This window comes from Pseudoalteromonas sp. S3776 (assembly GCF_005886915.1).
GTDB lineage: Bacteria > Pseudomonadota > Gammaproteobacteria > Enterobacterales > Alteromonadaceae > Pseudoalteromonas.
The window spans coordinates 57,672-138,746 of the sequence record NZ_PNCU01000021.1; the positions used below are offsets into that span (position 1 = coordinate 57,672).

At 41.5% G+C, this 81,075-nt stretch carries 71 protein-coding genes and 1 riboswitch (1 of these 72 cut by a window edge); of the genes, 27 read left to right on the forward strand and 44 right to left on the reverse strand.

The features are described 5' to 3' along the window. The 7 genes from CWC16_RS10485 to CWC16_RS10515 all read right to left on the reverse strand — a co-directional run. Positions 1–771 carry the beginning of an alpha-galactosidase gene (locus tag CWC16_RS10485; protein ID WP_138541502.1) on the reverse strand. The gene continues 1,362 nt to the left of window position 1, outside the view, so only the first 771 of its 2,133 coding nucleotides appear in the window; its start codon is at positions 769–771; the stop codon falls past the left edge of the window. Between the two features lie 432 nt (positions 772–1,203). After that, positions 1,204–2,682, reverse strand: coding sequence for an SLC5 family protein (locus CWC16_RS10490; RefSeq protein ID WP_138541503.1), 1,479 nt, complete (start codon positions 2,680–2,682; stop codon positions 1,204–1,206). Between the two features lie 81 nt (positions 2,683–2,763). After that, positions 2,764–3,525: a SapC family protein gene (locus CWC16_RS10495; RefSeq protein ID WP_138541504.1), complete on the reverse strand. Its 762-nt coding sequence runs from the start codon at positions 3,523–3,525 to the stop codon at positions 2,764–2,766. 12 nt (positions 3,526–3,537) lie between these two features. Further along, positions 3,538–5,064, reverse strand: a complete 1,527-nt coding sequence (locus CWC16_RS10500; RefSeq protein ID WP_138541505.1) for a tryptophan halogenase family protein — start codon at positions 5,062–5,064, stop codon at positions 3,538–3,540. A gap of 173 nt (positions 5,065–5,237) precedes the next feature. After that, positions 5,238–7,982 carry a TonB-dependent receptor gene (locus CWC16_RS10505; protein WP_138541506.1) on the reverse strand — a complete coding sequence of 915 codons (2,745 nt, stop codon included), beginning with the start codon at positions 7,980–7,982 and terminating at the stop codon, positions 5,238–5,240. 186 nt (positions 7,983–8,168) lie between these two features. Further along, entirely contained in the window at positions 8,169–9,143 is a 975-nt protein-coding gene (locus CWC16_RS10510) for an aldose epimerase family protein (protein WP_138541507.1), read from the reverse strand. A gap of 188 nt (positions 9,144–9,331) precedes the next feature. Next, the gene (locus CWC16_RS10515; protein WP_138541508.1) at positions 9,332–9,721 is read right to left on the reverse strand and encodes an acyl-CoA thioesterase; all 390 of its coding nucleotides are present in this window, start codon (positions 9,719–9,721) and stop codon (positions 9,332–9,334) included. A 36-nt stretch (positions 9,722–9,757) separates the two neighbouring features. On the opposite strand from CWC16_RS10515, the gene CWC16_RS10520 reads away from it, so the two are divergent. Further along, entirely contained in the window at positions 9,758–10,462 is a 705-nt protein-coding gene (locus CWC16_RS10520; protein WP_138541509.1) for a 2OG-Fe(II) oxygenase, read from the forward strand. A gap of 75 nt (positions 10,463–10,537) precedes the next feature. On the opposite strand, the gene CWC16_RS10525 is transcribed toward CWC16_RS10520, so the two are convergent. The 7 genes from CWC16_RS10525 to CWC16_RS10555 form a co-directional block, all read right to left on the reverse strand. Then, the gene (locus CWC16_RS10525) at positions 10,538–11,773 is read right to left on the reverse strand and encodes a cysteine desulfurase-like protein (protein WP_138541510.1); all 1,236 of its coding nucleotides are present in this window, start codon (positions 11,771–11,773) and stop codon (positions 10,538–10,540) included. A 9-nt stretch (positions 11,774–11,782) separates the two neighbouring features. Continuing rightward, complete coding sequence (locus CWC16_RS10530; RefSeq protein ID WP_055015628.1) at positions 11,783–12,415, reverse strand: 2OG-Fe dioxygenase family protein; 633 nt, start codon at positions 12,413–12,415, stop codon at positions 11,783–11,785. A gap of 220 nt (positions 12,416–12,635) precedes the next feature. Further along, entirely contained in the window at positions 12,636–16,814 is a 4,179-nt protein-coding gene (locus CWC16_RS10535) for a PKD domain-containing protein (RefSeq protein WP_138541511.1), read from the reverse strand. A 234-nt stretch (positions 16,815–17,048) separates the two neighbouring features. Next, positions 17,049–19,646 (reverse strand): bifunctional aconitate hydratase 2/2-methylisocitrate dehydratase, encoded by a 2,598-nt coding sequence (gene acnB / locus CWC16_RS10540; protein WP_055017734.1) that lies wholly within the window; start codon positions 19,644–19,646, stop codon positions 17,049–17,051. 309 nt (positions 19,647–19,955) lie between these two features. Beyond that, positions 19,956–21,014: an OmpA family protein gene (locus tag CWC16_RS10545; protein WP_055017733.1), complete on the reverse strand. Its 1,059-nt coding sequence runs from the start codon at positions 21,012–21,014 to the stop codon at positions 19,956–19,958. A 334-nt stretch (positions 21,015–21,348) separates the two neighbouring features. Continuing rightward, positions 21,349–22,755, reverse strand: a complete 1,407-nt coding sequence (locus tag CWC16_RS10550) for a protein adenylyltransferase SelO (RefSeq protein ID WP_138541512.1) — start codon at positions 22,753–22,755, stop codon at positions 21,349–21,351. Positions 22,756–22,757: 2 nt separating this feature from the next. Next, positions 22,758–23,462 (reverse strand): DNA-3-methyladenine glycosylase I, encoded by a 705-nt coding sequence (locus CWC16_RS10555; RefSeq protein ID WP_138541513.1) that lies wholly within the window; start codon positions 23,460–23,462, stop codon positions 22,758–22,760. 194 nt (positions 23,463–23,656) lie between these two features. After that, positions 23,657–23,853: riboswitch (Lysine riboswitch) on the forward strand. Between the two features lie 128 nt (positions 23,854–23,981). Here CWC16_RS10555 and dapA point away from each other — a divergent pair. The 5 genes from dapA (at position 23,982) to CWC16_RS10580 (ending at position 29,197) form a co-directional block, all read left to right on the forward strand. After that, the gene (gene dapA, locus CWC16_RS10560; RefSeq protein ID WP_138541514.1) at positions 23,982–24,866 is read left to right on the forward strand and encodes a 4-hydroxy-tetrahydrodipicolinate synthase; all 885 of its coding nucleotides are present in this window, start codon (positions 23,982–23,984) and stop codon (positions 24,864–24,866) included. Between the two features lie 15 nt (positions 24,867–24,881). Next, the gene (locus CWC16_RS10565) at positions 24,882–25,622 is read left to right on the forward strand and encodes a 2,3,4,5-tetrahydropyridine-2,6-dicarboxylate N-succinyltransferase (protein ID WP_138541515.1); all 741 of its coding nucleotides are present in this window, start codon (positions 24,882–24,884) and stop codon (positions 25,620–25,622) included. Further along, the gene (locus CWC16_RS10570) at positions 25,622–26,827 is read left to right on the forward strand and encodes a PLP-dependent decarboxylase (protein WP_138541516.1); all 1,206 of its coding nucleotides are present in this window, start codon (positions 25,622–25,624) and stop codon (positions 26,825–26,827) included. Before CWC16_RS10565 ends, CWC16_RS10570 begins: the two co-directional genes overlap by 1 nt. 5 nt (positions 26,828–26,832) lie before the next feature. Continuing rightward, complete coding sequence (locus tag CWC16_RS10575; RefSeq protein ID WP_138541517.1) at positions 26,833–27,954, forward strand: succinylglutamate desuccinylase/aspartoacylase family protein; 1,122 nt, start codon at positions 26,833–26,835, stop codon at positions 27,952–27,954. A gap of 208 nt (positions 27,955–28,162) precedes the next feature. After that, complete coding sequence (locus CWC16_RS10580) at positions 28,163–29,197, forward strand: phospholipase A (RefSeq protein WP_138541518.1); 1,035 nt, start codon at positions 28,163–28,165, stop codon at positions 29,195–29,197. Positions 29,198–29,269: 72 nt separating this feature from the next. On the opposite strand, the gene CWC16_RS10585 is transcribed toward CWC16_RS10580, so the two are convergent. Next, positions 29,270–30,163: a bifunctional GNAT family N-acetyltransferase/hotdog fold thioesterase gene (locus CWC16_RS10585; RefSeq protein ID WP_138541519.1), complete on the reverse strand. Its 894-nt coding sequence runs from the start codon at positions 30,161–30,163 to the stop codon at positions 29,270–29,272. A gap of 431 nt (positions 30,164–30,594) precedes the next feature. On the opposite strand from CWC16_RS10585, the gene CWC16_RS10590 reads away from it, so the two are divergent. Further along, entirely contained in the window at positions 30,595–31,296 is a 702-nt protein-coding gene (locus CWC16_RS10590; RefSeq protein ID WP_138541520.1) for a spermidine synthase, read from the forward strand. Here the strand turns inward: CWC16_RS10590 and dtd are convergent. Further along, positions 31,293–31,730: a D-aminoacyl-tRNA deacylase gene (gene dtd, locus CWC16_RS10595; RefSeq protein WP_138541521.1), complete on the reverse strand. Its 438-nt coding sequence runs from the start codon at positions 31,728–31,730 to the stop codon at positions 31,293–31,295. The two genes, CWC16_RS10590 and dtd, sit on opposite strands and share 4 nt — an antisense overlap. Beyond that, positions 31,731–32,633 carry a virulence factor BrkB family protein gene (locus CWC16_RS10600; protein WP_138541522.1) on the reverse strand — a complete coding sequence of 301 codons (903 nt, stop codon included), beginning with the start codon at positions 32,631–32,633 and terminating at the stop codon, positions 31,731–31,733. 85 nt (positions 32,634–32,718) lie between these two features. On the opposite strand from CWC16_RS10600, the gene CWC16_RS10605 reads away from it, so the two are divergent. The 3 genes from CWC16_RS10605 to CWC16_RS10615 all read left to right on the forward strand — a co-directional run bounded on the left by CWC16_RS10605 (position 32,719) and on the right by CWC16_RS10615 (position 35,388). Next, positions 32,719–33,375 carry a DUF2959 domain-containing protein gene (locus tag CWC16_RS10605; protein WP_138541523.1) on the forward strand — a complete coding sequence of 219 codons (657 nt, stop codon included), beginning with the start codon at positions 32,719–32,721 and terminating at the stop codon, positions 33,373–33,375. Positions 33,376–33,501: 126 nt separating this feature from the next. After that, entirely contained in the window at positions 33,502–34,593 is a 1,092-nt protein-coding gene (locus CWC16_RS10610) for an MBL fold metallo-hydrolase (protein WP_138541524.1), read from the forward strand. Positions 34,594–34,656: 63 nt separating this feature from the next. Further along, positions 34,657–35,388: a CBM9 family sugar-binding protein gene (locus tag CWC16_RS10615; protein ID WP_138541525.1), complete on the forward strand. Its 732-nt coding sequence runs from the start codon at positions 34,657–34,659 to the stop codon at positions 35,386–35,388. Between the two features lie 867 nt (positions 35,389–36,255). On the opposite strand, the gene typA is transcribed toward CWC16_RS10615, so the two are convergent. Next, positions 36,256–38,079 (reverse strand): translational GTPase TypA, encoded by a 1,824-nt coding sequence (gene typA / locus CWC16_RS10620; protein ID WP_055016501.1) that lies wholly within the window; start codon positions 38,077–38,079, stop codon positions 36,256–36,258. Between the two features lie 506 nt (positions 38,080–38,585). Between typA and glnA the strand changes: the two genes are divergently transcribed. The 5 genes from glnA (at position 38,586) to CWC16_RS10645 (ending at position 43,685) form a co-directional block, all read left to right on the forward strand. Beyond that, on the forward strand, positions 38,586–39,992 hold the full coding sequence (gene glnA, locus CWC16_RS10625; RefSeq protein WP_055016502.1) for a glutamate--ammonia ligase: 1,407 nt from the start codon (positions 38,586–38,588) through the stop codon (positions 39,990–39,992). 132 nt (positions 39,993–40,124) lie between these two features. After that, the gene (locus CWC16_RS10630; RefSeq protein ID WP_138541526.1) at positions 40,125–40,637 is read left to right on the forward strand and encodes a DUF4124 domain-containing protein; all 513 of its coding nucleotides are present in this window, start codon (positions 40,125–40,127) and stop codon (positions 40,635–40,637) included. 89 nt (positions 40,638–40,726) lie between these two features. Beyond that, positions 40,727–41,797 carry a nitrogen regulation protein NR(II) gene (gene glnL / locus CWC16_RS10635; protein ID WP_055017722.1) on the forward strand — a complete coding sequence of 357 codons (1,071 nt, stop codon included), beginning with the start codon at positions 40,727–40,729 and terminating at the stop codon, positions 41,795–41,797. 15 nt (positions 41,798–41,812) lie between these two features. Beyond that, positions 41,813–43,198: a nitrogen regulation protein NR(I) gene (ntrC, locus tag CWC16_RS10640; protein WP_055016505.1), complete on the forward strand. Its 1,386-nt coding sequence runs from the start codon at positions 41,813–41,815 to the stop codon at positions 43,196–43,198. A gap of 28 nt (positions 43,199–43,226) precedes the next feature. Beyond that, a complete protein-coding gene (locus tag CWC16_RS10645) occupies positions 43,227–43,685 on the forward strand; it encodes a cyclic nucleotide-binding domain-containing protein (RefSeq protein ID WP_055016506.1) in 459 nt (152 codons plus the stop codon). A 1-nt stretch (position 43,686) separates the two neighbouring features. Here the strand turns inward: CWC16_RS10645 and CWC16_RS10650 are convergent, their stop codons facing one another. Beyond that, on the reverse strand, positions 43,687–44,352 hold the full coding sequence (locus tag CWC16_RS10650; protein ID WP_138541527.1) for a hypothetical protein: 666 nt from the start codon (positions 44,350–44,352) through the stop codon (positions 43,687–43,689). Between the two features lie 56 nt (positions 44,353–44,408). Then, positions 44,409–44,696 (reverse strand): hypothetical protein, encoded by a 288-nt coding sequence (locus CWC16_RS10655; protein WP_055016508.1) that lies wholly within the window; start codon positions 44,694–44,696, stop codon positions 44,409–44,411. Positions 44,697–44,965: 269 nt separating this feature from the next. On the opposite strand from CWC16_RS10655, the gene CWC16_RS10660 reads away from it, so the two are divergent. The 3 genes from CWC16_RS10660 (at position 44,966) to acnA (ending at position 48,843) form a co-directional block, all read left to right on the forward strand. Further along, complete coding sequence (locus tag CWC16_RS10660) at positions 44,966–45,349, forward strand: RNA-binding S4 domain-containing protein (RefSeq protein WP_055016532.1); 384 nt, start codon at positions 44,966–44,968, stop codon at positions 45,347–45,349. 107 nt (positions 45,350–45,456) lie between these two features. Next, positions 45,457–45,885, forward strand: coding sequence for a hypothetical protein (locus tag CWC16_RS10665; protein WP_138541528.1), 429 nt, complete (start codon positions 45,457–45,459; stop codon positions 45,883–45,885). Between the two features lie 216 nt (positions 45,886–46,101). Continuing rightward, entirely contained in the window at positions 46,102–48,843 is a 2,742-nt protein-coding gene (gene acnA, locus CWC16_RS10670) for an aconitate hydratase AcnA (protein ID WP_138541529.1), read from the forward strand. An 89-nt stretch (positions 48,844–48,932) separates the two neighbouring features. Here the strand turns inward: acnA and CWC16_RS10675 are convergent, their stop codons facing one another. The 4 genes from CWC16_RS10675 to CWC16_RS10690 form a co-directional block, all read right to left on the reverse strand. Next, positions 48,933–49,475, reverse strand: a complete 543-nt coding sequence (locus CWC16_RS10675) for a DUF4124 domain-containing protein (protein WP_138541530.1) — start codon at positions 49,473–49,475, stop codon at positions 48,933–48,935. A 126-nt stretch (positions 49,476–49,601) separates the two neighbouring features. Further along, complete coding sequence (locus CWC16_RS10680; protein ID WP_055017717.1) at positions 49,602–50,342, reverse strand: phosphoadenylyl-sulfate reductase; 741 nt, start codon at positions 50,340–50,342, stop codon at positions 49,602–49,604. Between the two features lie 43 nt (positions 50,343–50,385). Beyond that, entirely contained in the window at positions 50,386–52,083 is a 1,698-nt protein-coding gene (gene cysI / locus CWC16_RS10685; protein ID WP_055017716.1) for an assimilatory sulfite reductase (NADPH) hemoprotein subunit, read from the reverse strand. 60 nt (positions 52,084–52,143) lie between these two features. Then, positions 52,144–53,955, reverse strand: coding sequence for an assimilatory sulfite reductase (NADPH) flavoprotein subunit (locus CWC16_RS10690; protein WP_138541531.1), 1,812 nt, complete (start codon positions 53,953–53,955; stop codon positions 52,144–52,146). A gap of 305 nt (positions 53,956–54,260) precedes the next feature. Between CWC16_RS10690 and CWC16_RS10695 the strand changes: the two genes are divergently transcribed. Then, the gene (locus tag CWC16_RS10695; RefSeq protein WP_138541532.1) at positions 54,261–55,892 is read left to right on the forward strand and encodes an HNH endonuclease signature motif containing protein; all 1,632 of its coding nucleotides are present in this window, start codon (positions 54,261–54,263) and stop codon (positions 55,890–55,892) included. An 18-nt stretch (positions 55,893–55,910) separates the two neighbouring features. On the opposite strand, the gene CWC16_RS10700 is transcribed toward CWC16_RS10695, so the two are convergent. Beyond that, positions 55,911–56,507 carry a hypothetical protein gene (locus tag CWC16_RS10700; RefSeq protein ID WP_138541533.1) on the reverse strand — a complete coding sequence of 199 codons (597 nt, stop codon included), beginning with the start codon at positions 56,505–56,507 and terminating at the stop codon, positions 55,911–55,913. A gap of 112 nt (positions 56,508–56,619) precedes the next feature. Then, positions 56,620–57,093 carry a hypothetical protein gene (locus CWC16_RS10705; protein WP_138541534.1) on the reverse strand — a complete coding sequence of 158 codons (474 nt, stop codon included), beginning with the start codon at positions 57,091–57,093 and terminating at the stop codon, positions 56,620–56,622. 181 nt (positions 57,094–57,274) lie between these two features. Here CWC16_RS10705 and CWC16_RS10710 point away from each other — a divergent pair, with 181 nt between their 5' ends. Beyond that, positions 57,275–57,820, forward strand: a complete 546-nt coding sequence (locus CWC16_RS10710) for a helix-turn-helix domain-containing protein (protein WP_138541535.1) — start codon at positions 57,275–57,277, stop codon at positions 57,818–57,820. Between the two features lie 262 nt (positions 57,821–58,082). On the opposite strand, the gene rpsQ is transcribed toward CWC16_RS10710, so the two are convergent. Genes rpsQ through rpsJ form a run of 11 tightly spaced genes read right to left on the reverse strand, consistent with a single transcriptional unit; the run spans position 58,083 to position 63,050 of the window. Further along, positions 58,083–58,340, reverse strand: coding sequence for a 30S ribosomal protein S17 (gene rpsQ / locus CWC16_RS10715; RefSeq protein WP_004588693.1), 258 nt, complete (start codon positions 58,338–58,340; stop codon positions 58,083–58,085). Then, the gene (rpmC, locus tag CWC16_RS10720) at positions 58,340–58,531 is read right to left on the reverse strand and encodes a 50S ribosomal protein L29 (RefSeq protein WP_004588692.1); all 192 of its coding nucleotides are present in this window, start codon (positions 58,529–58,531) and stop codon (positions 58,340–58,342) included. The genes rpsQ and rpmC overlap by 1 nt, the downstream gene beginning before the upstream one ends. Continuing rightward, the gene (gene rplP / locus CWC16_RS10725; RefSeq protein ID WP_002957890.1) at positions 58,531–58,944 is read right to left on the reverse strand and encodes a 50S ribosomal protein L16; all 414 of its coding nucleotides are present in this window, start codon (positions 58,942–58,944) and stop codon (positions 58,531–58,533) included. Before rplP ends, rpmC begins: the two co-directional genes overlap by 1 nt. 12 nt (positions 58,945–58,956) lie before the next feature. Continuing rightward, entirely contained in the window at positions 58,957–59,658 is a 702-nt protein-coding gene (rpsC, locus tag CWC16_RS10730; protein WP_004588691.1) for a 30S ribosomal protein S3, read from the reverse strand. A gap of 11 nt (positions 59,659–59,669) precedes the next feature. Beyond that, a complete protein-coding gene (gene rplV / locus CWC16_RS10735) occupies positions 59,670–60,002 on the reverse strand; it encodes a 50S ribosomal protein L22 (protein ID WP_055016519.1) in 333 nt (110 codons plus the stop codon). A gap of 14 nt (positions 60,003–60,016) precedes the next feature. Then, positions 60,017–60,295, reverse strand: coding sequence for a 30S ribosomal protein S19 (gene rpsS, locus CWC16_RS10740; RefSeq protein ID WP_010376377.1), 279 nt, complete (start codon positions 60,293–60,295; stop codon positions 60,017–60,019). Between the two features lie 16 nt (positions 60,296–60,311). Next, positions 60,312–61,136: a 50S ribosomal protein L2 gene (rplB, locus tag CWC16_RS10745; protein WP_055017711.1), complete on the reverse strand. Its 825-nt coding sequence runs from the start codon at positions 61,134–61,136 to the stop codon at positions 60,312–60,314. A 17-nt stretch (positions 61,137–61,153) separates the two neighbouring features. After that, a complete protein-coding gene (gene rplW, locus CWC16_RS10750) occupies positions 61,154–61,456 on the reverse strand; it encodes a 50S ribosomal protein L23 (RefSeq protein ID WP_004588687.1) in 303 nt (100 codons plus the stop codon). After that, positions 61,453–62,058 (reverse strand): 50S ribosomal protein L4, encoded by a 606-nt coding sequence (gene rplD, locus CWC16_RS10755; protein WP_004588686.1) that lies wholly within the window; start codon positions 62,056–62,058, stop codon positions 61,453–61,455. Before rplD ends, rplW begins: the two co-directional genes overlap by 4 nt. Positions 62,059–62,075: 17 nt before the next feature. Then, positions 62,076–62,711: a 50S ribosomal protein L3 gene (rplC, locus tag CWC16_RS10760; protein ID WP_004588685.1), complete on the reverse strand. Its 636-nt coding sequence runs from the start codon at positions 62,709–62,711 to the stop codon at positions 62,076–62,078. A 27-nt stretch (positions 62,712–62,738) separates the two neighbouring features. Beyond that, positions 62,739–63,050, reverse strand: a complete 312-nt coding sequence (gene rpsJ, locus CWC16_RS10765; RefSeq protein WP_002957900.1) for a 30S ribosomal protein S10 — start codon at positions 63,048–63,050, stop codon at positions 62,739–62,741. 413 nt (positions 63,051–63,463) lie between these two features. Here rpsJ and plsB point away from each other — a divergent pair, with 413 nt between their 5' ends. Continuing rightward, a complete protein-coding gene (gene plsB / locus CWC16_RS10770; protein ID WP_138541536.1) occupies positions 63,464–65,902 on the forward strand; it encodes a glycerol-3-phosphate 1-O-acyltransferase PlsB in 2,439 nt (812 codons plus the stop codon). Between the two features lie 131 nt (positions 65,903–66,033). Here plsB and tesB read toward each other — a convergent pair whose 3' ends face one another. Continuing rightward, positions 66,034–66,891, reverse strand: a complete 858-nt coding sequence (gene tesB / locus CWC16_RS10775) for an acyl-CoA thioesterase II (protein WP_055016522.1) — start codon at positions 66,889–66,891, stop codon at positions 66,034–66,036. Positions 66,892–66,970: 79 nt separating this feature from the next. Between tesB and CWC16_RS10780 the strand changes: the two genes are divergently transcribed. Continuing rightward, complete coding sequence (locus CWC16_RS10780) at positions 66,971–67,429, forward strand: EVE domain-containing protein (protein ID WP_138541537.1); 459 nt, start codon at positions 66,971–66,973, stop codon at positions 67,427–67,429. Between the two features lie 101 nt (positions 67,430–67,530). After that, a complete protein-coding gene (locus CWC16_RS10785; protein WP_138541538.1) occupies positions 67,531–68,562 on the forward strand; it encodes a cytosolic protein in 1,032 nt (343 codons plus the stop codon). Between the two features lie 2 nt (positions 68,563–68,564). Here CWC16_RS10785 and CWC16_RS10790 read toward each other — a convergent pair whose 3' ends face one another. Together CWC16_RS10790 and CWC16_RS10795 are read right to left on the reverse strand one after the other, a co-directional pair. Next, the gene (locus CWC16_RS10790; RefSeq protein WP_055016525.1) at positions 68,565–68,771 is read right to left on the reverse strand and encodes a PLDc N-terminal domain-containing protein; all 207 of its coding nucleotides are present in this window, start codon (positions 68,769–68,771) and stop codon (positions 68,565–68,567) included. 19 nt (positions 68,772–68,790) lie between these two features. Then, positions 68,791–69,858: a potassium channel family protein gene (locus tag CWC16_RS10795; protein ID WP_138541549.1), complete on the reverse strand. Its 1,068-nt coding sequence runs from the start codon at positions 69,856–69,858 to the stop codon at positions 68,791–68,793. Between the two features lie 225 nt (positions 69,859–70,083). On the opposite strand from CWC16_RS10795, the gene CWC16_RS10800 reads away from it, so the two are divergent. Then, positions 70,084–71,394: a short-chain fatty acid transporter gene (locus CWC16_RS10800; RefSeq protein WP_138541539.1), complete on the forward strand. Its 1,311-nt coding sequence runs from the start codon at positions 70,084–70,086 to the stop codon at positions 71,392–71,394. Between the two features lie 44 nt (positions 71,395–71,438). Here the strand turns inward: CWC16_RS10800 and CWC16_RS10805 are convergent, their stop codons facing one another. Beyond that, positions 71,439–72,455: a metalloprotease gene (locus tag CWC16_RS10805; protein ID WP_138541540.1), complete on the reverse strand. Its 1,017-nt coding sequence runs from the start codon at positions 72,453–72,455 to the stop codon at positions 71,439–71,441. Between the two features lie 182 nt (positions 72,456–72,637). On the opposite strand from CWC16_RS10805, the gene CWC16_RS10810 reads away from it, so the two are divergent. Further along, the gene (locus CWC16_RS10810) at positions 72,638–73,855 is read left to right on the forward strand and encodes an EAL domain-containing response regulator (protein ID WP_138541541.1); all 1,218 of its coding nucleotides are present in this window, start codon (positions 72,638–72,640) and stop codon (positions 73,853–73,855) included. 17 nt (positions 73,856–73,872) lie between these two features. On the opposite strand, the gene CWC16_RS10815 is transcribed toward CWC16_RS10810, so the two are convergent. Further along, positions 73,873–74,949 (reverse strand): CNNM domain-containing protein, encoded by a 1,077-nt coding sequence (locus CWC16_RS10815; RefSeq protein WP_138541542.1) that lies wholly within the window; start codon positions 74,947–74,949, stop codon positions 73,873–73,875. An 84-nt stretch (positions 74,950–75,033) separates the two neighbouring features. On the opposite strand from CWC16_RS10815, the gene CWC16_RS10820 reads away from it, so the two are divergent. Continuing rightward, the gene (locus CWC16_RS10820; protein WP_138541543.1) at positions 75,034–77,529 is read left to right on the forward strand and encodes a S9 family peptidase; all 2,496 of its coding nucleotides are present in this window, start codon (positions 75,034–75,036) and stop codon (positions 77,527–77,529) included. Between the two features lie 175 nt (positions 77,530–77,704). Then, positions 77,705–78,409: a response regulator transcription factor gene (locus tag CWC16_RS10825; RefSeq protein WP_055016531.1), complete on the forward strand. Its 705-nt coding sequence runs from the start codon at positions 77,705–77,707 to the stop codon at positions 78,407–78,409. Positions 78,410–78,485: 76 nt separating this feature from the next. Here the strand turns inward: CWC16_RS10825 and CWC16_RS10830 are convergent, their stop codons facing one another. Together CWC16_RS10830 and CWC16_RS10835 are read right to left on the reverse strand one after the other, a co-directional pair. Continuing rightward, positions 78,486–79,994: a YifB family Mg chelatase-like AAA ATPase gene (locus tag CWC16_RS10830; RefSeq protein ID WP_138541544.1), complete on the reverse strand. Its 1,509-nt coding sequence runs from the start codon at positions 79,992–79,994 to the stop codon at positions 78,486–78,488. A gap of 33 nt (positions 79,995–80,027) precedes the next feature. Next, complete coding sequence (locus tag CWC16_RS10835) at positions 80,028–80,642, reverse strand: trimeric intracellular cation channel family protein (RefSeq protein WP_138541545.1); 615 nt, start codon at positions 80,640–80,642, stop codon at positions 80,028–80,030. Between the last annotated feature and the right edge of the window lie 433 nt (positions 80,643–81,075).

Here is an 81,075-nt window from a genome sequence, read left to right on the forward strand (position 1 = left end):
GGCAAGGGTAAGCTCGCCAGGTAATAATAACTCACCCATTTGCACATAGCGGCGCCCTTCAGGTAGTAGCTCAGCGCGCAGCTTGTTATTACCGCTCCAACCTAGATGAAAGCCATAACATTCGCCCTGCTGCTCACCTGCACCTTCAGTGTGTACTAATAAACCAGGGAATACATCGTGCGAGGTTTTACCTTTACGGTTTTCGCGTACAAAGCTGCCGAGCACTAAATCAACCGATTGACGTTGGAATTCGTTTGACCAACGTCCTTCAAAGCTTACTAGCTTGTTCATGCTATCGGGTAATTGGAACGTGGGTGCGGCGCAAAAATTAACGCTTAGCGGTGCCTCATTTAAATTAGTTAAAACCGTATGCGCACTTAGCACATCGGTGTGGCTATCAAGCGTAATGCTGTGCACAACTTCAATACCGCGAAGCTCATCTACGCTTACAAATTCAAGGGTTGACTGTGAAGGCTGGCGAACTTCTTTAAGCTTTGGCCCAACTGACCAAGCAATAGTGTCGTTGCTCAACTCTAAACCAGGTGCACCAGTAAAACCTTCACCTAATAGCGGAGAAAGAGAAATAGGTGCTTCTTCAACCACGGCACATTTTACTTCCTGACGAGTCGCAAGCTGAGTTAGCATTGTTTCAGTTGTTTGCTCAGATAAACGCTTACCAAAATAAAGTAACGCTGGCGTTTTGCTCTGGCAGTCGAAAATAACGGTGCAGTTTGCGCTGTCTAATCGAAAGAATGGTTTAATATCAGCCATGATTCTCCTGTCCTCTTTAATGAAGATGAGTTTAATACGCGAGTACATTATATGTGTGCTTACTCGCCGCTTACTGCATCAAATTGCAGTCAGTGATTTTAAAATAATAGTATATATCATACAAATTACTTTTAGATAGTGTTTACGGTGTAATTTAGCCAATATTATTACTGGCTGTACCAGTCATTAACTTAAACAGCGGTTAAAAAATTTAATAACACCTTCAGCAATATTTATTTAGCAGACTTTCAGCCAGAGCAATTCTGTAATATCTCTGCGTAGTTAGCGCTCAAAGTCGCAACGAGTGATAGGTGGATTTTCTACGTGTAGTGTAGGTTAATTTAATAAATAAAAATCGGCCTAAGTTACCTTAGGCCGATTTAGTAATGTGTTAACTGGCTAATAAAAAGTGACTTAACTTTTTATTGCTGGTTATTTTGGTGCGTGCACTGGTGGCGTATCTTCAATAGCAGGTGTTTTGCCTGCCCACTGTGCATTTAAACCAAATACCACTTTATTAACAGTTAGCGCAAAGGCTACACAAACAATAAGTGTAATTGGCATTAAGTGAATATAGTGTAGTTCCGTATGTAGCGGCGAGTTTTCAAATGTCAGCATGCCATACATAACAACACCTAAAATAACCGCGGCAATACCTGCACGCGCATCCACATTTTTAAACAATAAGCCCACAACAAAAATTGAGAATATAGGCATACTTAATAAGCCGTTTAACTGTTGTAGTAAGTTAATAATGCTGTCGGCTTGCTGGTAAATAGGCACAAGCACAAGCGTTAAACTAGTAAGTAACAACGTAACGTAGCCACTTAGCTTTACTACACTTGGTTCTTTATTAAAGTATGCTTCGTGAATATCACATACATATAATGCAGTTGCAGAGTTTAATAAGCTGTTATAAGTAGAAAGCACTGCTGCTGCCATTGCTGCAGCAAACACACCCGTTAACCATGCGGGCATTACGTCTCCTACAATTCGGCCATAAGCTGCATCGCCAATGTCGCCATACAGTTTGTACGAAATAATACCCGGTAGCACCACAATTGCCGGAACAATTAAAAAGCGAATACCCGCTGCTGCAAATATCCCTTTTTGCGCTTCTTTAACGTTTGGCGCAGCCATTGCACGCTGGGTAATGGTTTGGTTAGTTCCCCAGTAATACATTTGAATAAAGATCATACCGGTTAAAAGCGTAGGCCATGGGATTGGCGAGTCATCGTCACCAATAAGGGTTAAGCGCTCTTGTGGAATGTCGCTAAAGTCGTAATCAATCGCATTAAGCGCTAAAAATACAACCAGTATTGCCATACCTAGCACTAACAACCCATTATAAGTATCTGATACAGCAACCGCGCGTAAGCCTCCAAAAAATGCATAAATAGCGCCTACCAATGCAAATGCGGTCGCTATGTACATTAGCGGAATATCAACTTTAAACATGGTTTGCATAAATAGCGCACCAGAATATATAACCGCAGGCATGTAAATTAGTGCGTTACCTAAAAAGAATAAGCCACCAATAACAGCGCGAATATGCTTATTGTTGTAGCGTTTTTCTAACAGCTCCGTGGTGGTTGTACAGTTGTATTTGTAATAAACGGGAATAAATACTTTGGCTAAAATAATAAGCCCTAAAATAGCCGCTAATTCCCACCACACGAGCAAAGCCATTTGATTGCCATTCATGCCCACCAGCTGGTCGGTACTTAAATTTGTGAGTGTAATTGAACCTGCAACAAACATCCAAGTAAGGCCACCGCCCGCTAAAAAATACTCTTTTGTTTGATTATCACCACTATTACGGTTTTGGCCTCGGCACTTCCAATATGTAAGCCCACCAATTAAGGCGGTTACAAAGAAAAAAACCACCAACTGCAAAATGTTGTCTGACATGTGTGTGTCTCCAGCGCGTTAAACGCAATGTCTGCCTATGTGAACGTATTAGCCTATGAAGGCTAAATAATAAATTGCACCTTACAGTGCGTGAGCATCTCGACTTAGTTCTAACTTAATTTGCTTTAATGGCATAAGTTCAGGATGCTGGTTATGACGCTTTACTAACGCATTTAACTGAAACAACGAAATAAGCATGCTGTTAAGTACGCTTAGGTAACCTTGTTTGTGTAAATTGGCAATGGTATCGCTGTCTAAAGTTTGCAGTTTATCTTCATCAACAGTGCTCAAACCTTGAATAGTTTGCGCATCGCCTTGTCCAAACTGCAAAACAATATCTATGTTTTTGATAAGCCCTAAGCGGGCAATTTCTTGGGTAAATTGATACGTTTGGTAATCATTTTTTAAATCGTTTTCTAGTAGCTTTTGCTGCGCACTTAAATACAGGCTTGGGTTGCCTTTGGCATCAAATAGCGGCTCGCCTTGCTGCGTGTTAACGGCTGAGCTTTGCTCATCAATAGCAATAAAGTAATCACTGCTATTTGCCTCACGAGTGAGTAAATAAAGCGGCTGGGTTTGCATGCACACAGGCGTATAAAGCGCTTGCCATTGATTGTTACTCACAAATAAACTTTGCTGAGCACTAAAGCTGGTTAAGCCCGAGATAGTGTAGCTGCCGTTGTGTGCATTACGCGCTAAAAAAATAGGTAAATCGCAGGCAGCTTTTGCTACTTCGTTTGCACGTAGATTGACTAAATGCTGTGTTTTTGCGTATTCAACACCCGCATTAGGGTTAATTTTTATTGTTTGGTGTTGAGTATTTGATAGTTCACTAATTGCCATAGTTACACATCCTTAAACTGGGTTAGCCGCAAGCCACTGCTCAATATAAGCACGGTGAGGCGGCAACGTTTGCAACATCTGCTGTGTAAGCTGGCTGTTACGTTCAATTATTTGGTTTGCTTGCGCATCGTTTGAGTACAAATACGCTTGCTTAGTAAAGTCGGGCTTAAAGCCCATACCGTATAAAACATACTGGTAACTGGCGGCAGGAAATAGCTCTAATGCGCCATGAAAATCTTGAATAAGTGGCCCACGTGCGCCCCAAAGCAATAAGTCTTCTTGTAAGCTTTGCGGAATGCTTTGCGGTTGTACGTGCGCTTGCCAATAAGGCTCTGGACGCTTAGTTAGCATGTAATGTAGTTTTAAAAAGTCGATAATACGCTGCCAGCGATAATCCATTTGCTCATTAAAGCGCTTTGCAACTATTGGCATTACTTGGGTATCGGCTGGCATATGCTCTGCAACAAAGCGAGAGGAAATTTCAACCAACATAATGGCGGTTGCCTCAAGCGGCTCTACAAACCCTGCCGACATCCCCACTGCAACACAGTTTTTGTTCCAAAACTTTTCTCTGTAACCCGACTCAAAACTTATTTTTCGGGCGGTTAAGCCTTTAGCAGCACCACCTAAATAGTTACGTAAGTTTTGCTCGGCTTCTTCATCTGATAAGAACTTGCTTGAATATACATGCCCTACTCCCCGGCGATGCGTTAGGCCTATATCCCAAATCCACCCAGCATTTTGTGCGGTGGCAATGGTGTGACTGGCCAGTGACTCATCGCCTTCTTCGTAGGGGACTTGCATAGCTAGGGCGCTGTCGTTAAATAATACGTGGTCCATTTTTTTAAATGGCACGTTAAGGGCTTGGCCTAATAACAGCGATGAAAAACCCGTGCAGTCTATGTATAAATCGGCGTTTATGGTGCGGGTTTGATCTTTTAAGGTAAGGGTGTTTATAGCCCCGCTTTCATCAAGCTTTACCTGATCAACGGTGCCAATAATATGCTCAATGCCTAGTTTGCTCTTACAATGCTGCTTTAATAGCTCCGCAAAGGCACCGGCATCTAAATGATATGCATAATTACAATTAGCTTGATACTCGCCTTGCGCAATGCCTCTTGGAGCTAAGTTTGCTTCGCAAATATCGTGCTGAAAATTAGTTTGCTGGGCAAAGTTTTCAACATTATCTAAATAGGGGGCTAAATCTATACGGCCATAGCCTAGCGGTACCGTAAAGGGATGGTAGTAAAAATCGTTGTTGCCATGCGTCCAGTTTACAAATTTACCGCCTTGTTTAAAGGTGGCATTACAGGCTTTAAATACATCCACTTCTCGCAAACCAATTTTCTGAAGTGTGTTTTTCATCGTGGGCCAGGTACCTTCACCTACACCAATTGTTGGAATATCAGATGATTCTACCAACATCACTTTTAAGCCATCACCCTTATTACCTTGGTGATACGAAGCGATAATTGCAGCGCTCAGCCATCCTGCTGTGCCGCCACCAATTACGGCGATTGTTTTTATTGCTTTATTCATAACGGACTACTCTTTGAGTACTTTATTGATAACCGGTTAGACAACAAATGCCCTTTCGGGCATTTGTTTAAATTAGTCTCATTTTGTGCAAATTAGCTACTAACTTTATTAGTAACAGTACTTATAATGCACTGCAATGAAAACTAAGAGGCAATCGCTGCCTCTGCTATCAATTAAAACGTACCGCGAATACCAAACGCGTAACGTGAGCCATTATCTTCTACAGAGTAGATTTGATTAGCAAAACGGCCCGTTTGCACTAGCTCTTCTTCAGTAATGTTGATGCCTTCGGCAAAAATAGTGAAGTTTTCGTTGATATCGTAGCTTGCACTAATATCCCATTGACCGTACGTTTCTACGTTCACTGGTTCGCCGTTAAAGCCGTTATCAACTAAGCGTAAAAAGCCCTCACGGTTGTTAAATGCAACACGTGCCTGCCAGTTATCTTGCTCGTAAAACAGCACTAAGTTTTGTGAATCACCTAACCCTTCAAGCGCAAATGTTTGGCTTGTATCGCCATCAACACTAATATCGCTATCTACTACCGTGGCATTAGCAATAAAACCAAAGCCGTTTTCAAACATATGAGTTACACCGATTTCGTAACCCGTTACCGTTGCAGACTCGCCATTTTGCGGGCGACTTACTGTGTAAACTTCTGAGCTACCGTTAAGCTCGGCATCGGTTTGGTCAGTACAGGTTGTACACGCAAAATCAGGGCCTGTACGGTCAGTCATGTCGTATGTTTCGTCGCCGGTTAGGGTAACAATAAAGTCATCCACTTCTTTACTAAATACGGCAAAGCTAAATAAGTTAGCATCGTTGTAATACCACTCGTAAGAGATATCCCAGTTTTCAGACTGGAACGGCTTAAGAGCTGGATTACCACCACTTGCTGTTAAGTTTTGACGACGAGGCTCGTTAAACGTGGTCGCAGGTGATAACTGTGACATAGTAGGACGAGTAATACTGTCGTACGCTGCAAAGCGTAAAATCATGTTGTCTTGCAGTTCAAGCTTAACGTTAAACGACGGAAGTAAGTTTGAGTAACTTGTCCCTTCTTTAATGTCTGTTGCTGGGCCAAATACGTTTTGGAATAAAGTGGCATCAGAGGTAGGAATAACATCACTGATAAAACTTTGTACAGCAGCTACTTCAATATCTGTTTCTGAGTAACGTGCACCCATGTTAACTGTTACTGGCATATCAGCTAGGTCAAAACCAATGGTAAAGTCCATGTAAAGGCTAGTGATATCTTCGTTAATTGTGTAACGGTTATTTTGTAGTGTTGGCTCAACAGGGAAACCTTGATCAGCTAGGTAATCAAGCATTTTGTCGCCGTCGTAGCTATAAAATGTATCGATTAAACCTGGGAAGTAGTTACTTGCTGAATACGCTTCAAAATCAATTTCATCAAGTGGTGCTTGCGTGCCGTAACCACAAAATTGACATTGGCTACCAAAAATTTGGAAGCTTGATTTTTCACGTTCTTGACGATATGCACCAAAGTTAATGCGATCAACTGGGCCTTTATCTGGTACGTATTCAAAATCGGCTTTAATTTCGGTAATTTCATCTTCATCAGTAAACTGGTTACCAATTTCGTTGTAGTGAAGACGCGCAAGGCTTGCATCTGGCAGCGAGCCATTTTCAAAGCCATCATGCTGTACGGTAGGAACGCTACCAGTGCCATCAAAGCTGTAGCTGTTAATAATACCCACTACGTTAAAGCGGTCGTTACCTGCACGGTCGTTTTCAGCTGTTGAGCGAGACACGTCAAATTTTGCTTTTAATGACTCGTTTACTTGCCAGTCAACGTTAACGCCAAACGCTTTGTTAGTTACATCACGCGAGTTACGTGTGTGCGATACAAAGTCGGTTGCTGGGTTGCCACTGGCGTTACCTAAACCTACTTCTTGCGTAAAGGTAAGCAAGGTGCCCGTTTCTGGGTCGATTGTTGCGCTACCTACGCGGTCTGGTTCAAACCAAGACGCTAAATCGCGCACTGATGAGTCCACTTCAAATTTTGAAATTAAACCATCTACGGTAATAGTAATATCGTCAGACGGTGCATATTGTAATACTAAGCTTGCATTGGTACGTTCGCGGTCTTGCTCATCTACAACTTGGTCCCAGTTACGTGGGATGTATGCATTGTCGTATAACACGCCATCTTGTGGGTTTGAAATTGTTTGTCCACCGCGCCAACCCGCCGTTAAAATTTGGTTGTTTTGCAGCTTACGTTGTTGGTTAGTGATGGCAAAAAGCACACCAAGCTTGTCGTCGTTAAACGTATTACTTACTAAAAATGAAGCCGATGGCGATACTTCTTCAGAAAGGCTTTCGTACATACCTTTTACTGAACCAATTACGTGTAAGCCACCAAAATCGAATGGACGGGCTGTGGTTACGTTAACCGTACCCCCAATGCCACCTTCTTGAAGCGTTGCACTGTTACTTTTATAAATATCTGCACCGGTGATTTGATCTGCTGCTAATACATCAAAGTTAAATTCACGACCCGCGCTGTCTGTTGCAATTTGACGACCATTTACAAGGACCGTATTAAATTGTGGACCAAAACCACGAATGGTTACTGCTTGCCCTTCACCACCACTACGGTCAATGGCTACACCTGTGATACGTTGCAAAGACTCTGCGACGTTTAAATCAGGAAATTTACCAAGATCTTCTGCTTTAATCCCATCGGTTACAACATTAGATGCTTTTTTATCTAACATTGATGAACGTAAGCTGCTGCGAATACCCGTTACTGCGATAACCTCAACATCTTTATCTACTGTCGGTGTGTCGCCTTCAGCGCCTTGAGCTGCAACGTTACCGCTTGCCAATATGCCTGTAATAGCAATACTGAGTGCGGTTTTCTTGTTGAACGATAACTTATTGTTAATTATCATTTTTTAAAAACTCCTGATTGTGTGTAGTCATTTTGTTGTTGTGCGGTGTGTATAGCTTCAAATACTATTTATAATATAAATACTTTAAATTGAGCAAAAGTGCAACCTTTTCCTTAATTATGGCTATCTTTTTGTTACGTGTATTTTTCTTTTTGTTTTCTTTAATTTAACAGTGGAATTAGTACGTTATTGTGTAAATGAAAAAATTATTTGCTGAGAATATTCTTCATCCGGCAATAAATTAGCTTTAGGGAAATCGCTTCTGTTTGCTGCATTAGGCCAGTTTTGTGCCTCTAAGCATACGGCCTGGCGGGCTTTAAACGGGGAGCCTACAAAATTTGCTGTATAAAGCTGCATACCAGGTTGGGTACTTTTAAGGGTTAAATTAACACCCGTGTGTGGCGAGGTTAATATAGCCATAGTTTTTAAGCGGCTGTCATCACTAAAAATATAGCAATGATCAAAGCCACTGCCGGCATTAAGTTGCGCATGCTGTGCACTCAATGCATCGCCAATGCGCTTAGGGTTGGTAAAATCAAAACAACTGCCCGAACCATCTTCATGATGGGCAAGCGGTATGCTATTACTATCGATAGGTAAATAGGTTGCGGTATTTATTTGCAGCAGGTGATCGTTAATGCTCTCGCTGCCTTCAAGATTAAAATAGCAGTGGTTGGTAAAGTTAACGAGGGTTTCTTTATCGGTTTTGGCTTTATAAGAAAGTATAAGCTCACCGTTACAAGCGGTTATGGTTTGCCAAACGTGTAATTGACCAGGAAAGCCTTCTTCACCATCTGCCGAGCAATAATAAAGCTCCACTTCATTACTGTTTTGTTTAGTGACTTGCCACAGTACTTTATTAAAGCCTTTTTCGCCGCCATGTAAGCTATTTGGGCCATTATTTGCTTTAAGTTGATACTCTGTGCCTGATAATACAAAATGTGCGTTTTCAATACGATTTGCGTAGCGCCCGACTGTTGCACCTAAATAAAATGGGTTTTCTAAATAATACTGTGGGTCGCTCACTGCGAGCGTCATCTCTTGGTTATTAAACTTTATGCTTTTGATAATAGCGCCAAATGGCAATATTTCTGCAGTTAAGCTTTTACCATCGCTAAGCGTTATCACCTCTAACGGTTTATTGCTAGTTGTAGATGCCACATTCATTCTCCATAAACTACCTGCTCAACAGTACCTGTTATAGCGGTGCAACAATATATAATATAAATAGTATATAAGTGAGGAGCGTAACTCAATCAAATTACGTTAAAAAAACAGCTATAAAAATTTACAGCTGTCGCTTGTGGTTTACATAACCGCTCCTCGTTGCGTGGAGTACATACACCTAGTTAAATTAGGTGCTCGTTAAGTGCTACGACTTCTGCCTCACTTAAATTTTGCTTAGCTTTGTTTTTAAAGTTATAACGCACTAATACCGTTTTACCCACAACACAGCATTTACCTTGCTGCCACGCCTCTTGCTTAATGGTAAAAGAGCTATTTCCTATATGCTCTACAGAGGTTTTGACAGTGACTTCGTGGCCATAAAATAACTCCCCTACAAACGATGCTTCTATTTTAGCGATGATCAGTTTCCAGTCGTGTGGGTTTAGATCGGGAGTAAAAAATTTAAAAATAGGGACACGTGCGGCTTCAAACCATACTGGTAGTACGGTATTGTTAATGTGTCCGAGTGCATCTGTTTCGCTAAAGCGCGGCATCACTTTTTCAATAAACATAAAAATCCAAATAATAACTAAATAAAAAGGTAAATCATGACGGACTTTATCCACGTTATTGATAACGCGTTAAGCGATGATTTTTGCGATAGTTTTATTACCACATTCTCTAACAGCCCGCATGTAAAACAAGGTGTAACTTCTGGTGGTGTGGACTTAAAAAAGAAAGACAGCCACGACCTACAACTAAACGCTTACCTAGAATACGCACAACAATTAAAGCATATTCAGCAAACCACTGCACAGCATGTTTTTAACTATGTAGAAGCCCACTTTTTTATGTTAATTGGCGCATTTGGCTTAAAAGTTTACCACCCAAAAACGGGGGATGTGGTGGATTTAACACAGGATAACTTTGACGAAGTGGGCAAACCCCAACTCTCTGTTCTGGTACAGCAAATATTTAGACTTGGGAACATTCAGGCGCAAAAGTACGAAATAAATAAAGGCGGCTACCCTTACTGGCATAGTGAAGTGTATCCACAACTACAACATAATGAAGCGCTGCACCGTGTATTATTATTTATGTTTTATTTAAACGATGTAGAGGAAGGTGGCGAAACAGAGTTTTATTATCAAAAACGTAAAATTGCGCCTAAAAAAGGCACACTGGTCATTGCCCCTGGCTACTTTACGCACACCCATCGAGGTAATAAGCCGGTTTCGAACGATAAATATATATTAACGTCATGGGTGCTATTTAATCGTGCAGAGCACATATACGGTACACCTAAGAGCTAGCTCCTAAGTAATCAACCAATAAAAAAGCCATAAGGTTTTTACTTATGGCTTTTAAAATACTTGCTGGATAAGGCTTTAGCCCAATAACTCATCAAATAAATCAAATAACTTATCTAGCTCTTCGGTAGTGTTATAATGCATACAACCAATGCGCACTACACCGCCTTTATCAAGCACACCTAATTGCTTACATAAGCCTTGTGCATAAAAGTTACCATCCCACACACAAATATGCTGTTTGCCTAAAAACTCAGACACCTCACGCGGCTCTAACCCTTCAAAGGTTAAAGCAAATGTAGGCGTACGTTCGTTTAAGCGCTCAAGGTCATCAATGCCAAATAGCTTAATACGCGGGTAATTTACTAAACGCGTTAAAAAGTACTCACTCAGCGCCATTTCGTGCTGCTTTGTTTTAGCAAAAGCCACTGTTAACTTTTCACGGCGTGTGTGGCTGTCGTCAAGTTCACTAATTGCAGCAATGTAATCAACAGCGGCAATAAAACCAGCTAACGCTTCAAAGCTTTGCGTGCCTGTTTCCCATCTGCCTGGTGCTACATCTTTAGCTGGTTCTACTTTGTAAGGCGTAAAACCTTCAAGATGCTGTGTTTTACCGTACACCATGCCTAAGTGAGGGCCAAAAAACTTATACGCTGAACAGGCCAAAAAGTCGCAATCTAGGGCCTGCACGTCAACAAGCTCATGCGGTGCATGATGCACGGCATCAACGTACACTAATGCGCCTACAGCATGAGCAAGCTCTATAATACGTTTTATATCGTTAATAGAACCTGTGGTATTTGAAGCATAAGTAACAGCCACTAGTTTAGTATTTCTGTTTAATAAGCTTGCAAACTGCGCCATATCTAAGCTGCAATCAGCCTCGTTAATTAAAGCTGTTTGAACTTTAGCGCCTTTATCTTGCGCTGCTTGCTGCCATGACGATACATTTGAGAAGTGATCAGCGTTAGTCACAATAATCTCATCACCGGCTTGCCAATCGCGTGAAATAGCGCGACTTAAGCTAAAGGTAAGGCTGGTCATGTTAGGGCCAAACACTATATTTTGTGCACTTGGCGCATTCAGTAAGTCGGCCGCTGCTTGGCGCGCATTGGCCATTAACTCAACGGTTTTATCACTTGAAAAAAACGCACCGCCTAAGTTTGAGTTGTAATGCCCTAAATAAGCAGTCATTGCATTTAGAACAGACTGTGGTACTTGAGAGCCACCTGGACCATCTAAAAATATTGGCGATTTACCATCAACAGTTTGTATTAATGCAGGAAACTGCTCACGTAATTGCGCTATGTTCATGAGCACTCCTTAAGAGGTAAGTACAAAACAATCCAGGTACCCTGGCTTGCTTGCATCTACTTTGTTCATTGGCGTTGCATTGTGCCAAACTTGACGGTCGTTTATTAGTGCAAACATGCCGTCTTTAATTTCCATTTTAAAACACGGTTCGGCTTGCTTGTGTTCGTATACTAACAGCTCACCGCCTTCTAAGTTTTCGTGAGAAACACCACACACACAAACATGGTCAAAGCCATCTTGGTGCACACCTTCAGGTGCCGCTGGCGTATCGCTATCAATAGCAAGCATTCTAAATTGATGTATTTCAATATCACGGCCTTCATCAATGCCGGTAAGCTCACAAAACTCACTTACAATGCTTTTCATACCTTCTGACTCAAGTAAGCTTTGCTCTAAGTTTTCATAAGTACGCTCAACATTACCCTGAAAGGTATTGATAGAATCGTCTTGAACAAACGCTTTGGCAGCTTGTAGTTTTAGCTCACCATTTTGAAATTTAATTACCGAGTAACGACGCTTACGAAATTCACCATCTGCATATGGATTCGCAGGTAGGTTATCAAAAGAAGGCTTAACCAAATCAATATTTGCTTGGTTAATAAAACGTAGTTGCAGTAAATTCTGGTTGTTTAATGCAGTCATAAAATCTCGCTTAAAATAATGAGAATATTAAAAGAGATTTTAATGCATGTGTGGAGGATTTTCTGAGCATAAATTGGGATGTAAAAGATTAAAAGTTAAATTTTAAGATCTAAAACTCTAGTTTATTGAAAATTTAATTCAAAAAAATTGGCTACACTGCGTAGCCAATTTATTAAATTTAATCACCGCTCTAATTTTAGCCCGAAACTATAGAGCGTATTCACTCCATTAGTTCAAATGCGATATTAATATCGCAGCTTTGCGCCAAATAATGAATCGTGTATGTATTGTCTTCTAAAACGCCATCACACCCGCTTATAGACTCTAATTTATAGCCTGCATTTGCAGAAATATTAAAAGTTAACGTATCGCCATGAAAGCTTGTGTAGTTTTCAACGCCGTTATTTACTACACCATTACCATCTGAATAAACTGTAACATCATACCTTGGCTCAAAAATCGTAAAGGTCACCTCTTCTTGACTTTGACATGCTGTACCTTGTAAATACTCACAAAGCACTATCTCATCACGATCATTTGAAATAAATTCAATCACCTTGCTTTGACCGTCTTGCTCGTAGGTAAACTTACCTTCGAGTAATTCAAGTGATGTAACTTTAATATCGTTTTTCCAAAGCTCGTACCCATCCACATAGTAAACTCCCCACTTTACGAAGTTCTCACCACTGTGCTCGTAAATTTCAAAAGGGATTTCATGCTCATAAAACTTATCAGCCCTTGTATTTTCAATATAGTTCTCAAAGTAAAGTGACGCATAAGAAAAATTTTCTTCTCCCGTATTTGTATCAAAAGCTCTAGATACACGCTCAACCACTTGGTAGTCATCATTGCGATTAATAAGCCTATAATCCATTGTGAAGTCAATCAAACACGTCTCTAAAGTCAAATCACAATCGGAGCCGTATGTTCCTGTTAGTTGGTCATACTTTCTGCTTCGACTAAAGTTTCCTTCTTTAAACTCACCTTGAATGGAGCTTGTAAAAAAGGTGAAGAACACTTGGCCATCTTCATATATTTGTAGCTCATCCCAAATGGTCTCTAAGTCATGGCCTTCTTTAAATAAATGACGCCCAGTAAAGTTACTCGGGGTAATTTCTTGCTCTTCTTGCCTTACCATTATGGCAACATTTATTTGCTTTTCATCTTCATACTGGCTTTGCATAATTACTTGATAGCCAAGGTCTATATCCTTAGTAATATAGATATCTTCAACGCTATCAGAAGTCGTAATTTTAAGTCCTACTGCTGTTTTCTGCCAAGAAAAGCTTTCTGTTTGCGCTTCATCTATAGTATCGACTACGCTACCTGTTCCATCATCATTTAGCAGTAATTCCTTAACGGTACTTTCAGATGGGATATCTAACGACCAACTACCAACCAAATCGCTTGAGGTTAAATCAATTTGAGGCACTACTGAATCAAATAACTTAACATGACTATCACTGTGCCACTCTTCAACAAGCTCCTCGTTACGAAACTTACTTATACTCTGCGTCATTTCGTACCAGCTGTTACCTAAATCGAAACGTTCCTTTAGTACAATACTGGTTATTACATCTTTACGTCTAACTTCTACTTGAGTGCCATTTTCAACTTCATACGCAACACTTTCATTTAATACATACTCATCAGAAAAATAAACTCTAATTTCGTCAAAATATTTATACCAAGTGATCGCAACCTGATTATTGCCAGTAAAAGCGCCCTCTTCATTTTCGTTAAGCTCTAATTTGAAAGAGGTAGAGGTAAAGTAGTCAGAGTTATTAATTAAAAATTGCCCTGATATTGTTTCTGGCTTTTCTACAAAGGTCGCATTAATTTCGCAGTCACTGTGTCCACTAAAGGCAATATAATATTCTCCCTCAATATAACCTTCGCATCCCTCTATTGAGTCAACTTCATAGCCCTCATTAGGCACTATATTAAAACCGACCAGCTGAGCAAAAGGCACCTCTTGCACTGCTGGCTGTAGTTGACCAAAATCATTAGATACAGCTGTTAAAGTCACTCGTGGGTTTTTAGATTGATAGACTGTTTTATCGTTCTGTGTACAGCTACTACCTTGTTGGTAATTACAAATAGTGTATGTTTCACCATCACCACTAACAATTTCAAAAAGCCATGTTTGCGAATTTTTTTGATATTCAATGACACCTTCATTTAACTGCGCTTCATACTCGATACCATCGATTGTTATCGTAAATGAGCCGTCATCGTAATTTACCCTGATTCGATCTTCTATTACTTGCTCGCCAGTACTTTTATAAAGATTAAAATTGCTTTGTAATAAGTAGGGCGTAAACTCAGAATAGCTTAGTTCTTTACTGTACTGATAAATAAGTAAACCTTTTTGGATATCATACATATCCCCGTCAGGAGAAAACCATTTGAACTCTCTTAGTAAGTAATATTGACTGTCTTCTACTGCAATGATGTCATGGGTTACTTCGCCGCTTAAGTAACAGGTTTCATCGAACCCTTCACAACTGCTCACAGTATAGCCATTATATTCATAGCGGCGCCTAGTTAGTTTTCCATCCTCAAGAACCCCTTGGTAAGACGTTGTGCCGAGCCCTAACATTATTGTGCCATCGGCAAACACGTTCATATCATAAAGTTGTGCCGTACCAACAAAGCCTTGCCAACGCCCAACTAAATCGTCATTCGATAAAGACACCGCTTCTCTTTTTATCATTAAGCCATATTGGCTATCAGCTGGGTCGGCTGATGTAGTATCTAATGAAACTAGCTGATAGCCTGCTTTTAGATCTTTAGTAAACCAAAAATTTGTTGTTCCAACGCTACCGTCTTCATCATAGGTCACTTGTAATTTATTATTAGTCAGCTCCCACTCAAACGGGGCCGAATTATCACTTAAAACAACGCCTGTACCATCCTCGTAAAAAGCAATAGTCTCTAGGTGGCTAATGAAATTACGGCTTTCTGTTCGCTCCATTTCCCACTCACCGACAATATCTTCGACGGTCAAACTTAAGGTTTTACTTTTAAGAATAAGGTTGGTGGTTTGTATTTCTTGTTTGTTACGCGCTTCAATGCTGTTTTCGTAGACTGTAATATCACTTTTAATATCTATTGTTTTAAAAATATCGTTTTCGCCGAGTACTTGCAACGAGAATGAATTTAAATGCTCATCATAAACAGTTTCAACATCGTCTTCGACTTGGGAGTATTTATTAATAAGTACAGGAGACTGTAAATTAACTTCAATTTTACCACTTACCTCTTCCCACGTTACTGAGCTACCCGTAACTGCATGATAGTGACCAGTGCCATTTTCGTTTAAGGTTAAGTGGCTAGCGGGATTTGCATAATAACGCGGAGAATTAATTATATATTCACCAACCAACGGCTCTTTTGAGCCTGTTACTAAATCTTCATCTTCTTTAATTTCGGTTTTTGTTTGCTCTATTAAATCGGGATCTTGCTCATTAACGTCCTCTTCAAACTGCTCTGCTGCCTCTTCATTAGTTACTAAATCTAGAGTGCTCTCTACGCCCTCAGGCAGCTCGTAATTAGGGTTATCTACAATAATTTTAATCAGGCTCGCCAGCTGTACTTTTTCATCTGCATCAACATTTAAAAGTGCATTATCTAGCTCATCTTCACTTGTCGGTTCATCACCGTCTCTTACAATCAGTGCATACTCTGCTGTTGTCACGTTAGTTGTGTTAACGCCAAAGTTTTCATCGCTGTCTAAAATACCATCATCACCTGCCTGCGTAGCTAACTTTTTAACAGAGCTAAGCTGAGAGATAAATTCAACCCCAGGATTTAAATCATCCCGCCCTTTAGCTTTAACTTTTACTAGGGTTTGTTCTAGGGCTTCATCGACATCTAATACTATTGTGTAGACACCATTTTCATCTGCTGTCGCTGAATAAACTTCATCACCTATTATTATTTCTACACTTGCATAACTAATTGTATTATCGGTGATTAAGCCATTAAGCGTAACGGCCGTTGAGTTGCGTTTAATTAATACTTGATGAGTAGCGCTTGTTGTTGCTCCATCATTATCCTCTACAGTCACTGTAAAATTAACGGTTACATCTTCTGTAATGTCGGGTGAAAGATAAGTGATTTCATTTGAGTTTGGGTTTTGTGCGCTGAGGTTTAAAGTGGAATCGTGCTGCCAATAATAATTCACTATTTGCCCGTCAATGTCTAAAGCGCTGGCAGTAAGTGAAAAACTGGTTTTTTCTTGTATTTCTCCTTGCCCAGAAATTGCTACAGAGGGAGCTAAGTTTACAATTTCGTCGCTATCCTCATCTTTATCAAAACTACAGCCTGATACTAAAAAGCACGCACTCACAGTACTCGCTATTAGTTTTAATCGGCAGTTACTTTTATTTTCCATTATGTGCTCCGATAGTTATTTAATGCGGAGCAAGAAAATACTTGTTGATTGCTCCCTTAATCATTAACAAATTTTATTGCCATTTATAGTTGTTCATTTTTTGTTAATTATCAACTTTATTTGCTGATTATTATTCCAACTATTGATTTTTTGGGCTTAACTGCTGAAAGTATTAAAATTTATTTTAACCAATAAAAAACCCGCCTAAGCGGGTTTTTTTAAAACAGATTTAAATTATACAGCTTGCTGAATAATTACGTTGTCTGCTTTTTTAGTGTACTGAGGCATACGGTGGAAGTTCAAGTAACGGTATGTATCTGCAGCCGTTGCATTGATTTTCTCTGCGTATTCTTGGTACTCAGCAGGTGTAGGTAATTTACCTAAGATTGCCGCAACAGCAGCAAGCTCAGCTGATGCTAAGAATACATTTGCGCCTGTACCTAGACGGTTAGGGAAATTACGTGTTGAGGTAGAAACAACCGTTGCTTTATCAGCAACACGTGCTTGGTTACCCATACACAGTGAACACCCTGGCGTTTCGATACGCGCACCAACACGACCAAAGATACCGTAGTAACCTTCGTCAGTTAGTTGGTCTTTATCCATCTTCGTTGGTGGAGCTACCCAAAGTTGCGTTGGGATACGACCAGTAAAGCCATCTAGTAATTTACCCGCAGCACGGAAGTGACCAATGTTAGTCATACAAGAACCGATGAATACTTCATCGATTTTCTCGCCAGTAACATCAGAAAGTAAACGCGCATCATCTGGGTCATTTGGAGCACAAAGGATTGGCTCTTTAATTTCTGCTAGGTCGATTTCTACAACGTGCTTGTACTCTGCATCAGCGTCAGCTTCCATAAGTTCTGGGTTTGCTAACCATTCTTGCATTGCAGTAATACGACGCTCGATTGTACGTACATCGCCGTAACCTTCAGAGATCATCCACTTAAGCATAACAATGTTAGACTCAAGGTATTCGCTGATAGACTCTTTAGAAAGCTTAACAGTACAACCTGCTGCTGAACGCTCTGCTGATGCATCTGATAATTCAAACGCTTGCTCAACAGTTAAGTGCTCAACACCTTCAATTTCTAGTACGCGACCAGAGAATTCGTTGATTTTACCTTTTTTCTCTACTGTTAATAAGCCTTGCTTAATACCGTAGTAAGGGATTGCGTGTACGAGGTCACGTAAAGTGATACCTGGCTGCATTTCACCTTTAAAGCGAACCAAAATAGACTCAGGCATATCAAGTGGCATAACACCTGTTGCTGCTGCGAACGCTACTGCACCTGAACCCGCTGGGAACGAAATACCTAATGGGAAACGTGTATGTGAGTCACCACCGGTACCTACAGTATCTGGTAATAACATACGGTTTAACCAAGAGTGAATTACACCGTCGCCAGGGCGAAGTGAAACACCGCCACGGTTCATGATGAAATCAGGAAGCGTATGGTGAGTGTTTACGTCAATTGGTTTAGGGTAAGCAGAGGTATGACAGAATGACTGCATTGTTAAATCTGCAGAGAAACCTAAACATGCTAAGTCTTTAAGCTCATCACGTGTCATAGGACCTGTAGTATCTTGCGAACCTACAGTGGTCATTTTTGGCTCACAGTATTGGCCTGGGCGAATACCAGCTACGTTACATGCTTTACCAACCATTTTTTGCGCTAGTGTAAAGCCTTTATCAGACACTTCTGTTACTGCTGGTACTTTAAATACGTCAGTCGCACCTAAACCTAAAGAGGTACGTGCTTTGTCTGTTAGACCACGACCAATGATTAGAGGAATACGGCCGCCGGCACGTACTTCATCTAAAATAACGTCTGATTTAAGTTCAAAAGTAGAGATAACGTCATCAGTACCGTGGCGCTTAACTACACCTTCGTATGGGTAAATATCAATTTGATCACCCATATTGAACTCATCAACATTTAACTCAATTGGTAACGCACCCGAATCTTCCATTGTGTTGAAGAAAATAGGCGCAATTTTGTTACCTAAACATACACCACCCACGCGCTTATTAGGTACGTATGGGATGTCATCGCCCATAAACCAAAGCACAGAGTTGGTTGCCGATTTACGAGAAGAGCCCGTACCTACAACGTCACCTACGTATGCAAGCGGTAAGCCTTTCGCTTTTAACTCTTCTAACTGTGAAATTGGACCAACTTCACCTGGTTTTTCAGGGTTAATACCGTCGCGCTCATTTTTCAGCATAGCTAAAGCATGAAGCGGAATATCTGGACGTGACCATGCATCTGGTGCAGGTGATAAATCATCTGTATTTGTTTCACCCGTTACTTTAAATACTGTAACAGAGATTTTTTCAGCAACGGCTGGCTTGTTAGTAAACCACTCTGCATCTGCCCAAGATTGGATAATCTTTTTAGCGTGCTCATTACCTGCTTTTGCTTTTTCTTCTACGTCGTAAAATGCATCAAACATTAATAATGTGTTTGATAGACCTTTTACAGCGATAGGCGCAAGTGTTTCGTCATCAAGTAGCTCAATCATTGGGGCGATGTTGTAACCACCTAGCATTGTACCTAATAATTCTGCTGCTTTTTCTTTAGATACTAATGGAGATTGTGCTTCGCCTTTAGCAACTGCCGCTAAAAAGCCTGCTTTGATGTATGCTGCATCATCAACACCTGGTGGTACACGGTTGACGAGTAAATCTAAGATGAACTCTTCTTCGCCCGCTGGTGGGTTTTTAATTAGTTCAATAAGATCAGCCGTTTGCTGAGCATCTAATGGCGCTGGTACGATACCTAACGCGGCACGTTCTTCTACGTGTTTACGATATTCTTGTAGCACAATATTGCCCTCTTGGTGACGTGAAAGTATTCGGTAGCGCCTCATGCGCAAAAAAAGTAACCCAATACTTATAGTATTCTAACGCGGGATTATAAAGCTTTTATGTATAGATGAAAATCCATCCAGCTAAGCAACTGATTATACCGACTATAAATATTATGAATAGTGGTGAGCGCAAATTCTATTTTCGTGAATGTTTATTAAGTAATAATCATTCTTGTTTAATCTGATTAATATTGCATATGCTGTTTTAAAGGCATAAAAAAAACCCAGCACTAAGCTGGGTTTTTAAAATAAAGTAAGTAACTATTAACGCTTAACTTTTACACGTTCAATAGATTTTACATGTGCTTCTACACGACGGTTTTCAGCGTGAGCTTCTTTCGTGTTAGCTGTATTTTTAAGACGTTCTTCACCTAGACCAACAGTCGTAATGCGATCTTCAGCAATACCATCTTTAATTAGCTCTTGTGCTACATCATCAGCACGCTTTTTAGAAAGCATCTTGTTGTAGTTTGCATTACCTACCGCTGACGCATGACCTTCAAGTAGTACAGTTGTATCTTCGTGCTCTTTCAAAAACTCAGATACTGATGCAATGTCGTCAAAGTAACGTTGACCAACTTGTGCAGAATCATGCGGGAAAGTAACTAATAAGCTAGTTGTTACTTCACGGTCTTCATATAAAGTACAGCCATCGCCATCAACAGCGTCTGTCATTGGCGTATTAGGACACTTATCATCTTTGTCTAAGATGTTATCGTTATCGCTGTCTTTAGGTTCAACAGGAACCTCTACCACTGTGGTAGGTGCTGGTTCTACCGGCTGTGCAGGCATAGAATTTTGGCCAAATAAGTAGTTAATACCAATTTTAGCGCCTACATCTGTGTAACCTTTATCAAGACCTTGATATACCGCAGTTTCAGCGTTTACGAAAAAGCCATCAGTAATAAAGTGTTGGTAACCAACACCTGCGTTTAAGAATGTGTTGTCATCTACTACGTCCATTTCTTTAATACCGAATAGACCGTAGAAAGGACCGCCGTCAAGGTGGTAAAGTGCATCAATACCGTAACGCTCGCCGTCGATATTATTACGATTGCCCGCAGCTTTATCGAACGCGTTAAAGTCCATATCTGCATACTCAAGGCGTGCGCTCCAGTAATCGCTGAAACGGTAACCTGCTTCTACACCCCAACCAGTTGACTCGTTTACGTCAAGGCCAGCTTGAGCGCGCATGTTTTCCCATGACGCATCATAGTAGTCACCAAATGCACCAATATAGAAACCTTCTTCTTTATCAGCAGCGAATGTAGACGCGCTAGTTGCAGCTAACGCAATTGCAATTGTAAGTGATTTTAATTTCATTGTTTTCTTCCCATTTTAACAACTTAGAAAATTGTAGCTAATCAATACTAGCTCAACCAGTTTTGTACACACTACCCGAGCTTTAGTTAATCGATACTTAACGAAAAATAAAGTTTATAAATTTTTTCAACGATCTACAGGCATTCCAACCACCAATTGTAGGTTAAGTAAAAATTTTTACCTAATCTGCAATTAATAAATTAGGGTAATTTATAAATAGTTACTGTTTGTGAATGCGCACAATACCATTGAGCGCCTAACTGCTCAATCATTGTACACCGCATTATTTAAAAATGACTATTTATAATCAAAAACTTACAATTAATTACAATACTTAAGTACCGCAAAAAGTTTGATAGCCCTTGTCATCTTTACCTGTCTCTTGAAAGCGGGCTAAATTAGCTGTTTTATCGTAGGGCTTACTCATCACCGTTAAGAAGTCGCTTAGCAGATCGCTCTCGCCGTATTGATTATATTGTGCAAGGATTTCTTCGACGATGTGATTACGTGGAATAACCCTTGGGTTAGCCGCTCTCATTAGGTTGTAGCTGTTTGCATCACTCCTTTTTTGCCATAACTGGGCCCATTGCGTTAATTCATCTGGCACTTTGCCACCATTTAGTGACTCGGTAAGGGCATCAAAGGTATTGGTATAATCGAGCTTATGCTCTTGGAATAACAATAATAACTTACTTACAAGCTCCACATCGTCTTCGTTATAACCTGCTAAGCCTAATTTTTGTGCCCACATTTGATTATATTGCTCGTTAAATAACGTAGAAAACTGATTAATTAGCGGCGTCATTAAACTTACAGCTTGTTCGTCATCTTCATCTATCAGCGGTATTAGGCTCTCGGCTAAACGCGCGCAGTTCCAACTTACAATATTTGGCTGGTTACCATAGGCATAGCGACCTTGCTTATCAATTGAGCTAAACACGGTATCAAAATCAAAGGTATTCATCATTGCGCACGGGCCGTAGTCGATAGTTTCGCCGCTTACAAGTGTGTTGTCAGTGTTCATAACGCCATGAATAAACCCCACTCGCATCCAGCTAATAACCAGCGTTAGCTGACTATTTATAACGGCTGCTAAAAAGTCTAAATAACGCTGTGCGCCTGTTGATTGAATACTTGGGTAATGGCGTTCAATGGCTAGATCAGCTAGTTTTTTTAATCCCTCTACATCACCTTGGGTTGCTAAATACTGAAACGAGCCAACGCGAATATGACTACTTGCTAAGCGAGTCACAATTGCGCCTGGCTGCGGTGGATTACGATAAACAGCTTCGCCTGTACCAACAACAGCCAAACACCGCGTAGTTTTAATTCCTAACCCATGCATAGCTTCGCTCATAATATACTCACGAATAGCGGGGCCTAGTGCACATCGTCCATCGCCTCCTCTTGAAAAAGGAGTGGCCCCTGAGCCTTTTAACTGAATATCCCACAGCTGACTTTTATCATCGCTGATAGCACCCAGTAAGTGCGCTCGCCCATCACCCAAGCGCGGCGAAAAGTGCCCAAACTGGTGCCCAGAATAGCCAAGCGCTACAGCACTTACCGGTTGTGGCTCGTTACCAGCAAACGTACTAGCGCGCAGCGCAGGCTCAACATCTATATTAAACTGCTGTGCTAGCGCTTCATTCCATAAAAGCAATTGCGCGGCTGCAACGCTTGATGGACTGTCCTCTATTGCGAAGTTATCTGCTATGTCTGTGTATCTTGGCACTAGCTTCATGGTTAATCCTCTGTTTGTTGGCTTATGCCTACGCGATTGTCGCCCACGCTGTAAGCCACAATTAAGCTAAGTTCTTGCAGGCTCAAACCACTTTGCTTTTGCATTTCGTTAAAAAACGCCTGTGCGGCAGTGAGGGATTTTTTAGTTTGCAGGCCGCCATCGATAATTTTGTGCGCTCTTAGGTAGCTTTCTACATCTCGCGAAAGTAAAAAAGTATCTTTACCAAGCGCTCTTAAGGCATACGGGCCAGTATTTCCACCCAAACGTGCGCCGTGTTTTTTTAAATATGCCCATAAACCAATAATGTCATCGTTTGGCCAGTTAGCTACAAACTTGCTAAAACTGCCATGTTGCTGAGCTATTTCGTGGATCATGTAGGCATTTTCAGGAATTGTTTTTACCTTTTTATAATTACGAATAATGCGCTCATCCGTTGCTTTTTGCTCAAGCATATCGGGCGGCATCATAAGTAATTTATCAACACTAAACTGCCAAAAAACCTCTCTAAAACCCGGCCATTTACTGTTTATTACCGACCAGTAAAACCCGCTTTGAAATACTTTTCGGGTAAATTCTTCAAGCCAATCGTCGTCACTTAATGCGCTTAATGCTTTTTTAGATAAGGGTTTTGCGAGTAATAACTTAAGCATTTTTTCAGAGCCTTTTCGCTCTACAGCTCGCTTATAAATATCGCTAAATTTTTCCATACTTATTAAATACCTCATCACTGCTCATAGGGTTAGTTTACGAGAAAAGCAGCCAATACGTAACCACCCACATTTTCGATGAACTAATCTGTATCCTGCAACTTGACACCTAGACGGCTAAAATGTTTTAATCGCCGCAATTACCCTATTTAAATTGTATTTTGTTAAACCTTTTGCGGTTAAACAAAATACAAAGGGCTAGAAGAGGTGCGTTATTCAGGTAGCGTATGTTAGGAGCGCAAACTCCAGTGAGCATATGTGAGGGGAATACCGCCGAGAGGTAAACGCTTTTGCGAAGCAATTACTTCGGGCGACTAGGTTGAATCCTAGCGACTGTCACCAATAGCTGTTTTAAAACAGCTTATTAGTTTGGTGGAGAGCTTCTGGTCTTAAATAACAAGGCCGTCCGCCCTATTATTTTAAGCCCATTCGCTCTTCGAATACTGTTCGAACGACGTTAATGCGGCTCACATCATACAGCCTCCTTAATATCTCGAACACCTTATAGGTTCGTAAGAGATGATTCACAACTTTAATTTAGACGATTACGCACTGTGGACAGCGCTTGTTACGCCGTTTGATCAACAAGGTAATGTTGACTACGACACGCTCACAACACTTGTTAGCGAACAAGAAGCGGCACAAAACGGTATTTTACTGCTTGGTAGTACAGGTGAAGGCTTAGCCCTTACGCTTAAAGAGCAGCAAGGCATTGTTGAGCACGTGTGCCAATTAAAGCCCAGTGTACCGCTTATGGTTGCCGTGGGCGGTAGCAATTTAGCCGAACAAAAAGAATGGGTTAGCTATTGTAATCAGTTACCTATTCACAGTTACTTACTAGGCTCGCCGCTTTATGCTAAACCAGGTGCTGTAGGTCAAACACATTGGTACGAAAGCTTATTAAGCGAAAGCGCGCATCCGTGTATGTTGTACAACGTACCTGGGCGCAGCGGTGTAAGCATTCCTATCGAAACCATTGAAAACTTAAAAGCGCACCCAAAATTGTGGGCGTTAAAAGAAGCCAGTGGCAACATCACCCAATTTGAAGCATACCGACAAGCCGCGCCTAATTTAGCGCTATACAGTGGCGACGATGCACTTATGCCCTACTTTGCCCAAGCTGGCGCAAAAGGCTTAGTATCGGTTGCGGCAAACGCGTGGCCAAAACAAACGCACGAGTTTGTAAAACGCAGTTTAAGTGGCCAACACCCCAATTTATTTGCTCAGTGGACTCGCGCTATTAATAGCCTTTTTGCTGTAGCAAACCCTATTCCCGTTAAAGTGTTAATGCACCAACAAGGCCGCTTGAGTAGCCCGTTGCTGCGCCCACCTTTAACACATCTTGAATTAACGCAAACCGATTGCATTACCACTGCAAACGACACCATTTTATCTTGGCATTAAATACAGGTTTTTATAATGAGCTGGTTAGAACTACTAAATAATTTAGAATCGGGCGCAGTACGCGCAGCATCACAAAACGAAAGCGGCCAATGGGAAGCTAACGTAGAAGTAAAACAAGGCATTTTAGAAGCCTTTAAAAATGGCACTAACACTGAGTTTGCAGGTGGTTTTGTAGATAAACACAACCTTGCACCGCAAGAGTTTAGTACTGACGACGGCGTGCGTATGGTACCAGGTGGCACCAGTGTTCGCCGTGGTGCATACGTCGCTAAAGGCACTATTGTTATGCCACCAGCGTACGTAAACATTGGCGCATACATCGACGAAGGCACTATGGTTGATAGCCACGCATTAGTGGGCTCGTGTGCACAAGTGGGTAAAAATGTACATTTAAGTGCAGCTGTTCAACTTGGTGGTGTGTTAGAGCCAATCGGTGCTAGCCCAGTCGTGGTTGAAGACGATGCGTTTATTGGCGCAGGCTGCGTGATAGTAGAAGGCGTAGTGGTCAAAAAAGGCGCGGTACTTGCACCAGGTGTGCGCTTATCAGCAACCATTCCAGTATACGACTGCGTAAACGAGCGCCAGCTTGAAAAAGGCGAGCCAATTCCAGAATACGCAATTGTAATACCAGGCTCTCGCCCAGCGTCTAACGAATGGGCTCGTGAGCAAGGCCTCAGCATGTCGTGTGCGTTAATTGTTAAATACCGCGACGAGCAAAGCGATGCATCATTATCGCTAGAAGAGGTTTTACGATAATGAGCTTTTTGAGCACGCCAATCAAAAACGCTGTTAATACGCTTACACAGCAACTTGATACCCCTTTTTTCGTTTACGACTTAGATAAACTAAACGCACACCTTGCGCGTTTAGTTGCGCAAACCGATGTAAAGCTTTGGTATGCAGTAAAAGCGAACCCGCTCTCTAAGGTTATTCAATGCCTAGACAACGCCGGATTTAACTTTGACGTAGCAAGTAAAGGTGAGCTTGAACAAGTCCTTGCACAAGGTATTAGTTCGCAGCGCGTGCTCAACACAGGGCCTGCAAAGAGCCCTAAACAAATTAAACACTTTATTGAGCGCGGTGTGCACATATTTGTTGCCGAAAGCCTCAACCAAGTGCGTTGGTTAAATCAACAAGCGCAGCTGCAAAATACGCAGCTGCAAGTTTTATTGCGTGTGCAACTACGCTGGCCAGAAAGTGAAAAAAACCCACTAGGCGGCGACAGCCTGACTCCATTTGGGCTTGGTTGCGATGAATGGCAAGCACTAAATACTGGCGATTACTCAGCCCTTAGCTTTGACGGCCTACATATTTTTCAGTGGGGCAACATGCTTAGCACGCAAAAGCTAAGCGAGCTGTGGTCGCAAATGATTGCACCGCTTACAGCCCTTGCTAATAACTTAAATATAAACCTGAAAATTTTAGACTTAGGCGGCGGTTTAGGTATTCCTTATACACCAAACGATGCAACACTTGAGTGGGATGAATTAATCACCGCGCTTGCAAAAATAAAAAAAGATGCAGGTGTAGATGAATTATGGATGGAGCTTGGCCGCTATGCTGTAGGCGAATGCGGCCACTACGTCAACCCCGTTGTCGAGTGCAAACAAAACTACGGCCAACAGCAAGTTATTTTAACCGGTGGTATTAACCACTTATTACGCCCAGCAGTTACAAGCCAAGATTTTCCTGCGGCGTTATTGCGCGAATCAACTGCACCAAAACAGGCAATGAGCCTATATGGCCCGTTGTGTACGGCCCTTGATTGTTTAGGCGAGCACACCCTACCAAGCGATTTAAACGAGCAAGACTGGCTGGTGTTTAGCCAATGTGGCGCCTATGGTTTTACCGAAAGCATGCCGTATTTTTTATGCCATGAGCTAGCTGCAGAATACGTATTACAAAATGGCGAGCTCACGTGTGTACGCCAAGCTGAAGATGCCAGCCACTACTTAAGGTAATAAATATGAGCATAACAACCCCCATCAGCCAAGAAAACATAGTAGTTGGAGAAGTGGCAAACGGCTTACCGCTCACCATTCCTGTGTATCGCTTAAAAGGTGATGGCAGCGGGCCAAGCGTGTATATTCAAGCAAATATGCACGGCGCTGAAGTACAAGGTAACGCAGTTATTTTTCAGCTGTTAGAGCAATTAAAACAACTCAATTTAAAAGGCGACATTACCTTAGTGCCTTACGCTAACCCTATTGGTTGTAATCAAAAATCAGGGGAGTTTACCCTTGGGCGATTCGACCCGATTACTGGTACTAACTGGAACCGCATGTATCACTACAATAGTGATTTAGTGACCCAGCTTGCCAAAGATCATAGCCACTACGACGATGCAGCTTTAAAAAATCATTTTAAACAGGCTTTGGTTGATGAAATAGACACCAAACTCAACGGCCCAGCTTATTTACTTAATACCGGTAAACGCATTGCGCTTAACCTACAAAAACTTGCGCACCAAGCCGACATAGTCCTTGATTTACACACGGGGCCTATTTCAAGTAAGCACCTGTACTGTCCAACCTATGCAACCGACAGTGCCCGCTACTTTAATATTGAACATGTGCTGCTTATTCCAAGCGACTTTGATGGTGCAATGGATGAAGCCAGTTTTTGCCCATGGTGGCACCTAAGTGATGCACTTGGTGCGCAAGGCAGGGACTTCAATGTACAGGTTGAAGCCTTTACAGTAGAACTTGGTAGCCAAGAAAAAATAGATTTACAAGAAGCACTCAACGATGCAAACAGCATTTTAAGCTATTTAAATCATAAAAATGTATTGGTAGACGCAGCGCATCAACCTAAGCAGATGACCCGTTATGCGTGTCATTTAAATGACTACTTTGCCTACTACGCCCCTATTGGCGGCATGATTGAATATGTAGCCCCTCTAGGTGGGCATATTAAAGCAGGTGAGCCCATTGCACATGTATTGCGAATGGAACGCTACTTGAATGAGCAACCATTACAAACGCTAAGCCTTGATTGCGACGCTATCGCGATTTTGCATTTTGCCTCGGCAAGCGTAAATCAAGGCACAGAGCTTTATAAGTTTTTTACTAACGTATTTGAGTTATAACGCACCGCGCTATAACTCCCCCTTCTCATTGCGTGAGAGTAAGTTAACTAACTTACACTATAAGCGGCTATATGCCGCTTTTTTTGATCTGTGATAACGCTGTAAACGTAAAGTAACTAATTAAGTGTAAATTCAGTGAAAGTTCACCGTTACATATGTAAAAACACGTTATAATTTATAAATCTCCCCTACTCTCAAAGGAAAAACAATGAGCTGGCGTTATTGGATTGTAGTTACGGCTTTACTTAGCACACCCTCTTTTGCCCAAGAAGAGGTACAAGAAAACGAACAAGATAACGATATTGAATTGGTTAAACAGTGTATTTTAAATGAGGTAATTGGCGGTGATGGAAAACAAACGCTCGATGAACTTCGTGAAAAATGCTCATCACTTGAAGAAGAAAAGCAACTTACTGCGCTGGATAAACGCAAAGCGCGCGAAGAAGTAAGTAAAAAAAACCGTAATGTAATTACACCACATAAACGTAATTACATTTTACCTTTGTCGTATGTATCGCACCCTAACGATCGTCCGTTTGATGGCTTTGACGAACTAACCGATGAGCAAGATGGCGAGCCACTTGATAACCTAGAGGCTAAATACCAGCTTTCTATAAAGGTTCCATTATATGATGACTTTTCAGATGACGACCAAGCCATCTACTTTGGTTTTACACTGCAGTCATATTGGCAAATTTATAATTCAGAAATCTCATCGCCATTTCGTGAAACCAATTATGAGCCAGAAATTTTCTGGGTAAATTACCTAGACCAAGAAAATGTACTGTGGGGCGATGAAATGGCCATAGCGCTGGGTATTTCTCATCAATCTAATGGCCGCAGCCAACCTAATTCTCGTTCATGGAACCGAGTTTATGCCAATTTCATTTGGGAAAACGAAGGTTTTGTATTTAGTTTCAAACCTTGGTACAGAATCGCTGAAGACGAAAAAGAGGATCCATTAGAAGCTGATGGTGATGACAATCCTGATATTTACAAATACATGGGTTACTTTGAATTTAGCGGTGCCTACCGCTATCATGATCATGAGTTTAGCTTTATGACACGTAATAATTTAAATTCAGATAATCGTGGTGCAATTCAGTTAGATTGGTCATTCCCTCTTTGGGGTCGTTTACGTGGTTACGCCCAGTACTTTAACGGTTACGGCGAAAGCCTGATTGATTACAACGCCGATATTGAGCGTGTTGGCGTGGGTATATTACTTACCGATTTACTTTAATTTATTAATACACCATAAAAAAAGCCAAACCCTTTTATAAAGTGCTTGGCTTTTTTATTAAAGCGTTACTCGTTATTTTTTAACGGCAAACACCCCTTCAAACTCTGCAACAACATCGCTGCCATCAAATATAGTAACAGGTACTACGTAACTTGCCTTGCCTGTTGTTTCCAGCTCACTGAGCTTGCCTTTACAGGTTTGCACATCAACACAACCGCGTGGGTCGGTATTAAGTGGTTTTAAGTATTTTATATTGGCATCGGCTAATACAATATTGCCCTCAAGCCCTGCCTCTTTAAGCGCTAAGTACGTTGCGCCCCAACCGGTTAAGGTTGCTAAGCTGTATATAGAGCCTGCAAACATAGTGTTGTGTAGGTTTAAGTTAGCGTCTAAATCAGCACGCGTTGTAAACTGCCAATCTGTGTAGCTTTCTACTTTTATACCCATTGCATCACTAATTGGGATTGATTCACGCCAAATATTTTGCAGTATTTGTGTCCAATCGGGATGGCGAAACCAGCCCGGCTCACTAGGCTTTTGCTTAATCATTTTGAAATGTTGAACATCGCCATACGCTAAGTGGGCTTTTTCTTTTAGCTCATAGCCGTGGCGCTTATAAAACTCAAGCGCACGCTCGCGAGCAAATAACACTAATTCGCCTGCGTTTTGGGTCCATGCTATTTTTTCAAGCTCGTGTAATAAACGGCTACCAATATGCTGGTTACGGTTACCTTCGGCTACGGCCATGTAACGTACTTGCGCTTGCTCATGGTTGTTAAAGTGTAAACGGGCCACACCAAGCACATCACCGTTGTTATTTTTTATAAAGCGATGCTCTGAGTCTTGTTCCATATCGTCTTGTTCAGAGCCACGAGGCTCATTCCAAGGCGCACGTAGTACTTCCCAACGTAATTGATAGTACGCTTGCCAGTCTTCGCTGCTCTGCGGTGTAGTTACTTGAAACATATATACTCCTGTTGTTTTGCCGTAAATAAAAAATAAAGGCTACGGCATGTAATCCAACTGAATAACTCTTTAACCTGCACATTGGTTTTTACATTAGAAAATTAAAGATTAAGTTGGTTGGAATTATTATGGCAAATACCATACTCCATCTTTTAAACACTGCCAATACGACTTTGGTAAGCAAGCGAAAAAATAACTGTTTTACCCATCGCATCAGCTAGTTTATGCTGGGCCTTTAGAGATTGAACATGCACTGAGCGAAGGGTTCTGCATAGGGGAAATTTACTCTTTGTTGCCTACATGGGTGTAAGCCAGTAGAGTAACGCAGGAGCAGCTACCTAGCCCACTAGGTTACAAATCTCGCGCCGCGATTAAATCGCACCTAGATTGAACAAACTTTAATCCTGAAAGGTCAACAGGCCCTTAATGTTATGAGCGATTTTATAAACCCTTTAACGGGTGTAGTGAGTAGTCACTTTATTAGTCACAGCCAAGATATTGGTCAACTAGTTTACTGGCATAAATATGCAGGCGATCACATACATGTTCGCCAATTCGGGCAGCTTCGCTGGCTGCTAATTAACGATACATTGCAATCGGTGATAGCGCTTAACAATCCACAGCGCTTACTATTTCCACATTTAACCTATTTAGCTAAGCAGTGGCAAACCTTAGCACCGCCAAATCATGTGTTAGAACTTGGTCTTGGCGGTGGCGCTATACGTAATTACTTACAATACACTTACCCGCAGGCACACGTAACATCAGTTGAAAAAAATGCAGATATAATTGCCTGCTATACAGATTTTTTCGCTCTTAAAAACCAAAGTGATGTGCAGTGTGATGACGCGCAAAATGTACTTAGCAAGGCACATAACCATGACTGGATTATTCTTGATTTATTTAGCCAGATAGATGCACCACGATTTTTGTTTGAACGCGCTTTTTATCAAAAAATATACGATGCGCTAAACGCAGGTGGCACGTTATTTATTAACTTTTTATCGCAACATGAGTCGCAGTTAATTCAGTTACAGCAATTACTATTTAATGTGTTTGGCGTAAAAGTAAGCCCGCATAAAATTGCGGGCTTTGTGAATCATATTATTATTGTTACTAAAGCTGGTAATTAAACCGATAAGTTAAAGGTAACAGGCCCATCGTTACACAAGCTCACTTGCATATCGGCGCCAAACTCCCCCGTTGCCACGCTAATACCCTGCGCTTTAGCTTGAGTTACAAAGTACTCGTAAAGCGCGTTTGCTTGGCTAGGTGTGGCTGCCGATGAAAAGCTTGGGCGCATACCTTTTTTAGTATCCGCCGCTAACGTAAATTGCGACACCACGAGTAACTCACCGCCTATATCTTTTAGGCTTAAGTTCATTTTGTCGTTTTCATCGGTAAATATTCGGTAATTACTTACCTTGTGCAATAGCTTATCTGCGGTTTGCTTATCGTCTGGTTTTTCAACACCGAGTAACAATAAAATACCTTGGCCAATTTCACCTATAACTTGGTTATCAACTTCTACTTTTGCGTGTTTTACACGTTGTATTAAGCCTTGCATTTAACTGCGTTCCTCTGTTTTTAGTTCTTCATCAATGTCTATTTCTGGTGTTTGTGGTACATGATTAGGGCTTATACAGGCGGTAAATTCGGCCCCTAATAGCACCACCACCCACGACAAATACACCCACACAAATAAAATAGGAATGGTCGCAACAGCGCCATAAATTACTTCGTACGAAGGAAAATGGCTAATATAAAGCGCAAAGCCTTTTTTAGTCAGCTCAAATAATACTGCCGCAAAAAGAGCACCAGGTAGCGCAGCCCTAATAGATACAGGCGTGTTAGGTACTAAAGTGTATAACATTAAAAAGCCAACCATTGAAAAGCCATAAGGTACCAATTTTAACAAAAAGCCACTAAACCCAGGAATGCCCTGATCGGCAAACGACACTAACGAGACAATATACGATGTAACACCAATACTTGCGCCCAGCAGTACGGGGCCTAAGCTCAATACCATCCAATAAACCGCAAAGGAGATCATCATGGGGCGTTTTTTCTTAATACGCCAAATGCGATTAAGCGTGGCATCAACATTACGTATAAGCAGCAATGCAATCGCCGCTAAAAAGCCAATACCCACCGCGGTCATTTGGTTCGCATTGCCAGCAAAGGAGCTGATATGCTCTTTAATAACATCAGACGAGGTAGGTACAAAGTTAGTAAACAAAAAGCTCTCTATGGCTATGCGGGTCGATTCAAACCCCGGGAAGGCCGAAAATATTGCCACGCCTACCGCTATCAAAGGCACTAAAGAAAGCAAAGTAACATAGGCAAGGTAGCCTGCATTCACTGTAATTTGATCGTCTATACAGCGGTTAACGTACTGCATCCACCAACCTGGCTGTTGCCTTAAAAAGGAGATAGCTTGCTGTTTATAAAGGGAGAGCTTATCATTCATACAATTGACTTGTGCTAATCGAATTTTGATTATGATAGCAATCAGCACCATAATTTACAGCACTTACTGGTAAATAGGGATCCAAATGAAAAAACAAACATTACTTAGCGCCTCGGTACTGGCCATTACGCTTACTTTATCGGGCTGTCAGTCGGCCTATTATTCTGCAATGGAAAAAGTAGGTGTACATAAGCGCGACATTCTTATTGACCGCGTAGAAGAAACCAAAGACTCACAAGAAGAGTCGCAAGAAGAATTTCAATCAGCACTTGAGCGCCTAACGACCTTAATTAATTTTGATGGCGGCGAGTTACAAGATGCCTACAATCAACTTAATGATGATTATGAGTCAAGCTTAGCAGCCGCTAATGAAGTGTCGAGCAATATTAATAAAGTTGAAGACGTAGCCGAAGCCCTTTTTGACGAATGGAGCGATGAGCTTGAGCAATACAAAAGCGCGTCGCTTAAACGCGAAAGCAGTAAAAAGCTAGCGGCTACACAACGCCAATTTAGCCAGTTACTGCGTTCTATGCGCAGTGCAGAGAGCAAAATGGAGCCAGTGCTATCGTCTTTACAAGATAACGTACTGTACTTAAAGCATAACTTAAACGCACAAGCGGTTGCCGCTATTAAAGGCGAATTCACTAATTTAAAGCGTGATATTCAAGTACTGATGAACGACATGAATAAATCAATTGCCGATTCAAACAAGTTTATAGAACAAATGAATAACGCAGGCTAAGTGTTTAAATTTGCCTGACATAGCCTGCATAATGCAGGCTTTTTTGTTACGTTTTGTTACCTTTGAAGCATTCTTCAATTCACCGATGTTGCTATACTTTTATAAAAATAATAATAGAAAACAACAATGAAACTAAAAACCACCAGCCTTGTATTTATTTGTGGATTACTTAGCGCTTGCGAAACCGCCAATCGCATTGAGGTGATTGCAGGAGAAAACACGCTTACCCCGCAGCATCAAACAGGCGAGCGAAAAGGACGCTTTTATAACCTCTACCCTGGCAAAAAAACCTACCCCACCACCTGCGAAACTGACTGCTACCCACCAAGCCCTAAATTACAATGCAAACAAAACGCTGAAGATTGCCAATTTATTGCTGCGCAAAAGCCAATTAATTTAAATACGGGCTTTACCGTGCGCTGGCTAGGACACGCGGGGTTTATGATCCGCACACCCAACGGACAATACGTGCTATTTGACCCTGTAAAAGAGCAGTTCGACTCACCTGTTGATTTAGCCTTTAGGTTAGCCTCAGGGTTTTACAGACAACCCGGCGATTGGCTTACACAAAACGAGCTTAAAAGCTTAAGTGCAGTGATGTACTCGCATATTCATTACGATCACTTTAATAAAGCCGATATAGAAGAGCTTGGTAATAAACCTCGCTACTTAACGCCATTAGGTATGGCCGACAACTTCCCTACTGGTGGGTACAACATTAGCGAAATGGCCTGGTATGCAAAAACCCTGCTTGATGATTTAACGATTCATGCCCTACCAGCGCACCACTTTAGTAGCCGCGTATTGGTGCCCTTTATTTACGAAGATAACGATAAAGACCTATGGAATGGCTGGTTGCTTGAGCAAAACGGCAATACCTTATTTTTTGCAGGCGACACCGGTTATTCAAAGCACTTTAAAGACATTCAGCAAAAATATGGTGATATAGACATATGTCTATTACCCATAGCGTCGTATTACAGTGAAGAGAACCCTAAATGGTATCGTTATGTGCACACCACCCCAGAGGATGCACTGAACGCGTCGCAAGATCTTAACTGCAAAGTAATGATACCGTGGGGTTATGGTAACTCAAGTTGGAAAATGGGCGACCGGACAAGCCATTCAGCACTGTTAAGATTGCTACATATGCACAATAAAATGGCTTCAACCACACCCTTATATATTTTAAACGAAGGCGAAAGTATTTCACTGTAACTCATTGCTGAACTGATTTAGGATGATTGTTATATCTAAATACATATCAACATTGAGAAATTAATGAAAAAACACGCATTAGCTTTAAGCTGTTTATTAAGCGCCCCAGTAATGGCCATTGATGTAGCATACACATCAACCCCAATTACTATTGATGGCGTGTCTGAAAGCGCATGGGATAAAGCAACGTGGCATGATATGCTTCATTTAATGGATGGCACCCTGCCCACATCAGAGGCCGACTTTAAAGGCCGTTACCGCCTATTGTGGGATAAAAACTACCTGTATTTACAAGCGGATATAACTGACGATGTACTTATTGATACGCACCCAGACCCGACCGTAAAATATTGGGATGACGATGCGCTGGAAATTTTTATCGACAGCGATGCCTCGGGTGGGATTCACCAATTTAACCATACTGCAATGGCTTATCATATTGGTCTTGATAATCAGGCTGCCGATTACGGCCCCGATAAAAAGGCCCATTTGTATAGCGACCACCTAATCAGTAACTGGAAGCGCAATACCAAAGCGCCCTATAACATCACCTGGGAAGTCGCTATAAAGCTCTACCCTAACGATTACCAAGAAGGCGCTGTAAACACACCCATTACGCTAAGTGAAAAACACGTCATTGGATTTATGCTCGCGTATTGCGATAACGATGGCAGCAAGGTGCGTGAGCACTTTATGGGCTCTCACAAAGTACAGCCAGTAAACGGCGACAGAAACCGTGGTTTTATAGATGCAAACGTATTTGGCAAAATTACCCTGCTGCCAAAAAATAAGTAACTACCAATAAAATAATTGAAAACGTTGGGTTGAGCGTAGCGAAACCCAACGAAAAAATACCCTACCAACAATTACAGATGCTTTGCATTATCGAGTGTTTCAGCTCTGACTCTTTTACTGCTCACTCCCTTCTCTTTGTGCAAATATTTTTTAAGTGAATTATTCACAAAGAGGTTAAGAGGCGCTGCGCTTTTAGAGATAAATACATTTGGCAGTTTCACTATAGAACGGACTATAAATACTGGTGCATTTGGAAAAAGCATTCTACCGCCAAAAAGTAACCATTAATAAATAGTTGAGACGTAGGTTGGGTCGAGCGCAGCGAAACCCAACGAAAAAATATCCTAGCACCAATTACAGATGCTTTGAGTTATCGAGTGTTTTAGCTCTGACTCTTTTACTGCTCACTCCCTTCTCTTTGTGCAAATATTTTTTAAGTGACTTATTCACAAAGAGAATAAGAGGCGCTGCGCTTTTAGAGATAAATACATTTGGCAGATTCACTATAGAACGGACTATAAATACTGGTGCATTTAGAAAAAGCACTCTACCGCCAAAAAGTAGCCACTAATAAATAGTTGAGACGTAGGTTGGGTTGAGCGCAGCGAAACCCAACGAAAAAATCCCCTAGCACCAATTACAGATGCTTTGAGTTATCGAGTGTTTCAGCTCTGACTCTTTTACTGCTCACTCCCTTCTCTTTGTGCAAATATTTTTTAAGTAAATTATTCACAAAGAGAATAAGAGGCATTGCCTTTTAGATCTCAATACTAATAACTAAAAACTGAAAGCTTCTCTACTTTAAAAACAAAAAAGCCGCTGTATTTTGCAATACAGCGACTTTTACTATGCATACTCTAAAGGCAATTAAGCTTTAGCTGCACGACCCGCACGTTTACGCTCACTTTCAGTTAAGTGACGTTTACGAATACGAATGTTCTCAGGTGTTACTTCTACTAACTCGTCATCATCGATGAACTCAAGCGCTTGCTCAAGTGTGTAGTTCAATGGTGGCGTAAGTGTTTGCGCTTCATCTGTACCAGATGCACGAACGTTAGTAAGTTGCTTACCTTTAAGTGCGTTAACTGTTAGGTCGTTATCACGGCTATGAATACCGATAACCATACCTTCGTAAACTTCAACACCGTGGCCGATGAATAATTTACCACGCTCTTGTAGGTTGAATAATGCATTAGTAAGTGCTTTACCAGTTGCATTTGCAATCATTACACCGTTCTTACGTGAACCAATAGTACCACCTTTATGAGGACCGTAGTGATCGAACGTATGGTACATAAGACCTGAACCAGAGGTAAGCGTCATGAAATCAGTTTGGAAACCGATTAAACCACGGCTTGGGATCATAAAGTCCATACGCATACGGCCTTTACCATCTGGAGACATGTCGGTAAGTTCACCTTTACGAAGACCAATTTGCTCCATGATAGAACCTTGGTGTTCTTCTTCACAGTCAATTGTTACTGTTTCGTACGGTTCTTCTAGTACACCGTCTACTTCACGTAGAATAACTTCAGGACGTGATACAGCTAGCTCGTAACCTTCACGACGCATGTTTTCGATTAAGATACCAAGGTGTAATTCACCACGGCCAGATACACGGAAGCTATCTGGGTTATCCGTTTCTTCAACACGAAGTGCAACGTTGTGTACAAGCTCGTTTTGTAAACGCTCAAGAATGTTACGTGAGGTTACAAATTTACCTTCTTTACCAGCAAACGGTGATGTATTTACAGAGAACGTCATTGTTACTGTAGGCTCATCAACACTTAGTGGAGGTAGCGCTTCAACATTGTTAGGTGCACACACTGTGTCTGAAATTTTAAGCTCACCAATACCCGTTACTGTTACGATATTACCTGCGTAACCACGGTCAGTTTCAATACGCTCAAGGCCTAAGTAGCTTTGCACTGAACCAATTTTACCGTTACGAGTTGTACCATCAGCACTGATGATAGTCACTTGTTGGTTTGGCGCAACAGAACCACGCTTAATACGACCAACACCAATTACACCTTTATAAGAGTTGTAATCAAGCTGAGAGATTTGCATTTGGAAATCACCTTCAGGATCAGCTTCTGGTGGTGATACTTCGTCAACAATCATTTGGAACATAGGTTCCATGTTGTCAGACGGCTCGTCTAAATCTAATGTAGCCCAGCCGTTGATTGCTGAAGCGTAGATTACTTTAAAATCTAACTGTTCATCAGTTGCACCTAGGTTATCAAATAAATCAAAGATTTGATCCATAACCCAATCAGGGCGTGCACCTGGTTTGTCAATTTTATTGATAACAACAATTGGCTTTAAGCCTTGCGCAAATGCTTTTTGCGTTACGAAACGCGTTTGCGGCATTGGACCTTCTTGAGCATCAACAAGTAATAATACTGAGTCAGCCATCGAAAGTACGCGTTCAACTTCACCACCAAAATCGGCGTGTCCCGGGGTATCTACGATATTGATATGGTAATCTTTCCATGAAATGGCCGTATTTTTAGCCAAAATGGTAATACCACGTTCTTTCTCAATGTCGTTTGAGTCCATCACACGCTCTTCGTTACCGCCGCGTGTTTCTAATGTACCTGATTGCTCAAGTAGTTTGTCAACCAACGTTGTTTTACCGTGGTCAACGTGCGCGATAATCGCTATATTTCTTAACTGTTCGATGCTCATATTTTTACTCAGAGAAGTTTATTCTCATTGATCCTGCAAGATCTACGCACTCATCTGCGTTTTCACCAGATGTCCCAGCATAGGATTTAAAAGGGCGCATATTATCCCTCATTAATGACATGGATGAAAGTTTATCCAATATAATTTTAAAAACTTTCTCAATACTTTTACTAAGTATCTGTTTTTTATATGACAATTATATGAAATAAATTTCGGAAAATTACATAAATTGTCATTTTTTAGCTAATTTGTTGTTTGCTTTGGCACTATTTACTATTTAAGTTAAGCTGATTTAGGTGATTAAAATACGTGCAGAATAAAGCGTGAAATTTTTGCACCAATATGGATATTTTACGCACCACAAAAGTGCAAAGTGTATGGCCACTTTTGTGCAATAACAATTTTAGTCTTAATAAACAGCAAGTTAAAATAATGGCATAAAATCGGCTTACCTAAATCCAAAGCATTTAATGCAGCAATAATAAAACCCAACAGTTGGAGGACACATGTCACAATCGGTTTTAGATTTTATTAAAGAAAATGACGTTAAGTTCATTGATTTACGCTTTACTGATACTCGAGGTAAAGAACAACATGTTTCTATTCCTCATCACCAAGTAGATGAAGATTTTTTTGAAGACGGCAAAATGTTTGACGGCTCTTCAATTGCAGGTTGGAAAGGCATTAACGAATCAGACATGGTACTTATGCCTGTAGCTGATTCAGTAAAATTAGACCCATTTACAGAAGAAGCAACGCTTATCGTGCGTTGTGATGTTGTAGAACCATCTACGTTACAAGGTTACGAGCGTGACCCTCGTTCGGTTGCTAAGCGCGCTGAAGAGTACATGAAATCTACCGGTATCGCAGACACAGTTTTATTCGGCCCTGAGCCAGAATTCTTCCTATTTGATGATGTTAAATACAAGTCAGATATGTCTGGTTCTATGTACAAAATTGATGCTGTTGAAGCAGCATGGAACTCAGACAAAGAGTATGAAGGCGGTAACACTGGCCACCGTCCAGGTGTTAAAGGTGGTTACTTCCCTTGTTCACCGGTTGACTCTTCACAGGATTGGCGTTCAGCTACGTGTTTAGTACTTGAAGAACTAGGCCAAGTAGTAGAAGCGCACCACCACGAAGTTGCTACAGCTGGTCAAAACGAAATCGCGACTCGCTTTAATACAATGGTTTTAAAAGCGGATGAAATCCAAGAGATGAAATATGTTATCCATAACATGGCTCACCTTTACGGAAAAACAGCCACATTTATGCCTAAGCCTGTTGTAGGTGATAACGGCTCTGGCATGCACTGTCACCAATCTCTAGCAAAAGACGGTGTTAACCTTTTTGCTGGTGATAAGTACGGCGGTCTTTCTGAAGATGCACTTTACTACATTGGCGGTATTATTAAGCATGCTAAAGCAATTAACGCATTTGCAAACGCTTCTACTAACTCGTACAAACGTTTAGTACCAGGTTTTGAAGCGCCGGTAATGCTTGCATACTCTGCGCGTAACCGCTCTGCATCTATCCGTATCCCAGTAGTACCATCTGAAAAGGGTCGTCGTATAGAAGTACGTTTCCCTGATCCAACAGCTAACCCTTACCTAGCATTTGCTTCAATGCTAATGGCTGGCCTTGACGGTATTAAAAACAAAATCCACCCTGGCGATGCTATGGATAAGGATTTATATGACCTACCTGCAGAAGAAGCAGCAGAAATTCCACAAGTTGCATCTTCTTTAGAAGAAGCGTTAGAAGCACTAAGTGCTGATCGTGAATTCTTAACGCAAGGTGGCGTATTTACCGATGATTTAATCGACGCTTACATTGCTCTTAAATCTCAAGAAGTTGAAAAGCTTAACATGACAACTCACCCAGTTGAGTTTGAAATGTACTACAGCGTTTAATACGCTGTAGAGTAAATTATCGATAAGATAATAAATGTGTGTTCTCAAGCCCGCTTAGCGGGCTTTTTTTTATGGTAAATTAGGGTTATCTCCACTAAAGTTATGTAATTACAAAAGATGCAGGGTAGCAATGTGAATTACAGGATATTATTACTATTTTTTGCTTTAGGATTAAGCATTTATAGTTACGCAGGCAATGATAAGATTTATGCTTGGAAAGATAAAAATGGTGTTTTAGTGTTCTCAGATACACCACGCAGCGGCGCGCATGAAATAAAATTAAATAGCCAAGATCTTACTTTGTCTGATACCGATAAACACACCCCTGATTCACTACAACCAACGCGCCTTAATCGTTTTCAAATTATGATATCGTCACCTACTCACAACCAAACTGTGCGCGAAAACACAGGCTCAGTGTACGTCACAAGCCGAATAACACCGCGTTTTGAGGCAGGCTTTACTGTACAGCTATTTTTAAACGGTAATGCGTATGGGCCTGCAAGCGGTTTATCAACATTTGCTATACGGAACGTTGAAAACGGCACTCATACTTTGTATCTCAAACTTTATAACAAACAAAATCAAGCCATTGCTATCAGTCAGCCTAGCACCTTTGTTATGCAAAGAAAGGCTATAAACTAAGTACAATGACTCAGATAATAAAATTAGCGCAGCAGTATTTACTGATCAAAACTTGCTTGCAAATATTAACGCACTAAAGTGGTGCAAAGATGCCAAACAATCAAAATTTCAGCCCCGAACTTCTTAATGCCATTTGGCAAAACCAAACAACATCGGTCATGTTACTTGATAAAAATTTTATCCTTGTTTATGCCAATACCAGCACTAGCGAGCTACTTGGCCTGGGTAAAAAACGCATTATTGGGCAGACCTTTAACAGCTTATTTAATTACCACTCTGTAGATTTAGAGCGCATAGCTCAGTACTCACTTATTGATGGTGTAGATTGCAGCCAGCACAGAGCTGACGTGGTCTTTATAGATTCTCGACATGCAAAAATAGCCATTACATCACGCCAAGTTAAATTTGAAAACGAGCGCTATATTTTGCTCGAGTGCCGTAAAACCGATGAAGAAATAAAACACGACAAAGCCTCTAATCAAATGCATCAATATCAAGCAGCGCGAAATTTGATTAGAGGACTTGCTCATGAAATTAAAAATCCTTTAGGAGGAATACGCGGAGCGGCGCAGTTATTGCAGTACGAGGTGGATCAACAAGAAAGGGACGAATGCGCTGAACTTATAATTGAGCAAGCAGACCGATTACGTGAATTAGTTGATAGGCTACTTGGGCCAAATCAGCTTCCGCAAAAGTCGTATGGCAATATTCACCAAACACTTGAGTCGGTTGTCAAATTAAGCACATTAGATAACTGTAAAAATATTAATCTAGTTAAAGACTACGATCCAAGTATTCCAGATGTGTTTATTGACCAAGGCAAAGTTCAGCAAGTAGTACTTAACATAGTTCGTAATGCTCAACAGGCGTTAGTGGATGGCGGTGAAATAAAAATAAAAACCCGCATTAATCATCAATATCGCCGCCCCGGAAAAGCCCCTAAAAAAGCCTTGTTGATCCAGGTTTCTGATAATGGACCAGGCATAGACCCTAGCGTTCGCGAGACATTGTTTTACCCGATGATCACCAACAAAGAAGGTGGCTCAGGGCTAGGGCTTTCAATCGCACAAACGCTCATCGATCAGCACGATGGTTATATAGACTGCGATAGCTGGCCTGGCCATACTGAATTTAATATCTATCTGCCTTTTGCAGATTAATGTTTTGGAGTTGGCATGAAAACAGTTTGGCTTGTAGATGATGACGCATCAATTCGCTTTGTATTAGAAAAGGCACTAACACGTGCAGGATTTGAAGCAGAAAGCTTCGCCAATGCGCAAGACGTGTTAAGTGCGCTAAAATTTAGCCAGCCAACCGTGCTGGTATCTGACGTACGGATGCCAGGCATGGATGGCATGGCACTGCTTGAACTGATAGCAGAGCAAAACCCTGGGCTGCCGGTTATTATAATGACCGCGCACTCAGATTTAGACTCTGCAGTTAACGCGTTTCAAAAAGGCGCGTTTGAGTACTTAGCCAAACCCTTTGATTTAAACGAAGCAGTGGCCTTAATCGAAAGCGCCTGCAGAGCAAACTCAACTAAAAAAACCAAACGTAAACAAGCCCCACCTAAAAGTGCCCATATTATTGGCGAAGCCCCTGCGATGCAGGAAGTGTTCAGAGCGATAGGTAAACTCTCGGCTTCAAGTATGAGTGTACTCATTAATGGTGAGTCAGGCACAGGTAAAGAGCTTGTGGCCAGTGCTTTACATAACCACAGCCCGCGTAAAGAAAACCAGTTTATTGCATTAAACATGGCCGCTATTCCAAAAGAGCTTGTGGAATCTGAGTTATTTGGCCACGAAAAAGGCGCATTTACGGGTGCCGATAGCGTTCGTAAAGGCCGCTTTGAACAAGCCAATGGCGGCACACTGTTTTTAGATGAAATAGGCGATATGCCACTGGATGTGCAAACACGTTTATTACGCGTACTCGCCGATGGTGAGTTTTACCGTGTGGGCGGACACCAAAGTATTAAGGTTGATGTACGCATTATTGCTGCAACGCATCAAAATTTAGAAGATTTGGTAAAACAGGGTAAATTTAGGGACGATTTATTTCATCGTTTAAACGTTGTGCGCCTTCGTTTACCAGCTCTTAGAGAAAGAACCGAAGACATCGAACGCTTAGCGCAACACTTTTTACACAAAAGCGCAAAAGACCTACAAGTAGAAAGTAAAGTTCTCAGCCCAAAAGCCACAGAGCAACTTAGGCTATTTAGCTGGCCTGGTAATGTGCGCCAACTCGAAAATACCTGTCGCTGGTTAACCGTTATGGCCCCTGGTGAATTAGTAAGTGAGCAAGACCTACCACCAGAGATCATTGATGCGGCGCCTGTTCAACAAGAAGGTGATTGGCTTGATGCGTTTCAGCAATGGCTCAACCAAGAGCTTAAGCAAGGTAAAGAAAATATTTGGCCTGATATTCAAGCACAACTTGAAACTCGCCTGATAAAAACAGCATTAGCTAATTGCTCTGGCCATAAACAAGATGCAGCCATAAAAATTGGCTGGGGGCGCAACACGTTGACCCGCAAATTAAAAGAGCGCAATATTAACTAGTTTCTAACTGTTACTCGTTGGCCTTAGGATGAAATTAATAGAACACATTCCATTATTTAAACAAATGGAAATAGTGAATAGATTGCACTTTTTTAAAGAATTCACCCTTGCTGAACGCCAAGTGCTACTAGAGTCGTTTGGGTTATTGTATTTAGTTAACCAGCATCAGCATTTATTTAAACAATACGATAACGACAAACGCTTATACATTGTATTAAGTGGTGCGTTACTTGTTTTTAAACATAACCACTTGCTGGAGCTTGGCACTATAGAGCCCGGTGAGTTTATCGGTGAAGGTGCATTTATTAATAACCGCGAGCGCAGTACGAGCGCTCGCGCTAAAACCGACACCATAGTACTTGCCATTACCCCAGAGGCACTGACCCGCTTACCTAATGTGATACGCGAAAAAATTAAAGATAGGATCATAGAAGGTATGAGCTTACGCATTGCTAAACTTAGTGAGCACATAGAAACCCACGGTTAGATCAATCCATATAAACAATCTGCAATGAGCAATCAAGCCAACCGGGATTATTTACGTGTGCCGTAAATGTGTAAGTATCGGATGGTTTAGCCCCAAAGGGTGTATTTACCAATGGCTGTGAGTGGCTGTATGTTTGCGAGTAGGATTTATAATAAATAACAACATAACCATATAAATACTCCCACTTCAGTCTCACTACTGCACCACTGGGTAGCGAAAAATCAACATGCTCATTTACAAATTTGACCACTAAATCATTGTATTTATCGTCGCTGCATTGGGTTGTTCTTAGCTGCTTAGGCATAACAAATTGGCTATTGCTATCTGCATTTTTTAAATAAAAGCCTATATTGCCATCGCCATAAAAATGATTTGATCGCGTTGTATAGTTAACTTGTGGCTCGTAACCTAGCCCCTGCATAATAGTAGCTAGCTGCTCTGTCTCTTTTTGGTAAATTTTATCACTTGATAAAAGCAATGTGGCTTCACCAAAATCCGATGGGATATCTAGCTCTACGTATTCAAAAGGGAGGTTTTGTGCATTTAGTGCAGCGTCTAGCTGTTTGCGTTGCTCCTCTTGCAAGTTTTCGCTAAAAACATAAACAGTTGGTTGTTGGCACGCAGTTAATAGAAGTACCCACGCACAAATTAAAATTCCACTTTTCATAGTTACCCCTATTGATTACAAATGTAGTCTAGTAGAAGTAACTATTGATAGCAAAATTAACGTGTTTGGCTATCCAACCATGCATCAACACTTTGTCGAGTGTATAAAACTTCGTTAAATAAGCGATGACGTTCAAATTCTAACTTTGATTTTTTAAGTGGATCACCACTAATTAGCCGACTGTGCGTATCATTGAACTTAGAAATAACCGAAAAACCGCGTTCATCTTTCTCTTTTTCTGTTTTTACCGAGTTAGCCAGGTGAGCTCTTACATCATCTGCTGTCAGCATATCTGAATTATCTAAGCCCATTAGCTCTTTTTTCATTGCTAATCTAATGCCCATTTACTGCTCCAATTATATGCAGACCTAAACAATTAAAACGGTTAAATTCTTACCATTTATGTAGGTACACTTTTTATTTGCCAAAGCAATAGCAAATAGCACACCAAATTTTTGCCAGAGCATACGCATCAAATGCTGCAGTTTTTTTAAAGTTGAAAAAGTTTTATATTTATCACACTTTTTTTATCCCGCTAGGGCGCGCTTGCTAGGTGCAAAAAACTGTGCAAGCCTTTATACTTGCTGCTTATGCGCCACCAACAGAGATAACCATGTCAGAAGAATATATAGAAATTGAACTTGAAGAAGAGCCCATAGAGCTTTGTAAATTACTAAAAGTACTCGATTTAGTAGAAGGTGGCGGTCAAGCTAAAAACCTTATAGCTGAAGGTTATGTTGGGGTTAACCATGAAATATGTACAATAAAACGGAAAAAATTATACAGTGGCGATGTACTTGAATTTGATGGCGAGCTTTTTCAACTCACTTTAAGTGAAGATGCAACCCCTGTAGAGCGCCCAGTGGTAACAACCCAGCCGCAGGTAGAAAAAGCGCCCAATGAAACAGCGCAAAAGCCTGCAAAAAATAAAAGAAAACGCACTAAAAAACCAAAGGTTGATGAAAAAACAGGGCGCCGCCCTATCTCATTTGGCTAGTCATTAGCGCTTTGTGCCATTTTTATTATATGTATAGGCTCGCTTGAACAGTGAGCCTTTTTGCTCTTTAATTACCTCGTAAATTACAATAAAAACAAGGTAATAATATGGCAACCTCCGTCACCCCTAATTGGTTTAAACCCGTCCTATGGGCAGCACTTATTTGGAATTTACTAGGTGTTTTTGCATTTGTAATGCACCTTATGATGACCCCCGAAATGATAAGTAAACTCCCGCTAGATCAACAAGCTGCCTATTCAAACGTACCTTTGTGGTCGACCATTGCATTTGCTGTAGCGGTATTAGGTGGCTCCCTTGGCTGCATACTACTACTGGCCAAAAATGCGCTTGCAACACCTACATTTGCGCTATCGTTGGTAGCGATATTTATTCAGCAGTTTTATAACTTCTTTGTGATAAATAGCATTAAAATGCTGGGAATAAGCGCAGTGTTTATGCCTATTTTAGTGATTGTTATTGCGTTTTTGCTTTTATATTTAAGTATAAAAAGCAAACAACAAGGTTGGTTAAACTAACCTTTCCTCCTTTTTTAAACTCATTTTTTGCTACTTGAAAAAACAATTTTAGGTAGCACTTCTATACTAAGACTGTCTAAAAAACATACATTGCACAACCTGCTTTTTAGCCTGATTTGTCATATTTATTATCTCTGGTATGCACTTTGCAAACTAATGGCAAATAAACACGTTATTTTATCAAGGACATAATCCTAACTATCAAAGGGGCAAAAAATGAATAGTTTCGACACCCAACAACAATTAACGATTAATGGCGAGCAATACCATATTCACTCACTTAAAGGATTAGGCGACAAAGCAAAGCGATTGCCCTTTTCTCTCAAAGTATTACTAGAAAACCTGCTACGCAATGAAGATGGCGTAAATATAAAAGAGCAAGACATTCAGGCCCTCCTTGACTGGGACCCTAAAGCAAAACCCTCAGCTGAGGTGGCTTTTACACCCGCCCGTGTTGTCATGCAAGATTTTACAGGTGTTCCCGCCATTGTTGATTTAGCTGCCATGCGTGATGCAATGGAAAAGCTAGGTGGCGATCCTGCAAAAATAAACCCGCTTTCACCTGCTGAACTTGTAATAGATCATTCTGTTCAAGTAGATGGCTACGGTGACGACGGTGCGTTTGATTTAAATGCCAAGCTAGAATACGAGCGTAACAAAGAACGCTACGAATTTTTACGCTGGGGGCAGACTGCTTTTGATAATTTAAAGGTAGTCCCACCTGCTACAGGTATTGTTCACCAAGTAAACTTAGAGTTTTTAGCGCGTGTTGTTTTTAACGACAGTAAGAACGGAAAATCAATAGCCTACCCAGACACACTGGTAGGGACTGATTCGCACACCACCATGATTAATGGCTTAGGTGTGTTAGGCTGGGGCGTAGGCGGTATTGAAGCCGAAGCCGCCATGCTTGGGCAACCAATTAGCTTACTTATTCCTCAAGTGGTGGGCTTTAAATTAAATGGCCGTTTACCCGAGGGTACCACTGCTACCGATTTAGTGCTTACCGTTACCGAAATGCTACGTAACCATGGAGTGGTGGGTAAATTTGTTGAGTTTTATGGTGATGGCCTAGCTGATTTACCGCTAGCCGATAGAGCAACCATTGCCAACATGGCGCCAGAGTACGGTGCAACATGTGGTATTTTCCCAATTGATGATGAAACCATTAACTACCTGCGTTTAACAAACCGCGATGAAGATCACCTTAAACTGATTGAAGACTACGCTAAACACCAAGGCTTATGGCGCCATGAAGGCGACGAAGCGCATTACACCGATACCCTAGAGCTTAAATTAGACGATGTAGTGCCAAGCCTTGCAGGTCCTAAGCGCCCACAAGACAGAATTACACTTGATAAAGCTGGTGATGTGATAGGCCAGCACCTTAAAGGTTTCCAAGATGAGCGTATGGCGCGTCGTGATAAAAGCGATATTGAAGAAGCACGCATTGAAAGTGAAGGCCCAACCACTAACCCAGATGAACCAGTAGACGAAGCGCAGTTTATGGGGGCAGCCAAAGTAAAATTTAAAGGCCAAGAATTTGAGCTAAACGACGGTGCCTGTGTTATTGCCGCCATTACAAGCTGTACAAACACTTCTAACCCCAGTGTAATTTTAGCCGCAGGCTTAGTAGCTAAAAAAGCCAAGCAGCTAGGTATTAACGTAAAACCTTGGGTTAAAACATCGCTTGCACCGGGCTCACAAGTGGTCACCGACTACCTTGAAAAAGCCGACCTAATGGATGACCTAGAGGCATTAGGCTTTAATTTGGTCGGTTATGGCTGTACCACGTGTATAGGTAACTCAGGCCCGCTTGCAGATGAAATTAGCGAAGCTATTCAAAAACACAAATTGGTTGTAAGCTCTATTTTATCGGGTAACCGTAACTTTGAAGGGCGTATACACCAAGACGTTAAAATGAACTTTTTAGCCTCGCCTCCACTTGTGGTAGCGTATGCAATCGCAGGGCGTACAGACATAAATGTATACAACGAGCCACTTGCGCAAGATGAAAACGGTAACGATATTTACCTTAAAAACATTTGGCCAAGCGTAAGCGAAGTCAACGAACTAGTACAAAAAACGGTAACCAAAGAAATGTTCGAAAAAAGCTATGCTAACGTATACGAAGGCGACAGCCGTTGGCAAAAAATTCAAATACCTGATGGTAAGCTCTACGATTGGGATGAGGGGTCAACTTACATCAAAAAAGCACCATTCTTTGAGGGCATGAGCGTTGAGCCACCAGGCGTGCCAACAATTGAAGGGGCGCGTTGTTTGGCTAAACTTGGCGATTCAGTAACAACAGATCATATTTCTCCTGCGGGGGCGATTAAAGCTGAAGCGCCAGCCGGTATTTACTTACAGGAAAAAGGCGTAGAAAAAGCACAGTTTAACTCGTATGGTTCTCGCCGTGGTAACCACGAAGTGATGATGCGAGGCACATTTGCAAATGTTAGGCTTAAAAACTTACTCGCACCAGGTACAGAAGGTGGCGTTACTCGCACTCAACCTGATGACAAGCTTGCCAGCATTTACGATGCCGCAATGGAATATGAAAAGAGTAACACACCATTAATTGTGTTAGCGGGTAAAGAATACGGTACCGGTTCATCACGCGACTGGGCAGCAAAAGGCTCACTTTTATTAGGTGTAAAAGCGGTGGTTGCACAAAGTTATGAGCGTATTCACCGCTCTAACCTTATTGGTATGGGTGTGCTGCCTTTACAGTTTAAAGAAGGTGAGAGCCACGAATCATTAAACCTAACTGGCCAAGAGCAATTTGATATTGAAGGTTTGTACGATAAAACGAATGAAGTGAGCATTATTGCCACTAATGCTGAGGGCAAAAAAGTCAGCTTTAGTGCCGATGTACGTATAGATACCCCTAAAGAGTGGGATTACTACAAACACGGCGGCATTCTACAATACGTTTTACGTAATATGCTTGACTAATCATATACTTAAAACTAAAAAGCCTAGCAGTTGCTAGGCTTTTTTATGCGCGAATATTTCATCGCTTTTTACAAGCAAATTATACTTGCCTAGTACCCACCTATACTTTGTATTTCTTTACTGCGTTGCTCTAATTTTTGCTTTGCCTTTTCGGCATCTTCAAACAGTTTTTGAATAGATTCAGCGTTGTAAACGGTAGGTGTAGGTGGCTGGATACTCTTTTTTGAAGTGTTCGCACTGCTGCTTAAAATTGAAGTATCTTCTGCAGCTACAACCGTTACATCACGGGCATCAAGTGTTACCTCAATGCTTTTACCATCTTCATTAGGCGTATCAGAAAAATGCCATTGTCCGTTTTTATCTTGCCACTTATAAATTTTGCTACCTGGTTTAATTGTTGGCGCGTCGCTGTTTATACTTTGGGTAATTTTATCGCCTGCTTGCTTTGCACCTTGCACAGCCTGATTAAGCGTATTGGTAGATAACGCGACCATTTTTTCTTTAATTTTGTGCGATTCAGTACTAATTAACGAACTAGAAAGCCACGGCTGCCCATCTGGCTTTTTGAGATAAAATAATGAGATAACAGCAATGATCATGAATGATATTGCCAAGTAGGTGAAGTATTTCATAGCGTTCCTGCTTAAAAATGAATCCTTGAAAAACAAGTCTAATAAAAAATTCTTAATCAGGCAATTTTTTTGCAATAAAAAACGCAACCTAAATTGCGTTTAAATAGTTGTTTAGTATTCGCTTTTTTAAATACCGTCGCCGTCAATATGCAGCCCGCATTCGCGGTTTAAACCAAAAAAGCGCGTTTCTTCTTCGCTCATACCCGGCTCTAGTTTACGCGTAGTGTGCACATCACCCATCGACACATAACCTTGCTCCCATAACGGGTGGTAAGGTAAATCATGCTTAGTAAGGTATTGGTATACATCGCGGTTTGACCATTCAATAATTGGGTATACTTTTACCGTACCTCGGCTTATTTCGACAAATTGTTTGTCTGCTCGGGTCGATGATTGGTCACGGCGCAGGCCACTAAACCAAGTACCTGCACCTATTTCTTTTAATGCACGGGTCATTGGCTCAACTTTATTAAGCTGATTATATTGCTTAATACCAGCTTCGCCTTGTTCCCACAATTTACCGTACTTAGCTTCTTGCCACGCTGGGCTTAGCTCAGCTTTATACACTTTTAAATTAAGTGATAAACGCGTAGTCATTTGTTCAATAAACTGATACGTCTCTGGAAATAAATAACCTGTATCGGTTAATACCACAGGAATATCAGGACGCTGCGATGTTACTAAATGCAGCATTACCGCCGCTTGAATACCAAAACTTGATGATAAAAAAGCGGTATCCGGTAAGTGCTCTAGCGCCCATGCAACGCGCTGCTCCGCACTCATTGGTGCTAGTATGCCGTTTGCATCTGCAAGCAATGCCGCTTGGCTTTGCTTATCAAGCTGTAATATGTTTTTAAATTCACTCATGGTCAATTTTAAACCTCACCCACGCGCTGCGTGGGTATTTAATTTAAGCGTGAAAATCGGTTACTGATACTTTTACTTCTGCAACAATGCCTTTGCGAATTACAAAGTCACCAAAACATTCACCGTCGTTTCGCTCGCTTGCCCACTGGCCAATTAGCTTATCAAACGCATCTAGGTAAACATCTTCACCTACGTTTTCTAGGTACAGTTTTGGAATGCGTGTACCTTCTAAATTACCGCCCAAGTAAACGTTGTATTTACCAGGGCCTTTACCTACTAAACCGGCTTCTGCAAGCATTGCGCGGCCACAACCGTTAGGGCAACCTACAACACGCATAATAATGCTGTCATCAGGTATGCCATGCTTAGCAAGTAGTGCTTCGGTTTTTTCAATTAAGCTGGGTAAGTAACGCTCAGCTTCGGCCATCGCAAGCGGGCACGTAGGTAATGCTACACACGCCATTGAGTTTTTACGTTGCTCAGTGTCTTTGTCATCAATAAGGCCATGGTTACGGGCAATTTCTTCAATGACTGCTTTTTGATCGGCAGGCACACCGGCAATAATTAAGTTTTGGTTAGCCGTCATGCGCATATCGCCTTGGTGCACTTCTGCAATTTTACGACAACCTGTTTTTAATGGCTTACCTGGGTAATCTAAAATACGGCCGCTTTGAATAAATAACGTTAAATGGTGTTTACCATCAATGCCTTCTACCCAACCGATACGGTCGCCACGGTGAGTAAACTCATAAGGGCGACTTGGCGCAAAGCTTACACCGGCACGTTTTTCTACTTCTGCTTTAAATACATCTGTGCCAACGCGGTCTAGTGTGTATTTAGTTTTTGCATTTTTACGGTTTGAGCGGTTACCCCAATCGCGCTGCACTGATACAACGTGCTCAGCAATTTTCAGTGTGTGCTCAAGTGGTATAAAACCAAAGTCATCTGCTTTTCGCGGATACGTAGCCGTATCACCGTGGGTCATAGCAAGGCCACCACCTACAAGTACGTTAAAGCCAACAAGCTTGCCATCCTCTGCAATAGCGACAAAGTTTAAGTCGTTCGCATGCACATCAACTTCGTTGTTAGGCGGAATGGTAACCGTGGTTTTAAACTTACGCGGTAAATACGTTGAGCCTAAAATTGGCTCTTCTGTGGTTTCTGCTTTTTCGCCATTTAACCAAATTTCAGCGTATGCTTTCGTTTTTGGAAGTAAATGCTCAGAAATTTTTGCAGCCCACTCATACGCTTCTTGATGTAACTCTGACTCAACAGGGTTAGTCGTACATAGTACGTTACGGTTTACATCGCCTGCGGTGGCAATAGAGTCAATACCAACGCTATTTAGCATTTGGTGCATGCCTTTAATATTTGGCTTTAATACACCATGAAATTGAAACGTTTGACGTGTTGTTAAACGAATACTGCCGTAGCTTGTTTTTTCATCGGCAAATTTATCAATTGCTAGCCATTGCTCAGGCTTGATAATACCGCCAGGCATACGTGCACGTAGCATTACATTGTGCAGCGGCTCTAGCTTTTGCTTTGCACGCTCTGGGCGTATATCGCGGTCATCTTGCTGGTACATACCGTGAAAACGTATAAGTTGGAAGTTATCGGCTGTAAAACCACCGGTAATTTCATCTTTTAAATCTTGCTCTATGGTGCCACGTAAAAAGTTACTTTCTCTTTTCAAACGTTCGTTATCAGAAAGTTTTACGTTTTTATCTTGTTCGCTCATTTTAAATCCTAAATTTGTTACAGTGACGGCTGCTAGCTGTTAATAAAATAAGAAACGTGATTAATACACGTCTTTCTGATAGCGGTTAGCGCTACGTAAGTCTTTTAAATATTGCTCGGCGTCTTCGTAGCTTTTACCGGTGTTTTCGCTGATGATATCAACTAAGGCATTGTGTACATCTTTTGCCATGCGGTTTGCATCGCCACACACATAAAAATGCGCACCCGCTTCTAGCCACTCAAAAATTTCTTTTGAGTTTTTGCGTAGTTTGTCTTGAACGTATACTTTTTCGGCTTGGTCACGGCTAAATGCAACGTCAACTTTGCTTAATAGGCCTGATTTTAAATAACCCTGAATTTCTACTTGGTACAAGAAGTCTTGTGTAAAGTGTGGGTTACCAAAAAATAGCCAATTTTTGCCTTGTGCTTCTCGCGAGTCACGCTCTTGTAAAAATGCACGGAATGGCGCAATACCGGTACCTGGGCCAACCATAATAATGGGGGTATTATCATCGCTAGGTAAGCGGAAGTTATCGTTGTGCTCACTGAATACTTTAACTTTACACCCTTCTTCAGCACGACGCGCTAAATAACCAGAGCATCCGCCTAAATGTTCGCTGCCAAAGGCGTCAAACTCAACTAACCCTACCGTTAAGTGCACTTCTTCTTCAACCTCGCTTTGGCTTGAAGCGATTGAGTACAAGCGCGCTTGTAGTTTACGTAGGCAATCAACTAAGGTTTGTGCATCTATTTTTGCAGGATTTTGTGCCACTACATCAAAGATTTGACGGGGTTCAATGTATTCACGCATTGCAGCTTTATCTTCTACAAGCTTAAGTAGCTCAGGTGTGCCCGTTGCAACTGCGTATTTTTCTACAAAGCCAGGGTATGACTGAGTAAGCTCTAACTTTTCGATTAATGCATCGCGAATAGACAATGACTCTTCGCCCACTTTTACCTGTGTACTTGCATCGATTTGCGTGTGTGTTAGTAGCTCATCTACACGCGCTTCGTCATTTAAAAAGTACACACCTAATGAGTCACCAGGTAAGTAGGTAATGTCTGAGCCTTCAAGCGAAATCTCAACATGGCGAACATCTTTAGTAGAATCACGCCCTGTAATTTTTTGTACGGTAACAAGCTCTGCCGCAAATGGGTTTTGCTTAGTGTATTGGCTTGCTGCCGCTGTTGGCGCACCAAATGGCATAGAAACGACTTGCCCGCCTGCTGCGTCTTGCTGTGCTTTTAAATCAGGTTCGAATGCATCAAGTGCTCCAGTGATCCACGTGGCTGCTTCGTCATCATAATCAACATCTAGGTCGGCACGTTGGAAAATAGTTTCTGCGCCAAGTTTGTTTAAACGCGCTTCAAAATCTTTCGCGGTTTGACAGAAAAACTCATAGCTAGAGTCACCTAAACCAAGTACGGCGACTTTAACACCATCAAGCTTAGGTGCTTTTTTGGTGGTTAAAAACTCATACAATGTTTCAGCGTCTTCAGGTGGTTCACCCTCACCGTAGGTAGATACAACAACGGTTAAAAACTTTTCTTTTTTCAGGGCTGTAGGTTTGTAGTCAGACATGCTCACAAGTTTTACAGCTAAACCGCGCGACTCTGCTTGCTCTTTAAGCTTAGTCGCCACACCTTTTGCATTACCCGTTTGCGAGCCATACAAAATAGTTAACGGTGCAGCATCGCCTGCAGCGGCCGTAGGCGTTTGCCCACCAAGAGCTGACGCGTTTGCATTTGCTGCTAAGTAACCACTTACCCACGCCTGCTGAATCGGATTAAGTTCTGCCACTAAGCCTTGCAGCTTTTGTACTTGCTCTTGCGATAGCGGGCTTGCCGCTGCATTAAGTTGACCTAACAACATGAATTTGTTCCCCATAACCCTGAAAATTACATACAGCCCACGTTATGCGCTGTTCAAAATGAGTTTTACCCCACCCAGAGTAACTCTGCTGAGGTTTTATTAGTGTGCAGGATAGCGGGCTATGCGGTGAGAAAAAAAGAATAGAATCTGCTTTGTTATTCCATTTAGTTATTAATTTATATTAAGACCTTCAAAAACAGCTTAAAGGTTTATTATTGCTATTTTATTAATTTTGCATTTAACAAATTTGTAACTTTATACAGATAGTGTATGTTATTTACTCAACTATAAAAATAGGAACAATTATGTCACACGGGACATACAAAAATAAATTACTTAGCACGGCATTACTCATTGCCGCCACCCCAGCAATGGCCAATATCACAAATGGCGGCTTTGAGCAGTGGACAGGCAATGCGCCTGATGCATGGACCACCATTGATAGCGGCATTAATGTATCGCGCTCGACCAGTATCATAAATAACGCAAACAGCGCAGCAGCTGTTAACGTAACCACCGGCTCGCAAAGCAATACCGACTTATTACAACAAGTCAGTGTGGAGGCTGGCAAAACATATGATTTCTCCGTGGATGTATATCACACTGAAGGAAATATAAGAGCTCGCCTTTATGTAGATGGTTACCAAGGGTACTCTAACCAAGCGCAAACTAACCAGTGGCAAACAATTAGCCATAGCTATACGCCAAGCAGTAACAAAACCATTAATGTGGGTTTACGGTTTTACGATATGAGCGGCTTTGACGGCAATGAAACCGTTTATGTAGATAACTTTTTGCCTAATACAGACGGTGGCGCTTCAGGCAGCTGTAACGACCATAGCCTTACCTTAACACTTAATACCGATAACTACGGCAGCGAAACCAGCTGGGTGATTAATAACAGCCAAGGTAGCGGTATCGCAAACGGCAGTGGCTACGCCTCAAATACGCAATACAACGAGCAACTTTGTTTAACTGATGGTACTTACTCTTTAGTTATGAGCGACAGTTATGGCGACGGTATGTGCTGTAATGTTGGTAACAGTAGCTATAGCCTAACTTATGGCTCTACAGAGCTTGCAAGCGGTGCAAGCTTTAGCAGCACTGATAGCACCACGTTTGAGTTAGGCAGTGGCTCTGGCGGTGATACTGGTGGCGGCACTAACCCAACACCCACAGGTTACTACGTAACAACTCAGGGTTTATCGGGCTATGCATTAAAAACTGAGCTTTATAACATTATCAAAAATCACAGCTCGCAAGGTTACTCAGCTATTTGGAATTTTTACGACTCCTCAGCACGCGATAAATACTTTGAAAACGATAACAGTATTTTAGATATGTATAGTGAAAAGCCAAATGGTAGCGACAGCTATACCTATACCGCGGTGAGCGATCAGTGTGGTACTTATAACAGTGAAGCCGATTGCTATAACCGTGAGCATTCATTCCCTAAAAGTTGGTTTGGTGGCACTGTTGAACCAATGAATTCAGACGTGCACCACATCTACGCTACCGATGGGTATGTTAATTCAAAACGCAGTAACTTCCCGTTTGGTGAAGTAGCAAGCGCAACGTTCACATCAACAAATGGCAGTAAATTAGGCAGTGCCGCTAGTTCATTAAATTACGCAGGAACGGTTTTTGAACCCATTGATGAATTTAAAGGCGACTTTGCACGCGCATACTTTTACATGGCAACTCGCTATGAGAACGTAATTGGCTCGTGGCAAAACAACACAACAGCCAGTACTGCAGTCCTTAACGGTACTAGTAATCAAGTATTTGAGGGTTGGGTGGTAGCTATGCTACTAAACTGGCATAACGCCGACCCTGTTAGCCAAATGGAGCTTGACCGAAACCAAGCAGCTTTTGAATTTCAGGGTAATCGCAACCCATATATCGATCACCCTGAATTTGTTGAGATGATTTGGTAATAACTTTTAGCCCCAGCACTAACTGGGGCTTTTTAATAACTGTACTTTTTGTTTGGCAATAAGTGACGCTACATATTGCTTTTCTAAATCCCACGGATGACGCTTCCAGCCTTTAAAACCAAACCCGATAATATGCACCTGTGCTTGCTGCTTTAAAAAGTACTCAATGGCTAACGTTCCCGAACTGGGTGTTATAGCTCTAAAAGCAGGTTTACCAAACGTATATAAGTGTTTTAATAATGCTGTTTTATCGTGCTGGGCGATGCGGCTCACGTTGGCGTGCGGGCTATATTTGCGCATTATTTCATCACCATGGTCAATACAGCCCCTGCGGTTAATTAGCTTATAAAAAGGTTGGGTAAATAAGCTAGGTTTTGGGTCGGTGATCATGACATTTTTCAGCTGCGTTATATCTATACCTGGAAACGCTGCGCAAAGCATTGCGCCTTGCTTACCTCTTCCTACTAGCCATAAATCAGTACATTTTTGGCCTAAGTTTGCAGGCATATTTGCACACATATTAAAGCGCACCACTCTATCAAAGCTGCTTAAGGCTTTACTTACATCCTTTTCGACGGGACCATTACCTATAATCAACACTGTTTGCTTAGTCATTTTACACTCCTTGTACCTTTAATAGCGCATACTAACGTGCCCGCTATTCTTTACCAGCAAACTTATATAAAACTTTTTTCAGCCACTCTACTGTGCGGTAAATTAGCAGGCACTACTTTTGATTTAAGGCCTGCTCTGCACGCGCTATTGATTCGTAGCGCTTGCCTGTAATTTTTATCAGCCATACTTTATCTGTAAAGGTGCGGCTTAAATACACTGTTTGCCCATTTGGGATTTGCGGCATAAAAGAAGAAATAGATTCCCACTTGCCACCAATCTGCTCTTTTAACTTCAGGCTGGCGTTAAAGTGCGTTCCCTCTGCGTTTGGCTTTACTTCAAGCGCCGTCATTTGAGTATCATCACCAATTTCTATCATTGCACTTTTATTTAATAGCGTGAGTAGCTGAGGCTGATGCGTGGGGCTTAGGTTTTTTAAAGCCTGTTCTATTTTACTATCTACCGTAATCTCATTCTGTAATTTATAAATACTGGCTTTAATTGCAAAAACAGGCTCTGCGTAACTAGAGTTTGTAAAAAACAGTGAACTGATAAGCACTAAAATAGTACTAGTGAATTTATTAGACATATTATATCTCCTTATTAAAATCGAATTGAGCATACCTTATATTTTGTTAAAGTGAACATAAGCTATTAATATTCATAATATTCTTTATATTAATAAGCATGAATATGCGCTTTTAGGCTATTTATAAATACAAATTTTAGCGATAATAAAACGCTTAACTAATTAAATAAGAGCAAAGGGTATGCAAGCATTAGGAATGGAGTTGAAGCGCCTTAGAGCAGATAAAAAGTGGACGCAAGCTTATGCAGCCCGTGAAATTGGAATTCAACAGTCGTACCTTTCAAAGCTTGAAAATGGACAGTTTATCCCTTCAGCTGAGGTGATTGAAAAGCTTAAACTTTGCTATGGCCAAACCTGTTTTGACAAATGCCTACCTATAAATTCAGCTAAACATACGCCTTCAAACATCACTTTAATTATGAGCCTGACTTTATTTATGTGCGGGCTGATAGCGTGGTTATGTGCAACATATGAAATTTTTTATCCACAAACCTACTTCACCTATCAAGCAAAGTTAGATGACTTTTTAGCATTTAATATCACTCAGCAATACCAAGGCGAGCGCTTTATAGAGGGAGATGTGACCTATCAAATTGTAGGAGAAAGGCAGGTTAGTCGTATCGAGAACCGCTTCATAGTGGTAGGCTCTGCCGTGTGCATAGTAATATCTTTTGTTATAGCCCTGCTTTCACAAAGACACAGGTTTATTAATTTAAAACCCCGATAGTGCGTTGTAAGCAATTTTAACGTCAGCAGTGACTGTTCCCCCCTCAATTCAGCTTACTATTAATGCAGGTTGGTATTTAGACTATTGCGTATTAATGGCTCTTTTATTCTAAGAAATGCCCTAGGCTCAGGCCAAACTGCGGTGCTCATATTCACTTTGAGCAGCTTACAGCTAAAAACTTACCGCTTATCGCTTCTTTCTTTACACACAAAAAGCCCCGGCTAATGCCAGGGCTTTTTACAAAACTTACTTAATTTAAAAATTAAGCTTGTTTTGGACTAGAAACAACGTCTACTAAAGTCCAAGATTTATTCTTAGAAATTGGCGCGCATTCACGGATAGTAACTACGTCACCCGCTTTTGCTGTGTTGTTTTCGTCATGTACGTGTAGCTTAGTAGTACGTTTGATGAATTTCCCATAGATTGGGTGCTTCACGTAACGTGCGATAGCAACAGTGAAAGATTTTTCCATCTTGTCGCTTACTACACGGCCTTGAAGAGTACGAATTTTATCGCTCATTATTGACCTGCCTTCTGGTTAATAATTGTTTTTACACGCGCGATATCGCGACGTACTGTTCTTAGCGTGTGTGTCTGAGCTAACTGACCAGTGCTTGCTTGCATGCGCAGGTTAAACTGCTCACGAAGAAGTCCTAGAAGTTCAGCATTTAGCTCTTCTACGCTTTTGTCTTTTAGTTCGCTTGCTTTCATCACATTACCGTCCGAGTTACGAAAGTTGTTTTGAATGGCAGTTTACGAGCTGCAAGGTCAAATGCTTCACGAGCAAGCTCTTCAGAAACACCTTCCATTTCGTAAAGTACTTTACCAGGCTGAATTTCAGCAACCCAATATTCAACAGAACCTTTACCTTTACCCATACGAACTTCAAGAGGCTTTTCTGTGATCGGCTTGTCAGGGAAGACACGGATCCAGATTTTACCTTGACGTTTCACGTGACGCGTCATAGCACGACGAGCTGCTTCGATTTGACGAGCAGTCATGCGGCCACGACCAGTAGCTTTCAAACCGAAAGTACCGAAGCTTACTTTGTTACCGTTTTGCGCTAAACCGCGGTTGCGGCCTTTGTGCATTTTACGGAATTTTGTACGTTTTGGCTGTAACATTACTCGCTACCTCTACTTAGCACTTTTTTTGGCTTTCTTTGGTGCGCGTTTAGCTGGCTTCTCTTGCTCTTGTACTAGTGGTAAACCACCAATAACTTCGCCTTTGAAGATCCAAACTTTAACACCAATGATACCATAAGTGGTTAAGGCTTCAGAAGTTGCGTAGTCGATATCAGCACGAAGAGTATGTAGAGGTACACGACCTTCACGATACCATTCTGAACGTGCGATTTCTGCGCCGCCAAGACGACCGCTAACTTCAACTTTGATCCCTTTAGAACCGATGCGCATTGCATTTTGTACCGAACGCTTCATAGCGCGACGGAACATAACACGACGCTCTAGCTGAGAGGCAATGCCGTCTGCAACTAATTGTGCATCTAATTCTGGTTTACGTACTTCAGAAATATTAATCTGAGCAGGTACACCAGCAATCTTAGTTACCGCTTGACGTAATTTTTCTACGTCTTCGCCTTTTTTACCGATAACAACACCCGGACGAGCCGTATGAATTGTTACACGGATAGATTTAGCTGGACGCTCAATAACGATTTTAGACACAGAAGCCGCTTTTAATTCCTTAGTAAGGAAAGTACGTACTTTGTGATCGCCAAAAAGCTGATCAGAGAAATCTTTAGAACTCGCGTACCAGGTAGAAACCCAAGGTTTAGATATACCTAGGCGAATACCAGTAGGATGAACTTTTTGTCCCATTACTTATACTCCTAGCTATCTGAAACCACAACAGTGATGTGGCTTGTACGCTTAAGGATGCGGTCTGCGCGTCCTTTAGCACGTGGCATAATACGTTTCATTGTAGGACCATCGTCCACAAAAATCGTAGCTACACGAAGCTCATCAATGTCAGCACCTTCGTTATGCTCTGCGTTAGCAATAGCAGACTCAAGTACTTTTTTAACTAATACAGCCGCTTTCTTAGGGCTGTACGCCAGGATTTCTAGAGCGCGATCGACAGGTAATCCGCGGATCTGATCTGCAACTAGACGTGCTTTTTGCGCCGAACCAGAGGCGAATTTATGTTTAGCTAATGCTTGCATTTATCATTCCCCTCTTAACGTTTCTTCGCTTTCTTATCCGCAGCATGGCCGCGGTAAGTGCGAGTTGGTGCAAATTCACCCAGTTTGTGACCGATCATTTCGTCTGTGATAAACACAGGAACGTGCTGACGACCATTATGGACAGCGATGGTCAATCCGATCATGTTAGGTATGATCATTGAACGACGGCTCCAAGTTTTAATTGGCTTCTTGTCACCGCTTTCCAACGCTTTCTCTACCTTCTTCAGCAAGTGTAGGTCTATAAATGGACCCTTCTTGAGAGAACGTGGCATGGCTATTCCTCAACTATTATTTAGTACGACGACGTACGATGAATTTATCAGTACGCTTGTTCTTACGTGTCTTAGCACCTTTAGTCGGCTTACCCCATGGAGACACAGGATGACGACCACCAGATGTACGACCTTCACCACCACCGTGTGGGTGATCTACCGGGTTCATGGCAACACCACGAACTGTCGGACGGATACCACGCCAGCGATTTGCACCTGCTTTACCAAGTGAACGAAGCATATGCTCAGCATTGCCTACTTCACCAAGTGTTGCACGACAATCAGATTGTACTTTACGAACTTCGCCAGAACGAAGACGTAATGTTACGTATTGACCATCACGCGCAAGGATTTGAACGTATGCACCAGCAGAACGTGCAATTTGAGCACCTTTACCTGGTTTTAATTCTACGTTGTGAACAGTCGAACCTACAGGCATATTACGCATAGGTAATGCATTACCAGTTTTAATTGGTGCATCAACACCAGACTGGATTGCATCGCCAGCTTTTAAGCCTTTTGGTGCGATAATGTAACGACGCTCACCGTCTGCATATAATACAAGAGCGATGTTTGCGCTACGATTTGGATCATATTCTAAACGCTCAACAGTAGCAGGAATGCCATCTTTAGTACGTTTAAAATCGATTACACGGTAATGATGCTTATGACCACCACCAATGTGACGAACCGTAATACGACCGTTGTTATTACGACCACCTGATTTAGAGTTTTTCTCTAAAAGTGGAGCGTAAGGTTTACCCTTATGTAAATCTGGGTTAACCACTTTAACTAGGTGACGACGACCCGCAGAAGTTGGTTTACACTTTTGAAGTGCCATAATTCTAACTCCCCTTATTACTCGGCGCCGCCGACAAAGTCTAGCTCGCTACCTTCTTTAAGAGTAACGTAAGCTTTCTTCCAGTCGCTACGACGACCGAAACGCATGCCAGTACGTTTTGTTTTACCCTTAACGTTAAGTGTGCGAACACCCGTTACTTCTACTTCAAAAAGCTTCTCAACTGCCGCTTTAATTTCAGCTTTAGTTGCGTCATTTGTTACTTTAAAAACAATCGTGTTGTTTTCTTCAGCAGCAATTGTGCTTTTTTCAGAGATATGTGGAGCAAGGATCACTTTTAAAAGACGTTCTTCACGGATCATGCTAGCGCCTCCTCAAGTTGCTTAACAGCAGCAGCTGTAATAAGTACCTTGTCGAAAGCAATTAAGCTTACAGGATCGATACCAGCTACATCACGCGTGTCAACCTTGTACAGGTTACGTGCCGATAAGAAAAGATTTTCATCTACTTCTTCAGTCACGATAAGAACATCTTTAAGCTCAAGTTCTTTAAGCTTAGAAACTAGTTCTTTAGTTTTTGGTGCTTCTAAACCAAAGCTTTCAACAACGATTAAACGCTCTTGACGAACTAATTCAGATAAGATGCTTTTGATCGCACCGCGGTACATTTTACGGTTTACTTTTTGGCTGTGGTCTTGTGGTTTAGCTGCGAAGCTAACGCCACCTGAACGCCAAATTGGACTACGGATTGTACCAGCACGTGCACGGCCAGTACCTTTTTGAGCCCATGGTTTTTTACCACCACCGCTTACTTCAGAACGTGTCTTCTGAGCACGAGTACCTTGACGAGCACCTGCTGCGTATGCAACAACTACTTGGTGTACTAATGCTTCGTTAAACTCACGTCCAAAAGTAGCTTCAGAAACTTCAAGAGCGCCAGAAGCGTCTTTAATTGCTAATTCCATCACTAAATCTCCAGGACTTATGCTTTAACAGCTGGTTTAACGATAACGTCACCGCCGATAGCGCCAGGTACTGCACCTTTAACTAAAAGCAAGTTACGCTCAGCGTCAACGCGAACTAGTTCTAAGTTTTGAGTCGTTACACGCTCAGCACCCATATGACCGGCCATTTTCTTACCTTTAAACACCTTACCAGGTGATTGGTTTTGACCGATTGAACCAGGAGCACGGTGAGATAGAGAGTTACCATGTGTAGCGTCTTGCATGCTGAAATTCCAGCGCTTAACACCACCTTGGAAACCTTTACCTTTAGAAGTACCGGTTACGTCAACTTTGTTGATTTCGTTGAATAATTCAACAGTAAGCTCAGCGCCTACTTCAAAATCGCCTTCACCACCATTTAGGCGGAATTCCCACAGACCGCGACCCGCTTCAACACCAGCTTTAGCGAAATGACCCGCTGCTGCTTTGTTTACACGGCTTGCTTTTTTAGTGCCTGCGGTTACTTGAAGCGCGTTATAACCGTCTGTTGCGTCAGATTTGATCTGAGCAATGCGGTTAGGAGTCGCTTCGATAACTGTCACAGGGATAGATACACCATCTTCAGTGAAGATACGTGTCATACCCACTTTACGACCGACTAGACCTAATGCCATTTTCCTATAACCTCTCTAATCTTTCGATTAACCCAGGCTGATTTGAACATCAACACCAGCAGCAAGATCTAAACGCATTAATGCGTCAACAGTCTTGTCAGTTGGTTCTACGATGTCGATCAGACGTTTATGGGTGCGGATCTCGTACTGATCACGCGCATCTTTGTTTACGTGCGGTGAAGTTAGTACAGTAAAACGTTCAAAGCGTGTAGGTAGTGGGATTGGACCACGTACTTGTGCGCCTGTGCGTTTCGCAGTTTCCACGATTTCCGCCGTTGATTGGTCAATCAAACGGTGGTCAAAAGCTTTTAGGCGAATACGAATGCGTTGATTTGACATTCTTAAACCTCAATATAAAGAGCATTTAAAGAGCATAAAAAAACGACCGAAACAATCTTAATAATTAAGATGCCGGTTGTTAATTTATATCTACGATGAGTTCCAAATCGGAACTCCTGTTTATTAGCTTGAAATCCAAGCTTAATTTATCCCTTCAAGTTCCAGAGGAATCTTGAAAGCCTGCGTATTATAGTGATATTGGTGATAAATGCAACAACTAATTGCAATTTAATTACGGGGGCAAAGCTGTGCGAATAACCGCCGCCAGTTATTTATAGCTATAATTGAACTGCTCAGCACCGAATCAGTCCTAAGCTTATAATTTAACCGATTACGCAAATTACAGGATTTTATAGATATTATGGTATCCTATGCGCTAATTTTGCTTTTAATACTCTCAATATGGTGAGTCGATGCGTTTATTAAATTATTGTTTGAATTTTCTTACTAGCTGCGTAAGCCGTGTTTTGGTAAAAAGTAAGGTCCTTCCCCAAAGCCCAATAGAACAATATGACCTAAATCCGGAGCATCCTACTTTTTATATAGTTCGGTTAAATTCGCGCTTCGATTTAGCTGCCCTTACTAATGTATGTAAAAAGCATGGCTTGCCTAACCCATGTGACTATCAGACTCTAGGAAATCAAGAGCTTGAACGTTTTATAGGTATTAAAAACCCACCACCGTTATTTGGCGATACCGCTAAGCCGACTGCGGCCCTGTCTCAGGGTAAACAAATAATTGAACATTTACTAAATAGCGGTCAAAAGAATGTACAGGTGGTGCCAGTCACTATTTTATGGGGACGCGACCCAGGTAAAGAAAAGCCGGGAATTCGTACCTTAATTACCCACTCGCTTACGCCTAGCTGGTTTAGAAAGTTTTTTGTTGTGTTGTTTTCTGGCCGCGATAATTTTATTCGCTTTAGCCAACCACTCGATTTATCACTTATTGTGAATGAAAAAGCCGATGTTAACGAGCTACCACAAAAGCTATTGCGTGTTGCTCGTGTGCACTTTAAGCGTCAAAAACTGGCCGCTACAGGCCCTAAAATGCCCTCGCGTGAGCAATTATTTAACTCACTTTTAGCTTCACCTACTATAAAAAAAGCGATTCAAGATGAAGCAAAGTCAAAAGGGGTAAGTCAAGCAGAAGCACGCCAAAACGCATTAAAGCTACTAGATGAAATAGCGGCTAATTATTCTGAGGCGATGATACGTGTAGGCGACAGAATTTTAACCTGGCTATGGACTAAGCTCTACAACGGTATAGATATAAAGTACACCGAGCAAATCCATGAGCTTACCAATAGAGGTCACGAGATAATCTATATGCCGTGCCATCGTAGCCACATGGATTATTTGTTACTTACCTATGCTATATACCATCAAGGTTTGGTGCCGCCGCATATTGCCGCGGGTATTAATCTTAACTTTTTCCCTGCCGGCGGTATTTTTCGTCGTTCAGGGGCATTTTTTATTCGCCGCTCGTTTGCCGGTAATAAACTTTACTCTGCCGTATTTAAAGAATATTTAAGCCAGCTATTTATTAAAGGCTACTCAGTTAAGTTTTACACTGAGGGTGGGCGCAGCCGCACTGGCCGATTACTACCGCCAAAAACCGGTATGCTTGCGATGACGTTGCAAGCCATGCTACGCGGCATAGATCGCCCTGTATCTATTGTGCCGGTATACATTGGCTACGAACATGTGATGGAAATTAATACTTATTTAAAAGAGCTTGCCGGTAAAGATAAAAAAGGCGAGTCAGTTTTTGGTATTTTTAAAGCCATTAAAAACCTTAAAAACTATGGCCGTGGTTACCTAAATTTTGGCGACCCTATTTCTATCAACCAATACTTAAACGATAACCAACCTGATTGGCGCGATGCTGTACATCCAACTGATGTACAAAAGCCACAATGGCTAGGTCCACAAGTGGCGGCGCTTGCCGACCAAGTAATGGTAAAAATTAATAATGCTGCAGCTCTTAATGCAGTGAATTTACTGGCTATGATTTTGCTAGTTAACGACAAGCACGCACTAAGTAAACCTAAGCTATTAGCACAGCTTGATTTTTACCTGCGCTTACAACGCGATGCAAGCTATAGTAATAAAGTAACGGCACCCGATGAAACACCAGAGCAGCTATTAACACATGCTATTAAGCTTAATAAGTTTGATGTTATTAGCGATGAATTTGGTGAAATTATTGCAATTAACGATAAAGAAAAAACTTTATTTAACTATTACCGTAATAATATTTTGCACTTATTTGCCGTGCCAAGCCTGATTGCTTTGCACTTATTTAAGCAACACAGTAGTACGGTTGAGCAATGCCAAAAGCTTGTTTCTGCTTTTTACCCTTTATTTGCCAAAGAGTGGTATTTACAGCCACTTGATGAAAACTACATTACGCGTATTTTGGCCAACTTTAGCGATCAAAACTTAATTGAGCTTGATGGCGATACTATTCATGTAACTAACACGAATGATTCGTTAGCCAAGCTTGAAATGCTAGGAAGGTCGCTTAGCTTTACGTTGCAACGCTACGCTATTGTTGTGGGCTTTATTCAAACCAGTAACGGTATTGAAAAGGCTGAGCTTGAGCGAGAAAGCCAAGTGCTGGCAAACCGTTTGGGCACCTTGCATGGTATAAAAACACCAGAGTTTTTTGATAAAAAAGTGCTGGTAAGCTTTATAGACAATTTACGCGGTGAGCTGTTAATTACCGATGGTGAGAATGGTATTCACGGCAGCACACAGCTGTGCGAAATATACATGTACTTAAAAACCTTACTACCGGCTCGTATATGGCAGTCGGTTAGCGACATAGTGCAAGATCAATGTAACTAACGCTAAACATATTAACTAAATACCATTAAAAAGCCTCAATATTCAAAATATTGAGGCTTTTTTTGTAAGTTTCGTTATTTAACCTAAGCGCTCACAGCGCACTATAAATAATGGTAAATAGCGTTATTAACTTAGCGCTGGCGCATCACCCCTTCTTGAATAGTTGATGCGACTAAATTACCTTGGCGGTCAAAAAACTGGCCTCTCACTAAGCCTCGCCCAGAGCTAGCGCTTGGGCTGTCTATGGTGTATAAAATCCAGTCATCCATTCTAAATGGGCGGTGGAACCACATCGCATGGTCAATCGTTGCCACTTGCATATTTGGCTGCATAAACGATACGCCATGCGGCTGTAATGCAGTAGGTAAAAACTCAAAGTCAGAGGCATACGCTAATAAGTAATTATGAATGCGTTGGTCATCTGGCATATCGCCATTGGCTTTAATCCAAATATGTTTTACTGGTTCAATAACCTCAGGTTTAAACGGATTATGAAAAGTCACCGGGCGCATTTCAATGGGCATTTCCCGTATAAATTTATTACGAATAGCCTCGGGTATGTGATGGGCGTTTTCTTGGTAAAACTCAAGCGATGAGCGCAGTTCTTCAGGGGGCGGTACATTAGGCATAGTTGCTTGATGCGATAAGCCGTCTTCTTCCCCTTGAAACGATGCGGTCATATAAAAAATCGGTTTACCATATTGAATGGCGCTCACACGTCGAGTACTAAAACTTTTACCATCGCGTATAGTTTCTACATCATAAACAATCGGCTTTGCCGCATCGCCAGGGCGTAAAAAGTAAGAGTGTAATGAATGAACAACGCGTCCTTTTGGTAGTGTTTCTTTTGCTGCAGATAATGCCTGCCCCATAACTTGACCACCAAATACCGCTCTAAACCCTAAATCCTGGCTTTGACCGCGATATAAACCCTGTTCAATTTCTTCAAGTGACAATAACGACAATAAATCATCTAATACTTGGCTCATTTGCTGTTCTCTCAATCCCCAGATAAGTTAATGATACTATACAATACATGTATGTAAATCTAACTAAATGAGTAAGGCTATGAATTATTGGCTATTTAAAACTGAGCCCAATGCTTTTTCGATTGATGATTTAAAAAAAGCGCCACTGCAAACCACCTTGTGGGAAGGTGTGCGTAATTACCAAGCACGTAACTTTATGCGCGATGATATAAAACTAGGAGACTTAGTATTCATTTATCACTCTAGTTGTAAACACGTAGGCGTTGTGGGTATAGCAACCGTTACTAAAGAATCTTATCCCGATCCAACCCAGTTTGATTTAAATAGCGATTATTACGATGCAAAAGCGACGCCCGACAACCCTCGCTGGTTTGCTGTTGAGGTAACCTATAAATGCCATTTAAATAAACGGGTTAGTTTAAAAGACATTAAAGCTAACGAGGCAATTAACGAACTAGCCCTTAAAAAGGCGGGCCGACTGTCGGTAATGCCAGTCACTCAAAACGATTGGGAGCAAATAATAGCTATGAGCAATTAGCCATAACAATACCCGAACGTTTAAGAGGGTAGTTTTGACTATGTTTGACCTCATTTAGCCGTGTTTGATACGATCCCCCGCGAGTTATAATTGGGGGATTAATGAAACTACTGTATTGGTTAGATGAATGGTTAACGCTTTGCCGTGATGAACAACAAACTAGGCTGCCCATGTCTGGCAGTGACCTACTCGGCGATGTGTACGTAAAATACGAATTTGTTGATTTAAGTAAGCCCCTGCTTTTTACTTTCTCACCCGCGGGCACCAACCTCAAAGAACACGATCTAACCGATGACTTTGCCCCTTGGGGCTATCACTTAGCGCAAAAACAAAATGTTAATATTATTGCGTTTCAGCATTTAGGCAAAAGTAATTGGTTTAGAAGCCGTAATTTAATTTTCTTTTTAGAGCAGTTATCGACACTACTTAGCCCATTCAAGAGCCGATTAGGCTATGGCCTTAGCCGCGGTGGTTTTGCTGTGGGTGCATTTGCTAAATTATTAAAGCTTGATCAAGTACTATTTTTTCACCCAGTTAGCACCAAAAACACTGAAATAGTGCCGTGGGATAACCGCTCAAGCACTGAGCTTGCGCAGCAGTTTGATTGGCAAAGTGAATATAACGATGTTGATTTAGGCCATGCTAAGGGTTACATAATTTATGACCCCACCAATAAAATAGACCGCTTACATGCAAAACGATACCCTCAACTTACTCATTTACGTGTATTTGGTATGGGGCACGGCACTCATGCCAGCTACCTCACTAAGTTTGGCTTTTACAAACAAGTAGCCGTTGATTTTATTCGCCACCAGCAAATTGATATAGCGCAGTTTCGTTTGCAAACTAAAACCTTGCGACTAAAGGAGGAGTATTACCAAAGCCTAAATAAAGCAAACGCGAGCTCGCCTCACCGCTTGGCGTTATTAAGTACGGCACATCAAATTTTAGCAGATGAAAAAGAAGAGCATGTGCAAGAGCATCAGGCCAAAATAGATATTCAGCCACTGATTGACGTGGCTCTTAAACATCAAGATGAACACCCAAATGATGCTATTCAGTTATTAGAAGTTGCTCAACAAATCGTGCCGGATGACCCGCTGGTTGAGCACAAACTCAAACAGCTAGAATAGGCCTACGATGGTTTATTCTTCTTTCTTTTTTTATGCCCCTGCTTGGGCACAATAGTAAAATACATAAAAAGCCCCAACCACGAAAAAATAATTACGCCTAATAACCAACCATTTTTTTCGTGGCCTTGGGTACGCTTACTATTAACCACAATTACCACGGGTAAAATATAAGCACTTAAAATAATTATTAAAAATACTACTTCATTCATTATTTAATCTAGGCCTTGGTTATTTTGCCAAGCTTTGCCAATCAACTTCATTTGTTAGCACACGCTCAAGAGCAATATAATGAAGTATATCGCCTGCATTTACTTTGTAATCAAGCGGTGGGTTTAAATCCATATTTTGCGCGCTTAAATTGTGCGCTACCCCTAACAAAATCGCATTATAGTCATGCTTAAAATGGTGAAACAAAGTACCAAACTCCATTTCATCACACCCACTAGGAATAGCTAAACTAAACTGCGTGTCGCCATGTAACGTAGATAATAGCTCTTCTTGTACACGGCTAGAACCAGGGTCTTGCATTGAGCGCACTAAAATCTCAGCCGACTTAGCACTGCTACATTCCACATTTTGGCAGTGCTCTAGTAGCATATCGACCTTAGTTTCATCTAAGAAATGCGCACTAATGTGACATTCACTTTTGACTAAGCGGCTAATACGCAATGCTGTTGTAAATGTTTGGTTGTCATCTTGCCCATCAATAATAATTTTGTCGGCACGATTTATAGCAACACGTTCAAGTTCTTCTAAATCGGTAAAACTGGTAAGGCGGGCAAAGTCGACATTTTCGTTGGTTAAAAATGGGTGCTCCATTTGCTCAGTTACCGCCAATAAAATACGGCGATCAGTACGTTTAGTATCGGCAAGAATATAATCAATCATTTTTTTTGTTCGGGTATCGTGCCAGCCAAAAATAATAATATGGTTGTTACTGTGAGCAAAGTTTTTATCACCAGTCATAGCGCGCCTAATTAAGTAAGTCACTGTTTGCCCTGTTTTTCCTAACAGAACGCCAAATAAAGCTAATCCAAACGGAATTTGTATTAATGCCACCACCCAACGACCTAGCTCGCTAGTTGGACTAAAATCGCCATAACCCACAGTTGAAGTAGTGACTGTATAGTAGTAAAAGTAGGTTGCAAACGAAGTAAGCGCTTGCTCATTTGCAATGAGCAGTAGCCCCCAAGTCACTAACATATGAGCAAGTATTGCGAGCATCACCGCTTGCCAACTCAGCTGATCGATATGAGCACGAAGAAGTAGCGTTAGCCTCTTAAATATTCCCAGCATAATACAAATTTTTGTTAGTAAATTATCTATAAACAGTACGTTACTGTAAGCCATGCATTTAAGCAACGTTTAAGCTTTTAAGTAAGATCTGTAAACCGCTGTAGATTACAGCTTTCCCACCCTAGAAAATAAGCAGACCCTACAAATATAAGACTAAATGTGGGTTTGCTAATACCTTCATAGCATGATTAATTATAAGAGGACGAAAAAACATACAGACACATTATGCTTAATAAAATTGCCACACCGTTTACCAAATTAGTAGAGCGCTACTTACCCGACCCTTTTATATTTGTAATATTGCTAAGCATTATTACCTTGCTAGGGGCATGCCTATTTACTCCTGCCACAAGTATTGAAGTTATCAACGCATGGGGTAATGGTTTTTGGAACCTACTAAGCTTTGCTATGCAAATGCTGTTAGTGCTAATCACAGGCTATATGCTGGCAAGTACATCGCCTGTAAGTAAACTATTAGAAAAACTAGCTACACTTGCCAATACTCCGCCAAAAGCAATAATTTTAGTCACGCTTATTTCGTTATTAGCAAGTTGGTTAAATTGGGGGTTTGGCTTAGTGATTGGCGCTTTATTTGCTAAAGCCATTGCTAAGCAAACCAAGGTTGATTACAGGCTGTTAGTCGCCAGTGCCTATTCGGGTTTCGTAGTATGGCATGGCGGTTTAGCCGGCTCTATACCGCTCACTATAGCCACGCAAGGCCACTTTTCACAAAGTAGCATTGGTATAATTGGTACTGAACAAACCCTGTTTGCTGGTTTTAACATAGCCATACTCATTGGCTTATTTATCATTATGCCGCTGGTTAACCGCTACATGCTACCCAGTGATAAAAACAGCGTGTATGTAGACCCTGCGCTAATAAAAGAGATCCCCGCTAATAATGAAAATGTAACCCGCCCTGCTCAACATTTAGAACACAGTAAACTGCTAGGCATAGCAATTGGCTTGCTCGGTCTGTGTTATTTGGCGTATTACTTTGTAATTGCAGGCGGTAGCTTAAATCTTAATAGCGTTATAGCAGTGTTTTTGTTTTTAGCCATTACATTACACCAAACACCCCATAACTTACTTAATAGCTTACAACAAGCAATTCCTAGCGGCGCAGGTATTGTTATTCAATTTCCGTTTTATGCAGGTATTATGGCCGTTATGGTCGACAGCGGTTTAGCCCAGCAAATATCGCGTGGTTTTATTGCCGTAGCAGATGCCGATAGCTTGCCATTTTTTAGCTTTATAAGTGCAGGCCTAGTAAATATGTTTGTACCTTCTGGCGGCGGGCAATGGGCAGTACAAGCACCTATTGTTATACCCGCAGCACAAGAGCTGGGCGCCGATATATCACGCGTTGCTATGGCTGTTGCGTGGGGTGATGCGTGGACTAATCTAATACAACCTTTTTGGGCATTACCTGTACTGGCAATAGCCGGCTTAAAAGCAAAAGATATTATGGGGTTTTGTGTAGTGCAGCTATTTGTTACAGGGGTGTTCATATCACTCGTGTTGAGCTTTTACTAAACCCTCATTACGCGCAGTATTTAGGGATACTGCGCGTATAACTATTAACTCGATAAAATAGTCATCGGCAGGCTAAGTATTGGATTCTCTGAATCGGCAAAGTGCATCATTACTGCCACATGGCCTGCAACTACAATAGCGTACATAGCAGCTGAAAAGCCTTGGCCGTATTTATCAAGCGGCAATAAATGCGAGTAATGTCGGCCTCGCCATTCAAATACAATTTCCAGTGCGCCAACAAACAAAAAGAACACCAGTAACATTAAGCCAAATGTATAACTTAGCCATAAGCCAAATAACACACCGAGTAAACACACACTTAAACCGACCCAAGAGCGCATTGAAAAGCTGATACTTTTTAGTACATGGCCGCCATCAAGCGGTAAAATAGGCAAAAGGTTAAACAAATTCAATAAGGCACTGAGTACTGCAACGCCGGCAAATATATCCATTTCAGTGGCGTAATAAAGCACTACACCCAGCACTGATGTAAATAAACCAAAGGCTGGCCCCATGAGGGATATAACTACATCTTGCCAGCGTGTTGTTATTTTATCGTCACTTACAGCCAACCCGCCTACAAAGGGAATAAGGTAAATACCCTTGGTTTTAATGCCAAAATATTTCATGGCCCTAACGTGCCCGTACTCATGTACCACTAAACAGGCAATTAGCATTAATGCAAATTCAATACTGAATAACCAGGCATAGCCGGCAACCGATGCACCGGCCAGTGCCACTTTAATTACTTTTGCACTTTTAAATAACTTAAAGCCCAGTGCCGCGAGCCCTAAAAAGCCTTTTTTGGGCTGGCTATTTACCGGCGCAGGTAAAGCAAGCTGTGTAGCAAACACACCATCTACAAATAACGAAAGTGATTGCTCCTGAATCTGCGAGCTATCTATACCTATTCTTTGGTTAGATAAAGCAAATTCAACATAATTATCCTTAGGGTTTTCAAATGCTATAGCTTGTTGATTATGGAATATTTGTACTATTTTTTGCCCAGATACCATAAGGGTTAATGGTTGCTCTGCAAGCATGAGGTCGATTTTTATCATGACTAAAACCAGTTAAAACAATAGCGCTAGTATACCGATGAATTAAAAAAACACGAATTGCTACAGACTATAAGCACAATAGCACTAGGAAGTTAAAAATTTATATAAAACTAAGCTGACAAAAGGCTGATCAGAAGCTACTTTTACAGTACTAATATATTAAGTAGTTACAAGGATAGAGCATGTCGATTTCGGTACCCAATATTTTAGTTGTGGATGACTCTAAGGCGATTTTAATTGTTATGGAGGCCATTTTAAATGAGCTAGGAGTCTCGAATAAAGTTACAAAATGCCTGAGTGCTCAGCAAGCGCTGACTCATGTAACTGACGATATAAACTTTTACGACATTGTATTTACAGACCTAAACATGCCCGAAATGGATGGTATGGAGTTTATAAGAAAACTAGGCGAGCTTAATTTTACAGGCGCAGTAGTTATAATTTCGGAAATGGATCACAAGGTTATTAATCTAGCTGCTAATTTAGCGCGTCATAGCAATATTCATTTAGTTGCAAATTTAGCTAAACCCGTGCAACTTAGCCATGTAAAAACTGTTTTACAAAAAGCAAAACACTTAGCCGTGCACAATGAACATTCCCATACTTCTATCTCAGAAAAAGCATTGCATGAGGCAATCAAATCAAACGAAATAACCCCTTATTATCAGCCAAAAATAAATTCTCAAACCAGTGAAATAGAAAGCATTGAAGTGTTAGCACGTATAGTTAAAACCCATACAGGCGAGATCATCGCGCCTAGCCGGTTTATTTCATTATCGGAGCAAACAGGGTTAATTAATCAAATTACTTTTAGCTTGTTTGAACAAGCCACCAGCGATTTAAAAGCCATACGCACAAGTATTGCCGCGCACCTAAAACTGGCTTTTAACCTATCACCTACGCAATTAGATGATTTAAGCTGCCCTAATAAGTTGATGCTTATTTTGCAACTCAATGAGCTTTCACCTAGTGATATTATTTTAGAGATAACCGAGCAACACGCGCTGTCTAGCCTTTCTCAGCTAGAAACACTAAACAGATTAAGAATGCATGGCTTTGGCATATCATTGGATGACTTTGGTGTGGGTTTTACCAACATTAACCAGCTTAAACGCCTGCCTTTTACTGAAATAAAAATTGACCGTACACTCATTAGCAATATTGAAACAGATAAGTTTTCGCAAGTAGTGGTGAGCTCACTCGTTGATATTGCATGTCAAGAGCAACTAGCCCTGGTGGCTGAGGGGGTTGAGCGCGCAGAGGAGTCACTCTATTTAAAAAATTACCGTACTAATTTAGCCATGCAAGGATTTTTATTTACCTGCCCTAAAGCCAAAGACGAATTTATAGAATGGGCAATAAATTGGGTAAATAGCACGGGGGGCACAATTAAACGCTAGCCTTCTCCCCGAGGTAACTAGTTTTTATCTCGGGGCGAATTATCATCTTCACTTACTATATGCTTACTGCTTGCTAAACGTTGTCGCCAGCGCTGCTTAGCAACCACACGCATATTGGTCGATTGGTCACGTTCATCAACAATTTCTAGCCCCATAAGTGCTTCTATCATATCCTCTAGGGTTACAATGCCTTGTACATCACCGTATTCATCAACAATTAAACATATGTGAGTGCGCTGCTTAAGCAAGGTTTGTAGTAACGACGACACATTATGCCCTTCGGGCACCGTATGGATAGGCTTAACTAATTTACTAATTTTATAGTCGGTGCCTAAGCGATGATAGGCCAGCATAATATCGTTTTTATGCACAAAGCCGATAATGTCATCAGCGTCTTTATCAAACACCAACACCCGCGAAAACGATGACGAGCCGTGCTCGCTCATGTATTGATCGACTGTTAACCCTTTATGTACTTTATAAAGCACAGTGCGCGGCGTCATTAAATCGCTTAATTTAGCATGCCTAAAGTGTAAAAGGTTGCGAATGATTTCAGACTCATCTTCATGGATCGCCCCTGTTTCGGTGCCTATATCTGCCATGGCTTCTATTTCTTGGCGAATATAAAAAGCCTCATCGTGCTTAGCCCCCATTAAATTAGTGAGCTTTTGGGCGAACCACACAAATGGCTTTAGCGATATCACTAAAAAACGTAAAGAGTAAGTGACGCTAGGCGTTAAAGCACGCCAATAGTTGGCCCCTAACGTTTTGGGAATAATCTCTGAAAGTACCAATACTAAGAGTGTCATTATCGCAGAGGCAATACCAACCGCCGCATCTGAAAAAACCACAGCCGCTTGCGCGCCCACGCCAGCAGCTCCCGCAGTATGAGCAACAGTGTTGAGCGTTAGTATTGCAGCAAGCGGTTGATCTACATTATTTTTTAGCTTTTCGAGTTGCTTAGCAAGTTCTGGTTGGTTTTTACGTAAAAGCGCCACGTAACTTGGCGAAATACTCAACAACACTGCTTCCATAACAGAACATAAAAAAGAAATGACGATGGCAGCAACCATGTACACAATCAGTAAAGTCACTTTTTCTCCGATGAGTTGAACATATGGGCATGGTAACAATACATGCTATATTTGGCCAAATAACTATCAATAATAGGCACAAATATGAGAATTAGCTCACCTTGGACCACAAAAAATAAATTACTAAAACAAGCAGCTACCTTTTTTGCTCTTGGCAGCTTGAGTTTGACAGCAATAGCAGCCCCGCTTGATAAATCAAATATCGAGTTTATTGGCCCTTTAGGCGAAAACATGCAAGTTAAGCCATTTCAAACGCCACACGGCCAAGCCATTATTAATAACTTATTAGAGCAGTTGCAGCGTAATACGCAAAGCGTGTCTGTCTTTGGTAAAAAGCATAGCTGGCAGCCGTTTAATAAAGTAAACGCACTGACTTTAGGTGGCCTACAAGCGCTTAAGTTCAATATCGAAACAAGGCGCTTTAGCCAAGGCACATTAACGATAAAAGGGATAGAGAACGCTCAGTTGTTTATCGATGCTAAGCTTCAAAAAGGGGATAACCACACTTATTCTTTATCGTTAACGAATGGCTCTCATAGTGTGATTTTAGTGGCGCAACAAGTGGCTAACTGGAACAACGTTACCCTCGATTTTGAACCCAACGCCGACACTGACAACATTACAATTAACACCTTTACAACTCAGCGACTTTCTGCCGTTCAGCTTTTTGATGCCCCCACGGTTAGTGGGCTTTCTTTAGCGCCCGATGCTAAACAATATGTTACCAGCACACGCAGCTATTCAAATAAAACAACTAACCAGGCAAACGTGGTAACCGAGCTTAAAAATAGCCAAAATCAAACCTTGTATCGCTTTGAAGGCCAACAGCCAAGCAATATAGCGTGGAGCCCCGATAATAAATTTTTAGTTTATACGTTAGGGAATGAGCTAAAACAGCTAAACCGTAAAAACCTCAGTATTAAAACCTTAGCCGAAGGGCTAGAAGGCGCGAGTAACTTTAATTTTTATGATAACAGCAGCCTCATTTTCAGTTGGTCTAAATCACCCGAAGACAACAACAGCTTAACTAAGCATTACAAGGGGCTTCAAGATAGGTGGTCATACGCACGAAACGTAAGCCAACTTTATATGCTAGATACACACAGCGGCTTAATTAAAGCGCTTAGCCAAGGGCCAATTTCGCATAGCTTTGAAGATGCGCACACTAATCGTGGCAAGGTACTCATGAGTCGCCAAGTTATGGTTATGCAAGCCAGCACCCATCCAGAAACTGAACTGATGGAGCTTGACTTAGAATCGAACAAAATAACGTCTTTTGGTAAATTTAAAACCTTTAATCATGCAAAGTACGCCAACAAAGATGTGTACGTTGTTGCTGGCCCAGACTTTAAAAATGGCGCAGGCCGCGCCCTTCCAAAAGGGATGTTAGCTAATAATTACGACGGTCAGTTGTACTTACTTAGCGATAACGGTAAAAACGTAAAAGCGCTAAGTAAACAGTTTGACCCCGCTATAGATGAATTACATGTGCTTGATAACGGCGATGCGCTTATAAAAGTAACCGAGCAAGATACCCAACCTTTGTATTTATTCGACTTAAGCAAACAGCGCTTTAAAAAGCTTAATACAGGTCTAGATATCGTCGAGCAGTTTAGCTATTCGCGCGAGAGAAACCCGCAAGTACTTCTTAGCGGTACCACAGCATCTACGCCGCAGCAACTTAAACGCTTAAATATTAGTAAAAACAAAACAGATCTTATTTGGGATTCTAAGCCGCTTGCTTACGCTAATACACAAATCCCAACCCTAGAAGAGTTTAATTTCACAAATAAAGACGGCGTAGAAATAACAGGGCGTGTATACCTACCTACTAACCTAGATAAAACTAAAAAACACCCTGCACTTGTATATTACTACGGCGGTACTTCACCTGTTACTCGTGGCTTTACAGGTCGATACCCGTTCAACTTATGGGCAGAAAATGGCTATGTTGTTTATGTATTACAGCCCACAGGAGCAACAGGGTTTGGACAAAAGTTCTCTGCACAGCACGTCAACGCCTGGGGCGATTATACCGCTAGCGATATAATACAAGGAACCCAAGCCTTTTTGAAAAAATACGATTTTGTTGATAGCAAAAAAGTGGGTAATTTAGGCGCCTCATACGGGGGGTTCATGACCATGCTACTTGCTACCAAAACAGACATGTTTAGTGCATCTATTGCACACGCGGGCATATCAAACTTAACCTCATATTGGGGCGAAGGTTGGTGGGGGTATTTATACTCAGGCGAAGCCTCTAAAAATAGCTTTCCATGGAATAACGCTAAACTGTACAGCGATCACAGCCCTGTATTTCATGCCGATAAAGTAACAACACCTTTGCTGCTTTTACATGGCGATAGCGATACCAATGTACCTATTGGCGAGAGTTTAACCATGTATACTGCCTTAAAGCTCTTAAATAAAGATGTAGATCTAATTGAATACAAAGGCGCCGACCATCAAATTTTTGCTCGTGATAAGCGCTTTGATTGGTGGAACACTATGCTTGCTTATTTTGATAAACATCTAAAAGGCGAACCACAGTGGTGGGATGCTATGTACTCAGATAAGTAACACAGCGCTCAGCACATTTTACTAGGTGTGCTGAGCTTAACCCCATAAACAGGTGCTTTATGAGGCGCCTTTTATATTTGAAACATAAAGTTACCGAAAAGTTACAGCCCCCTCTTCTCAGCATTAAACGATTGGTGCTACCATACAGAGCTATAAATATACAAAAATAAGTCCTATGGCAATTAACGTTTTATTGGTTGAAGACGACGAGCTACTCGTTAAGCGCATCCAAAATCACTTTACAGACACCGAATTTTCGATAGAAATAGACTCCACAGGTGCTGATGCCCTAAACATAGTTAGGCAACGTGTAAACCTGCGCAGTGCTATTTCTCTTGCCATTATTGATATTGTATTACCCAAGCGTGATGGGTTGCAGCTTGCCAAAGAGCTCAACACTTTGACCGATATCGGCGTCATTGTTTTATCCAGCCGCGACTCACAAGCCGATCGTATTGCAGGGCTTGCCCAAGGCGCTGATGATTATATTTGCAAGCCTGTTGACTTATTAGAGCTTGAGCTACGCATGCGTGCGCTTTATAAACGTATTGCAATTAATCAAGACGATGACGAAAGCGAAGAATTTATAGAATACGCCGACTTTAAACTTCACCCCGACAATCGAACATTAATTACCTCATCAGGTACTGAATCGCGCTTAACCGAAGCCGAGCACAAAGTGCTAATTTGTTTAATTAGCAACGCAGGCAAAGCCACCTCGCGTGAGAAAATATCAGAAGAAATAGGTCAGCCCGATTGGAGCCCAAATGATCGCACTGTGGATGTTTTAATTGGCCGTTTGCGTAAAAAGCTCTACGATGAAAAAGACCAAAAACGCATTGTTACCGTGCGTGGCAAAGGCTATATGCTGTCAATTTAGCGCATTAAAATTTAACATAGTAGAAATACGCCGAGCTTAACACCTTACAATAATTAAGCCTTATTGCGGTTCGGTATTATTTAGTTAACTGCGCTAGCAACCGCTCGAAAGCGCGGTAATTTAGCGCCTCTTTTAGCTCTTCTAAACTAATGTGTTCTGCGCCTTTTAAATCACTAATCGTACGTGCCACTTTAATGACCCTATGGTAAGAGCGCGGTGATAACGACAGTTTTTCGCTGGCTCGTGCTAAAAACTGCAACTCAGCAGGCGCAAGCTCACAATGTATATTCATTTCTTTGTTATTTAAACGCGCGTTAACCTTACCTTGGCGCTTTAACTGTATATGGTATGCAGCTTCCACCCTCTGCCTAACTTGAGCACTGCTTTCTTCGGGCTGAGTACTTTGCAGCTCAACACTGGTTAAACGGGGCAACTCAATTTGCAAATCGATACGGTCGATAAACGGGCCTGAGACGCGAGATAAATAACGCATAACTTGATCAGGTGTTGCTCGCTTGTCATTATGGCACCCTGTCGGGCTAGGGTTAAGTGCAGCTATTAGCTGAAACTGCGCCGGAAACTCCATTTGCCTTGCTGCACGGGAGATAACCACAGAGCCGGTTTCCATAGGCTCACGCAAAGAATCAAGCACCTTACGTTCAAATTCCGGAAGCTCGTCTAAAAACAACACCCCGTTATGCGCAAGTGAAATTTCACCCGGCTTAGGGTTTGAAGAGCCACCGACTAAAGCAACTGCTGAGCAAGTGTGGTGGGGGTTTCGAAACGGCCGCTGGCGCCAATTATTTAAATCGATAGATTGACCAATAATAGAGTAAAGTGCAGCGGTTGATATTGCCTCATCGTCAGACATAGTTGGCATTATGGTTGCCATTCGCTGAGCAAGCATAGACTTACCCGTACCAGGTGGACCTAAAAAAAGTAAGTTATGACCTCCAGCGGCGGCTATTTCTAGCACTCGCTTAGCACCGGGTTGGCCTTTAACATCACTTAAATCGAGCAAAAAGTCGGGAGACTGGGCGCAATCAGGGTATTCAATATTTAAAGGTAAAGGCTGCTGATTTAATAAATCACCCCACACTTCTTGTAATGAATTAACCGCTTTGCGTTTAACGCCGTTCACCAAACTTGCGAGGCTGTCGTTGGTAAAAGGTAAAAAGCAGCAGCGGTTTTGCTCTTTTGCTGCAAGTACAGAGGGCAAAATGGCATTTACGCCACGCACTTCGCCATTGAGTGCAAGCTCTCCGTAAAACTCGTATTTATGTATATCAGGACATACAACCTGCCCAGAGGCCACTAAAATACCTACCGCAATGGCTAAGTCAAAGCGCCCACCATCTTTAGGTAAATCGGCAGGCGCTAAATTTACGGTAATGCGCTGATCGGGGAAACCAAATTGAGAGTTTTCTAGGGCGCTACGCACCCTATCTTTTGACTCTTTAACTGAGGCCTCAGGAAGCCCAACAATATTAAATGCCGGTAAACCATTACCAAGGTGTACCTCTACAATAACCTCAGGGGCGTTTATACCCACTTGGGCACGAGAATAAATGCGAGCTAGCGACATTCCTTATCCTAATTAATGGTTTAATTAATTAGTTTAGTCAGAATATTTAAAAACGTGTACTGTGATTTGCCATTTAATAGCTGCAATACGAAGCAATAAGGTGGTTAGCATTGCCATTACCATGGCAAGTTCAGTCGCTAACGCAAAGTGAATACCCAAAGTATAAACAACACCGCCTGCAATACAGGTAATTGCGTATAGCTCGCCTTTTAGCAGCATAGGAATTTCGCGGGCAAGCACATCTCGGAGCATGCCACCAAAGCAACCGGTAATTACACCCATAATAATGGCGGTCATATTTGGCATGCCGGCAAGTAATGCTTTTTGGGTACCCATAACCGCAAAAAATGCTAATCCAAATGCATCGGCAATTTGTAATGTGTAATGTGGAATCGACTTTTGCTTGTTAATAAGCCGAGTGGTAATAAATACCGCTGCTAAAATAGCATAAAAAAAGCTTTGGTCGTGTAACCAAAATACCGGAACATCCAATATAAGGTCACGAACCGTACCGCCTCCAATCGCTGTTACAGCAGCTAATACTACAACACCAAAACCATCCATTTTCTTTTCGTGTGCAACCAATGTACCCGTAATAGCAAACACGGCAATGCCAATTAAATCAAACCAGTGGTAAAGCTCAGTCATGTGTAACACACCCAAAATTATTTGTGCCGTTTTAACACAAACTATACAAAGTTTTAAGTAATAACACTTTTTTCGGAAAATTTATAACGTGTATAAAACACTATTTTGGGAGGCATAAATTTATGAGGGGTGTTATTTCAGTGATTGCGGGAGCCAGAGTTTATGGAGAGTGAATGCCTCACGAAGTGAAGACAACCTTTGCTGGCTAATGGAGAGCTGAGACCGACGAGCTATTCATTTCACTGAATTTTAGGCATAAAAAAACACTCATATAGAGTGTCGATTCATTCTAATACCAATCCGCATAAGTAAGTGATCTATTTTGAGGACGGAAAAACGTGTTGATAGCAAGGCAAAATATTCGCTATTTAGTTGTTCTAAATGAGAATTTTTTAACGCAGATAGCGACACGTTTAGCCCCGCAAAATGATTA

Bases quoted from the DNA above. Each gene is read 5' to 3' on its own strand.
- CWC16_RS10490 (WP_138541503.1), bottom strand. From the start codon at position 2,682: ATGTCAGACAACATTTTGCAGTTGGTGGTTTTTTTCTTTGTAACCGCC.
- CWC16_RS10495 (WP_138541504.1), bottom strand. From the start codon at position 3,525: ATGGCAATTAGTGAACTATCAAATACTCAACACCAAACAATAAAAATT.
- CWC16_RS10500 (WP_138541505.1), bottom strand. From the start codon at position 5,064: ATGAATAAAGCAATAAAAACAATCGCCGTAATTGGTGGCGGCACAGCA.
- CWC16_RS10505 (WP_138541506.1), bottom strand. From the start codon at position 7,982: ATGATAATTAACAATAAGTTATCGTTCAACAAGAAAACCGCACTCAGT.
- CWC16_RS10515 (WP_138541508.1), bottom strand. From the start codon at position 9,721: ATGTTTATTGAAAAAGTGATGCCGCGCTTTAGCGAAACAGATGCACTC.
- CWC16_RS10520 (WP_138541509.1), top strand. From the start codon at position 9,758: ATGACGGACTTTATCCACGTTATTGATAACGCGTTAAGCGATGATTTT.
- CWC16_RS10525 (WP_138541510.1), bottom strand. From the start codon at position 11,773: ATGAACATAGCGCAATTACGTGAGCAGTTTCCTGCATTAATACAAACT.
- CWC16_RS10530 (WP_055015628.1), bottom strand. From the start codon at position 12,415: ATGACTGCATTAAACAACCAGAATTTACTGCAACTACGTTTTATTAAC.
- CWC16_RS10535 (WP_138541511.1), bottom strand. From the start codon at position 16,814: ATGGAAAATAAAAGTAACTGCCGATTAAAACTAATAGCGAGTACTGTG.
- CWC16_RS10545 (WP_055017733.1), bottom strand. From the start codon at position 21,014: ATGAAATTAAAATCACTTACAATTGCAATTGCGTTAGCTGCAACTAGC.
- CWC16_RS10550 (WP_138541512.1), bottom strand. From the start codon at position 22,755: ATGAAGCTAGTGCCAAGATACACAGACATAGCAGATAACTTCGCAATA.
- CWC16_RS10555 (WP_138541513.1), bottom strand. From the start codon at position 23,462: ATGGAAAAATTTAGCGATATTTATAAGCGAGCTGTAGAGCGAAAAGGC.
- dapA (WP_138541514.1), top strand. From the start codon at position 23,982: ATGATTCACAACTTTAATTTAGACGATTACGCACTGTGGACAGCGCTT.
- CWC16_RS10565 (WP_138541515.1), top strand. From the start codon at position 24,882: ATGAGCTGGTTAGAACTACTAAATAATTTAGAATCGGGCGCAGTACGC.
- CWC16_RS10570 (WP_138541516.1), top strand. From the start codon at position 25,622: ATGAGCTTTTTGAGCACGCCAATCAAAAACGCTGTTAATACGCTTACA.
- CWC16_RS10575 (WP_138541517.1), top strand. From the start codon at position 26,833: ATGAGCATAACAACCCCCATCAGCCAAGAAAACATAGTAGTTGGAGAA.
- CWC16_RS10580 (WP_138541518.1), top strand. From the start codon at position 28,163: ATGAGCTGGCGTTATTGGATTGTAGTTACGGCTTTACTTAGCACACCC.
- CWC16_RS10585 (WP_138541519.1), bottom strand. From the start codon at position 30,163: ATGTTTCAAGTAACTACACCGCAGAGCAGCGAAGACTGGCAAGCGTAC.
- CWC16_RS10590 (WP_138541520.1), top strand. From the start codon at position 30,595: ATGAGCGATTTTATAAACCCTTTAACGGGTGTAGTGAGTAGTCACTTT.
- dtd (WP_138541521.1), bottom strand. From the start codon at position 31,730: ATGCAAGGCTTAATACAACGTGTAAAACACGCAAAAGTAGAAGTTGAT.
- CWC16_RS10600 (WP_138541522.1), bottom strand. From the start codon at position 32,633: ATGAATGATAAGCTCTCCCTTTATAAACAGCAAGCTATCTCCTTTTTA.
- CWC16_RS10605 (WP_138541523.1), top strand. From the start codon at position 32,719: ATGAAAAAACAAACATTACTTAGCGCCTCGGTACTGGCCATTACGCTT.
- CWC16_RS10610 (WP_138541524.1), top strand. From the start codon at position 33,502: ATGAAACTAAAAACCACCAGCCTTGTATTTATTTGTGGATTACTTAGC.
- CWC16_RS10615 (WP_138541525.1), top strand. From the start codon at position 34,657: ATGAAAAAACACGCATTAGCTTTAAGCTGTTTATTAAGCGCCCCAGTA.
- typA (WP_055016501.1), bottom strand. From the start codon at position 38,079: ATGAGCATCGAACAGTTAAGAAATATAGCGATTATCGCGCACGTTGAC.
- glnA (WP_055016502.1), top strand. From the start codon at position 38,586: ATGTCACAATCGGTTTTAGATTTTATTAAAGAAAATGACGTTAAGTTC.
- glnL (WP_055017722.1), top strand. From the start codon at position 40,727: ATGCCAAACAATCAAAATTTCAGCCCCGAACTTCTTAATGCCATTTGG.
- ntrC (WP_055016505.1), top strand. From the start codon at position 41,813: ATGAAAACAGTTTGGCTTGTAGATGATGACGCATCAATTCGCTTTGTA.
- CWC16_RS10645 (WP_055016506.1), top strand. From the start codon at position 43,227: ATGAAATTAATAGAACACATTCCATTATTTAAACAAATGGAAATAGTG.
- CWC16_RS10650 (WP_138541527.1), bottom strand. From the start codon at position 44,352: ATGAAAAGTGGAATTTTAATTTGTGCGTGGGTACTTCTATTAACTGCG.
- CWC16_RS10655 (WP_055016508.1), bottom strand. From the start codon at position 44,696: ATGGGCATTAGATTAGCAATGAAAAAAGAGCTAATGGGCTTAGATAAT.
- CWC16_RS10660 (WP_055016532.1), top strand. From the start codon at position 44,966: ATGTCAGAAGAATATATAGAAATTGAACTTGAAGAAGAGCCCATAGAG.
- CWC16_RS10665 (WP_138541528.1), top strand. From the start codon at position 45,457: ATGGCAACCTCCGTCACCCCTAATTGGTTTAAACCCGTCCTATGGGCA.
- acnA (WP_138541529.1), top strand. From the start codon at position 46,102: ATGAATAGTTTCGACACCCAACAACAATTAACGATTAATGGCGAGCAA.
- CWC16_RS10675 (WP_138541530.1), bottom strand. From the start codon at position 49,475: ATGAAATACTTCACCTACTTGGCAATATCATTCATGATCATTGCTGTT.
- CWC16_RS10680 (WP_055017717.1), bottom strand. From the start codon at position 50,342: ATGAGTGAATTTAAAAACATATTACAGCTTGATAAGCAAAGCCAAGCG.
- cysI (WP_055017716.1), bottom strand. From the start codon at position 52,083: ATGAGCGAACAAGATAAAAACGTAAAACTTTCTGATAACGAACGTTTG.
- CWC16_RS10690 (WP_138541531.1), bottom strand. From the start codon at position 53,955: ATGTTGTTAGGTCAACTTAATGCAGCGGCAAGCCCGCTATCGCAAGAG.
- CWC16_RS10695 (WP_138541532.1), top strand. From the start codon at position 54,261: ATGTCACACGGGACATACAAAAATAAATTACTTAGCACGGCATTACTC.
- CWC16_RS10700 (WP_138541533.1), bottom strand. From the start codon at position 56,507: ATGACTAAGCAAACAGTGTTGATTATAGGTAATGGTCCCGTCGAAAAG.
- CWC16_RS10705 (WP_138541534.1), bottom strand. From the start codon at position 57,093: ATGTCTAATAAATTCACTAGTACTATTTTAGTGCTTATCAGTTCACTG.
- CWC16_RS10710 (WP_138541535.1), top strand. From the start codon at position 57,275: ATGCAAGCATTAGGAATGGAGTTGAAGCGCCTTAGAGCAGATAAAAAG.
- rpsQ (WP_004588693.1), bottom strand. From the start codon at position 58,340: ATGAGCGATAAAATTCGTACTCTTCAAGGCCGTGTAGTAAGCGACAAG.
- rpmC (WP_004588692.1), bottom strand. From the start codon at position 58,531: ATGAAAGCAAGCGAACTAAAAGACAAAAGCGTAGAAGAGCTAAATGCT.
- rplP (WP_002957890.1), bottom strand. From the start codon at position 58,944: ATGTTACAGCCAAAACGTACAAAATTCCGTAAAATGCACAAAGGCCGC.
- rpsC (WP_004588691.1), bottom strand. From the start codon at position 59,658: ATGGGACAAAAAGTTCATCCTACTGGTATTCGCCTAGGTATATCTAAA.
- rplV (WP_055016519.1), bottom strand. From the start codon at position 60,002: ATGCAAGCATTAGCTAAACATAAATTCGCCTCTGGTTCGGCGCAAAAA.
- rpsS (WP_010376377.1), bottom strand. From the start codon at position 60,295: ATGCCACGTTCTCTCAAGAAGGGTCCATTTATAGACCTACACTTGCTG.
- rplB (WP_055017711.1), bottom strand. From the start codon at position 61,136: ATGGCACTTCAAAAGTGTAAACCAACTTCTGCGGGTCGTCGTCACCTA.
- rplW (WP_004588687.1), bottom strand. From the start codon at position 61,456: ATGATCCGTGAAGAACGTCTTTTAAAAGTGATCCTTGCTCCACATATC.
- rplD (WP_004588686.1), bottom strand. From the start codon at position 62,058: ATGGAATTAGCAATTAAAGACGCTTCTGGCGCTCTTGAAGTTTCTGAA.
- rplC (WP_004588685.1), bottom strand. From the start codon at position 62,711: ATGGCATTAGGTCTAGTCGGTCGTAAAGTGGGTATGACACGTATCTTC.
- rpsJ (WP_002957900.1), bottom strand. From the start codon at position 63,050: ATGTCAAATCAACGCATTCGTATTCGCCTAAAAGCTTTTGACCACCGT.
- plsB (WP_138541536.1), top strand. From the start codon at position 63,464: ATGCGTTTATTAAATTATTGTTTGAATTTTCTTACTAGCTGCGTAAGC.
- tesB (WP_055016522.1), bottom strand. From the start codon at position 66,891: ATGAGCCAAGTATTAGATGATTTATTGTCGTTATTGTCACTTGAAGAA.
- CWC16_RS10780 (WP_138541537.1), top strand. From the start codon at position 66,971: ATGAATTATTGGCTATTTAAAACTGAGCCCAATGCTTTTTCGATTGAT.
- CWC16_RS10785 (WP_138541538.1), top strand. From the start codon at position 67,531: ATGAAACTACTGTATTGGTTAGATGAATGGTTAACGCTTTGCCGTGAT.
- CWC16_RS10790 (WP_055016525.1), bottom strand. From the start codon at position 68,771: ATGAATGAAGTAGTATTTTTAATAATTATTTTAAGTGCTTATATTTTA.
- CWC16_RS10795 (WP_138541549.1), bottom strand. From the start codon at position 69,858: ATGCTGGGAATATTTAAGAGGCTAACGCTACTTCTTCGTGCTCATATC.
- CWC16_RS10800 (WP_138541539.1), top strand. From the start codon at position 70,084: ATGCTTAATAAAATTGCCACACCGTTTACCAAATTAGTAGAGCGCTAC.
- CWC16_RS10805 (WP_138541540.1), bottom strand. From the start codon at position 72,455: ATGATAAAAATCGACCTCATGCTTGCAGAGCAACCATTAACCCTTATG.
- CWC16_RS10810 (WP_138541541.1), top strand. From the start codon at position 72,638: ATGTCGATTTCGGTACCCAATATTTTAGTTGTGGATGACTCTAAGGCG.
- CWC16_RS10820 (WP_138541543.1), top strand. From the start codon at position 75,034: ATGAGAATTAGCTCACCTTGGACCACAAAAAATAAATTACTAAAACAA.
- CWC16_RS10825 (WP_055016531.1), top strand. From the start codon at position 77,705: ATGGCAATTAACGTTTTATTGGTTGAAGACGACGAGCTACTCGTTAAG.
- CWC16_RS10830 (WP_138541544.1), bottom strand. From the start codon at position 79,994: ATGTCGCTAGCTCGCATTTATTCTCGTGCCCAAGTGGGTATAAACGCC.
- CWC16_RS10835 (WP_138541545.1), bottom strand. From the start codon at position 80,642: ATGACTGAGCTTTACCACTGGTTTGATTTAATTGGCATTGCCGTGTTT.